Source organism: Tardiphaga sp. 285_C5_N1_2, assembly GCF_052076065.1.
Classification (GTDB): Bacteria; Pseudomonadota; Alphaproteobacteria; order Rhizobiales; family Xanthobacteraceae; genus Tardiphaga; species Tardiphaga robiniae.
On sequence record NZ_CP197241.1, the window covers coordinates 3,974,792 to 4,086,348 of the forward strand.

The following is a 111,557-nucleotide window of genomic DNA, read 5'->3' on the forward strand; positions in this document are numbered from 1 at the left end:
TCGGCTGCCGCCAGCACCGCCAGCGAATTCATCGCCATGTGGCGGCCGGGCATGCCGAGCTTGTAGGTCACATCATGGCCGAGAATGTTGGCATGCACCGCTGAACAGGTCGGATGCAATGCCACGTCGATCAGCCGTGCCTCAGCCTTCTGGTCGGCGCCGAACGAGACGATGCGCGAGACACCTGCCTTCTTGGCGCTCTTCTGCAGCCGCGCGAACTGCGCGTTGTCGCGGTTGAGAATCGCGACGCCATCGGGTTCAAGCCCCGAAAAGATTTCGGCTTTCGCATCCGCGATCGCTTCGACACCGGCGAAGAATTCCAGATGCACCGGTTCGACGGTGGTGATGACGGCGTAATGCGGCCGGACCATCTTCACCAGCGTCTCGATTTCGCCGGCATGGTTCATGCCGATCTCGAAGATCGCGAAACGTACATCGGCCGGACAGCGCGCCAGCGTCAGCGGCACGCCCCAGTGATTGTTGAACGACGCGACCGAGGCATGCGTCTTGCCCTGCGCTTCCAGCACGCGGCGCAGCGCTTCCTTGGTCGAGGTCTTGCCGACCGAACCGGTGATTGCGATGATCGGCGCTTTCAGACGTGCACGCGAGGCCAGACCGAGTTGGACGAGACCTGCGAGCACGTCGTCGACCACCAGCAGGCGCGCATCGGCGGGAAACTTGTCACGCTGCGCCGCTTCGACGACAGCGAGACCAGCACCGGCTTTCAGCGCGGCTTCGACGAAGGCGTGGCCGTCATGCACGTCGCCCTTGATCGCGAAATACGCGTCGCCCGGCTTGATGGTGCGGGTATCGATGGAGATGCCCGTGATACCCGCCGGCAGCGCGCCCTGGGTCGTGGCGTGCATCGCGTCGACCATCGCGGCCGATGTCCAAAGAAACTCGCTCATGCAGTCCTCTTGGCAAGCGCCGCTGCGGCGGCCTCGTGATCGCTGAAAGGCAGCGTGCGATCACCGACGATCTGTCCGGTCTCGTGGCCCTTGCCGGCGATCAGCAGGGCATCGCCGGGCTGCAGGCCTTCGACGGCCACGCGAATGGCCTCGGCGCGGTCGCCGATTTCGATGGCGCCTTTCGCAGCGGCCAGAATGGCAGCCCGGATGCTTGCAGGATTCTCGCTGCGCGGATTGTCATCGGTGACGATCACGCTGTCGGCATTCTCGGCGGCAATCTCGCCCATCAGCGGCCGCTTGCCGGCGTCGCGGTCGCCGCCGGCGCCGAACACCACGACGAGCTTGCGCTTGGCATAGGGACGCAGCGCCTGCAGTGCTTTCGCGAGCGCATCAGGCTTGTGCGCGTAGTCCACGAAGACCGGCGCGCCGTTATGCGCACCGACCTGCTCGAGACGACCCTTGGCGCCTTGGAGATGTTCGAGCGCGGCGAAGGTCTGCTCGACGTCTCCGCCGGTGCCGATGACAAGGCCGGCCGCGACAAGCGCGTTCTCGATCTGGAATTCACCGACCAGTGGCAGCTTGATCTGATGGCTCTTGCCACGATGCTCAAGTGTGAGTTTCTGCGCAAAGCCTTCGACCGTGGCATCGACAAGACGAATACCCTCGCCCACGCCGTCGCCCTTGCGGCCCACTCTCATCAGGCGCAAGTGGCGCGACTGAGCAGCATGGATCACCTGCGGCGAATGCTCATGATCCGCCGCGATCACGGCGACGCCACCATCCACGACCAGATTGAGGAACAGCCGCAGCTTGGCACTGAGATAGTGCGCGACATCCGGATGGTAGTCCATGTGATCGCGCGACAGATTGGTAAAGCCGGCGGCGCTGACGCGCACGCCATCAAGCCTGAATTGATCGAGGCCATGGGACGACGCTTCGAGCGCGAGATGAGTGACGCCCTCGCCGGTGATCTCGTCGATCTGTTGGTGCAGCGAGATCGGATCCGGCGTGGTCAGCGAGCCATAGACGGTGCGCTTCGGCGAGACGAGACCGATGGTGCCGATGCTTGCAGAGGCATATCCGAGGCGCCCCCAGATCTCGCGCGCAAAGGACGCAACCGAGGTCTTGCCCGATGTCCCCGTGACGGCGGCGATGACCGCAGGCTGGCGCGGATAGAATTTGGCGGCGGCCAGAGCCAGCGCAAGGCGCGGATTGGGCGTGCGCACGAAGGGGACGGACAGATCGTCGGGCTTGTGAGCACCGGCGACCGCGACGGCACCTGACGCCAGTGCCTGTGCGATGAAACGCGAACCGTCGGTTTTCGCGCCTGCAAGTGCAAAGAACAGATCGCCCGGCTTCACTGCGCGGCTGTCCACAGCCAGTCCGGTGACGGTGACGTCCCTTGCGGACTGCTCCATCACGGCATCAAGGTTGAACAAATCGCGTAGTTTCATGCTGCTCCGGGCAGGCCAGATCGAGTGACAAATCGGGTTCCGCAACGCCACGCAAACCGCATTTTGCACCGGCTGTAAAGCGCAGATGCGGCGTTACTGAGTCACCTTGGATGTCGCAAGAATAAGGCGGTCGGACGGCGCCAGATCGAAGCGCGGCTCAAGCCCCAACAGCGGCGCGATACGGGCGATCACATTGCCGCCCGTCGGCACCGCATTCCAGCCCGAGGTGATGAAACCATGGGTTTCCGGCAACGCCTTCGGCTCGTCCAGCATCACCAGAACCTGGAATTGCGGATTGTCCATCGGCAGCACAGCGGTAAAGGAATTCAGCACCTGCTTCTTCGAATAGCGGCCGTTGACGACCTTCTCGGCCGTCCCGGTCTTGCCGCCGAGATAGTACCCCTTGGCCCTCGCTTCAGCCTGCCGCGCCGAACCGACCTCGGCATTCAGGCGCATCATGTAACGCACCTTGTCGCTGGTCTCTTTCTTGATGACGCGCTTGCCGATCTCCCGCGCTTCCTCTTCGGTGCGCTTCAGAAAGGTCGGCGGGATCAGCAGCCCGCCATTGATCATCGCATTGACGCCCATCACTGCCTGCAGCGGCGCCACGGCCATGCCGTGACCGAATGCGATGGTGATGGTGTTCAACTCGCCCCAGCGTTTCGGCACGATCGGCATCGCGCTCTCAGGCAATTCGGTGCGCAGGCGATCGAGCTGGCCGACTTTCTTCAGGAAGGCCTTGTGCGCTTCGACACCCTGCCCGAGCGCGATCTTCGCAGCACCGACGTTTGACGAAAAAGTGAAGACTTCGGTGAGCGAGATCGGACGCGGCACCGGATGGGTGTCGTGGATCTTGAACTTGCCGTAGCTGAGCGGATAGCGCGCGTCATACATCGTATTGAGGTTGGCCTTGCCGCTGTCCAGCGCCATCGCCAGCGTCAGCGTCTTGAAGGTCGAGCCCATTTCATAGACGCCGGTGGTCAGGCGATTGATGCGGTCCGGATCGTGCGCTTCCTTCGGATTGTTCGGATCGAAGTCAGGCAGCGAGACCATCGCGACGATCTCGCCGGTCTTCACGTTCGACACCAGACCGGACGCCGCCTTGGCGCTGTACTTCGCCTTGGCCTTGAGCAGTTCGTCACGCAGCGCATGTTCAACGCGCAGGTCGACGGCGAGCTCGACCGGCTTCTGCAGACGGTCGGATGCGAAGCCCGCGCGATGCAGATCCGCGAGGCCATTGCTGTCGAGCCATTTCTCGATCCCCGCAATGCCCTGGTTGTCGATATTAGTCAGGCCGATCAGATGCGAGACCGCCGCACCGCTCGGATAGACGCGCTTGTTCTCGCGCAGGAAGCCGATGCCCGGAATGCCGAGGCGATGAATGTCGCGCTGCTGCTGCGGCGTGATCTCGCGCTTCAGCCAGGCAAAGCCCTTCTTGCTCATGATCCGCTCGCGCACTTCGGCGCCGTCGAGATCAGGCAATGCGCCAGTGAGCAATTCGACCGCTTCGTCCTTGTCGATGATGCGGCGCGGCTCCGAGAACAGCGACGGTGACTTCACGTCGGTCGCCAGGATCGCGCCGTTGCGGTCGACGATATCGGGACGTGCGGTCGCGATGGCGTCACGCGTGGAGCGGCGCTCGGCATGGGTGTCGCCGTTGACGGCAAACATGATCAGACGCACGGCAATGATGCCGTACACACCGCCGAACGCGATCATCGCAAGACCGACGCGCGCGCGTGCCTTCGCCGCACGATCGACGTTGCGCCCGTAGAGCAGACTGCGGATCAGACGCTGGCGCCAGGGCTCCGGCGGCCGGGTGATCGGTTTGTTCGGGTCGAGTTGCGGACCTGTCACTGCGGATCCTCCGGCGCCGGCAGCGAACCGGTCACGATATCCGGATCGATGGTGTGGATCATCGCGCCGATCGGATCGGGCTCACCGGGCTTGGCAAAGTTCGGCGGCCGATCCGGCAGGTTCTTCATCGTGTCGAATTGCTGCGCCGTCACCGGCTGCAGCTTGAGATGACGTTCGGCCAGACCCTGCAGCCGCATCGGCGCATCCAGCTTGGCCCATTCGGCACGCAACGACGCGATCGCATCGCGCTGTTCGCGAATATCGGCATGCAGGCGCAGCACCTTCTCGGTGCGCACCGTGGATTCCATCTTGATGCGATAGACATAGGCGGCGGCGAAGACGAGAACGGCGATGACGAGAAGGTGGATGATCCGCATGGTCAGCCTCCCCTCATCACAGAGGCAAGCGTCGGCCAGCCCGGCAACTGGCCGGCATCCTGTGCCGGCGCGTCGGTACGCTCGGCGCCGCGCAGCTTCGCAGAGCGCGCGCGCGGATTGGCCTTGAGTTCTTCGTCGCCAGCAGTGATCGGGCGCTTGTTGACGAGCGAGAAGCGCGGACGGGATTGCGCGACCTCCGGCAGATGCCGCGATCCGCCGCCGGTCTTGCTGCGTTCGGTCATGAAATTCTTGACGATGCGGTCTTCCAGCGAATGGAACGAGACCACCGACAGCCGGCCGCCCGGCTTCAGCACGCGCTCGGCGGCGGCGAGCGCGGTGTGCAATTCATCGAGCTCTGCATTGACGAAGATGCGCAGCGCCTGGAATGTCCGCGTCGCCGGATGGATTTCGCCGGGCTTGGCCCACACGACTTTCTGCACGATATCGACGAGCTGCTTCGTCGTCTCGATCGGCGCTTCCTTGCGCGCGGCAATGATCGCGCGCGCGACGGAGCGGGAGTGCCGCTCCTCGCCGAAGATATAGATGATATTGGCAAGATCGGCCTCGGAGGCCTTCGCCACCACATCGGCCGCGGTCGGCCCGTGCTGGCTCATGCGCATGTCGAGCGGGCCGTCGAAACGGAACGAGAAACCGCGTTCGGCCTGATCGATCTGCATCGACGACACGCCGACATCCATCACGACGCCATCGACGAGCGGCTCGCCCTGCGCGGTGCACACATCGGCGAGATTGGAGAAGCGATCCTCGACCAGCGTGAGACGGCCGTCGGACGCGTCGACCAGATCGAAACCACCGGCGATGGCGGTCCGGTCGCGATCGATGGCGATGACGCGGGTTCCCTCGGTCGCGAGAATGGCGCGGGAATAGCCGCCGGCGCCGAACGTGGCGTCGACATAAATACCACCGGCGCGCGGGCTCAGCATGTCGACGGCTTCCACGCCGAGAACGGAGATATGTCTTGTATCGGGCGTGCTCATGCGCGCGCCTGCCGGAAGCACGCAGACAGCGCGTTCCGTTCCTTCGCATCGAGGCGCAAAATCAAGCTGGACACGAACAGGCCCATGTCGCCTCAACTGTCGGCGCGCCGCCTGGCTTTTCCTCCTGAAAAGCCCGGTCGCCGCGCGATTGCGGGTTCCATTCGACGCGCCACCCGCGTTTGGCGCGGGAAAGGCCGGACGTCCGCATGGATTTGTCGGGATTGCCATGGGATTTGAACGTCAAAATGGAACTTTGGCCGCCCTTTTCAGGTTGGCTCTTCACCACTCAGTAACGGCACTTAGCGTTAAGAAAGCGTTGATGGGTTGGAGAGCAGTTGATCAATTGCAAGTGCCGGTTTCATCGTAGTGCTGATGCTTTAAGCCCACAGTGGATAAAAATGGGGCAAAACTGTCATGCAGTCGTTGCATAGCAATGTGCCGGTCGAGGATAGTACGCGCCTGCGGCGCAACCGATATGTGTCGCTGTTCTCGTGACTGATTTGAGTTTCTGATGGCTTCACCTACGTCCGCACCCGCTGGATCCGACTCCAAGCGTCAACGCGCCCTCCCGATTCCCAAGGGCGCCGCGGACATGCCGACCTTTACCCCGGATTCATCCGTGGTTTCCGACGTGATCCCGTCGCCGAATTTCGGTGAGCGTAACAAGGGCCTCGAGCCCGACATGATCGTGCTGCACTATACCGGCATGCCCGATCCGGAAGGCGCGATCACGCGCCTGTGCAGCGCGGGCACCGATGTCTCCGCGCATTACATCGTGCTCGAGGATGGCCGTATCGTGCAGACGGTGCCGGAAGCCAAGCGGGCCTGGCACGCCGGCGTCGGTTTCTGGGCCGGCGAAGAGGACATCAATTCCTGCTCGATCGGCATCGAGATCATCAATCGCGGTCATGACTGGGGCTATCCGGATTTTCCGAGCCGGCAGATCGCCGCCGTCACCGCGCTATGCCGCGGCATCATGCTGCGTCATGACCTGCAGCCGCATCGCGTGCTCGGTCATTCCGACGTTTCGCCCTCGCGCAAGAAGGATCCCGGCGAAAAATTCCCGTGGCACTCGCTGGCCAATTCGGGCGTCGGACACTGGGTGATGCCGGCGCCGATCGTACGCGGCGAAGCCATGAAGCTCGGCACTGCAGGCGACGACGTACTGGCGCTGCAGCATGCATTGGCGCGCTATGGCTACGGCATCGAGACCGATGGCCAGTACAATGCTCCGACCATGGAAGTGGTCACCGCCTTCCAGCGCCATTTCCGTCCCGAGCGCGTCGATGGCCTCGTCGATCACTCGACGCTGACCACGCTGCAGGCCCTGCTCGCAAGCCTGCCCAACGAAGCGACAGCCTAGATCTCCGGATCGGTCATCTCGTCCAGCTCAGCCAATCGCCGCGCGTAAAGCCGGCGCAGTGGCTCAAGTTGTGTGGCCGCACTGGCCCGATGATACGCATCGCGGGCGGCATCGCGCCGGCCAAGACGGCGCAACAGGTCGGCGCGCACCGCCGGCAGCAGATCGTAGCCGTCGAGTCCGCCCCTCGCCTGCAATGCATCGACCAGATTCAGGGCACGCAGCGGACCATCGACCATCGCCACCGCGGCGGCATGGTTGAGCTCGATCACCGGCGATGGCCTGATCCGCAGCAGGACTTCGTAGAGCCCGGCGATCTGCGGCCAGTCGGTGGCTTGATAGCTTGGCGCCTGCGCATGCAGCGCCGCGATCGCGGCCTGCACCACATAGTCATCGGGTCGGCCCGGAGCGTGCAACGCGTCCTCGACCAGCCGCAATCCCTCTGCAATCTGTTGGTGATCCCACAGCGACCGATCCTGCGCTTCCAGCAGCACGATATCGCCATCTGCGGTAGCACGACCGGAGCGGCGCGCGTCGTGCAGCAGCATCAGCGCCAGCAGGCCTTTGATCTCGCGTCGCTGCGGCATCAGCGCATCAAGCAAACGAGCCAGCCGGATTGCTTCCCGCGCCAGGTCCGGCCGCATCAGATCGTCACCTGACGTGGCAACGTAGCCTTCGGTGAAAACCAGATAGATCACGGCCAACACGCCGCGCAGGCGCTGTTCGAGCGCGTCCAGCACAGGCACTTCATAGGGAATTCCGGCGATGCGGATCTTCTGTTTGGCACGCACCAGACGCTGCGCCATGGCGTCTTCGCCGATCAGAAACGCCCGTGCCACCTGAGCGGTGCTCAATCCACAGACGGTCCGCAGCGTCAGCATCACCTGCACCTCCACGGCGAAAGCCGGATGACAGCAGATGAAAATCAGCCGCAACATGTCGTCGTCGAGAACGGCGTCATCACAGCGATCGTCATTTGCGCACGCATTCAGCAACAGCTCGTGCGTCACCTGTTCCTGCTTGTCGCGAAACGATACCAGACGCCTGACACGGTCGATCGCCTTGTTGCGCCCGACATTGACAAGCCACGCACGCGGATTTTCCGGCGGCTCGGCGGCGGGCCATTTTTCAAGCGCAACCGCGAAGGCATCCTGCAACGCATCTTCAGCCAAATCGAAATCGCCGACGAGGCGGATCAGCGTCGCCAGCGCGCGACCCGCCTCGTTGCGAAAGATCCTGTCGATTTCGGCCAGCGTCATGGTGTCAGTTATAGACCCAGATCGGCCGCACCTCGATCGAACCGACCCGCGCACTGGGAATCCGCGCCGCAATCGCCAATGCGGCATCGAGATCCTTCGCGTCAACCAGATAGTAACCAGCGAGCTGTTCGCGCGTCTCGGCGAACGGACCATCGGTGGTGAGCATCTTGCCGTCGCGCACCTGCACCGTGGTCGCTGTGGTCGTCGGTTGCAGCCGGTCACCGGCCTTGAAATTGCCGCTCTGGACGATGGACTGGGTGAACGCGCCATATTCCTCAAGCATCTTCTTGCCTGTGGCGGCGTCCATTTTCGCGTACTCGGCTTCGTTCTGGTAGATCATCAGCAGATACTGCATTGCGTTCTCTCCTCTTGAGCGGCGCATTCGCCGTGACATGGGCATGATCGGGTCCGAAAACTGGTTGCCACTTTCCGGGATCATGCGGTCAGTCGAACGAACCGGCAGCAGAACGACATCTTCAGGATAATTTATTTTGGCAAAGACTGCGCGCGTTCCTGGCTTGACGCCACGGCCCTGAGCCTCCATGCCTGTGCCGTCAGTCGGCTGGACGGCCGCTCCCGCTATGGTCGAAAGGCTGCGGGAGAGGAAAGTCCGGGCTCCATCGACATACGGTGCCGGATAACGTCCGGCGGGGGTGACCCCAGGGAAAGTGCCACAGAGAACGAACCGCCCTCCTACGTCCCTTCGGGACTTCGGCGCGACAGGCCTTCGGGCTCGCCACGCCGTAGCAGCGCAAGCTGCGAAGGCGGGTAAGGGTGAAAAGGTGCGGTAAGAGCGCACCGCGTATCCGGCAACGGAAACGGCATGGCAAACCACACCGGGAGCAAAACCGAATAGGGACGGCAAAGCAGTCAGTTCGCTCACCTTGAGCGATAACACTGCGGGGCAATGTCTTGCTCGCTGTCCGGGTAGGTTGCTTGAGGCCATAGGCAACTATGGTCCCAGAGGAATGGCCGTCACGTATCGCCGGTGCAAATCGGCGATGCCCTACAGAACCCGGCTTACAGGCCGGCTGATAACTTTCTGAACAACGAAGGGCCCGGCGCAAAACGCCGGGCCCTTCGCCAGTTTTGGCGCCGATGACCGCGCCGAAATCTGCTTCAGTCCCGTCCTGCCTGAATGATCGCCTCTGCGAGGCGTGCAGGATTGCTGAAGAACATTTCATGGCTACCCGGACATTCGACCAGCCGAAACAGACCAAGACGTTCGGATAGTCGGGGATGCCATGGCAGGCTGTGTGGCAGCGCAATGTCCTGCTGACAATTCACGTAGGATTTCCCGACCGCAAGTTCGGCGAGAGGCTTGCTCAGCGAAATCTTGTCGGTGAATGTCTTGTAGGGATGCGGATTGAGTTGCTCATAGGCTGACTTCGCCAGTCCGAAATCGGCATCGTTGATGAAAGCGTCGCGCCAGATTTCGAACGGCAGCATCACCGCGTTGTTGTTGGCGGCAGCGATGGAATCGAACAGGCCAAGGTAATGCGGCGGCACCATGTCGTTGACCGACTGTCCGTCCAGCGGAACGAAGGCGTTGACATAGACCAGCCGCTTGATGCGTTCTGCCATACGGTCCGCGACGCCCGAAATCACCATGCCGCCATAGCTGTGTCCGACAAGGCGTATGTCCCGCAGATTTTCTTTCTCGATATAATCAGCGATCGAAGCGATAGCCTGCGCAAGCCCAACTGTGCTGCGGTCGTCATTCGCGTTGTTGCCAGCGACCGTCGGGCAATGAACGACATGCCCGCTCGCCCGCAGATGACCGGCGACCGCGTCCATCTCCTGTCCCGTGTGCCAGGCGCCGTGAACCAGGACGTATAGATCTGCCATGCAATCCTCCCGATGTTTCCCGGACATTCATAATCACCGACATGCCGGGCAGATGGCCGGATTGTGCCAGCCCAATCGACGATTTGCGTCACAGGCTATCGTCGGCGCCTGAACTCGCCGGGTGTCACCCCCAGATATTTGCGGCACTGGCGGATAAAATGTGATGGATCTGTCAGGCCGACCTTCTGCCCGATGCCACCGATACTCACACGATCGAAGCGCGGCTCGGCCAGCATCTTGCGGGCCATCGACATGCGGCAATCGGCGAGCAGCCCGCTAAAGGTCACGGACGCGCTGGCGAGACCGCGATGTAGCGTGCGCTCCGAGATTTGCAGTTGCGTGGCAATCGACGCTGCAGTGAGGCCGGGCTCGGCATAGCGTTCGCGCAGAGCACGACGAATCCGATCAATTAGCGCGGCCGTGCCGGAGGTCTCCGCCGGCGACTGCGTCACATCGCCTTCCAGTGTCAGAGCCAGCAGGGCTCCCAATTGATCGACGAGGAGAGGCGCCGGCAGCGGACTGCGAACGGCCAATTCCGGTGACCATTGCCGGACGAAGCCGCTCAGTGCCAGTCCCCAGCCAGACTGTCCATCAATCACCCGGCCAAGATACTGCTCGGGCGCGGTAAGCCAGCGCTCGACCCATCCCATCGGCAGCTCCAGCGAAATCGTGTCCGACGTCACCGGAAAATGAAATTCATAGGGGCGCCGCGAATCCACCAGGAGAAGATCATGAGGGCGCAACATCGCCGTTCTCTCGCATTGCGTGGCCGACCAGTTCCGGTCGGTCTTGCAAAGCAGATAGTAAAAATTGGACTGGCCGCGCGCGATGGCGCGTCTGGTGCGATAGACATGCTGGGGATCGCCTCGAACTTGATTGACCCCAATCACGTCGAGCTGCCCGCGTTGTAGTTCGGACGCAAAGCTCGCGGGCGCGAGGCTGGCGATATCCATCTCCAGAAAGCCTTCGCAGACAGCGGAAATCCAGTAATCCAGCCGTCGTTCCGGCTCGACGAGAGCAGTCGACCATGTCTGAATGTCCGGCGAGCAATCCATCGTCGAGCCCCAATACGGTCTATACTGGTCGCAGGATCGACAGAGTGTTGCGCAAAGCAGGAACTGTCAACGACATCCGATTTTGCGACGACGGGCGTCACCGTGCGGGTGTCGCCACGATCGGCTCGACCACGGGGGACGAACGCATTCACGACATGCGCCAAAATGCGAACGAGGGCCAACGGCGGCCCCCGTTCCTTCCTGATATCATTCCGCGGCGACGGTGCGATCGAGATCCAGCACCTGCCGTTCGAACAGGCCGCGATAGATGCCACCCGGTCGCGCTGTGAGCGTGGCATGGGTGCCCTCTTCCGCGATATGCCCGTGATCGAATACCAGAATGCGATCGAGGCTGCGCACCGTCGACAGGCGATGCGCGATCGCGATCGACGTGCGGCCTTTCATCAGCCGCTCCATCGCCTCCTGGATCAACGCCTCCGACTCTGAATCGAGACTCGATGTCGCCTCGTCCAGAATAAGTACCGGTGCATCCGCCAGGAATGCACGCGCCAGCGCCACGCGCTGACGCTCGCCACCCGACAGTTTCACGCCCCGCTCACCGACCAGCGTGCCGTAGCCTTTCGGCAGCCGGGTGATGAAGTCACGCGCATTCGCCAGCCGCGCCGCCTGTTCAATCGCCGCCATGCTGGCACCGGGCCGGCCATAGGCGATGTTGTCGGCCAGCGAACGGTGAAACAGAATCGGATCCTGCTGCACGATCGCAATCCGGCTGCGCAGCGACTCCTGCGTGACCTCGGCGATGTTCTGGCCGTCGATCATGATCTGGCCACCCGACACATCGTAGAGCCGCTGGATCAGCTTCACGAAGGTCGTCTTGCCGGAGCCTGAACGCCCAACCAGACCGACGCGTTCGCCGGCGCGGATGTCGACCGACAGCCCGTCATAGAGCGGCGTGGCATGACCGCCATAGTGGAACGTCACGTCGTCGAACAGGATGCGCCCGCCGGTGATCGCAATCGGCTGCGCATCCGGCGCATCGGCGATGCCGAGCGCGACATCATGAATCGCGACAAGCTCCTCCATGTCGTTCACCGAACGCTGCAGGTTGTTGATGTGCATGCCGACATCGCGCAGATAGCCGTGGATCACAACATAGCTCGTCAGCACATAGGTGACATCGCCTGCCGTGGCCTGCCCGTTCAACCACAGCCATAGCGCGCCGCCGATCACCGCCGTGCGCACGCAGAGCAGCACTGCGAGCTGCACCGTGCTCGTCGTGTTGTAGCGATACCATGTGCGCGCCACGCGCACGCGCCAGCGGCCGACGACCTGCCCCAGCCGACCGTCCTCACGGCTTTCCGCGCCGAAGGATTTCACCACGGCGTTACAGGTCAGGGCATCCGCCAGCGTACCGCCAACCTTGGTGTCCCATGCATTCGACACGCGCGCGGCCGGCGCGATGTAACGCGTGGAGAACCACACGGTCATGGCGATATAGGCGACCGTGCCGACAGCGATCACACCGCCCAGCGCCGGCCAGTGCCAGCCGAGCAGCAGCATCGAGCCAAGCAACACCACCAGCGACGGCAGCAGCGCCATCAACAGCGTGTCATTGAGCAGATCGACCGCCCACATGCCGCGCGTGACCTTGCGCACCGTGGAGCCCGCGAAGCTGTTGGCGTGCCAGTCCGTCGAGAAACGCTGCACGCGCGCGAAAGCCTCGCGCGACAGATCCGACATGATGCGCAGCGTGAACGGAACGATGGCGTGGATGCCGAGTAGCCGCAGCAGCATCGACGTCGCGCCAAGCGCCACGATGGCGCCAAAGGCTGTGAATGCCGCCTGCCGGGCCGCCGGATCGGCGCCACCTTTGGTGACGGCATCGACCAGCTGGCCGGAGAATAGCGGCATGAACAGATCGGCCACCGTTGCGCCGAGCAGACCGACGGCAACCGTCGCCGCCCGTCCGGGCTGCCGGAACCAGTGCCGGATCACGAAAGGGATCACCACGCGGATGGCGGCGGCGCGGTCCTTCGATTTCAGAGTCATGACTTCATCCGGCAGCGCCCCTGCGCAGACCGGCTCCATGGTTTGACGCGCAACGGCCAGACCGAGCGCGAGCGTCCTAAAAGTACAGAAACGGGAAAGATCGGGATGGTCGGGACATCAGGCCCGACCGGCAGAGGCGGAACCGGGGCTCAATGAGCCCGCATAAATCCGCATGCGTGCACCGAACCGAGAATTCCGGAGAGCAGATCAATCGACTTCATGCAGACTCTCCCTCTGGTTCGAGCAATGGATAAATGATTTTATAGATGTGCCGCCGGCTTTTGGCAACATGATGGCCAGCTTCAATCGCTGATTGGCGATAGAACCGCTCCAGCCGCTCTAGCTTTTTGTTTTGACGCGTTTTCTTGACGCGAACCGGCATCCACTTCGCTCGAAAACGCTCTAGTGCCCGCCGCCGGCATTGGCGGGATTGCTGGGCTTGTTCAGCAGCATCACCATGAGGCTGAGACCGACATAGAACACCGACAGCGCGAAGAACGCATCGCCAAAGCTCATCACGACGGCCTGACGATGCACGATCTGCGACAGCTGCTTCATCGCCATGCGCGACGCGTCCCCCATACCCTGGAACTTCTGGGTGAACATGTTGAGCATCTCGACCGCCTGCGCATTGCCCCAGGTGACCTTGTCGTGCAGCCGGGTGATGTGGAAGTCGGTGCGGTGATCGAGCACGGTGTTGATCAGCGCGAGGCCGAGTGCGCCGCCAAGATTGCGCGTCAGGTTGAACAGGCCGGAGGCGTTCTTCAGCATCTGCGGCGCCAGCGTGCCGAGCGCGATATTATTGATCGGCACCATGGCCATCATCATGCCGATGCCGCGTAGGATTTGCGGCAGCAGCAATTCGTAGAAATCGAAATCGCGCGTCACCCATGTCATCTGCCAGGTGCCGGCAGCGAACAGCACCAATCCCGTCATGATGAGATAGCGCATGTCGATCTTCTGCATCAGACGCGCCACCAGCGGCGCCGTCAGGAACATCGCCACACCCGAGACGAACATGGTCTCGCCGATCATCAGCGCGCTGTAGCCGCGGATCTCCGCGAGATAACGTGGATAGAGATAGGTCAGGCCGTAGAGGCCGATGCCGACGCAGAACGAGAACAGACAGCCCAGCGCGAAATTGCGATCGGTGAAGGCGCGGATGTCGACGATGGGTTCCTTCGCCGTCAGCACTCGCCAGAAGAAGGCGATGGCCGAGAACAAGCAGATCACCGCGAAGATCGCAATCGACGTGTCCTGGAACCAGTCGTTACGCGGCCCCTCTTCCAGCACATATTCCAGCGAACCGAGGAAACCCGCCATGAAGCCGAGGCCCCACCAGTCGAAATGATCGAGCAGTTCGAAATGCGGCTCGTCGAAATCCACCAGCGCGAGCACGCCGATGGTGATGCCGATGCCGGGGACCACGTTGATGAAGAACAGCCAGTGCCATGACAACGCATCGGTGATGTAGCCGCCCACCGTCGGGCCGATGGTCGGCGCCAGCGTCGCGACGAGGCCGATGATCGGGCCGACGATGTGGAATTTGGAGCGCGGAAACACCGTATAAGCCGAGGCGAACACCGTCGGGATCATGCCGGCGCCAAGGAAGCCCTGGATCGCACGCCACAGGATCATCTGCTCGATCGACGAGGTGAAGCCGCACATCAGGCTGGCGAAGGTGAAGCCGGCGGCCGAGATCGCAAACAACAGCCGCGTGCCGAGTGCGCGCGACAAAAAGCCGGACAGCGGAATCGCTATCACTTCCGCGATCAGATAGGCGGTCTGCACCCAGGAGACTTCGCTGGACGACGCGGACAATCCGGCCTGGATTTCAGACAGCGATGCCGAGACGATCTGGATGTCCAGGATCGACATGAACATGCCGAACACCATGATCAGAAACGCGATCAGGCGTTTCGGCGCGACATAGTCCGCAGCCGGAGCGGCCGGCGGTGCGCCTGACACGGTGGTGGTCGTGGACATCTGCTTGTCCTGACTTAGCGCGCGGGTTCTGCACCCGGCTTGGTGTTGACGCGGACATAGACCGACATGCCGGCGCGCAGCAGGTTTTCCTTGGCGACGTCAGCCGGCACCCTGAGGCGCACAGGCACGCGCTGCACGATCTTGGTGAAGTTGCCGGTGGCGTTATCCGGCGGCAGCAGCGTGAATACCGAGCCGGCTGCCGGCGCGAGGCTTTCCACCGTGCCTTCGATGGCGCGGCTGCTATCGGCATCGAGCTCGATCGAGACCGGCTGGCCCGGCTTCAGGCGGCGCAGCTGCGTCTCCTTGAAGTTGGCATCGATATAGACGTCGTTGAGCGGCACGACATTGCCAAGACGCTGACCCATCGAAACGAAATCACCGGTCGAGATGAGACGGTTGGAGAAGATGCCATCCACCGGCGACTTCACGGTGGTGAAGTCGAGATCACGCACGGCCTTGTCCAGCGCGCTCTGCAATTCGGCGAGCTGCGCACGCGCTTCGTTCTGCTGCGCCTTCGTCACTTCGACGCTGCTCTTGGCGGAGTCGACGGATGCCTTCGCGGCCTTGACGGCAGCCGAGGTCTGGTCGCGGTTCGACTGCGAGGTCTCGTAGACCGAGCGCGAGGCAAAACCCTGCTTGCTCAGCGTTTCCTGACGGTCGAATTCAAGCGAGGCGCGATTGGCAGCGGCATCGGCCGATGCAAGCTGGGCCTGCGCCTGCTCGACAGCGCTTTCCTGCGCGCCGACCTGACGGCCGATCCGTTCGATTGTGGCCTTCTGGGTGTCGATCTTGCGCTTGGCGGCATCGACAGCGATACGATAGTCGCCGTCGTCGATCCTGAAGATCACCTCGCCAGCCTTCACCGCGACGTTGTCGCCCGGCAGGATCTGCGCGATGTGGCCCGATACGCGCGCACCCAGCGTGGTGTTGCTGGCGCGGACATAAGCGTCGTCGGTCGAAACGATGAAGCGGCCGACCAGATAGTAGTTCACGCCATAATAGACGCCTGCGACGGCGAGCAGCGCGCCGACACCGAGCAGCACTTTTTTCTTCTTGCCGGATTTTGGCGCAGCGGCCTGCGCGGTCGCGGCCGGTGCTGCTGTGGCGGGTTGTTCAGGTGCGGGTGCATCCGCAGGACCGCGGGCTGCGGGTTCATCCGCTGCGGGCGACACGACGCGCACCGGCGCGCTGTCAGTCTCGCCTTCGGGGCGAATGATACGGGCAGCCTGGTCGCGTGGTCCGGCCATTCCGGCCTCCTCAAACGTGAGAATGCGGACACCATCGGACATGCCGGGTCCCCGCTTGCTGCGGCAATATGTAAATTGACCGAACGGTTCGGTCAAGATAGAGTTTGGTCAGTTCATCACGATTTCGCGTTATTCCGGTTTCATCGCGGGCGATATCCCGCTGATTCATCGAACAGGCTGAACGAATGGTTGCCTCCCACCCTGCCCCCCTCTCGCCCGTAGGCGAGGAAGACAGCGCCAAGCGCCGCCAAATTCTCGACGGCGCGCGAAAAGTCTTCCTGGATCTGGGCTTCGACGGCGCCAGCATGGGCGAGATCGCGCGTGCCGCCGGCGTCTCCAAGGGCACGCTCTACGTCTATTTCACCGACAAGAGCGCGCTGTTCGAGTCGATCGTCGAGCAGGAGAAGCTCGAGCAGGGCAAAGCTGTCTTCAATCTCGATCCGGAACGCGATGCAGTGACCACGCTCGGCGAGTTCGGCCGCGCCTATATCCAGTTGCTGTGTCGGCCCGGCGGCGGCTCGGCGATCCGTACCGTGATGGCGATCGCGGAGCGCATGCCCGATGTCGGCAAACGCTTTTATGAAGCGGTGTTGGCACACGCGATCCGGCAGGTCGCGACCTATCTCGATGCCCGCGTCGCTGCGAAGGAATTGGCGATCACTGATACCGAGCTATCCGCCGCGCAGTTCATGATGTCCTGCCAGGCGACGCTGTTTCAGCCCTTCATCTTCCAGGCCAAGCCGACGCCGACGCGCGCGGAGATCGACAAGGTCGTCGACAGTGCCGTGCGGATGTTCCTCGCGGCCTACCGCATCTGACAAGCCGGCCTATTCGTTCTCGTAGAAGTCCTCGTCATCGGGCGATTTGCGCGTCGACTTCTTGGCCGTGCGGCCGATCGAGCCGGTCACGCCGCCGTAGTCATTGTTGTTGCGCCCGGCATAGGGATTGCGACTTTGCGCGCGAGCGGCAATCTCCTCGCCCGACACGGCCGCCGGCTGGCAGATCACCGGGCGCTTGGGCCGACGCATCAGATCCACGTGAATGTGATCGTAGTGATAGACGTTGGAGCCCGGCGCCAGCACGGTGTTGAAGACCTGGCACGCGCCGCCCTGGATATCGCGCAGGAACCCCTGCTCTTCCGGCATGCCCTTCCAGCCTGCCTTCACCGAGACACTGCGACCATCGGCGAGCACAAAAGCGGAGATATCGAGCGCGTTGCCGAACGCATGTTCGGAAATATGCGCGCGCGAATTGCCGTTCATGCCACGGCACGAATAGGCAGAGATCTGCTTGATCTCGGCGACGCGGGTGCCGAACCAGCGCATCGCCGCCGGCTGCACGGACTCCGCGAGCCACTTGTCGAGTGCCGAGACGATCGGACAGGCCAGCGTCGCCGTCGGTTTCACGACGACGGGGCCGACCGAGCCCGTGACATTGCCCTGTCCCGGTCCAAGACGCTGTGGGGCATAGTCCTGCGGCGGCTGGCTCTGCTGCACACCTGAACTATAGCGGCCGTAAGGCGCGCGCGGCTGCTCTTGCTGCGGCGCGCGCATCGTCTGCGGCGAACCTTCCGGCGGCAATTCGATTTCGTCTTCATTGTCCGGCGGCACGCCTGGCGCGTTCAGCGAGATCGGTCCGTTATTGGCAGCGCCGCCATAGGATGAACCGCCATAGGACGGCTGCTGCGGCGCGGCTTGCGGATAGGAACTCGGATAGCTGTTCGCGGGACGCGCCATGGTCTGTGGCTGCTGCTGCACCGGCCAACGTGGCTGGCTTGCACCGCTGATGCCGCCAGGCGGCCGCAAGGTTTCATCGGCAAAACCATAGCTGCTGCTAGCCTCGCCAAGGGCTGCGACCTTCAAGGGAAATTCAGCGCCGCAGACACCGGGCCCGGAAATCGGGTTGATCCGAACGAGATCAGCGCCCTCTTTCACCGTGCCGGATTTGAGACATGCGACTTCTGCCTCGGCACGCCATGGTTCACGTTCCTGGGTCTGAAACAGACCGCGTCCGCAACCCGCAAGCGAAACAAGGACGACGGAGCCGACGAGATACAAACGAACTCTGCGCGTCATTCGCGCAAGGTGGTCGAAATGTTTTAAAGACTCTTCAACGCATTGAATTCACGTTTGATTTACCATGTTGCCGACGCTCGTACCGCTACGGCGGCAGTTGGTCGGCTTCCTTCCCTTTTCTGCGGGAACGGACTGCCAGCTTTCGCGTTACTCCGCGCGACAACGTCAAAGGGAGGGTTCCCATGACTATGTTCGGCCAACTGAGCGTTGTGGCCGCCTATGCGGCAATCGCCTTCGTCGGCGCTATCGTATTTGGCGTGCTGTAGAGCCCTAATCCCATAAAGCTTTCTCACCTATGGCGTCCGCTCTCCCGAGCGGGCGCTTTTTGCTGTTGTGGCCTGCCAATAGCCGATTGACAGTTTGACGCAGGCCGGGGCCTGATGCCCCCGTTGCGAGCGCTTGCGCGTGGACCGGGATGACCGCCCCCGCAGTAGACCAGCGCCAAATTCAGAAGTCAGGAAACGTCCATGCGCAAATTCTTTGCCGCAACCATTGCGGCTGTATCACTCGCCGCTGCACTTGCAGCCCCTGCTGCGGCGCAAACCCCGATCAAGATCATGGTCGGCGGTATCGACAAGCAGATCTATCTGCCGGCGAAACTCGCGGCGCAGCTCGGATTCTTCAAGGAACAGGGGCTCGACGTCGAGCTGTTCAACTCCACCTCTGGCTCGCAGGCAGCGACCGCCCTGCTCGCCCGCGAAGTGCAAGGCGTGGTCGGCTTCTACGATCACACCATCGACCTGCAATCCAAGGGCAAATTCATCACCTCAGTGGTGCAATTCGCGATCGCGCCTGGCGAAGTCGTGCTGGTGAAGGCCGCCGATGCGGACAAGTTGAAGGATCCCGCCAACTGGAAGGGCCAGGCGCTCGGCGTCACCGGCCTCGGCTCTGCCACCGACTTCCTGACCCGCGCGCTCGCCGCCAAGGCGGGCCTGAAGATGCAGGACTACACGCTGGTGCCAGTCGGCGCTGGCGATACGTTCCTGGCTTCCATGCAGCAGGGCAAGATCGTCTCCGGCATGACGACGGAGCCGACGGTGGCGCGTGCGGTGAAAAACGGCACGGCCAAAGTCGGCATCGATCTGCGGACCCCGGAAAGCACCCGCGCTGCACTTGGCGGCGATTATCCGGCCGCGTGTCTCTATATGGACCGCGCCTGGATGGAGGCGAACAAGGAGACGGCACAGAAGGTCGTCAATGCCTTTGTGAAGACGTTGAAGTGGATGAACAGCCACTCGCCCGAGGAAATCGCGGCGCAAATGCCGAAGGACTATTATGCCGGCGAACTCGATCTCTATGTGCAAGGTCTGCGCGAAGGCAAGCCGCAATATTCGGTCGACGGCATGATGCCTGCTGGTGCACCGGAGTCAGTGCTGAGTGTACTGAACAGCTTCTCGCCCAACCTCAAGGGCAAGACCATCGACCTCGCCAAGACCTACACCACGGATTTCGTGGTCAAAGCCAACGCGACGAACTGAGCATGTCAGCAATTGCATCGCCCTCCGCCGTCGCACTGAAGAACGTCGCGCGCCGCTTCGTCACGCCTTCGGGTGACGTTCTCTCCGCGCTGGAGGATTTCGACCTTAGCATTGCGCCCGGCGAATTCATGGCCGTGGTCGGCCCCACCGGCTGCGGCAAGTCGACGACGCTCGGGCTGATCGCCGGCCTCGCCCGCCCGCAAGGCGGCGAAGTCACATTGTTCGATGCGCCGGTGACCGGTGTTGACCGGCGCGTTGGCTTCGTGTTCCAGCAGGATGCAGTGTTTCCGTGGCGCGACGTGCTCGGCAATGTCATGGCCGGGCCGCTGTTTCGCGGCGTGGCGAAAGACAAGGCGGAGGCCACCGCGCGTGACTGGATCATTCGTGTCGGCCTGAAGGGCTTCGAACATCATCATCCGCATCAGCTCTCCGGCGGCATGCGCAAGCGCGTGGCGCTGGCGCAGACTTTCATCACCAATCCGCAGGTGCTGCTGATGGACGAGCCATTCTCCGCGCTCGACGTGCAGACTAGGGAATTGATGCAGGAGGAATTGCTGCAGCTCTGGGCGCAGGCGAAATCGGCGGTGCTGTTCGTCACCCACGATCTCGACGAAGCCATCCTGCTCGCCGATCGCGTCGCCGTGCTGACTACGCGACCGGCGCGGGTAAAGTCCGTCCACACCATCGACCTGCCGCGTCCACGCGATGTCGCGACATTGCGCTACGACGAACGTTTCATCGCCATCGCGCGAAAGATCTCTGACGACCTGCGCGAGGAAGTATTGCGCGCCCGGGCGGGACACTAGAATGACCGAAACGACAATCACCACACCCCTTGCCACCGACGGCCGCATCGAGACCGCCGTCCAGCGCATGCGCCGCCATCAGCGCCTCGTGCTGGTACTGCGGCTTGCCGTCCTCGTATTCCTGATCGGCGGCTGGGAATTTGGCGTGCGCTTCGAGCTGATCGATCCGTTCTTCTTCGGCCAGCCCTCCGGCATCGTCACCAAGCTGATCGACTGGACCGAAAACGGCACCTCGATCGGGCCGCTATGGAAGCAGATCTGGGTGACAATCTACGAGGCCGGCGCCGGCTTCCTGATCGGCTCGGCCATGGGCATCCTGTGCGGCATCGCGCTGGGCCGTAACCAGCTCCTGTCAGACGTGTTCTCGATCTACATCAAGGTCGCGAATTCGATCCCGCGCGTCGTGCTCGGCTCGATCTTCATCGTCGCCCTCGGCCTTGGTGCGGCATCGAAGATCGCACTCGCCGTCGTGATGGTGTTCTTCGTGGTGTTCGCCAACGCCTTCCAGGGCGTACGCGAGGCCGACAAGAACCTGATCGCGAATGCGCGCATCCTCGGCGCCAGCAACTGGCAGATGACCCGCGCTGTGGTGCTGCCTTCGGCGCTGTCCTGGATTCTCGCCAGCCTGCATGTCTCGTTCGGCTTCGCGCTGGTCGGTGCCATCGTCGGAGAGTTTTTGGGCGCCCGCGAAGGCATGGGACTGCTGATCGCGACCGCACAGGGCTCGTTCGATTCCAACGGCGTGTTCGCCGCGATGATCGTTATCGCGATCGTGGCGCTGCTGGCCGAATGGATCCTGACCATGATTGAAAACCGGCTGCTGACCTGGCGCCCGGATACCACCCTTAACGAGTGACCACTGAAGCCCGGCGCGCTTGATTCAAATCAGCGCGCCGGCGGTCATTCCCGGTGCAACAATGTTGTCCGCCTCCTCCCGCGACGACACATTTCCCCGCCGCGACGAAACCGTTTTGCAGAATTGACGCAAATCTCCTGAAACGGCCGCTGGGTACATCTCCTGCCAACGAGGCGCCGAACGGGCGCTCATTTACAGGCGCTCAAACGGAGATTCCCATGATCACCCTCGCTTCTTTCGAACGAAAAATTCGCCGTGCTGCCGTCGCAATCGGCGCGCTCCTTGCCGGCGCATTCTCCTTTGCCCATCCGGCAGCCGCAACGCCGCTGCCGCTGTTTCCGTTCTTCATGGCGCCGCCGGTCCAGAGCGAGCCTGCGCCCTATGTGCAGTCGCCGCAGATGGATGACGAGCGCTCTGCCATCGAACAGCCCGCGCGCTTCAGGCGGCAGATCGTCAACTATCCGACCCGCGAGGCCGCCGGCACGATCATCGTCGATACGCCGAACACCTATCTGTATTACGTGCTCGGCAACGGTCAGGCGCTCCGCTACGGCATCGGCGTCGGCCGCGATGGTTTCACATGGTCCGGCGTACAAACCGTGACTCGCAAGGCCGAATGGCCGGCATGGACCCCGCCGGCTGAAATGATCGCACGCCAGCCCTATCTGCCGCGCCACATGGCCGGCGGCCCCGGCAACCCGCTTGGCGCCCGTGCCATGTATCTCGGCGGCACCATCTATCGCATCCACGGGACCAATATGCCGGAGACCATCGGCACGCAGGTGTCGTCGGGCTGCATCCGCCTCACCAATCAGGACGTGTCTGATCTGTATTCCCGCGTCACAGTCGGCACCAAGGTCGTCGTGCTGCCGATGGATCGCCGTGCGGACAGCGCAAGCGGCAAGCGTGGCTAAAGTCGGGCACGGTTCATAACTGGCGCGCGTCACCACAGCATTGTAATGTCCCCGCGTTTTCGAGCGGGGACATCATGCGTCTGAAACCAATTCTGATCGGCGCGGTGCTGGTCGCCGTCTTTTTCGTGGTCGCACTCAAGGTGATGGACTATGTGGCTCCGCGCGGCACCGGATCGGCGCCGGTGCTGGTCGCATTGCCGCCACTGCCACCCTCACCCGCACGCAGTTCAAGCATCATCGCGCCGGTCGCCATTGCACTCACCGCGATCCGCGATGCCGCCGATCGCGGCGCACCGCGCAGCTTCAACGGCACGGCTGACAATCCTGTACAACAACTGCTGCAAGATGCCGATATCAGGTGGACGGCCGCACGCGGTCCGATCGGGGCGACCGGCGCGCAGGACACGCTGACCATGTCCGCCCCACTGACCGGCACGCTCAATGTCACCGGCGCCATCTCGACGAATGTGCGCGATGCGCTGGGCGGCGCGCTCGGCAACCTGCTCGGCGGCAATGTTGCCAAGCAGCTTGGCAACATCAACATCAAGAACGTCAATGCCAATGCGGAAATCCGCGGCAATGTGGTGGTCTCGGCACAGCCGCGGCTGACGCCGAATTGGCGGATCGACCCGAACCTGACCGCTCAGGTGACACTCGGCGATACCAACGTCGCGGTCGCCGGTGCCCGCATCAATGTGCCCGCGCAGGTCAAGCCAATGATCGACAATGCGGTCAACGAGCAGATCATCGCCCTGCAGCAGCGCCTGCGCAACGATCCCGCTTTCGAACAGAATGCCCGGCGCGAATGGGCCAAACTCTGCCGGTCGATCCCGCTGCAAGGTGCGAGCGCATTGCAGAACCTGTTCATCGAACTGAAGCCGACGCGTGCCGTCGCCGCCCAGCCGCGCATCGATGCCAGCAATTTGACGCTGACACTCGGCGTCGAGGCCGAAACACGCGTGACCTCAACACAGACGCAGCCAAATTGTCCGTTCCCCGCCACACTCACCATCGTGCCGCCCGGCCCCGGCAAACTCAGCATCGGTGTGCCCGTGGACATGCCTTTCACTGAACTGAATAAGATCATCGAGGCGCAACTCGTCGGCAAGACATTCCCGGAAGACAATTCCGGCGCGGTCGCAGTGACGGTGAAGAAGGCAACTGTCTCGGCATCCGGCGACCGCCTGCTCATCTCGTTGCTGGTGAATGCCAAGGAGAAGCAGAGCTGGTTCGGTCTTGGCGGCGAAGCAACCGTCCATGTCTGGGGCAAGCCTGCGCTCGATCAAGCGGCACAGACGCTGCGCTTTACCGATCTGGAACTTGCCGTTGAATCAGAAGCGGCCTTTGGCCTGCTCGGCGCGGCAGCTCGTGCAGCCATGCCATTGCTACAGAAGACGCTGGCCGAACGTGCGACCATCGATCTGAAGCCCTTTGCCTCGAACGCGCAAAAGAAGATCGCCGCCGTCATCGCCGACTTCCAGAAGAACGAAAACGGCATCCGCGTCGGCGCCGAGATCAGCAGCCTCCGCCTTGGCGGGATCGCCTTCGATTCCAAAACACTCCGGGTGATCGCGGAAGCCGATGGCGCCATCAATGTGAATGTGACGGCCTTACCGGGGCTGTAGATTCAACGCGATGACGCGGTGAAGGGCGCACCCGCAAAACGGGCGCGCCCTTATCGTCAGCTTACTGGTTCTTGAGCTTACTGGTTCTTGGCTCGCGTTATCACAACGTGACGCAAAAAGCCTTACATCGCATACTTGAACTCAGGCATCGCCTTCAATTGATCCTTGCTGGCGCCGCTGAGCACCGCATGGTCGGGGTACCAGGGATTAGCCTTGGCGGCTGCGGGAGCTGCACCCGAGGTGGCTGCACCCGTGGTCATGCCGCTTGGGGGCGAGGTCGACTTCATGCCCGACGAACCGCCAGTTGAAGACGCCATTGTTGCGACCGGCTCGTTCACGAATTTGATCTTGTCATAAGGCACGGCGATCAGGCGTTCGCCGACACCGAGGAAACCACCGACGCCAATCACCACCGCCTTGATGTTCCCCTGCTTGTCGGTCAGGAGATCGTTGATCGAGCCGAGGCTCTCATTGGCTTCGTTATATACGCTCAGACCGACCACCTTCGATGTACGCCAGTTGCCATTGAACGTCGTATCAGATGCGGTGACCGGCGCAGCTGCCGGGGCTGTGGTTGTCGTAGTTGCGCTCGGGCTCTGCGCCAAAGCTGCGGTTGCCAGCAACGCCGAACCAACGATACCAGCCGTCATGTATTTCTTGAACATATGTTCCTCCTGTCGTTGTGGGTCGTCCAAAACCAACGCGGAGGTACAATGACTGTTCCGGTTCCACCGAAATTGGTCGTTAGAATTCGCCCCAATAGGGTGCGACGCCGTAGTGGCGATGCAGCGCTTCTTCCTGCGACCTGTCGCCCCAGTCGAACTCGCGTTTCTCGGTGAATGACGGCGCGCTGCGCAATTCCTCTTCGCTGATATCAAGTTGATACGCGTCGAGCGTGCGATTGAAGGTCAGCCGCGCCCAAGGCAGCGGCAGCAGATTCGAGCCGAGACCGAGAAAGCCGCCGAAGCTCAGAATCGCGTAGGACACTTTGCCGCTGATCTTGTCGATCATCAGACGTTCGATATGACCGATGCGTTCGCCATTCGGACGTCGTACCGCCGTTCCCTCGATCCGGTCGCTCGCAATCAGGCTATGCGGCTTCGTCATGACGTCGGGAGTCATTGTCGCCTCCATAAATCAATTGAAGGGGTAACAATGCCCGGACGTGCTCCTTGTTCCGGCAATAGCGCGAAAGTGACCTGCACAAAAGAAACCACCACCTTTCCCTTGCGGGAAAGATGGTGGCGTCAGCCTGGTCGTAAGCGTCGCGGTCTTCGTATCAGGTCTGGTAGTCGATCAGCAGGGCGGTGAATGACGCCTTGCTGCTGGATGCTGTAGCGCTGGTGCCGCTCGCGCTGTAGGAGCTTGAAGACGAGGCCTCCAGCGATTGCTTCAGCGAGTCCAGGAACTGCTTCATGATATCGGAGATACTGGTCGCACTGTCCGTATCATCGGTACTGTCGGTACTATCGGCGCTATCCGACGGCGGTGGGCCGCCGGGTCCACCGCCAGGAGGTGGACCACCGGCACCGCGAGCGCCGCCTGCTCCACCCGGACCGCCATCGGCGAAGGCCGACTGGAACACGCCCTGCAATTCGGTGGCCTGGTCCGAGGTCAGCTTGCCGCTGGACACCTGGGCACTGATGAGATCGTCGATCTTCGATTTCATCTCGTCCGGCGACGGCCGGCTGCCGCTGCTCTGGCTCGAACGGTCGGCCTGCAGCGACGAGTCGATATCGGTTAAAGCAGAGGACAGCGCATCCTGATCGCCGCTGCTGATCTTTCCGGAGGAAAGCTCGGCCTGCAGCTCCTGCTGCAGTTTCTGAAGGGGGGATTGGTAGGAACTGCTGGACGCAGCCGAGATAGAGGTCATGATCTGCTCCAAGGTGCTTGCTTAGTGCTCGCAACTTGCGGTTAACCTTCTTAACGAGGTCTTGTTATTGCCTTGCTGACATGTTGCGGTTTGTTGCGCCTCAGCCACCAGCAATAGTCCGAAACAAAAAACTTCTGCAGCCCGCGCCGATCCCGGCCAAAAGAGTTCGCATGGCAAACGTACCGAACATCCTGGTCGTAGAAGACGACCGCGAAACCCGTACGCTGATCGCGAAGTATCTGCGTACCAATTCCTGCAACGTCACCACCGCTGCCGACGGGCGCGAGATGGAAAAGGTGATGGCCGACACCCGTGTCGACCTGCTGATCCTCGACGTGATGCTGCCCGGCGAAGACGGCCTCAGCCTGTGCCGCAAGGTGCGCGCCGAGTCGCAACTGCCGATCATCATGCTGACCGCGCGCGGCGAAGACGTGGACCGCATTCTCGGCCTTGAAATGGGGGCCGACGACTACCTGCCAAAGCCCTTCAATCCGCGCGAATTGCTGGCACGCATCAATGCGGTGCTGCGCCGACAGGCCACGGCGCTCAATGCCAGCGCCACGCCGAACGCCACGGCGCTGTCATTCGCCGGCTGGCAGATCGACCTGCGCCTACGCGAATTGCGTAATCCCGAAGGCGCGCGCGTCGCCATGACCTCGGCCGAATTCGATCTGCTGCGCGCCTTTGTCGAGCGCTCCGGTCGGGTACTGTCGCGCGACAGCCTGCTCGATCTCACGCAAGGCCGCAGCGCCGGATCGTTCGAACGCAGCATCGACGTGCTGGTCAGCCGTATCCGCCGCAAGATCGAGATCGACCCGCAGGACGCGCAAATGATCAAGACGGTGCGTTCGGGCGGCTACATGTTTACGCCGACGGTGGAAGCGGTCGCGACGGCGACGACCAACTAGTTTCATCGAGATGTTCAGCGTCCTCAATCTGCGTCGGATCAGCGGCCAGATCACCGCCCTGGTGGTGATGTCGATCGTGGCTATCCACATCGTTCTCTCGCTGCTGTTCACGCTGATGAGACCGGACCCGAATGATCAGGAGCGGGATCGTGGCCACGGCGAGTTGATCGCGATTGTTCGCTTGCTGAAAGCAACACCGATCGCCGATCGCCCGGAACTTCTGGTCAATCTGAAAAACGCCTTTCCTAAATTCGACATCCGGCCAGTCCCTCGGGATGCAACGGTCACAACCGACAATGGCCCCGACTATCCGCGTCACAGCTTACGCCGGCTGCTTGGTTCCGACGCGCGACTGCTGACGATCGGTGGCGCGCCGGACCGGATCGGGGTCACCCTCCCGGACGGCGACATGTTCTCCTTCAGTAGTCTGCCGGAGCGACGACCAGGCTTCTTTCTAGGCGGTCCCTGGGTTCTCACGTTTCTGTTCGTGGTGATCAGCCTGACGCTGCTGGGCCTGTGGGCGGCCCGCATGCTGTCCGCGCCGCTTTCGGCCTTTGCCAAGGCAGCGGAAGAGTTCAGCCTGAACGGCTCGGCTGAGCCCCTGCCCGAGCGCGGCCCCGAAGAAATCCGATCGGTGGCACGCGCGCTGAACCGGATGCGCGAGCGCATCGGCACGTTGATCGACGACCGCACCAAGATGTTGGCCGCGATCAGCCACGACCTGCGCACGCCGATCACCCGGCTGCGTCTACGTTCGGAATTCATCGAGGACGACGGCCATCGCCGCCACATGCTGCGCGACCTCGACCAGATGCGATCGATGCTCGAAGCGGTGCTCTCGTTCCTGCGCAACGACCGCCGGCTGGAAGAGATGACGCTGACGGATATCGCCACAACCCTGCAGCTGATCGCCGACCAATTTGCCGACATCGGGCATATGGTGACCTATCAGGGCCCCTCCCATGCCATGGCGATGGCCCGGCCCGACGATCTGCATCGCGCAGTGACCAACCTGGTCGAGAACGCCGTGAAGTTCGGCTCGGAAGCGAATATCTCTCTGACGATGTCCGAGGGCGGCGCCATCATCGACGTCGCCGATGACGGTCCTGGCATTTCGGACGCACAAAAGAGCGCGATGCTGCAGCCCTTCGTGCGCGGCGACGACGCCCGCAACATGGATCATGAAGCTGCCGGCTTCGGCCTCGGCCTGTCGATCGCCCGCGCCGTAACGCTGGCCCATGGCGGCGAACTGACACTGCTGGATCGTCAGCCGCGTGGCCTGATCGTCCGCATCACGCTGCCGGCACGCGATACGGACAGAGCCGCAGCGTAGCGCTCAGTTCGCCTTCACCGCTGGCGCAACGCTGTGGACCGCACCCGGCTTGCGCAGATGGATCGTAGCGATGTCATCGCTATAGACCTTCTCCCAGCCGTCAACGCGGTCGAGCAGCTTGGTCGCCGCGCTCTGGGTTCGCAGCAAGGTCGCCTCGATGTCGTAATCCTTCAGCAGCCGGAACAGATTGTCAGGCTCCATCAGGCCGCTGGCATTGTTGTGATCGACCATCAGCTTCGTGCCGAACAATTCGGTACGGCCATCGATGAAGGTCGGCACGCCACGCGCAATCAGATAGCCGCCGAAATCGTAGTCGTTGAACACGCGGCTGAGCTTGAGCCTCTGGAGCTCAGTCACCGCCTTTGCGGGCGCAGCCGCTTCGAGCGGCATGTAGCGCTGCACGGACGCCAGTACGAACGTTCCGGCAACCAGGCAGATCGCGATCCCCGCGAACAATAAGCTGCGCTGCGGCGATACTTGATTGGTCTCTGCCCGCTGCGGTCCGCCGATCTGCAAGCCAAGCGGCGTCGCCAGGACCATCGGCGCCAGCAGCGCCAGCACTTCGGCGTTGCGCACATGACTGAGCGCCATGAACACGAAGCCAATCACGAGCACGATGCGCATCGGCGGCAGCGTGATGCCGCGCCACAGCGCCAGCGCGAACGCTGCCAGCACGGTCAGTTCCAGAGGCCCGGCATGATTGAAATTCGCAGGCCGCCATTCGCCGATCAGCGCCAGCGCTTCACCGAGATTGAGAATGCGACGCGACGCCAGTAGCGAGTCCCAGCCATAAGGCGTCACGCAACTTGCTGCCAACGCGGCAATGCCGAACAGCGCCCAGCGCAGCAGCAGCGCGCGCTGCATCGTCTTCGGTGCATGCCAGATCGCATCGATGCCGATCGGACCGATCAGCGCCAATCCGAGAATGAAGCCGCCGTGCAGATTGGCCCATAGCACCATCAGTGGCAGCAGCCAGAAGGATGGCACGCTTTTGCGATCCATCGCATTCACGAGACCGGCGACCCATGCCACCATCACCGGCATCGCCAGCAGATGCGGCCGCGCAACAACATGCCCCGCCATCAGCGCCAGTGCCGTCGCGACGAAAATGATCGTCACCGTGGCCGGCAGGCGCTTATCGAGAAAGCGCGCCAACAGCGCCATTGTCACAGCCAGCGCAGCGACAGCAAGCACCACCACTCCGGTCCAGCCAGCGCCGGCATAGGCGACCGCGTAGAGGACCTGCGACAACCATTGGGTCGAGATCCATGGCTGGCCGTACATCGTGAACGAGTAGATATCGGTCGTCGGCACCGCATGGTGATCGAGAATCCACTGCCCGACTGCGATCTGCCAATACGCATCCGGATCTCTCAGGAGGGCGTTGCCCGCCGCGAGCCACAGCGTATAGACCGCAATCCCCGCCCAGAGCGGGAGCAGCCCGTGCATCGTTTTGCGCGTTACGACGGGATGGGTGGCGGACATCGTCATGCTCGGCATGCCCCTGGAAAGTCGCAAGAAAAGCGCTGGAATACCGCAGCAAATCACGACAGGGCATAATTTGGGGTAAATATCGGGCGGAACTCGCGAATCTGGCCTACAGAAAGACTCAATTCGAGCCCTCATCTCGGATAATTGAATCGGATGGTTTAGGCCGTCTGAAAGACTGCCTCCGCTACTGCGGAGGAACGAAGTTTTCGAGACCATTCATGAAACGCATTTCTCTGTCCCTGGCGACGATTCTGGCTGTTGCCGCTCTTCCGCAACTGGCATCCGCACAGCAACGTGTCGACTACGACGCCATGGTTGCCACCCATGCCCAGGCCAATGGCGTGCCCGAGGCGCTGGTGCATCGTGTGATCGTGCGCGAAAGCAAGTATCACCCCAATCTGATCGGCCGCGGCGGCACCATCGGCCTGATGCAGATCAAGCTCGCGACCGCGCGCGGCGTTGGCTACACCGGCACCGCCGAAGGCCTCCGCGATCCCAACACCAATCTCACTTACGCGGTGAAATATCTCGCCGGCGCCTACCGCGCCGCGAACGGAAATCACAACCGCGCGGTGTCCTACTATGCCGGCGGCTACTACTATGCCGCCAAGCGCCAGCGCCGTGACGTTTCCGCGCCGCCGCATCAGCCACTCTTCGCCAAGGACGCCGAGCGCCTGCACCTGCAGAACACGGCCAATGCTAACGCGCAGGCTCCGAAGCCGTAATTGTGCGTGATCGGGTGGAATCCCAAGGGATTACACGTCAAGGGATTCCCGGGGCGCGTTGACACGCCCATCCATAGGTTTACATTAGAGTCGTTCCGAGGGGGGCTCCGACGAGGAGCTGAGATACCGCAAGCTTGCACTTTTCCTGTTCCGGAAGAGACGCGCGAGACCGCGGTGACCCTTTGAACCTGATCCGGGTCATGCCGGCGAAGGGACAGGGATGTTTCAGACTACGCAATCTCCGCGCGGGGACTCTCTCGTGGCGGGTCAATCGATATCAATCATTGGCGCTGGCATTGCCGGCGCTTGGCAGGCGTTGATGCTGGCTAAGGCCGGTCACGCTGTGACGCTGCACGAGCGCAGCGATACCAGCATGCGCGACGCCACCAGCCATTGGGCCGGCGGCATGCTGGCGCCGTGGTGCGAAGCCGAAGTCTCCGAGCCTGTGGTCTCCCGCCTCGGCCTACGTGCACTCGATCTGTGGCGCGAGGAATTGCCTGACACACCGTTCAACGGATCGCTGGTCGTTGCACATGCGCGCGATCGCGCCGATTTCGAACGCTTCGCGAAAATGACCTCCGGCCATACGCGGCTGGATGCAGCAGGCGTCGCCGAGATCGAGCCCTCGCTCGAAGGCCGGTTTCGCGACGGGCTGTTCTATCCCGGCGAAGGCCATGTGGAGCCGCGCCGCGTGCTGCCGCAACTGCATGCGCGGATCACCGCCGCCGGCGGCATCATCAAATACAACAGCGAGCAGCAGCCGAAAGATCTCGACGGTCTGGTGATCGATTGCCGCGGGCTTGCGGCACGTGATGATGCCAGCACGCCGAAGCTGCGCGGCGTCAAAGGCGAAATCATCATCGTCGAGACAGATGAAGTACAGCTGTCGCGCCCGATCCGCCTGATGCATCCGCGATGGCCGCTTTACGTGATCCCTCGCGCGGACAATCGCTTCATGCTCGGCGCGACCTCCATCGAAGGTGAGGACACCGGTGTCAGCGTGCGCTCCGCGCTCGAATTGCTCGGCGCTGCCTATGCGGTTCATCCGGCCTTTGCCGAAGCGCGCATTCTCGAATTCGGCTCGGGACTTCGTCCGGCCTTTCCCGACAACCTGCCGCGCATTGCGATCGACAAGAACACGATTGCGGTGAACGGCCTCTATCGCCACGGCTTCCTGCTGGCGCCTGCGCTGGCGGAGCTGACGCTCGCTTATGTGCAGCGTGGCGAGATCGACAACGAGGTGATGCAATGCAAGTGATCGTCAATGGCGAGCACCGCGAGATCGAGGCGTCGCATGTCGGTGCGCTGCTGCAGGAACTGGACTACGAAGGCACGCACTGTGCCATTGCGCTGAATTTCGACGTGGTGCCACGCAGCGCATGGGCGCAGACGCCGCTCAAGGCTGGCGACGAGATCGAGATCATCACGCCACGGCAGGGAGGGTGATTCCTGATGGTGAGTTTCTACGGCAAGGAATTCAAATCACGGTTGCTGATCGGCAGCGCGCTCTATCCGTCGCCCGCGATCATGCAGGACGCGATCCGCGCCTCCGGCGCCGGCATCGTCACCGTGTCGCTGCGGCGCGAGTCCGCCGGCGGCAAGACAGGCGATGCGTTCTGGTCGCTGATTAGAGAACTCGACGTCACCGTGCTACCGAATACTGCGGGCTGCCGCAGCGTGCGCGAAGCGGTGACGACGGCGAAGCTGGCGCGCGAATTGTTCGGCACGTCCTGGATCAAGCTCGAAGTGATCGCCGACAATGACACGCTGCAGCCCGATGTGGTCGGCCTCGTCGAAGCAGCAAACATCCTGATCAAGGACGGTTTCGAAGTATTCCCCTATTGCACCGAAGATCTCAGTGTCGCGATGCGTCTCGTCGATGCCGGCTGCAAGGTGGTGATGCCATGGGCGGCGCCGATCGGCAGCGCACGCGGCATCATCAATCGCGATGCGCTCAAGCTGATGCGCGACCGCCTGCCCGATATCACGCTGGTGGTCGATGCCGGTTTGGGCGCGCCGTCACACGCCGCCGAAGCGCTTGAGCTCGGCTATGACGCCGTGCTGCTCAACACCGCCGTCGCCAAGGCCGCCGATCCCGTCGCCATGGCCAATGCGTTCCGGCTCGCCGTCGAGGCCGGCCGCATTGGCTATGAAGCGGGCCTGATGGGCGCGCGCGACTTCGCTTCTCCTTCCACTCCAGTCATCGGGACACCGTTCTGGCATGCCGTATCCTGACCGTTTCTATCCCGTCGTCGACACCGTAGCCTGGGTGAAGCGCCTCACGCAGTTGGGCGTCGGCACCGTGCAGCTTCGCGCCAAGGATCTCGACGACGCAGCGGCGACCACGCTGTTTCGCGAGGCGCTGACCTTGACCAACGGCACCAAGACCAAGCTGGTGGTCAACGACTACTGGCGCGTCGCCATCGACCTCAAGGCGCAGCATCTGCATCTCGGCCAGGAAGACCTTGCCGAGGCGGACGTTGCCGCGATCCGCAAGGCCGGCATCACGCTTGGCCTCTCGACCCATGACGAGAACGAACTGGAAACCGCGTTGCGCGCCAATCCGGATTACGTCGCGCTCGGGCCGATCTTCTTCACGACGTTGAAATCCATGCGTTTCGCACCGCAGGGCATTCCGAAAATCTCGGTCTGGAAGAAGCGCATCGGCACCCTGCCGCTGGTCGCGATTGGCGGCATCAAGTTCGAACAGGCCGAAGAGATCTTTGCCGCTGGCGCGGATTCCATCGCCGTCGTCAGCGACGTCACCCAACACGCAGACCCTGACGCACGCGTCCATCAATGGCTTGGCGTGTCCGCCAAAGCCGCCTGACATTTCAAGAACGACAACGGAGGATTAGTCCATGAACATCCGCTCCAATCCCGACACCACCCTGCCCGCCGTCACCACCGGCAACCTGCCCTCATCGCGCAAGATCTACGCGATCCCGGAGAGCGCGCCGGACCTGCGCGTCCCGCTGCGCGAAATCATGCTCTCCGAAGGCGCCGGCGAACCGAACCTGCCCGTCTATGACACGTCGGGTCCCTATACCGATCCGGACGTGCTGATCGACGTCAATAACGGCCTGTCCCGCGCGCGTCTCGATTGGGTCAAAGAACGCGGCGGCGTCGAGGAATATCAGGGACGCGAAATCAAGCCGGAAGACAACGGCAATGTCGGCGCAGCCCATGCTGCAAAATCGTTCAAGGCCTATCACAAGCCGCTGCGCGGTGTCGGCGATGCGATGATCACGCAATATGAATTCGCCCGCGCCGGGATCATCACCAAGGAAATGATCTACGTCGCCGAGCGCGAGAACCTCGGCCGCAAGGTCCAGCTCGAGCGCGCCGAGGCCGCGCGCGCCGATGGCGAGAGCTTCGGTGCCGAAGTGCCGCTGTTCGTCACGCCGGAATTCGTGCGTTCGGAAATCGCTAGGGGCCGCGCCATCATCCCCTGCAACATCAACCACGCCGAGTTGGAGCCGATGATCATCGGCCGCAACTTCCTCACCAAGATCAACGCCAATATCGGCAACTCCGCCGTGACCTCGTCGGTCGAGGAAGAAGTCGACAAGATGGTGTGGGCGATTCGCTGGGGTGCCGACACCGTGATGGACCTCTCGACGGGCCGCAACATCCACACCACCCGTGAATGGATCCTGCGCAATGCGCCGATCCCGATCGGCACCGTACCGATCTATCAGGCGCTGGAGAAGTGCGACGGCGATCCGGTCAAGCTAACCTGGGAGCTCTACAAGGACACGCTGATCGAGCAGTGCGAACAGGGCGTCGATTACTTCACCATCCATGCCGGCGTGCGTCTTGCTTACATCCATCTCACCGCCAACCGCGTTACCGGCATCGTCTCGCGCGGCGGCTCGATCATGGCCAAGTGGTGCCTCGCGCATCACAAGGAGAGCTTCCTCTACACCCACTTCGACGAGATCTGCGATCTCATGCGCAAGTATGACGTGTCGTTCTCGCTCGGCGACGGTCTGCGTCCCGGCTCCATTGCCGATGCCAACGATCGTGCACAATTCGCCGAACTGGAAACCCTTGGCGAGCTCACCAAGGTGGCATGGGCGAAGGGCTGCCAGGTGATGATCGAAGGCCCCGGCCATGTGCCGCTGCACAAGATCAAGATCAACATGGACAAGCAGCTCAAGGAATGCGGCGAAGCGCCGTTCTACACCTTGGGGCCACTGACCACCGACATCGCGCCGGGCTACGACCACATCACTTCGGGCATCGGTGCCGCGATGATCGGCTGGTTCGGCTGTTCGATGCTCTGCTACGTGACACCGAAGGAGCATCTTGGCTTGCCCAATCGTGACGACGTCAAGGTCGGCGTCATCACCTACAAGATCGCGGCGCATGCGTCTGACTTGGCCAAGGGTCACCCCGCCGCGCAGATGCGCGACGACGCGCTGTCACGCGCCCGTTTCGACTTCCGCTGGCAGGATCAGTTCAATCTCGGCTTGGACCCGGAAACCGCCGTCGCCTATCACGACGAGACGCTGCCGAAGGACGCCCACAAGGTGGCGCATTTCTGCTCCATGTGCGGGCCGAAGTTCTGCTCGATGAAGATCACGCAGGACGTGCGCGACTACGCGGCAACCCTCGGCGACAACGAGAAGGCCGCACTGAACCTCGGCGGCACGGCGACGATGGGCATGTCCATGAGTGGCGTGATCGAGGATGGCATGGCCAGCATGAGCCAGAAGTTCAAGGACATGGGCGAGCAGGTCTATGTCCAGGCGGAAGCGGTGAAGGAGAGCAACAAGGCGTTGTAGCATTCAGATGCATCCGGAAATCACAGCTTCATGAATAGTGAGACAAACAAGGAAAAGCGCGGTTGGCGTGAAAACGCCCTCCCGCTTGCCGCGCTTTTCATCTCGTTGGTATCGCTTATTGCTGGGATTTACTCCCAGTACGTCGAGAGACGCTACAAAGAGCTGTCCATTGAGCCTCGCTTGCTTGAAAATCGATACCCCACTGGCCTCTACGTGCGATTTCAGAATAAGGGTGTGGGTCCTGCAGAAGTAACGCGCATAATCTATTCGACGGGACAGCGTTGCTACGACCTCAGAATGGATAATCAGGAAACGTGGCCGACTAATTTCAACGAGATCGTCTTAGAATCTATCGCTAGCTTTGCGGAGAACGTATTTTCAACCGTACCTGAGGGATTTCCTCGAAATGGCCACTTCAGAGTACGTGGTTTAATGCCAAGCACAATTTTAGCTGTTGGCGAAGATTCCGAGTTCTTTTCACTCTACGATGCGCAACAAATATTTGCTGCGATCGGTAAAGAGAAAACGTCGATCGTCCTTGGCAGGTTTGGTGAAGAGAAGCTTCCTTTTGGCTTTGAGTATTGCTCACTTACCGGGAAAACCTGCTCGGGGATCAATATGAGTTATGTTAGAAACAAATGCTCGATTAAGAACTAGCAAGCGTAGCCCGCATGATCGTAGCGACATGCGGGGCAGCCCTTTAGCGCAGCAATCCCCGCATATCGCTGCGCTCATGCTGGCTACGACGCCTAAGACTAAATCTGTGATGACCTCAACCACGACCAACGCCATGATGGCGGCATAGCTCCATGCGAGGACCACTCTGGCTGCGCTTGCGCCTATTTCCTATCTTCGCCGCCATCACGAAGCATGCCACTTGCTCGGCGTTGGAGACCTCATCGATGATTTCTTTTCGCGCATTCGTTGTTGCTGCCGGTGCGGCGCTCACACTGACATCCATCAACAACGACCGCGCCTCCGCGCAATCCTCTACCGCCACCGAAAAGCTCAATGCCTAGGTCGGCCGCATCAATCGGCTGTCGTCGCGCGCGTTCGACTCGCAGGTGCGCCATTTCAGCTGGGCACCGAAATCCGGCGCACCCCGGCACGGAACCGATCGTCTACGGGCTCTACAAGATCTCCGCAGCAGTGTGTGTTAACGTCCATCACTGAACGACGACACGGTCGGTGGAGGCCACAACCATGCATCACCTTACGCCTCTCTCTGGAATCGTCGGCGGCGCGCTGATCGGGCTCGCTGCCTCCATGCTGATGCTGCTGACCGGACGCATCGCCGGGATCAGCGGCATTTTCGGAGGGCTACTCCAGCCCGGTGCCGGCGATCGCGGCTGGCGCATCGCCTTCGTCGCCGGACTTCTGGCAGCGCCCCTGCTCGCTTCGCTTTCGGGCACACCATTGCCAGCACCAGCGATGCCGGCGAGCCTGATCGTCATCGTTATCGCCGGGCTTCTGGTCGGTTTCGGCAGCCGCATGGGCGGCGGCTGCACATCCGGCCATGGCGTATGCGGTATCGCACGCCTGTCAGCACGTTCAATCGTCGCCACAGCGATCTTCATGGCCGCAGCGATCGCCACGGTCGCCGTCGTGCGTCACGGTATCGGAGGCTGATGCAATGCTACTTGTTTTCGTCAGCTTTGCTTGCGGTCTCGTGTTCGGCATCGGCCTCCTGATCTCGGGCATGACGGACACCGGGAAAGTACTCGGCTTCCTCGATATCTTCGGGGCTTGGGACGCGACGCTGGCTTTCGTGATGGCCGGCGCAGTCGCGGTCACCGGTCTTGGCTTCGCACTGGCGCGGCGGCGCGGCACACCTGTCCTTGCCGCAAAGAACCTGTGGCCGACACGCAGGGACGTCGACACACCGCTGTTATCGGGACCACGCTGTTTGGGATCGGCTGGGGCCTCGTGGGGCTCTGTCCTGGCCCCGCGCTGGTCAACCTCGCGGGGCTAGGCCGTCCGGTGATTGTGTTCGTCGTCGCAATGGCGGTGGGCATGCTCGGTCACGATGCATGGGGCACACGTCGCACGCTCATGCGACAGATCGAGAAAGCGTAGATTGGGTAACGGCCTGAACCAATCGTAACCTTGAAAGCGACCAATGCAGTACCCGCGGCATGGCGTCATAATCGGCGATCACTGGCTGTGCTCGCACCACTCCCCTATCCTCACTGACATCAAAGGCACGCGCGTCCTCTGCGCTTATCGAAATGCCGGGTTCCAAGGCGCCAAGGGCAGACAAAGCGACTTTCTTTGTTGCAAAACTCTGGCGGTACATCCAATGGTACCCATTGATTAACCTTTCGTTAACCAATCGCGCCCAACCTGCCGCAACGCAACGGCTGGGGGCTGTTCGTTCTCGATGTTGTTGCTTCGCGCAACGAAGCAGGCGTTGATCGGGAGATACCCATGATCCAGGAATCCCTTTACGAGTCCCTTCGCCGCCCGCGTGACGATTCGCCGGCTGAAATGGACATGTTTGCCCCCTCGTCAGATCCCAGCGAGGTCGTGACGATGCTGATCGGCGCGACTGTCCATGAGGTCGAACGCGAACTGATGCTACAGACGCTGGCGCGCTGCGACGGCAACCGCACTCATGCCGCCCGCGTGCTTGGCGTCTCCGTTCGCACCATGCGTAACAAGATCAAACAGTATTCAGCGGATGGGGCCGACGTGCCGGCGCACGGCTAGCTGATGGCGCTATTGCTGGAGCGCGTCGGTATCCAGCACCCATGTGGAGCCCAGCAGCCGGCCTTCGGTCTGCATCTCGACATCGACCAGATGCGCCTTCGGCTCAAAGCCGCGAATTCTGACAGTGAGCGGCCTGGTGAACTGCCATGCCTCGCGCGCCTGCAGCAGGCCCTCCTGATACGACGCCAGAGCTTTTGAATCGCCGGCTTTCTTCAGTGCCTGCCATCGCGCCAGATTCGGGCGATCCTCGAACCAGATCGAATCCGGTTTCACCTGCATGGACGCCCCTAGGCGTATCTCGCCGGCATGCGTTGCGCTCGTGAGGGCCAACAAGGTCAGCAGCGCCAGATAGGATTTCATATGTCGTCGCCCGTTGCCCTGATGAGAGCGTAAGTCGCCGCGGATCCCGTTCCGGTTCGACAGGGCTCGGCAATTCGCGGGCGCACTTTGCGTAGACCTGCTACGCTGGCCCGTCACACATGAGCGCGAGGCCTGATCATGCCCATCCAGCACTTCCCGCCCCCTCCCGGAATCAAGGCGCCGCCGCTGTCCTATGCGGCGCGGGTCGGCGATCTCCTGTTCGTCTCCGGCATTCCCGGTTTCGACGCTGATGGCCAATTGCCGGAACACTTCGAGGCGCAGTTCGGATTTGTGGTGCGCACGATCAAACGAGTGCTGAAGGATGCAGGCACCGACATCTCGCACCTCGTCAAGGTCAACGTGCTGCTGACGCGCGCGTCCGACGTGGCTCCCATGAATGCTCTGTATGCCGAAGCCTTCGGACCACCGCCCTATCCGGCGCGCACCACTTGCGTGGTTCAGGCGCTGCCCAATCCGGCAATGCTGATCGAGATCGAGTGTATGGCTTCGCTACCGTAACGACGCTCATCGGCCGGCCATCGCATCCTTCACCGTCTCGCTGACGAAATCGGCGGCGCGGCGGAACGCTGTGTCGGTATCGCCGCGGAAGGTGACGGCGCGACGCATCACCAGCTGCTCGCGCTCGACATCGAACAACTGCACCTCGCCCCATTGCACCAGCGTACTCATCTTGCGGATGCCGCCATAGACCAGGTAACGCGCCCCGTCGCGCCGCGCTGCGGCGACGAGATCGTCGGGCGCCATGCTGATGGCAGTGCAGGCGGGCTGCGGACATGCCGGGCGCACCACGCGGTAGTCGCGCTGCGCCAGCCCGTCGCGCAGCAGTGTAGCGAAGATGGTCATGCGGTCGCGATGCTGCGCGGACTGGTCGGCCTCCTCGCCCGAGGTGTCGCTATAGTCGAAATCGGCCACCGCGACAGCGAGCTGTCCGGCAGCCGCGGCCGGCGCAGGTGCCCCCAGCAGCGCCACAGCGCCACACAGCAACCACAGAACCTGCCCTCTCCGCATGTTCTCCTCCCTGATCTTTTGTTCGCCGCCACGCCAACCTGGCGCGGGTGCCGGCAGGTCAAGCGACAGCCGATGCTAGTCCGCATGTGGTGAAGCGCAACCGGCAATGTCTGTGGTGGCATGGCAGCAGCGGCGAATTGAAGCCGTCATCCATCCCCTGTTAAAAGCGGCCGGACAGAATCAATACGGAGTGTGAGGCGTGGCAAAAGAAACGATCAGCCAGACCGGATTACGCGGCCCCCGCGGCGAACCGGGACTTCCCGGACCGCAGGGCCATCCCGGACGGCCGGGGCCGGACGGCGCGCAGGGCAAGCCGGGCCTGGCCGGCAAGGCCGGCGCCAATGGCAAGCCGGGGCCGCAGGGCAAGCGCGGCGAAGCAGGCCCTCAGGGTAAGGCTGGCGCCGACGGCAAGCCTGGTCCGATCGGACCGCAGGGCAAGGCCGGGCCGCAGGGACCACGGGGTGAACAGGGCCTTCAGGGCAAGCCGGGCGTGCAGGGTGAAGCCGGGCCGCGCGGCGAGCAGGGTCCTCCCGGCACGCTGCCGAGCCTCGAGCAGATCATGCCGTGGCTGCACATGGTGTTCGACGCCTGGGAAGATCACCGCCAGATGCGCCTGCGCGAAGCCCAGGAGCGCGAAGAGGCCCTGCTGCGCGAGCAGCAGGAAGCCGTTGAACGTGTCGCCGCGATGATCGAGGCCGAAGCCGCCATCGCGGACGAGTCCGATGAAACCGACCACGGCAAGAAAAAGAAGAAGCGCAAGAAGAACAAGGACGACTAGCACCGCTGCGTCGTTCGATACGGACGCGCGACAACAGATCAGGCGACGCGCCGCAATGCCGGCCCGTCGCCTTTACTTTTTACATGGTCCGCTGCGGTGCGGTCTGCAGCAGCTCCTGAAGCTGTTGCTTATAGAATTTAGCACCGCCCGTAGTGAGATGACCACGGGTCTCGGTGCTTGCCGGGATCAGCAGCATCTTCGCGTTTTTGATCCGCTTCAGCGCGGCATCCATCAACCCGGTCTCCGGCGGATTGCGCTCGTCATCGGCAGCGTTGATCGCGAGCACGGCGGATGTGATCTTGTCCAGACCTGCTGATGGATTGTAGTCGCGCGACGATTCCCACTGATAGATGAAATCATTTGCATCGGCGACAAATGGCGCCTTGAGCCGGTCATCGACATTCTTGTCGGCGGCCTCGCCGGTCGGCGCCAGCATCTGATAGGCTAGCGTGCCGCCGGCTGTCGCGATGCCATACATCACGCTGGCAAATTTGATCATGCCGGGCTGCGATGTGTAGTTGCCGGCCTTGTAGTCTGGATCGGCGCGCACGGTCTCGATCATCATGCGCCGCATCATCCAGTTTCGCGCGCTCATCTCGGTCGGTTGCGATGCCATCGGCACCAAGGTATCCATCATATCAGGATATTTCGTGCCCCAGATCCACGCATGCATGCCGCCCATGGAATTGCCGATCACCATCCGCACATGCTTGATGCCGAGCCCTTCGATCAGCAGCCGATGCTGGGCATCGACCATGTCGTCGTAATTGTACTTCGGAAATGCGGTCTTCATCCCATCAGAGGGCTTCGACGATTTGCCGTGGCCGAGCGCATCGGGAATGATGATGTAGTATTTTGCGGCATCGAGCGGCTGGCCCGCGCCGAATAACTCGCCCGCAAAAGCGGGCGTCAACATGCTCTGCGCCGAACCGCCGGTGCCATGCAGCACCAGCACCGGCTGGCCGCTCGGCTCACCCACCGTCGTGTAATGCAGCTTCAACTCCGGCATCACATGGCCGGTATGAAACTTGAAATCCTTCGCGATCCAGTCGCCCTGCTTTGGCGCCGGATAATCAGCGGCGAACGCGGTCACGGCAGCAAGCGAAGCACATGTCACGACAGCAGCAGCGCACAACGCGCGCATAGAACGGCTGGGCATCGTCATCCTCCCCGGCGCAGCCATTTGATCAGGCCGCTTGACACAGATGCTAGCATGGCAGCGCGAGCCAGCAGACCAACAGATCGATACTGCAGCGCAGCGATCCCCAGCTCGTCGCGCCGGGTATAATCTTTGGGCAGGCGTCGCCGCCATAGCTCGGGCTTAATCATCGCAAGAATCCGAGTCGTCCCGTGCGGCACCCGGCGTCCGCGCGTGATGCAATACCGTGAGGTTCGCATGCGGGGATTGATTCAAGTGGTGCTGCTGGCAGCGCTTACCGTGATGGCGACGACCGCTCACGCCATTGATCGCGGCCAGTTCAGCGATGTGCCCGACGATATCCGGAACTGGTTCAAAAGCGTCATCAGCCCTAATGGCGTGCCGTGTTGCGATATCTCCGACGGCCATCGCACCGAATATGACGTCCGCAACGGCGCCTATTGGGTGCCGATCGAAGGCATATGGACGGAGGTGCCGAGGCGCGCCGTGATCCGCGATCGCGGCAACCCCGTTGGCGAAGCTGTCGTCTGGTATGTGCGCCATCGCGGCGAGATCATCATCAGCTGTTTCGTTCCGGCTGACGCCGCATGATGACGATCACGAAACGGTGCCAGGGTGCGGCCTTGCAATCCGCAGGCAATCGGGCCCAATTTGAGGCTAATTCTGCGCGCGGCGCGTTAGGTCACTCTGGCCCCGCCGTCACCTCGCCGCGGGCACTACAGGATAAAGAGAGACTGATATGACGGAAGTGACCTATGTGATCGTCGAGCATGATGGCGGTTGGGCCTATAAGGTTGGCGCCGTCTTCTCCGAGCCGTATGCGACGCACGCACTCGCCACCGCAGCCGCCAAGCGCGCCGCGGCCGAGCAGAGGGTGCCGGGACGCACCGAGGTGATTGCCTATGAGGACGAAAAAGGGCAGTGGCACGAGGAAACTGCCTCGGGCAGTGATCGTCCCAACACCCACATCATCGACAAGGCCTGATCGCGAAGACAGGTGAATGATCCAACTGACGTCAACGCGTCCAATGGCGCCGGCCATTGCCGTATCTCGCCATGCCGGAGAAGTTGTTGCTCGTCACGCCCGCCTGGGTGCCTTTCGCGCGCGAACTCATCATCGCCAGCGGCGTCATTGAAATCGCGGCATCGCTTGCACTCGTGACACGCATACGGTTGCGTTGGTGGGCCGGCGTCATCAATTGGCCCGGGCCACACAAAGACGCCACAGGCTCATAGCGAACGGGCCAAATCGGCAAGCAACATTCGTTAGGGAGTCACATGGTGACTCCGGCGTCGGTTGCGGTGCTGTCTGCGCGACTTTTCCGCAAGGCGCCACTATGCTAGTTTTGCGTTATCAAATCATATCGGGGGAGCAGACGTGACCGACGTCGCAGCAGACGAACTCCGCACCATTTATCCAACGCCGCATCCGCGCGTGATCGCCAAGGCGCGACCGACGCTCGATATGCACTCCAGCAAGTTCATCTCGCTGTCGCCGTTCTGCGTGCTTGCTTCGTCGGGTCCCGACGGCACCGTCGATGCATCGCCGCGCGGTGGCGGCGTCGGCTTCGTGCGGGTCGCCTCGCCGACCGAATTGCAGATGCCGGACCGTCCCGGCAACAACCGCATCGATACGTTCCAGAATCTGATGGCGGGCAGCGGCCATGTGCAGCTGATCTTCTTCGTTCCGGGCATCGACGACACCTTGCGTGTCAGTGGCGTCGCCAGGCTGATTAAAGATCCGGAACTGATGGCGTCGATGGAAGAGTTCGGCAAGCTCCCGCGCGCGGTGTTGAGCATCACAGTGACCGAAGCCTATTTTCATTGCGGCAAGGCGCTGATGCGTTCGAAGCTGTGGTCGCCGGAGGTGCAGGTGAAGCGCTCGGTGATGCCGAGCATCTCCGAAATGGTTCACGATCAGACGAAACTCGGTGAACCGATGACTCAGGAACAGATCGACGTCGCCTATCGCCAGCAGTTGTAGCTCGTCGACCTCGTCCGGATCCAAAAGGAGCTCCGGCAGCCGCGGCCATCTACGCACAACCTCTATTTGAAATTATCACTTAAGGTTGTATAGCCACGACGCTTGGGGAGAGCGTTGTGCGTGGCGTTGCGTTGATCCAGCTGATGACGGTCGCAGGCCTCATGCTTGGCGGCTGCATGCGTGATCCATTCGTAACGGAGCGGGACGAAACCTATGCAGGCGAATGGCTAATCCCGCACCAGATCGACCGCATTACCGGGGCCGAACTACCGAGCGCCTATGTCTTTGCCGAAGCGTCAAACAGCAATGTGGATTTTCCACGCGTCTCATCATTGCTGCTGACATGCATCGACGGCGCGCCGTTGATCCGCTTCGCCTTTGATTTCAAGATCGGCAGCAACCGCAACACGGTGCTCGGCTATCGCTTCGATGGAAAACCTGGTCACGACGACGTCGGCTCGCGGGTGGTGCGGGGAAACCAGATCATCGTCATTGAAGACAGGGCAGAGATCGCAACCTTCGTGGGCGAGCTTGCCGGTGCGAAGACGTTGTACGTCCGGATCAGGTCGATCAACGGGGGCCGAACGGCCGTAGAATATCCGCTGGATGGATCGACTGCGGCGATCCGCGCGGCATTCTCCAAATGCGATATGCCTAAACCGCCCCTGCCGGAACAGGGGCGGACGACATTGTCCGGCGTCTATTGAGACGCCGCAGATGATCCAGGCTTAGAACTCGCTCTCAAGGCCACCCATGTGCTTCTGGGTGTAGAGATCGATGCCGATCCGCTCGATCAGATCGAGCTGGGTTTCGAGGAAGTCGATGTGACCTTCCTCGTCCTTCATCAGCTTTTCGAACAGATCGCGCGAGACGTAATCCTTGACGCCGTGGCAATAGGTGGCGGCTTCTTCATAAAGCGTGCGGGCACCGATTTCGGCAGCGAGATCGCATTCGATGATTTCCTTGACCGTCTGGCCGATGCGCAACGGATCGAGAACCTGCATATTCGGGAAGCCGTCCAGAAAGAGAATGCGGTCCGTAAAACGATCCGCGTGGTTCATCTCTTCAATGGATTCCTTGCGCCACATCTTGGCCATGTCGACCAACCCCCAGTGATTCAGGAGCCGGAAGTGCAGCCAATACTGGCTGATCGCGGTGAGCTCGCTGCGCAGGCCCTTGTTGAGGAATTCGATGACCTTCGGGTCGCCCTTCATGATGTTCTCCTGTCTGCTGAACCCGTCCGAAACAGGCCCTCGTCTGAATTTAGAATGCTTCTAAATCAGATTCAACGACAGGACAACCCTTCTTTGCTCAATTCGGCAAAGGGCGTGGAAAAGCTGGAAAGCTGTTGAATTTATAAGCGCTTAGGCTGCCGCTTCGATCGAGGCAATATCTGCCAGTTCGATATGCGCATGAGTCTCGGTGTGAGACTGCCCGTGGGCCGCTGTATGCGGGCATCCGGCACAGCAGGACTTGGCGCAGGCGCCCAGCGCTTCGTCCATGATCTTCTTGATCGTCCGTACGCACCGTCCGCACTGGGCGCTGCAACCGAGGCATCCATAGACCTGCCCCGGCGTACGCGGCGGACGCGCTCCGGCAACGGCACTACGGACATCATGGTCGGAAAAGACGTTGCAGGAACAAACGATCATGAGATGAAGGCGAACTCGCAGGTCAGGACCCCTCTTGGATATGTAAGAGGCCGCCCCGATGCAAAAGGAAAACGCCGACTTTGAAGCTATTCCAAACTACTGATCGCATGGAAGAAATTGGAACGAATCTAAAATTCGTCTGAGCGCTCGCAAGCGCCATGATCGGAGACGGCTAGCCGACAGATGCCCCTATCCAGTAACCGCCTGCAGCGCGGCATGCCCTTGGGGAGGGTCGCGAACCTCCGTCCGGAATGGCTTTAATATCAAGATGTAACCTGGATCGCGCGGTCCCGTTCATTGATCATTCAAGTGAAGTATGAAACTTTTCGCGTCAGGCAGCGCTATGTGTGAGCGAAGCCCGATTGAGAAAGGGAATGCCATGAAGAAAACTCTGATGGCCATTGCCGCCGTTGCCACCCTGGCCGTTTCCGCCATGGCTCCGACATCGGCAAGCGCGCAGCACTGGCGTGGACATGGCGGCGGTGGCGCGGTGGCTGCAGGTCTGATTGGCGGCGCCCTGCTTGGCGGCGCGATCGCTGCCGGCTCGGGATACTATGGTCCCGGCTACGGCTATTACGGCCGTCCTGCCTATGTGGCCGGCCCGGGCTATTATGGCGATTGTTTCTGGCAACGTCAGCGTTTTTGGGACGGCTATGGCTGGCGCATTCGCCGCGTCCGCGTGTGCGGCTGAGATCGTACGATCTCCGGGATCATGTGATCTCTGAGATTACTGTGATCTCCTGTCACGCATCGGAAACCTACGACATTTCCAGTGCGTGATGCTTGCAATGGCCCGAAAAAACCGCTTTTTCGGATCACTGACTGGCTAACGTTTACATCGAATTGACGGTTGGGCGCTTCTAAGTGAGGCCGTCAGTTCGAATCGCAGCGTGAGTAGACCTTTAACCGTGCGTCGCTTGCGGCGCCCTTCTGGAGAGACTTGAGATGAAGAAGACGATTTCCGCCTTGCTCGCCGCCGCGACGGTTGCCGGTTCGCTGGTTGCTGTTGCGCCTGCCGCAAAGGCCGACGGTGGCCGCATCGCCGCTGGCGTTGCCGGTGGCCTGATCGGTGGCGCTCTCCTCGGTGGCGCCATTGCAGCCAGCCGTCCGGCTCCGGCCTATGGCTACGGCTACGCCCCCGCTCCGGTTTATGTCGAACCGGAATGCCGTGTCGTCCGCCAGCGCGTCTGGGACGAATATCGCGGTGTCTGGCGTTCGCGCCCGGTCGAAGTTTGCGATTGATCTGATCTGATGACCGCGCATTCGCGCGCACGATCCAAATTCAAAACCCGGCCGTTTACGCGGCCGGGTTTTTCGTTGGGCGACTGAAGGTGCGACTATCTTGCGTTCATCGCGCGCAACACCGTCTCGCTGGGCCAGCAATCGACCTTGAGGCCCGCTGACTTCTGATAGGCGCCGAGCGCGGCACGCGTCTTCATGCCGGCCTTGCCGTCCATCTTGTCGGCATAGAGACCAAGCTTCGTCAGGTGCCGCTGCATGGCCTCGACATCGGTGCTGCGCAACTGGTTCGATGCCGACCACGGCGTTGCAAAGGGCTGCGCATTAGCCATTCGATCACTGAGATGGCCGACGAACAACACATAGAGATCGGAGAAATTGTATTCCTTGATGACGAAATAGTTCTTCGTCGTCAGGAAGGCCGGGCCATAGATCCCTTCCGGCTGCAGCAGCGATGCCGGCTGCGCCTGCTCCGCCGCGCTGAGCTTCTCGCCATGGACCGGAATGAAGCCGGCACGAATCCACTCCCCAATCGGCCGGGTGACTTCTGGCACACCCATCGTACAGTCGGCATTGGCCGGCGCACGCACTTCATAGGCCCAGCGCAGACCGCGCTGCCAACCCTTGTTCGTGAGTTGCTGCGCCGCTGATGCCAGCGCATCCGGCACCGACTTCCAGATATCGACACGGCCGTCGCCGTCGAAATCGACGCCGTGCTTATCCAGTTCCGACGGCAGGAATTGCGTGAGCCCCGTCGCGCCGCCCCAGGACACGCGCAGATCCTTGCGCGATACGTCGCCGCGCTCGATCAGCTTCAATGCTGCGATGAACTCGCCGCGATACTGGTCCTTGCGGCGGCCGACATAGGCCTGCGTCGCCAGCACGCGAATGCCGTCATAGGGCAACGCATACCGACCGTAATCGGTCTCGCGCCCCCAGATCGCCAGGATGATTGTCGCCGGCACGCCGAAGCGCTGCTCGATGGCAGCCAGTGTCGCGCGGTGCTTCTGCAACAGCCGCTGCCCCTCACCCGCCAGCCGGATGACGCTGGCCTCTTTCACATAGTCCGCGGGCACCTGCACGAATTCCGCCTGCGACGGCGCGCCAGTCGCAGGACGGCCGGGCAGAATGAGATCCGGAAGCTTGTAGTCCGGCTCCAGCCCGCGCGTGACCTCATCGAAGGTCTTGCGCGAGACGCCCGCCTGTTGGGCTTCAGGCCAGAGCGAAGCAATGAAGGTGGTGAAGCTGGCGTCAGGTGCAGCAAGCAACGGAACCGGCCCGATTATCAGGCACAGGATGACGACGACTGAGAGCGGTCGCAGTGTCGTCCACATGCCCGGCTTCAATTTCAATGCGCGTGGCCTCCATGGCCCTGCTTGCCGTGACCGTTTTCTGGCGAATGCGGAACAACTCCGTTCGAGAGCTTGTCGACATAGGCGATGCCAACGGCCGAGAGAATGAACACGATGTGGATGATGGTCTGCCACATCACACCCACCTCGGTGTAGTTTGTCGTGCGCGCGCTGGTGCTTCCGAGATTGCCGGCCTCGATGAAGGTGCGCAGCAGATGGATCGACGAGATGCCGATGATCGCCATCGCCAGCTTGATCTTCAGCACGCTGGCATTGACGTGGCTGAGCCATTCCGGCTCGTCCGGGTGGCCGTTCAGATTGAGCCGCGATACGAAGGTCTCGTAGCCACCGACAATCACCATCACCAGCAGGTTGGAAATCATCACAACGTCGATCAGACCCAGCACGACCAGCATGATCTGCTGTTCGCTGAAGTCGAACGAGTGTGCGATGAGGTGCCAGAGCTCCTTGAGGAACAGCACGACATAGACGCACTGCGCCACGATCAGGCCGATATAGAGCGGCAGCTGCAGCCAGCGCGAGCCAAAGATCAGCGCCGGAATCGGTCGCATCGCCCCGCCTTTTCCTCTGGGCGGCAATGGCGTTTCGGGCGTCATGGACATGGGGGGCTCGCTATGGGTCGAATCGGAATGCAATGGAAGCGCCGATCTTATAACGGCGCGTTCTGGACGCGATGATGTCGTGAATGCGCGGCAACTGGCCGCATCAGCTATTTGACAGCGACAATGAAGATCCGTGGAAATTTCAGCAGAACCTTGCCATCCGCCTGCGGCAAATAGCTGGCGGCGATGCGCGCGGTATACTCAGCGATGTAAGCCTTGCGCTCCGGCGGCTCCAGCGGGTCGACGAACGGGCGCAGCCCGGTGCCCTTCACCCATTCCACGATCGCGGTGGCATCGGCCAACGCATGATTGTAGACGGTGTGCCAGATCTCGACGCGGGAACACAGCGGCTGCAGCGCATCGTAATACGCGCCGGGCTTCGGCAGCGAGTCACGCAGCTCCGCAGCCTTTGAGAGCTGCGCACGCCACGGCTCGAGATAGGCGACCTCGCGCATCAGGATGTGCGAGGGCTCGTCGAGATTGTCCGGCATTTGCACAGCCAGCACGCCGCCCTGCGGCAATGCAGTGACCAGACGTTTCAGCTGCTTGATGTGATCCGGCACCCACTGAAACACGGCATTGGCAAACAAGACATCGGAGCCGGCCGGCGCCACCCAATGGGCGATATTGGCTTCGATGAAAGTCTGCGCGGGCAGACGTTCCCGCGCCTGCCGCAACATATCGGCCGACGTATCGACACCGATGACCGACGCTTGCGGCCAGCGATTGACCAGAAGCTCCGTCGAGTTGCCTGGCCCGCAGCCGATGTCGACGACCTTGCGGGCATCGAGAAGCGGAATCTGCGCGAGCAGATCCCTTGCCGGCCTGGTTCGCTCGTCCTCGAACTTCAGATACTGCTGCGCGCTCCAGTCGGCCATTTGAGAGTTCTCCTCAGCGCGTCAGTTTCTTGTATTTCACGCGATGCGGGATGATTGAATCCTGCCCGAGACGACGCATCTTGTCCTTCTCGTAGTCCTGGAAGTTGCCTTCAAACCATTCGACATGGCTGTCGCCTTCGAAAGCGAGCATATGGGTCGCGATACGGTCGAGGAACCAGCGGTCATGGCTGATGATCACGGCGCAACCGGCGAAGTCTTCCAGCGCCTCTTCCAGCGCGCGTAGCGTGTCAACGTCGAGGTCGTTGGTCGGTTCGTCGAGCAGCAGGACGTTGGCGCCGGACTTCAGCATCTTGGCGAGATGCACGCGGTTGCGTTCACCGCCGGACAATGCGCCGACCTTCTTCTGCTGATCGCCGCCCTTGAAGTTGAACGACGAGCAGTAGCCGCGCGAATTAACTTCCTTCTTGCCGAGCAGGATCAGTTCGTTATTCCCCGAGATTTCCTCCCACACGGTCTTCTTGCCGTCGAGCGCATCGCGCGACTGATCGACATAACCGAGATGAACGGTCTCGCCGACGGTGATCGTGCCGCTATCGGGCTTCTCCTGGCCGGTGATCATCTTGAACAGCGTCGTCTTGCCGGCGCCGTTGGCGCCGATGACGCCGACGATACCGCCGGGCGGCAGCTTGAAGGTCAGATCGTCGATCAGCACGCGATCACCATAGGCCTTGGTGAGGCCTTCGAAGTCGACGACGTTGTCGCCGAGGCGCTCGGCCACCGGAATGGTGATCTGCGCACCCTGGGTCTGCTTCTCGCTGGCCTTCTTGAGCAGCTCGTCATAACGCTGGTAGCGCGCCTTCGACTTGGCCTGACGTGCCTTGGGCGACGAGGCGATCCATTCCTGCTCGCGTTCCAGCGTCTTCTGATGGGCTGCGTCCTCGCGGCCTTCCTGTGCCAGGCGCTTCTGCTTCTGCACCAGCCAGGACGAGTAGTTGCCCTCGTAGGGAATGCCGCGACCGCGATCGAGTTCGAGAATCCAGGACGTCACATTGTCGAGGAAATAGCGATCATGGGTCACGATCAGGATCGCGCCGGGATAGTTGCGCAGATGGCCTTCCAGCCATGAGACGGACTCGGCGTCGAGATGGTTGGTCGGTTCGTCGAGCAGCAGCAGTTCGGGTGCATCGAGCAGTAGCTTGCAGAGCGCGACGCGGCGGCGTTCACCACCGGAGAGCTTGGTGACGTCGGCATCGTCAGGCGGACAACGCAGCGCATCCATCGCCTGGTCGACCTTGCTGTCGAGATCCCAGAGGCCTTGCGCCTCGATCTCGTCCTGCAGCTTGGTCATCTCGTCAGCGGTCTCTTCCGAGTAGTTCATCGCCAGCTCGTTGTAGCGATCGAGAACAGCCTTCTGCTTGGCGACACCAAGCATGACGTTCTCGCGGACGTTCAAAGACGCATCGAGCTGCGGTTCCTGTTCGAGATAGCCGACGCGCGCGCCCTGCGCGACCCAGGCCTCGCCGGTGTATTCCTTGTCGAGGCCCGCCATGATCTTGAGCAGCGTCGACTTACCGGCGCCGTTGACACCGAGCACGCCGATCTTGGCGTCCGGGTAGAACGACAAATGGACGTTATCCAGCACCTTGCGGGTCGGATAGGCCTTGGTCAGACCCTGCATGAAGTAGACGAATTGGCGAGCCATCGTGATCCTTGAAAACCGTCGCGGGCGTGAAAAATGGGTTGTCGCTGATGTAGCGGCGTGGCCCCGAAAGGGCAACCGGGGGTCTTAAGGATTTGGTAACTCTGCACTTCTTCGAGGCAGCCATTATGACAATTAAAACCGCTTTTTAACGACTTCCGCCAAGAGTGCTCCCAGGGCGATCAATCATGCCCCTCGCGACTGAAGTCGCGGGCAGACAGGCGGAGCCTCGTCATGGCGATCACTACATCAGTCCCCTCTCCAGCCGCCGCCGAAACCCGCGCGGCGCGCCCAGGCCTACTCCACGAAATCCGGACGTTCTGGCAGCTGTTCTTCGTCGCCGCCTTCGATCCTTACCGGCCCGAGCAGCATTACATGCGCGGCCCGGGCCCCGCCTGTCGCGCCAAGGACCCGTCCGCGCCGGTCCCGCCCTCACATTAAGCTGATCGCACTGCCGCCGACGATGCAGACGCTTGCGCACGCCCGCGAGGCGCGCAATGTGTCCATCCCCTGACGGCTTCAACACCGTCATCACCACACCGGATGGACGATCCCATGACGCGGCTGCGCTGTGCAATTCTCGACGACTATCAGAACGTGGCCTTGAGACTCGGCGACTGGAGCGTGCTTGACGATCGCATCGAGGTCACGGTCTTCGACAAGCCATTCGCGTCGGCAGACGAGGCAGCCACGGCGCTGAAGGATTTCGAGATCATCTGCGCCATGCGCGAGCGGACGCCGTTTCCACGCGCGATGTTCGAAGCGCTGCCGAAACTCAAGCTGCTGATCACCTCAGGCATGCGCAATGCCGCGATCGATTTCGAGGCCGCCAAGGCTCGTGACGTCACCGTCTGCGGTACCGCGATGGTGGGCAATCCGACGGCCGGCCTGACCATCGGCCTAATGCTGGAACTGACCCGCAAGATCGGCTTTGAAAACGCACGCATGAAGGCCGGCAAGCCCTGGCAGGTGACGATCGGCGAGGACATCGAAGGCAAGACGCTCGGGATCATCGGCCTCGGCAAGCTCGGCAGTCAGGTTGCCGGCATTGCCCGCGCGCTTGGCATGAAGACGATTGCCTGGAGCACCAATCTGACGCCCGAGGCCTGCGAAAAAGCCGGCGTCACCTACGCCACCAAGGAAGAACTGTTCGCCCAGGCCGACATCATTACGATCCACCTCGTGCTGAGTGATCGCTCACGCGGATTGGTGTCACGTGCAGATCTCGCGCGGATGAAACCGACAGCCTATCTCATCAACACGGCACGCGGCCCGATCGTCGACGAAGCGGCGCTACTTGAGACGCTACAAGCCGGGAAAATTGCCGGTGCCGGCATCGACACCTATTCCCACGAACCGCTGCCGCTCGACAGTCCGCTGCGCAAACTCGACAACATCGTGATCACGCCGCATCTCGGTTATGTCACCGCCGAAAATTACAAGCGGATCTATGCGGAGATGATCGAGGGCATCGGCGGCTGGTTGAACAGCGCCCCCGTCCGCAAGCTCAACTGACGCAAGCGCTCACTGCGCAAAAGAAAACGGGCGCCGTGTGATTACACAGCGCCCGTTTTCTCGAAATCAGCTGAAAGAAATCAGCGAATGCTGACCGGAGCCGGTAGCGGCTGAACCGATGTCGGCTGGGTACCGGGCAGCGGCGCTGGAGCAGCGCTGGCGCTCGGGCCGGGCACGGGCTGCGCGGAGGCGGTCGTTGCCGGAGCCTTGCCCGGCATCACCACCACGCGGGTACCGACCTTGACGCGCTCGAACAGATCCGAGACGTCGTCGTTGAGCATGCCGAAGCAGCCCGACGACACCGACTTGCCGATGGTCGACGGCTGGTTGGTGCCGTGAATACGATAGACCGTCGATCCGAGATACATCGCGCGGGCACCGAGCGGATTGCCTTCGCCGCCGGCCATAAAGCGCGGCAGATAGGGCTGACGCTCGATCATCTCGGTCGGCGGATGCCAATCCGGCCACTCTGCCTTGCGAGTGATCTTCTGCACACCGTTCCAGGTGAAGCCGTCGCGGCCGACACGGACGCCATAGCGCATCGCGCGGTTGTTGCCGAGCACATAGTACAAATAGAAGTTCGGCGTATCGACGACGATGGTGCCCGCGGGCTCCTTCGTGACGAAATTGACTTCCTGCCGGCGGAACTGCGGCGGCAACTGCGCCGGACCGGTTTCCGGTTGATCTTCCGGAGGCAATGAAGCCACCATCACGGAGCTGCCATTGGCGCCCAGACCCTGCCCCTGAACGGAGCCTGTCACAGGAGCGCCTTGCCCGCCCATGCCTTCAGGCGGACGCACTGCGCCATCACCGTTGCCACGGTTCGAATAGACCACCGCCGGCGGCGCCATTGGGCGGCCATAGCGTGGATCGTCCGGCGACATCACCGGGCCCTGCGGCATGGCGCGATCGGAATAAACCGGGGCAGCACCAGCAGGGCGACCGTAGCGCGGATCATCCGGAGACATCACCGGGCTCTGGGGCGCAATTCCGGGCGCGGACAGCCCCGTCATCGGCCGGCCACCGCGAGAGGGCGGCGCGTCATCTTCGTCGAGCGCATCAAAATCCGGCATGGCGTCCAGCGCGCGATCGGCGCGCGAATTGGCCGGATAGCCGCCCGGGGGGTAGTTTGGGTCGGCCGGGATCAAATAGCCGCTTGGCGTGCCAACAGGATAGCCCTGCGCCACCGCGAGCGAATGACCCGCGACGCTACCGAGAGCCACGGTCGCCAATGTCGTCAAAACACGCTTGATCATCATTGCCCTTGTATAAGCTCAAGCAAAAACCGGAACATGCCGTCAGATCGCGCAGGATAGCGGCGCATTCAAGACAATTCCGGAAAAAAGCTTCCCATTTCGATCATATTCGCGAGATCACACGCCGGCGTGGCTATCTTGCCTCACCCCCGCTGAAATCACTGCTCAGGAATGCGTCCTCAGTTGTGCATCTCACTTTTTAACAAACGGTTCCTGAGGCCGTGCGTTATCCTCAAATGGTCCTGATTCGCGACGCTTTGGCGGCAGCCGATTCTGCGGAACGGGCCGCTTCCAGTGTTGTCACCGCGTCCCCGTCGTTCGAAAGCCTTCCACGGTCTGTCCGAAGGCGGAACTGCCATTCATGCTTCCGGGTTTCCGATTTCTGTTCGCAGCCGTCCTGCTCACAGTCTCGTTGGTGGTCTTCGGCCTTGGCGCCGCAGCCCTGCTGCGCTCTGCCCATCAGGAATTCGCGACCATTCCGACCAGGCGCGCGGCGCCGACCGTCTTTGCGCAGCCGCCCGTCGAAGCTCCGCCGACATTGGCCATGCTGCGCGTCGAGGCACCAGCCCCCACCCCTGAGACTGTCGCGCCGCCAGTGGTCTCTGCGACATCGGCGGCAGAACCAGTGCCCCCCATCGCGGCTCCTGCGGAGCCGGAAAAGGTCGCCTTACCCGAGACCGCGGTGCCCCCGTCGACGCCGGCCGCACCGGCTATCGAGATGACTGCCCCGGTGGCGGCGACGCCGAAGCCTGAAGTTGCAACGAAGTCGGAAGCAACGAAGATCGAAGAACGGGAACCTCTAACGACGGTTGCCGTCGCACCAGCGACCTCCGTCGAACCAGTTGCTGCCCCTCCTCCCGAGCCTGCCGCCGTTCCGGCACCAGCCGCCGCAGTAGAGGTCGTAGCGGGGCCACAACAGACGGCCACGCTGACCGACGATGACGCAAAATTGTCTTCGACGAAAATTGCGATGCTGGGCGGACCGCCCATCGATACCGAGTCAGTTCCACTGCCGAAAGCGAAGCCTGCTGCAGAGCCCGCCAAGAAGATCGTGAAGAAGCGCATCGTCGTCAAAAAGCGGCGTGTGGCCGCCAAGCCTATCGCGGCCGCTGCGCCACAGCCAACTGACCCGTTCGGATTGCCGGTCGCGCGCTGACCTCGACCCCGGTTACGCCGGTCCGGTCGCGACGGGCGGACCGTCGGGCTGCCCCCATTCCGACCACGAGCCGTCATAGAGCGCTGAACCGCGCACGCCGAGACGATAGAGCGCCAGCGTCAACACCGCCGCAGATACGCCCGAGCCACATGTGGTGACGATGGGCTTGTCGAGATCGAGCCCCGTGCCGGTGAAGGCTGCGCGCAACTCTTCAAGCGACTTCATCGTGCCGGTCGCAGCATCGAACAGCAGGTTGTAAGGCATGTTGCGGCTGGCGGGGATGTGACCGGAGCGAATGCCGGCGCGCGGTTCAGGGACACTTCCCTCAAAGCGATTGGCGGCACGCGCATCGATCAATTGCTCTTTGCGCGAATCCAGATTGGCAACGACCTGCGCCTTGCTGCGGATGTACGACTTGTCGAGCGCGGCGCTGAAAGCGCCAGGCTTCGGTGACGACTTTCCGGTTTCCGTCGCGCGACCTTCGGCCTTCCACTTCTTCAGCCCGCCATCGAGCACCTTCACATTGACGTGGCCGTAAGAGAGGAACATCCACCACGCCCGCGGCGCCGCGACCCAGCCACCCGCATCATAGGCGACGACCGTATCATCGGAGGAAATGCCGAGCGCACCGACATCGCGCGCAAACTGGTCGGCAGCCGGATACATGTGCGGCAGCGACACAGAGTGATCGGAGACCGCATCGACATCGAAGAACACCGCGCCGGGAATGTGTGCCGCCAGATAGTCATCGACCGGCAGCGGCAGCACGCCTGGCATCTTGAACGACGCATCGATGACCTTCACCTTGGGATCGCCGAGATGCGCGGCGAGCCATTCGGTCGAGACGAGAGGATCGGTGGATGTCATGCACAAGTGCCCTTTTATTTTGAAACACCGTCATGGCCGGGCTTGTCCCGGCCATCCACGTCTTCACTCGCGGCAAGACGTGGATACCCCGCATTCGCCGGGCATGACGGCCGAGAGTTACGATTACTTCGACGCCTTCGGCTCGACCTTCTCGACCGCGCCGCCCGCATTGCGCCAGGCGGTGAAGCCACCGCCCAGATGCGCCACCGGCTTCAGGCCCATATCGGCTGCAGTCTTGGCCGCCAGCGCCGAGCGCCAGCCACTGGCGCAATGGAAAATGAATTTCTTGTCTTCCTGGAAGATCGGCTTGCCATAGGGACTTTCCGGATCGATCCAGAATTCCAGCATGCCGCGGGTGCAGGAGAACGAGCCCGGGATCTTGCCTTCGCGCTCGATCTCGCGGGGATCGCGGATATCGACGATGACCACATCCGGGCTTTCCGCCGCTTTCATTACGTCCTCGACGCTCATGGTCTCGATCTGCGCGTTAGCTTCGTCGAGCAGCGCCTTGTAGCCGCGGGTAATCGTCTGCGTCATGCTTTTCGCACCAGTTCCTTCATTGCACCTTCGAGACCTTCAATCGTCAGCGGATACATCCGTTCCGAGAACAGTCGCCGAATGATGGTCGTGGACTCCGAGTAATCCCAGTGCCGCTTGGCGACAGGATTGAGCCACACCGCATTCGGATAGGTCTGCGTGATGCGCTCCAGCCAGACCGAGCCGGACTCTTCGTTCACATGTTCGACCGAACCGCCGGGCACCATGATCTCGTAAGGCGACATCGAGGCATCGCCAACGAACACGATCTTGTAGTCATGGGCATATTTGTGCAGCACGTCCCAAGTCGGCGTGCGGTCCGTGAAGCGACGTTTGTTCTGCTTCCACACGCCTTCATAGAGGCAGTTGTGGAAGTAGAAATACTCCATGTGCTTGAATTCGCTCTTCGCCGCCGAAAACAGTTCCTCGACCTGCTCGATATGCGAATCCATGGATCCGCCGATATCGAAGAACACCAGCACCTTGACCGCGTTGCGCCGTTCCGGACGCATGTGGACGTCGAGATAGCCGTGATTGGCGGTCTCCCGAATCGTGGTGTCGAGATCGAGTTCATCCGGCGCACCGGTGCGGGCAAACTTGCGCAGACGGCGCAGCGCCACCTTGATATTGCGGATTCCAAGCTCGACGTTGCCGTCGAGATCCTTGAACTCGCGCTTGTCCCAGACCTTCACCGCGCGCCGGTGGCGGCTCTTTTCCTGGCCGATACGGATGCCTTCGGGATTGTAGCCTTCGGCACCAAACGGTGATGTCCCGGCGGTGCCGATCCATTTGTTGCCGCCCTGATGACGTTCCTTCTGCTCTTCAAGGCGCTTCCGCAGGGTTTCCATGAGCTTGTCCCAGCCCATGGCCTCGATCTGCTTCTTTTCTTCCTCGGTGAGATATTTCTCGGCGAGCTTCTTCAGCCACTCGGCCGGAATCTCCGCCTTTTCCATAGCGTCGAGCAGGCTCTCAAGCCCCTTGAAGACCGTCCCGAACACCCGATCGAACTTGTCGAGATTGCGCTCGTCCTTCACCAGCGCTGCACGGGACAAATAATAGAAATTCTCCACCGACTGATCAGCGAGGTCGGCGTCGAGCGCCTCCATCAGCGTGAGATATTCGCGCAGGGTCACCGGGACCTGTGCATCGCGCAGCGATGTGAAGAATTGCAAGAACATGATTGACAGATTGCCCGACCACCCGCGTCCGTCAAGGGCCGGATGTGGTAGAAGCCTACACCGCTCCGTGGTGCGCCATCGCGGCGCATATCGGGAATAAGCGAGATTTATCAGTCAAACCGGGGCGAATTCCGCTCCGCGGCATGGTGAAGCAATCGCTTGTCAGATTGCAGGTATTTGTTTCAACAATTCCGGCGTCAGTAACCACGCAGCGCGGTGTCCCGCCATCGGCGGGCATTCTTAGCTATCGTGAAAGCAACGACGGCCATGGTGATGGCCTGTTTTGCTGTCAACGTAGAATCGAATGACCGTACCCACGACACTGACCAGCAGTTCGCCGAGCCGACTCTCCGCGCCAGGTGTGATCGTCACGCTGTTCGTGCTGGCGATGAGCGCGTGCGTGCTCGGGCTTGTCGTCTGGAAGGCGCTCGATGCCCGCCAGACCGTATTGGCGCAAAGCGAAACCGACAGTCGAAACCTCGCACATTCGCTGGTCGAACATGCTTCGCGCTCGATACAGGCCATCGATATCGCCATGAGCGGGATGGCGGATCTGCTGAAGTACCAAAACCCGCAGCCGGATCGCTTCAACACGTTTCTGGCCAACACGGCGAATGCACTGCCACAGCTGCGCGAAATCGGTGTATTCGATACGCTTGGGAACTGGCGCTATTCCTCGCTGCCGGAAACGTCAACGCACAATAATTCCGACCGCGACTATTTCACCTATCATCGCGACCACACCGACTCCAATATCAGGATCAACGCCCCCATCACGTCGCGGCTAACCGGCCGTACATCAATCATCCTGTCGAAGCGGATCGACGGCCCCGACGGCACCTTCAAAGGCGTGCTGACGGGCGCAATCGACAACCAGTACTTCAGCGATTTCTACAAAACATTCCAGATCGGCGAGAGCGGCGGCATCAGCCTGATCCGAAGCGACGGCATACTGCTGATTCACTGGCCATCGATGGAGGTTGGAAAGGACCTCTCCGGAACTCAACTCATTCAGACCCGTCTGAAACAGAGTCTGGCAGGCTTCTACAAGATCGATTCGCCGTTTGACGGTATCACCAAATATTTCAGCTACGAGCAAACCACGCAGTATCCGCTGATCGTGACAGTTGCGATTCCCGAGGATCAGGTGCTGGCCATATGGAAGAGCAACCTGCTGTCCGACGTTATCGTTGCTTCAGTCCTGCTCTGCACCGTGATCCTGCTCGCCGCCCTGCTATCGACCCAGTTTCGCTTCCGGCTCAACATGGAACACGCGCTCCGCGAGCGCGAGTCCCGCTATCGCCTGCTCGCCGACAACATCGCCGATGTTATTATCCTGCTCGATCGCTTTGGAAATATCGTCTTCGTCTCGCATTCGGTCGAATTCGTTTTGGGGCATAATCCGAAAGATCTGCTCGGGCGCTCCTGCTTCGAACTGGTGCACCCGGAGGATGTGGAAGCCGTGAAGGCGGCCAGCGCGCAATTAAAAGATCTCACAGCGAACCGCACCGTGATTTTTCGAACTTATCGTGACGACCATTCACTCGCTTGGGTGGAGGTTAACTTCAAACTGGCCACCCGCGAGATCGATCGCGACAAGGTCGAAATCGTAGGCGTGCTACGCGACGTCACCCTTCGAAAAAGCATGCAGGACGAGTTGACGTCGTTGAATACAAAGCTCGCCGAACTCGCGACCACTGACGGGCTGACGGGGCTCGCCAACCGCCGCACACTCGACGGCTTTCTGCGCCGCGTCTTTGAGCAGCACGACGAGATGTCGGTGCTGCTGATCGATGTCGACAACTTCAAGGGCTATAATGACAGCAACGGCCATCAGGCCGGCGACGAATGCCTCAAACGCGTCGCGGCCGTCATTGCCGATGCCACGATCAATACGCCGGCATTGTCCGCACGTTATGGCGGCGAGGAGTTCGCCATCGTTTTGCCGGACGTATCCGAGGCCGACGCGATCACAATCGCGGAAGCCCTGCGTCTTCGGGTCAGGGCATTGGAGATTCCAAATATGGCATCAACCCGTGGCCACCTGTCGATCAGCGTCGGCGTCGCCAGCCGGAACAGCCTGACCTCGAACGAAGCCGTCCTGGTCGGCGAGGCCGATCTGGCGCTTTACGAGGCCAAACGACGTGGTCGAGATTGCGTTGTCGCCAATTCGGCGCTGCAACGCGAATATTTCAGCGCAGGCTTTTCGCACAACGGCTGATCCTCCAATTGCCGCCAGACCGCCCGGCTTTTCCCCGCCATGATATGTTCTTCGTCATCGCAAAAGGTCCCGTGAAGTGCCCGGAATGGTGGCTGGACCTGACCAATAATTCAATTAAACTTCGCCCGGAAACGTGCCGGCTGGCCAAATTGGCCGACGGCTGATGATCACAACAGGAATGGCGCGTCACTTGATGTCGCCCGCGAAGGATTGATCCATGGGAATTCTCGCAGCATTGCTGATCGGTGCCATCGCCGGCTGGTTGGCCGGGTTGATCGTTCGTGGCGCCGGCTTCGGCCTGCTCGGCAATATCGTAATCGGCATCATCGGCGCACTGGTCGCTGGCTGGCTGCTGCCGCGATTGGGTGTGAGCCTTGGCGTCGGGGCGATCCGCGACATCATCAACGCCACCATCGGCGCGGTGATCGTGCTCGTCATCCTGTCGCTGATCCGGCGCTGACGTCGCATCCCCTCACTCTGCGATCGCCTACCGCGATTCCCATCATTTTCGGCGGCGCGCGTCCGCGCGACAAGAAGAACAAGGCAAAGTCTCCATGAAATTTACCGGCACCGAAAACTATGTCGCGACCGATGATCTCAAGGTCGCGGTCAATGCCGCTATCGTGCTCGAACGCCCGCTGCTGGTGAAGGGCGAGCCGGGCACTGGCAAGACCGTACTGGCCGAAGAAGTCGCCAAGGCGCTGGGCGCACCGCTGCTGACCTGGCACATCAAGTCGACCACAAAGGCGCAGCAGGGCCTGTACGAATACGATGCCGTCTCGCGCCTGCGCGACAGCCAGCTCGGCGATCCCCGCGTCTCGGATATCGGCAACTACATCAAGCGCGGCAAGCTGTGGGAAGCTTTCACCCATGCAGAGCGACCGGTGCTGCTGATCGACGAAATCGACAAGGCTGACATCGAATTCCCGAACGACCTTCTGCTCGAGCTCGACCGCATGGAATTCCATGTTTACGAGACCGGCGAGACCATCAAGGCGGCAAAGCGCCCGATCGTGATGATCACATCGAACAACGAGAAGGAATTGCCCGACGCGTTTCTGCGCCGTTGCTTCTTCCACTACATCAAGTTCCCCGACATCGACACCATGAACCAGATCGTCGAGGTCCACTTCCCCGGCATCAAGCATCGCCTCGTCGCCGAAGCGATGCGTATTTTCTTCGAGGTGCGCGATGTGCCCGGCCTCAAGAAGAAGCCATCGACGTCGGAACTGCTCGACTGGCTGAAGCTGCTGGTCAATGAGGATATGTCGCCGGAGATGCTGCGGGAGCGCGACCCGCGCAAGCTGATTCCGCCGCTGCACGGCGCGCTGCTGAAGAACGAGCAGGACGTGCACCTGTTCGAGCGGCTGGCGTTTTTGAACAGACGGGAAGTCTGATCCCACCATCGAGGTATACAGCCTTCACGAAAAACCGCCCTCAGGGGCGGTTTTTTAATACCTATTCCAGAGATATTTTCCAATTTCAGTATACATAAACTGGTTCTAATCCCCGTTCTATTGAGATATCGTCCCTTCAAACGCCATCCCTGTATACAAACAGGACTCAAGAACTGCGCCACGGAGGAATACGATGCCCGCTTCATTCCCGCTGAACGCCTGGTACGCCGCCGCCTGGGATGCCGACATCAAGCACCAGCTTTTCCCGCGCACGATCTGCGGCAAGCATGTGGTGATCTATCGACGCTCCGATGGCGGCGTCAGCGCGCTGGAGGATGCCTGCTGGCACCGGCTGGTGCCGCTGTCCAAGGGACGTCTCGAGGGCGACACGGTGGTCTGCGGCTATCACGGCCTGAAATACAACGCGCAAGGCCGCTGCACCTTTATGCCCTCGCAGGAGACCATCAATCCCTCCGCCTGCGTGCGCTCCTATCCCGTCATCGAACGGCATCGTTTCATCTGGCTATGGATGGGCGACCCTGCGCTGGCCGATCCCGCTTTGGTGCCGGACATGCACTGGAATGACGATCCGGAATGGGCCGGCGACGGCAAGACGATTCACGCGAAGTGCGACTACCGCCTCGTGGTCGACAATCTGATGGATCTCACCCACGAGACTTTCGTGCACGGCTCCAGCATCGGCCAGGACGACGTCGCTGAATCTCCTTTCGATGTCACCCATGGCGACAAGACCGTCACCGTGACGCGCTGGATGAAGGGCATCGAAGCGCCCCCATTCTGGGCTGCGCAGCTGCGGAAACCCGGCCCGGTCGATCGCTGGCAGATCATCCACTTCCAGGCGCCGAGCACGGTGAATATCGACGTCGGCGTCGCACCGGCCGGAACCGGCGCACCGGAAGGCGATCGCTCGCAGGGCGTCAACGGCTTCGTGCTCAACACCATGACGCCGGAAACCGAGACCACCTGCCACTATTTCTGGGCCTTTGTGCGCAACCACCGCATCACCGAGCAGAAGATCACCACGGAAATCCGCGAAGGCGTCGCGGGTATTTTCCGCGAGGACGAGATCATTCTCGAAGCGCAGCAGAAGGCGATGAACGAGAATCCCGACCGCGTCTTCTACAATCTCAACATCGATGCCGGCGCGATGTGGTGCCGACGGGTGATCGACCGCATGGTGGCGAAGGAAAGTACGCCACCCAAACTGCAGGCGGCAGAGTAAAATCATGAGCGAACGCGATACCGAACGCTCCGTCTCACAGACCGTCCGCGCGCAGCTCGCACTGCGCGACATGATCCTGTCCGGCACGCTGCGCTCGGGCGAACGCATCAGCGAATTGCAGGCTGTCGAAATCACCAGCGTCTCGCGCACGCCGGTGCGCCTCGCGCTGGTGCGGCTGGAGGACGAAGGCCTGCTGCAGGCGATCCCATCCGGCGGCTTCATGGTGAAGGCGTTTTCCGAGCGCGATATTCTCGACTCCATTGAGTTGCGCGGCACGCTGGAAGGCCTTGCGGCGCGCTTCGCCGCCGAGCGCGGCGCCAGCGCGCGCAATCTCGAACCGTTGAAGGAATGTCTGTCGGATCTGGATCAACTGGTGCGGCAGGATCCGATCTCCGTGGAGGCCTTCTCGGCCTATGTCACCATGAATGCGCGCTTCCATGCGTTGCTGACCGACCTCTCCGGCAGCGCGCCGGTGATCCGGCAGATAGATCGTGTTTCGGCGATGCCCTTTGCCTCGCCCAGCGCCTTCGTGATGGCACAGTCAGCGCTGCCGGAAGCGCACAACATCCTGCTGATCGGCCAGGAACATCACCGCATCGTCGTCGACGCCATCGAGAATCGCGAAGGAGCACGCGCAGAGGCGATCATGCGTGAGCACGCGCGGCTTGCCGTGCGCAATCTGCGGCTGGCACTGCGCAATCGCAATCATCTCGATCTGCTGCCTGCACTGGCATTACTGACCTCGACACCGGCGGATTGACGGAGACCTTTCATGCGTTTTGCAGAACACTGGATGGGATGTCGCGTCGAGGCCACGCGCAATGTGGCGCCGAACATTCGCGAGATTACGCTGAAGCCGGATACACCGCTGCCGTCCTACCCTCTCGGCAGCCACATCAATGTCAGCCTCCTGATCGACGGCCAGCCACAGACGCGATCCTATTCTCTGGTGGGAGAACGCAGCAACGAGTTGCTGCGGATCGCGGTGCGGCTGGCACCGGATAGCCGCGGCGGCTCCAAAGCCATGTGGGCACTGCAGGTCGGCGCGCGGCTTGAAATCTCCAGCCCGTCATCGCTTTACGACATCGACTGGAATCGTGGGACATACTGCCTGATCGCCGGCGGCATCGGCATCACGCCGATCACCGGCATTGCCGCAGCGCTCCACAGCAAAGCCATCGATCTGCAGCTGCACTATGCAGTGAAGGCCCGCAGCGAAGCCGCCTATCTCGATGAACTATCGACGCTGCTCGGCGACCGCCTGACGGTGCACGCGAGCCATGAAGGCGCACGACTGGATTTCGCCACGACCTTTGCTGCCTTGCCTCCCGATGCCATCGTCATCCTTTGCGGCCCGATGCGGATGCTGGAAGCAGCCCGGCGCGAATGGAACACTGCCGGGCGCGCGCCCGCTGATCTGCGCTATGAAACATTCGGCTCCAGCGGTCTCCTGCCAACTACGGAATTTCGCGTTCGGTTGAAAGGCAGCGGCGCGGAGATCGTAGTGCCGCAAAGCCGCTCGATGCTGGCAGCACTCAACGAGGCCGGCTTCGAGGTGATGTCGGACTGCGAACGCGGCGAATGCGGTGTCTGCGCCATCGACGTCCTCGCCATCGACGGCGAAATCGATCATCGCGACGTGTTCTTCAGCGATCACCAAAAGAGCGGCAATACGAAGATCTGTCCCTGCGTCTCGCGCGTCGTCGGCACAGTGACGGTGGATACGTTGTATCAGCCGGACGCTGTCTGACCGTCAGCGTTCACCGCGCAGCGACGCAATCATCGACATGATCGCGAGCAGGATGACCACGGCGCCATAGACATAGGCCACGACGGCCAGTCCGGCATATGGCACAGCCACACCTGCAGCGAGTGCTGGCAGGCTGAAGGCCAGATAGGACAACACATAGAACGCCGCCAGCAAACCGGCGCGCTGATGCGCCTCGGCGGTCGGCAGCAGCGTGCTCAGCGAGCCGGCGAAGGACGCGCCGAAGCCGAAACCTGCGATCACCGAACCGGCAAACAGCATCGCAACGCTGTGCTGCCAGATGCCGAGCAGCGAGACGAGGACGCCCAGCGACAGTGCGGCCGTGCCAATCACCAGCAACCGCTGCGCCGGAAGCTGCCTAAGGGCGGCCACGGTCAGCGCTGCAGCGAGCATCAGGGTCGCGACCACGACGCCGCCGACCCAAGGCGCGGAGACGCCCATCGTTGTTGCGACCACCGTGGGCATCAAGGACAGAGAGAAGCCGCCCAACGCCCATGTGGCGACGGTGGCCGGTGCAACGCGCAGCAGCGCGGCGCGCGATTGGCTGGGCACGCGCACATGCGGCCGCAGCGAAGCCAGCGCGCCCGATTTACGCGACACGGTCTCGGGCATCACGAATAGCAGCACAATCATCACGGCCGTCAGCGCGAATAGAACCTCATAGACCAGATGCAGCGGATCGGGCGCGAAGGTGACGAGCGCCGCCGCGCCGAGCGCGCCGACCATCAGGCCAAGAAAGGCGGTCACGCTGTTGAGGAGCGGTCCACGCTTGCGGTCAGTATCGAGGATCGCAGCACCCAATGCCGTTGTCGCCGTGCCGACGCACAGGCCCTGCACGGCACGCGCGAGGATCAATTGCCCGACATCACTGGCATAGGAGAACAGCACCATCGCGATGGCATTGAGCAGCAGACCGCCGAGAATGACCGGACGGCGTCCGATATAATCGGACAGGCCGCCGACCGTCAGCAACGCCACCAGCAGGCTGATCGCATAGACCGCGAATACCAGCGTGATCATCAGCGGCGAGAGATGCATCGACTGCTGGTAGAGCCGGTACAGCGGCGTCACCGCGCTGCTGCTGGCCGCGACCAGCGCGGCCCCGGCAAAACTGAATGCCGTCATGGCCGATGGCTTCAACACCCAACCGGCTCTGGCGGGTGATGCTTGAGCATTGGAAACACACGTCTTTTCGGCGCTGCCTTGCATGGCTCGTTCCTAAAAGCTAAGTAATTGCATTAGGCATCTAGGTCGCCCGAGAGCTTAATGCAAATATTTTGCGTTAAGAATCTCAGTTTTTCGCACAGGCGCGACCGTGGGAGAACGATGTGACGGTGAAGGAACGGGTCCGGATCGGTGGACGCAGCGCGCGGATACAAAGCGCCGTGCATGATGCTGTCCGCAAATTGGGGGCTCTTTCCACCCGAAACCAGATCACCGTGCCACAGATCGCTGCCGAGGCTGGCGTGACGCCATCGACCATCTATCGGCGCTGGGGCGATCTCTCCGCGCTGCTCGCCGACGTCGCCGTGGCGCGGCTGCGGCCGATCGCGGATCCTGACGACACTGGCGCGGTCGAAACCGATCTGCGCGCCTTCATCGAGCAATATGCCGAAGAGATGTCATCTCCGGTCGGCCAGGCCTTGATGCGGGACGTGCTGTCGGCCCTCAAGGAGGGACTGCCCAGCGCCTGCGCAGGCTTCACCTGTGATCACCTCACCACCATCAACGCGCGTGCCAAAGCGCGCGGCGAGACGCCGTTCGATATCGACGAGGTGATCGACCATGTGGTGGCGCCGATCATCTATCGCGCGCTGTTCAGCGAACAAATACCGACATCCGATTATTGCAATCGCCTGATTGACCGGATTTATCCGCCTGCCCGCAAGCGACGTGCTGCCAGTTGATCGTCAGCGCGGCTTCTCGTCCAGCTGATAGGTCAGATGCGCCTTCACCGTCGGCCATTCGCCGGGCAAGATACTATAGACAACCGTGTCGCGCAGCGTGCCGTTCGGCGCAATCTGGTGATTGCGCAGGATGCCGTCCTGCTTGGCGCCGAGCCGCTCGATGGCACGACGGGACTGGTGGTTGAAGAAATGCGTGCGGAATTCCACCGCGATGCAATCCAGCTTTTCGAAAGCATGCTGCAACAGCAGGAGCTTGCACTGGGTATTGAGCGCGGTGCGCTGCACCCACTTGCCATACCAGGTCGAGCCGATCTCGACCCGGTGGTTGGCGGCATCGACATTCATATAGGTCGTCATGCCAGCGATCTTGCCGTCGGCATCCTTCACCGTGAATGGCAGCATCGCGCCTGATGCCTGCAGAGCGAGCCGACGGTCAATCTCGGCGCTCATCTTTTCCGGCGTCGGGATCGCGGTGTACCAGATCTTCGAAAGGTCGCCTGACTTGGCGGCCTCGATCAGGCCATCGCAGTGATCTTTGGCAAGAGGTTCGAGCCGGGCGTGAGGGCCAGAGAGCGTAACGGGTTCAAGCCACGGCATCGGTCTTCCTTCGTTCTAGACGCGCGATCGGACGCAAAACCGGCTTCCACTTTTGCTGATCGCGCTCGGGCTACTTGTTCAAGAAATTGAGCGGCAAGCCACCGCGCGGCCAATCCATTGCGATCAGCTCGCCCTTGCCTGACAGCGTGATATAGGCCGTCTTCAGCTCGGGGCCGCCAAATGCGATATTCGTGGTGACGCGGTCGCCAGTTTGTATCTGTTCCACCAATTTTCCATCCGGCGCAATCACCGAGATGCAGCCGCTGACCAGCGTTGCAACGCAGACATTGCCGGAGGCTTCAACCGCGAGAGAATCGAACATCTGATAGCCGCCAAGGCCCGCGATGGGACGGCCGCGCTCGCCGCGATAGATCACCTCGCTCGGCTTCACTTCGCCCGGCGCGCCGACGTCGAAGGCCCACAACCGCGCCGTCGGCGTCTCGGCCACATAGACGGTCTTCTCGTCCGGCGACAGGCCGATGCCATTGGCCGGCAACATGCCGAAATGCCCTTCGACGACCTCGGTCGCACCCGGCTTCATGTAATAGAACGCGCCGACATCCATGTCGCGATGGCGACGCTTGCCGAGATCGGTGAACCAGAGCCCGCCCTGCTTGTCGAACACCAGATCGTTCGGTCCCTTCAGCGGATGCGCGCCGCATTTGTCGAACAGGGTTTCGACCTTGCCGTTAGAGAGGTCCACGCGCTGGATCGAGCCGCCGATATATTCATGCGGCTCCGGCGCGCCAGGCATGATGGCGCCGCGCGACGCCGCCCAGCTGAAGCCACCATTGTTGCAGAGATACATCTTGCCGTCCGGACCGAGCGCAGCGCCGTTCGGGCCACCCGGGATTTTCGCGACCACTTCCTTGCGGCCATCGGGCCACACCCGCGTCAGTTGCTGCGCACGGATCTCGACCAGAATGACGGAGCCGTCCGGCATCACCACCGGGCCTTCGGGGAATGCGAGATCGGTGGCGAGGACGCGGATGTTGGGACTGGACATGGAAACTCCCTGACATTTTCTTGGTTTGTTATCGCACCCTGGGTGGGCGACGCAGCGTGACGAAAGTAGAGCAAACATGTCCGGCGCTGCCAAGCCGCGCAAATGCATGGCCACTTGCGTGGAATTTCCATTCGGCTTTAGCTGCAATCAACGATAACGCGAAAAGTCCGAGGAAACCGATGCCGACCACCCCCGCAGTTGCGCCTGGAGCCGATGACGAAGTGCTCTACTCTGTCGCGCACGGGATCGCGACCGTCACGCTCAATCGCCCGCAACGGTTGAACACGATCTCACGCGAGATGCTGACGCAGCTCAGCGATCTGTTTCTGAAAGCGGACGCTGATCCCGAAGTCCGCGTGGTGATCCTGACGGCCACCGGCCGCGCCTTCTGCGCCGGGCTGGACATGGCCAGCGCCACCAAGGGCACCGGCATCGGCTCCGCCAACGATGCCAACAACAGCCGCACCACGCTCGATCTGAAGACAGCGCCCCCGATCGTGATGTTCAACATGGAGAAGCCGACCATCTGCGCCATGAATGGTGCCGCCGCCGGCTATGGCATGGACGTCGCACTCGGCTGCGACATGCGCATCATGGCGGAGAGTGCCAAATTCGCCGCGGCCTTCGTGAAACGTGGCGTGGTGCCTGAATCCGGCGGCACCTGGTTTCTGCCGAGGATGATTGGTTGGGCCAAGGCAGCCGAGCTGATCTTCACAGGCCGCACACTGTCGGCGCGCGAAAGCCTCGAAATGGGCCTTACCAACGAGGTGGTTGATGATGCGGAATTGATGACGCGCGCCAATGCAGTGGCGGCCGAGATTGCCGCCAATGCGCCGCTCGCAGTGCAGGCCGCCAAACGCATGATGCGCTCAGGTCTGTCCGAGAGCTTTGGCGACCACGTCCATCACGTGTTCCTGCAATTGCTGCCGCTGTTTCGCACAGCGGATTTCCGCGAAGGCATGGCGTCGTTTCTTGAAAAGCGCCCAGCCAAATTCACTGGCAAGTGAGCGCGACGCACAAACATAGACGCGGTGTTGTGCGCCGCGTCATGCTTTGCTGATTAAGTCAGCTTTCCAACTTCAAGGCTTGGTGCATACTCCCGGCATTCGAGCCGCATCACAAAAGCCTGCATAGACCGGCCGATGCGGTTGATCGAACCACAGGGAGGACACTTGACCATGCAGCATGACTGGAAAGTTCTGCGAGTGACTTTGCTCGCCGGCGTTGTCGTAGCGCTTACGTCCACCGCAAGCCACGCGCAGAAGAAATACGATACTGGCGCCACCGATACCGAGATCAAGATCGGCAACATCATGCCGTATAGCGGCCCGGCGTCCTCCTACGCGACGATCGGAAAAACCGAGGCCGCCTATTTCAAGATGATCAACGAGAAGGGCGGCATCAATGGCCGCAAGATCACCTTCATCAGCTATGACGACGGCTACAGCCCGCCGAAGACGGTGGAGCAAGCGCGCAAGCTGGTCGAGAATGATGAAGTGCTGTTCATCATGAACCCGCTGGGCACGCCGGGAAATACGGCGATCCAGAAATATATGAACACCAAGAAGGTGCCGCAGCTATTCGTCTCGACGGGCGCCGCGAAATGGGCCGATCCGAAGAACTTCCCTTGGACCATGGGCTGGCAGCCGAGCTACCAGGCCGAGGCGCGCATCTACGCGCAATACATCATGAAAAATCATCCCGGCAAGAAAGTCGGCGTGCTCTATGCCAATGACGACTTCGGCAAGGATTACATCATCGGACTGCACGAAGGCTTCGGCGATAAGGTCAAAGATTACATCGTCTCTGAGGTGCCTTACGAGACGGCGTCACCGACGGTGGATTCACAGATCGTGCAGATCAAGGCAGCCAATCCGGATGTCTTCATCAACATCGCCACGCCAAAATTCGCTGCACAGGCGATCAAGAAGGTCGGCGAGATGGGCTGGAAGCCCGTTCACATCGTCACCAATGTCTCGGCATCTGTCGGCAGCGTGATGAAGCCCGCGGGCTATGCCAACTCGCAGGACGTGCTCAGCGCGGCCTATATGAAGGATCCCAAGGATCCAACATGGAAGAACGATCCGGGCATGCTGGAATGGTCGGCCTTCATGGACAAATACTATCCCGAAGGCGACAAGGAAGACGGCGCCACCGTGTTCGGCTACGGCGTCTCGCAAGGTATCGTCCAGGTGCTCAAGCAATGCGGCGATGACCTCACCCGCGAAAACATCATGAAGCAGGCGGCGAGCCTGAATATGGAAATCGGCATTTACCTGCCGGGCACCAAGATCAAGACCAGCCCGACCGATTTCAGCCCGCTCGAACAGCTTCAGATGCAGCGGTTCAAGGGCGAAAGCTGGGAGCTGTTCGGCCCGCTGATGTCCGGCGAGAAGAACTCGTAAGCAATACGCTCCGGCGTCCCCTCTCCTGAGCCAGAGGGGACGCACGCGTGCTGAGCCACGCGCTCTCGTTGCTGGCCCCCTCTCCTCAATCGTGCATACTCGACGCAAGCCGCGGCGATCGATGGTCCACCCAGATGAACCGCACCGCGGACATACAGAACGTCAGAGGAAACGATGCACAGGACACTGGCTCGCGGGATGTCTCTCGCGCTTTCCGCGCTCATGTTCGGCGCGCTCGCTACGCCATCTCACGCGCAGAAGAAATACGATCCGGGCGCCAGCGATACCGAGATCAAGGTCGGCAACATCATGCCCTATAGCGGGCCGGCATCTTCCTATGCCTCGATCGGAAAATCCGAGGCGGCCTATTTCAGGATGCTGAACGACCAAGGTGGCATCAACGGCCGCAAGATCAATTTCATCAGCTATGACGATGCCTACTCGCCGCCAAAGACGGTGGAACAGGCGCGCAAGCTGGTCGAGAGCGACGAAGTGCTGCTGTTGTTCAATCCGCTGGGCACGGCGACCAATTCCGCGATCCAGAAATACATGAACCTCAAGAAAGTGCCGCATCTCTTCGTATCGTCCGGCGCCTCGAAATGGGCCGACCCAAAGCACTTCCCGTGGACCATGGGCTGGTCGCCCAGCTACCACAATGAGGGGCGCATCTGGGCTGCATGGATTCTGAAGAGCCATCCCGATGCGAGGATCGGCGTGCTGTTCCAGAACGACGACATGGGGAAGGACTATTTCAGCGGCGTACGCGAAGGACTCGGCGACAAGGCCGACAAGATGATCACGGTACAGGCGAGCTTCGAGACCAGCTCACCGACAGTAGATTCGCAGATCGTCCAGATCAGGACCGCCAATCCCGATGTGTTCCTGAACATCGCCTCGCCCAAGTTCGCCGCGCAGGCGATCAAGAAGGTGGCCGAGCTGAACTGGAAGCCGGTGCAGATGCTGGTCAACGTGTCGCAATCGGTCGGCTCGGTGATCAAGCCCGCAGGCTTCGACAATGCGCAGGGCGTGATCAGCGCAGCCTATATGAAGGACCCCACCGATCCGCAGTGGAAGGACGATCCGACCATCAAGGAATGGCTTGCCTTCATGGACAAGTATTATCCCGACGGCGACAAGAACGACATCTACACGCTGTACGGCTTCGGCATCGCGCGCACACTGGCGCATATTCTCGAACGTTGCGGCGACACGCTCACACGGGAGAACGTGATGAAGCAGGCCACCAGTCTCGACTATGAGGTCGGCATCTTCCTGCCCGGTACCCGCGTCAAGACCAGCCCAACCGACTACAGCCCGCTGCAGCAGTTGCAGATGATGCGTTTCAAGGGCGAACGCTGGGAACTGTTCGGACCCGTGCTGAGCAGCGAGTAGGACGAGAGCGCCCTACTTCGCTGCATCCTTGGCAGGCGCTGGCGCATCCTTGGCCGCCGGCGCGTCTTTCGCGGCAGCCGGAGCTTCCTTCGCAGCCGGCGCCGGCTTCTTCTGCGCCGCCTGCAGCTCCTCCACCGTCTTCTGCAGGGCAACGACGGTAGCCTTTAGCGCCTCGACCTGACGGTTGGCCGCATCCAGCCGCTGTTGCTGATCAAGCCGCAGCTTGCCCAACGTCTGCTGCAGGAAATTGACGTTGCTTTGCAGGCAGCTGGTGCGGCGCTCCATGTTCTTTTCGACCGTGCAGATCTCGATTCCCGGCACATCCTGCGCCTGCGCCTTGGCGGCGCCCAAAATGGTCAGCAATGTCATCGCAAGGATTGTTCGGCCGCGCATCGTTTTCCCCATCATGTCCGTCATGCCGCCAAGACCAAGCGGTGCTGGCGCCCGGCTGTCAACCAGGTGTGATGGGAACGAAGAAGATGTCCGCCCGTTCCTTGGACCGGAGCACCTCATGGCGACGCGTGAACGACGGCTGGCCGAATTCGATGGCCAGGGTGATCCTGAACCTGATCAGGCGGTGCAAGTGTTGTGCGAGGACCACAGCGGCACTTATCAGCTGCCCTTCCCTTGCCAGTTCATTGATGGCGAATGGCGCAATGCCGAGACAGGCAGCATGGTCGAGGCACGCGTGGTCGGATGGCGGCTGCCACGTACAGCGTGAGCGCCGTGTACCTGCTTCAGGGGCGGCGGTGCACTGCGCCGACGAGCGCTTACGCGTACAGATAGCCGACAGGCTTGCCCTCGGTCCGCAGGGGACGGATGTCCTTCTGTGTAATGATCTTGGCCGCCAGGCCGTCGATTTCATCGCGTTGGGTCGGCGTCCAGCTTCGAAGCTGCTCCATGCCTTTCAGCAGGCCAAGCCGGAGGACTTGCGTATTTTCGCCCATCCCGATGAGGCTGGTCGAATTCTTGCCCGCCGTCACCACGTCACCGGCCGCAAGTTCGAACGTCTTTCCGGCACTATCCCTGAATTCCGCCATGCCACGAATGACGCGATAGATGACAACCTCGCCTTTCGCGAAAGAGGCGGCATCCACGGCCGCCGAGGAACTCTTCGGCAAGAGGGACTTGCCATGCGGATCGGTTGCGATGATGTGACCGGTGACAAGATGCCCGCTCGGTGCCTCGATGCCAATATCGCGCACATAGACGGGCGCCGCCGACTTGATGGTGTCATCAGCCAGCAGCTTGAAGAGCGCGTCCAGCGCCAGCGGATCCTGAAGCCAGAAGCCCGCGTCGTCGGGGCGATCATGCAGCGCATGGGTCCAGGCCACACGTGGTGTCTCGGCTTCGTTGATCTGATCCGGACCCACGATTGTCGGGTTCGGGAAGGTCGTCGGATCGGTTACGAAGGCTTCGAGAAATTTGCCGGAGTAGCCCATGGAGAGGGGATCTGGCACCACCGTCTGCGGCGTCTTCAGGTTCTCCTCCGTGGACAGACCTGACCAGGTGTAGAACAGCTGACGATGCACGATCGCGCTCTGCAGCATCACCGCCCCGGGGCCGACATTGTAGTAGCGGCCGTCGTAGTCGAAGGTGAACATGCCCGACGTGACCAGCACGAGCTGGAAGCCGCCTGGTGGAAGATGCAAATGGAAGTCGGTAGGGCCGGTGTCTTCGCGATAGATCGGCAGATTGGTCGCGACCTCATGAAGGAGGAAGGTTTCATTGTTGGCGTGAAAGCCCTCATTGGCGCGGCTATAAAGTGCCTGCGGGCGATAGGTTGCCTCGTATGTCGTGTCCTTGTGCCGATCGATCGCTACGAAATCCCCATGATTCAGACGGAGAGGGTCGCCGTTCGGGTGCGTCAGGTTAGGCAATTTGAGGTCGATCGCAGCATGGACATTCATGGGATCCTCCAACGAGTTTAAAAACACCCGGGGACCGAACTGTGATTGGCGTGCAATCGATCGGCAGCCAACGCAATGCGGCTCGCGAGAAATTGCTGCTATGCGAAAATCGCGCCAGCTGGCGTCAAAGGCGTTTTGATACCAATCGCGCTCGTTAGCAGGTCATCTGGCGGCCAAACCGCGCAAATCCCCGGGCGAGCGCTACAAATTCTGGATACAAGTTGAGCACGCCCTGCCCGATCCGTAAGCCGGCATGGCGTTGCCGAACTATCAATCAGTACTCAACCTCGAGCTCTTCGATATCGGTAGGCTCCTGCCTGGCCGCGGCAATCCATTCCTGCATTTCGGGCAGGTTCATCACCATGCTGGCATAGGCTGATAGCTGCGGATCGAGCTTGACGTCATAGGTCGCGAAGCGCGTCACCACCGGCGCATACATGGCGTCCGCCATGCTGCGGGTGCCGAACAGGAAAGGGCCGCCGGACTTCGACAGACACTCGCGCCAGATTGTGCAGATCCGGTCGATATCGGCTTGCGCGCGCGACCAGACCTTGAAGTTCGGAAAATGCCCCTTGATGTTGACCGGCAGCGACGCTCGCAATGTCGTGAAGCCGGAATGGATTTCACCCGAAATCGAGCGGCAATGCGCCCGCAGGATGCGGTCCGCCGGCAATAGCTTTGCTTCCGGCATGATCTCGTTGAGATATTCGGCGATTGCCAGCGTATCCCAGACCACCGCCCCTTCATGGCGCAGGCAGGGCACCAGGATCGATGAGGACAGCAACAGGATCTCGGCCTTGGCGGAGGCATCGTCCGGCGCCGTAACGACTTCGTCGAACTCAAGGCCTGAGAATTTTGTCAGCAGCCACCCTCGCAATGACCACGACGAGTAGTTCTTGCTGCTGATGGTGAGTGTCGCGTTGGCCATGACTTATCCCCTTACGCCCGAACCCAGGCAGCCGGTCAGCTCTCGGGGTAACCGGTTCCCGGCTGCCCATTGCTTGTGCTGCTTTAATTTTATTCAGCAAACCACGTGCCAGTTTTCCAGACGAATTGACTCTTCTCTGGCTTCAATATTGCATAGCAACACAGCAGGGATAGCTCCGGATGATGTCAATGATGTATCAGGCCTACCAGAATCACATGGATCTGACAGCACCTTGGCGCACCGGTGCGTCTGCCGCATTGAAGTACCTCAATCTCGTCCCGGCCGGCACGTCCGAGAAACTGTTCGGCCGCCTCGCGGCAGCACTTGAGCTGATCTCACGCTCCGCGCTCACCTATCATCGGCCCGAATTCGATATCGGCAAGGTGATGGTCGGCAACGCCGAGCATGAGGTGACGGAAGAAGTCACCTTCAAGACGCCATTCGGATCGCTGCTGCACTTCAAGAAAGAGAATGCACCGGAGCAGCCACGCATGCTGCTGGTGGCGCCGATGTCCGGCCACTTCGCGACGCTGCTGCGCGGCACTGTGAAGACCCTGCTGCAGGATCATGACGTCTATATCACAGACTGGCACAACCCGCGCGACATACCGCTCGATCAGGGCAAGTTCGGCCTCGACGAATATACGGAGCACCTGATCACATTCATGAACGAGCTCGGCCCGCGTTCGCACATGGTCGCGATTTGCCAGCCATCCGTGTCGGCGCTAGCTGCAGCAGCTATCATGTCGGAAGACAACCACCCCGCCCGCCCGGCAAGCCTGACATTAATGGCAGGCCCGATCGATACGCGCATTCAGCCGACCAAGGTCAACGAGTTCGCCAAGAGCAAGCCGTTGAAGTGGTTCGAAGACAACATGATCAACTACGTGCCGTTCCAGTGCAAAGGCGCGTTCCGGCAGGTCTATCCCGGCTTCATTCAGTTGACTGCATTCGTCTCGATGAATCTCGAGCGCCACATCAAGTCACATGTCGATCTCGCCAATCATCTCGCCAAGGGCGAGACCGAGAAGGCTGACGTCATCAAGACGTTCTATGACGAATATTTCGCGGTGATGGATCTGCCGGGAGAGTTCTATATCGACACCATCCGCGACGTATTCCAGGAGCACCTGCTGCCGCAGGGCAAGCTGACCTACAAGGGCCGGACCGTGAACTGCGCATCGATCAAGCGCATGGGGCTGATGACCGTCGAGGGCGAGAAGGACGATATCTGCTCGATCGGCCAGACTTTGGCAGCCCAGGATCTCTGCACCGGCGTGCGAGCCTATCGCAAAGTCCATCACATGCAGGCCGGTGTCGGCCATTACGGTGTATTCAGCGGACGCCGTTGGAACAACGAGATCTACCCGCTGCTGCGGGATTTTGTTCACGTGAATTCATGAAACCCTGCGTTGTATACAAATAGTCGGGCGCTTCACCCAAATTGGTGACGCGGATGTCGCAGGAATAACCTACGTCGATACCGGGAATTGTTTCGCCGCTGCTTCAGCAGCATAGCAGCGGTTTCTTATTACCGCTTCGGCGGACCGTGTATTGACGACTGCACGATTTTTCACCGGACATACTTACGCATCAAGGCCGGCCATCGTGCCGGCCTTTTTCGTGGATTTTTCAGGCGTCCCGGTCCGGGATCAATTGAACTCGCGGCTGGCCCAGAAGCCGAACCAGGTCCACCTGCCGCTCGACGCCGGTTTTCAAGAAGACGGATTTCAGCTGGGTCCGCACGGTGTTCAAGCTGACGCTCTGCATTTTCGAGATGGCGGTGACTGAGTTGCCATCGATCAAAAGGCTGGTGATCCGCGCTTCAGCCGGCGTCAAATCGAACAAAGCCTGCAGAAGCTCCGGACCCGGGCTGCGCTGCTGGTGGGTGATCGGCGTCAGGAGCAGGATCGACATAGCGCCCGCAAAAATATCGAGGCCAGCCAGACGGAGGGGCAGCACATGCGCGATCAAGGGTGGGCTGTGCTCAGTCCCAGAAATTGGAATTGAACGGCCCGTTTTCGACAGAGACAAGGGCTTGCTCAGCGCCTCGATAAACATGGTCTGAGCGACCTGCGAGGCGAACTGCACCTGATCCTGCGCGCCAACGCCGACAATCGTCGTGCTGGAAATGAACCCAGGATTGGCCGCGATAACGCGCCCCTCCTGAGTGACCGCACTCGCGGGAAGGCCAATCATCTGAAGTGTCGCAACTGCCGTGCGGGCACGTTCGAAGCCCAGACGACCAGACAACACCGCCGCGCGGGCCAGATGAGGCCGGAGGCCATCCAGTTGATCTGCTACAGCGCGTTCAACCGGCCCCTTGGCGTAAGCCTTCTCTACCGAAATCACGAGCGTATCACCGGAGGGAGACCGTACCGAGGTACCAGCGCACCAGCCGAGACCCGCCGGCCGGAGAATGTCCCGATAGAAGCTCTCATTGTCGAGTTCTTCCATCGTGAACCGGTCCAGGTCCGTCAGAAACCACGGCTCGTTTTCCGCGATTAGTCTGGCGCTTCGTGGATTCTTGGTCGCATAGGGACTCTTGGTCCAACGATCGATCCGCTCGCGAATTCTCTCAGATGACGTCCACCGCGGAATGCCGGGCGCGGATGCGAAAATCATCGCACCTTCGGCATCTGCCATCGCCGCCAGGCGATCGAACACCTGCGGCCAACGCTCCGGCAAAACTCCCGCTTCATAAATCTCGTCGACGAGCGTTTCAAAATTCACGGATGTATCCAGCAACACGGTTTCCGGCGGCTCGCGTCTCGGTCATCACGGTGAGAAAGCAGCACCCATCATGCAACACCGCAGACACCAGACAATTCCCGAGACCATTCGGAAATCTGCGACCACGATGCTGATGTGCGCGAAATGCCACTTTCGCCAGCCGCCGTTCAGGAGGCGAATGGTATTCACTGCCTAACTAGACCGGTCCCGCGCTGCTCGCCAGTGTAAAGCGAGAAGTTTTACGCCAGAGGTGCTTTTGCCGGTGGCAACTCCCGCGGCAAAATCAATGCAGCGACGATCACCAGCGCCGACAAGGCGGCAAAGGCGTGCAACATCATGATGAAGCCACCCTGCTCGTACAACCACGCGACAAGCCCGACCGAGGCTCCCGCTGCGGTAAAGCCAACGAAATAACGCACGGCGTAGGCGCGCGACCGCCACTCCTCGCTTGTATACTTGCCGACGATCGCCTCGTTGACGGTGATCTGCCCGAACAGACCAATGATAATGCCGATCGCGACGACAATCAGTGAGATGTTCGATTGCGACGCTGCGAAATACAGGAACGGCGCGAGCACCAGCGACAACGGAACGCTCACCGCCTTCAGCGAGTGCTTATCGATCAGTTTGCCGATGTTGTACTGGGTTGCCGCGCCGAAGACATAAACGCAGGCGGCAATGATGCCGAGCAATGCCGGGCTGTCGGTCATGTCGGACAAACGCTCGGCAAACAGTTTTGGCAGCGCGACGGTGATGGCGTTGAAGACGGTGGAGATCGCTACCACCGTGACCAACAATGCAAGGATCACACGCCACATGTCGGACTTCGCGACGCGCGCTTGCGCCGCCGCCTGTTTGAATCCCGAGCGATCTTCATGTGCGACCTCGCGCATGAAGACAACACCAGCTGCAACAGTGACGAGGCCGGGAATGATGAAGGCCCAGCGCCAGCCGAGGAACTGACCGAGTACGCCGGTGATCAGTGCGGAAGACGCCACGCCGAAATTGCCGAACACGCCGTTAATGCCCATCGCGCTGCCGAGCTTGTCGGCATAGGAGACGATCATCGCCGTGCCGACCGGATGATAGATCGACGCGAACAGGCCAACCGAGAACAGCGCCGCACCAAGCTGCAAAGGCGTCTGCACCAGGCCGACAGCCATCATCGACAGACCGATGCCGTAGAAGAAGATCACCATCATATGGCGACGGCTCCAGCGGTCCCCGAGCCAACCGGTCACCAACGAGCCGGCCCCAAACGCCATGAAGCCCGGCGTCGCATAGGGCAGCAGCTCGGTATAGGTCATATTCATGGCCGGACCCATCACGAGCACCGCTGCCGCAAAGATCAGCATCGCGTAGTGGTCGATGAAATGGGCGACATTAACGAGGGTGATGACCCGGCTGGGGACGTTCATGAATCGATTCCTTGGCAACCTTGGAATGCCGTTATATGAGCTTGCTCTAACGGGATGTTGCCAATGAATGTCGCAGAACCGCCAATCCTGGACTTATCGGAGCGCCGGCGCTCGGCGACCGACGGTGTCCACATCCTGGCGACGCGCTACCCCAAGGGTATCCGGCTGGACACTCATGCCCATCGCGAGGCGCAACTCGTATTCGCCGCTGCGGGCACTATGCAGGTTACGACTCCGAAGGGCCGCTGGCTGGTGCCACCGGATCGCGCGGTCTGGGTGCCGGCCCACCTGCCCCACGCTATCGACGTTCTGGCCGACATCGAGATGCGCTCGCTGTATTTCAACGTCGACTGGCTGGCACGGGATCGACGCAATGGCGATCTCGCAGCGGAGTTCGTGGTTCGCGTGTCGCGCCTGTTGCACGAGTCGATCCTGGCGCTGTTCGATGGGCGCGATGACGTCGCACGGAATCGGTTGTTGATCGAGATTGCCATGCTCGAACTGCATCAGGCGGGCGATCCCACGACCTTCATGCCGCTGCCGCAAGAGCCGCGCTGCCGACGCGCCGCGGAGATGGTGCTGGCCGATCCGACGCAGGCTTACGAGATCGAAACTTTGGCGCGCGCTGTCGGCACGTCGGCACGTACACTATCGCGGCTTTTTTCGGCAGAGACGCAATTGAGCTTCAAGAGCTGGTGTCAACGCGCGCGGATCGCGGAGGCGATCGAACGCCTGTCGATGAACCGCAACGCCTCGGTGAAGCAGCTCGCTGCCGATCTCGGCTATGCCAGCTTCTCGGCGTTTTCGCACGCGTTCCGGCAAGTGACGGGCAAGAGCCCGACAGAGTTTATCGAGGCGAAGTAGCGCCGCTTAGCGCGGCACCACCGCAGTCGCCTCGATCTCGACGCGCGCAGCGAGTTCAACCAGACGCACGACCTGCACCAGCGCCATGGCCGGATAGTGTGCACCGAAGATCTCGCGATAGGCCTGACCAAGCGCTTTCAGATTGCCGAGATATTCTTCCATATCGACGACATACCAGGTCAGCCGCACGAGATGCTCGGGCTTCGCGCCACCTTCCGCGAGGATGTCGGAAATGTTCTGCAGTGCCTGACGAACCTGCGATACAAAATCCGGCTTCAGCTTCTCCTCGGCGTCCCAGCCAATTACACCACCGGTCACGACGATGCGGCCATCTGCCGTCATGCCATTGGCATAACCTTTGGGCTTCGGCCAGCCACTCGGCTGCAATGCGCGCGAAACGGATGCTGCAACATCGCCCTTTGCGTTCGGCACCACGGTCAATGTCGGGCCCTTTGGTGCATTCACCGGGCAATCCTCCCTGAAAGAAACGTCTTCAAACTTATGCAGCAACGGTCGGTGACGCGCCCGCCGCGGCCTGCTGGCGAAGCGCAAAGCGCTTCAGCTTGCCGGTCTCGGTCTTGGGCAGTTGCGTCACGAACTCGATGGCGCGCGGATATTTGTAAGGCGCGATCTCGCGCTTCACGTGATTCTGCAACTCGGTCGCCAGCGCGTCGCTCCCTGCCTGACCGGGAGCGAGAACGACATAAGCCTTCACGATCATGCCGCGATCGGCATCGGGGCAACCGACAACGCCGCAATCGACCACGGCTTCATGGGTGAGCAACGCAGCTTCAACGTCGGGGCCGGCAATATTGTAACCCGCCGACACGATCATGTCGTCAGAACGTGACTGGTACCAGAAGTAACCGTCCTCATCCATCAGGAACGTATCGCCGGTGATGTTCCAGCCGTTTTGCACGAATTTGAGCTGACGCGGATCAGCGAGATACTTGCAGCCCGTCGGGCCCTTCACGGCGAGACGGCCTAGCGTGCCGGGTGCCACTTCGTTGCCTTCGTCGTCGATAATCTTGGCCACATAGCCGGGCACCGGCTTACCCGTGGAGCCCGGACGGATTTCTTCCTCAATGGCGCAAATGAAGATGTGCAGCATTTCGGTGCCGCCGATGCCATCCATCAGCTTGATGCCGGTGGCCTTCAGCCATGCATCGTAAGTGCCCTTCGGCAGCGTCTCACCGGCGGAGACGCATTTGCGCAGCGTCGAGAGATCGTACTGGTCGATCTTGCCGAGAATGGCGCGATAGGCGGTGGGCGCGGTGAAGCACACCGTCACCTTGTGCTTGGCAACGGCCACAGGCAGCTCGTCGGGACCAGCCTTCTCAAGCACCACGAAGGACGCGCCAATATGCAGCGGGAACAGTACGCCGCCAAAGCCAAACGTGAAGGCCAGCGGCGCCGAACCGATGAAGCGATCTTCCGGGCTGGCGCGTAGCACATTGCGCGCAAAGCCGTCGCACACCGCGAGCATGTCGCGGTGGAAATGCATGGTGCCCTTCGGGTCGCCCGTTGTGCCCGACGTGAAGGCGATCAGGCAGATATCATCCGAGGCGGTATCGACGGCGGTGAATTCCGGGCTGGCCTCGGCGATCATCTTGTCGAGTTCGGCTTCACCGGCCCCCCAATAGACGACGCGCTTGAGTTCGGGCGAAACCGCCTTAGCCTTTTCCATCTCGTCGGACAGCTTGCTGTCGCACAGCGCCAGCGAGATCTTCGCCTTCTGCAGCGGATAAGACAATTCCTTGGCGCGCAGCAGCGGCATGGTCGACACGCAAACGCCGCCGGCCTTGATGATGGCGAGATAGGTTGCAACCATCATCGGATTGTTGGCCGAACGCAGCAGCACGCGACCGCCGGTAACCAGGCCAAGCTCGTTGACCAGAACGTTGCAGATTTTGTTCACGAGCTCATACAGCTCGCGATAGGTATAGCTCTCGTTTAGCCCGATCATACACGGCGCATCGCCGCGCCCCTCGGCGACCCAGCGATCAAGAAACGGCACCACGCAATTGATGCGCGGCGGATAGTGAAATTCTGGCCGGGTGAACAGAAACTCCGGTAGCTGTTCCGGCGGGGGCATATTGTCCCGCGCGAACGTATCAACATGCGCCGTATAAGGCTTTGTCAGCTGAGTATCAGCGGCCATTGCAATGCTCCCGTCACGTCAGATGCCCGGCAACGTCATCCAAATATCATTTTAGACTTAAAACAGTTTTCCGCAACTGCGGAGTCTTGCGGCACGCCGAAATTTTCGGCTGACAACGTCGATTTGCGCGGATTGTTTAGGCAAGTCAGCCTAAAGCGTGGCCAGCGCCTTTAGCCGCAGCACCATGGCGGACTGCGGATCGGCTAGCGGTGCGACGGCGGTAAAATGATTTGCGCCGGGAAGCGCCTCGAAGCGCGCGGGAATATGGATACCCCAGGCATCGACAATGCTTTGGCTCTGTCGCAAATATTCGACACCCTCGTCGCTGCCAACCACCGCATCGAGAGACCCGTGCAAAGGCGCCGGCCAGAACAACGGACTGACCTCACGGGCGCCGGCATCGTTCAAATACAATGCATTGTTGATGGACGTCGGCACCAGCGGTGCCAGATCGAACAGGCCGGAGATCGCATAAGCACCGACAATCAGGTCCTGCGGCAGCGCGGAATCGAGCGCGCGCCAGTCCGTCGCCAGCATGCAGGCCGCGAGATGACCGCCCGCCGAATGGCCCGACACGACGAGCCGCCTGCCGAGCTTCGCCAGCTCGCGGGTCGCCGCACGCATCTGCGCGATGATATCACCGACCGAGACGTTCGGACACAAATCGTAGCTGGGGATCGCCACGCTGATGCCATGGCTGTTCAGCCCGCGCGCCAGATGGCTGAAGAACGAGGCATCCAGCGCCTGCCAGTAGCCACCGTGAATGAAGACGACAATCGGACCTTTGTCGCCGGCGGGAAAGTAGTCGATCGTGTGCCGTGCGCCTGAGCCATATGGAATGGCCCGCATCTGCACGCCGCTGTCGCGATAGGCTTTGGCGTCCTGTGCCCAGCCGGCGATCAGCGCAGAGCTTTCCGGGACTTTTGCGCGATTGTTGTATTCGGCTTCGAGATCGATCACTGCACTCACCGCGTCGCGTTTACGGCACCTTGCCGTTCGCTGCCTTTTGCGCCGCTTTCTGCGCAGAAGCCTTGGTCTTGGCCAGTAAACGCATCAGTTCGCGGACATCCTTCGGCGCCAGATCCGTGAAGATTTCAGCGATCCAGGTCTCGTGTTCTTCGGCCATCTTGCGGAACTCCGCGCGGCCTAGTTTGGTGAGCCGGATCACCTGAACCCGACGATCGGTGTCGGAGGTGCGGCGATCGACGTGGCCGGATTCGACAAGACGCTCGACCAGGCCGGTCACGTTGCCGTTCGACACCATCATGCGCTTCGAGACATCCGACAGGGTCATACCGTCGGGCACTTTGTCGAGCTGAGCCATCAGATCGAAGCGTGGGAGCGTAACATCGAAGCGTTCGCGCAAGCGGCTGCGGACTTCACCCTCGATCAATGTCGTACAGGTCAGGAGCCGGAGCCACAGGCGCAGCTCATCGCCGTGATCATCGGGAAGTTCGACAGCCTTGGTCTCGGAATCGAGAATCATGATGCAATCTTACCTGCTTGGAGCTCCCGCGGCGGCCACGAGACCGGCAATCCACAATCTCGTACCGCCCCGGCGCCGATCCTTTGACCTTCAAGGAATTTCCGCCCGACCGCAAGCCAAAACGCCGCAGCCTTGACCGCCGTCGATTTTGAATATTTCTTTAAGGTTCAAATAAATTGGCCTGCGGTTTGCATAGCCAAATCGACTGATTTCTTGAGCCTGCAGATCACTTACGCTGCTTGCGGCTGCCGCCGTGGTGAGCATAAGCTAGGCAAAAGAACAAATTTTGGGTTGGCGCATTTTTCGGCTGCCTGTCGCAGCCGAGTGGAGGAGAAGTTAATGAAGCAGTCTCTCAAATTGGCCGGTTTGGCCGCCCTGATGATGAGCGTTTCGGCCATCCCGGCCATGGCTCAGGAAAAGATCAAGGTCGGCGTGATCGTGTCGCTGTCGGGCGCCGGTGCCGTGCTCGGCCAGCAGGCGCGCGACGGCTTCAACCTCGCCGTAAAGGATCTCGGCGGCAAGATGGGCGGCAAGGATGTCGAAGTCATCGTCGTCGATGACGAACTCAAACCCGACGTCGCCGTGACCAAGGTCAAAGGCCTGCTGGAGCGCGACAAGGTCGACTTCGTGGTCGGTCCGATCTTCTCCAACATCCTGGGCGCGATCCACAAGCCGGTCACCGAGAACAAGACCTTCCTGATCTCGCCGAATGCCGGCCCGTCGAGCTATGCCGGCAAGGAGTGCAATCCGTATTTCTATGTGACGTCGTATCAGAACGACCAGATCCACCAGATCCTCGGTAACGTCGCCCAGAAGCGCGGCTACAAGAAGATCTACCTGATGACCCCGAACTATCAGGCCGGCAAGGACTTCGTCGCCGGCGTGAAGATGGACTTCAAGGGCGAGATCCTTGAGGAATCCTTCATCCCGCTCGGCACGCTCGACTTCCAGGCCGAACTCTCCAAGATCGCTTCGATGAAGCCTGATGCCGTGCTCACCTTCATGCCGGGCGGCATGGGCGTGAACCTCGTCAAGCAGTACAAGCAGGCCGGCCTGCTCGACCGCATTCCGTTCCTGTCGACCTTCACCGTCGATGAATCGACGCTGCCGGCCCAGCAGGACGCGGCGATCGGCATGTTCGGTGGCTCGAACTGGGCACCGACCCTCGACACTCCGCAGAACAAGAAGTTCGTGGCAGAATACGAGAAGGCCTATAGTAGCGTGCCGGCGACCTACGCCTTCCAGTCCTATGACGCGGCCATGCTGATCAACAGCGCCGTCGTTGCCGTGAAGGGCGACCTCTCGGACAAGGCCAAGGTGGCTGCAGCCATGAAGAAGGCCGACTTCCCGTCGATCCGTGGCGGCTTCAAGTTCAGCAACAACGGCTATCCCGTTCAGGACTTCTTCCTGACCAAGGTGGCCAAGCGCGCTGACGGCAAGTTCCAGACCGAGATCGTCGAGAAGGTGTTCTCGAACTACGGCGATCGCTACGCCAAGGACTGCGCTGCGCAGTAATCGCCCTGGCGATCACTCATCACCGGGCCGTTGCCGCGAAGGCGGGACGGCCCGGTGTTTTATCGGCCCGTGTTTATCTCAGTATAGAAACCAAGTTATCTGATGACCCTCACGCTTGCCCTCGTCCAGATCCTGAACGGCCTGCAGTTCGGATTGATCCTGTTCCTGATCGCCGCCGGCCTCACGCTGGTGTTCGGCGTCATGGACTTCATCAATCTTGCGCATGGCGTGCAATACATGGTCGGCGCCTATCTGGTCGCCGCCTTCACCGCCATGACCGGAAGTTTCGTCGCCGGCCTCGCACTGGCGCTACCAGCAGCCCTGATTTTCGGGCTCCTGCTGGAGGTCCTGATCTTTCGGCACCTGTATGACCGGGACCATCTCGATCAGGTGCTCGCGACCTTTGGGGTCATCATCTTCCTCAATCAGGCCGTGAAATACATCTGGGGCGCTGCGCCGCTAAATGTTGCAATTCCTGACGCGCTGTCCGGCGCGGTCGAGATCACCGACGGCATGCTCTATCCGGTGTGGCGTCTCGTCATCATCGCCGTCGGTCTTGCTGTCGGCCTCGCGCTCTATCTCGTCGTCAATAAGACCAAGCTTGGCATGCTCGTGCGTGCCGGCGCCAGCAACGCTGCCATGGTCTCCGCGCTGGGCGTCAACATCCGCCTGCTGTTCACCATCGTGTTCGGCGTCGGCGCCATGCTTGCGGGCTTCGCCGGCGCCATGGTTGCACCGATCCTCTCGGTAGAGCCCGGCATGGGCGACAACGTGCTCATTCTTGCTTTCGTGGTGATCGTCATCGGCGGCATCGGCTCGATCCGCGGTGCCTTCATCGCGGCGCTGCTGATCGGTCTCGTCGATACGCTCGGACGTTTCTTCGCGCCCACGCTGCTCAAGCTGCTGCTCGATCCCTCGGCGGCCAGCCAGACCGGCCGCGCCATTGCGCCGATGCTGATCTATATCCTGATGGCTGCGGTGCTGTTCTTCCGGCCATCCGGCCTGTTCCCGTCCAAGCAGTAACGGGAGCAGACCATGAACAATCTCGTCGACCTCGACACCCCCGCTTCGCCTGCCCTCGCAACGCCGCTGCGTACCAGCCGCGCCTATGTGCTGCCGCTGATCGTTTTCGCGATCTTCGCCCTTGTGCCGCTCTCGGTGCTGTGGGGATCGCAGAGCTTCATTCTCGCGCTGGTTACTCGCATCATGATCCTGGCGCTGGCTGCCATGTCGCTCGATCTGCTGATCGGCTACGGCGCCATGATCTCGTTCGGCCATGCCGCCTATGTCGGCCTCGGCGCCTACAGCGTTGCGATCCTTGCCAGCCACGGCATCACCGACGGCTTCATCCAGCTTGCGGTGGCGCTCGGCGTCTCGCTCATCTTCGCTCTCTTCACAGGCGCGATCTCGCTGCGGACCAAGGGCGTCTATTTCATCATGATCACGCTGGCTTTCGGCCAGATGCTGTTCTTCCTCGGCACTTCGCTGGCTGCCTATGGCGGCGACGACGGGCTGACGCTGGCCTCGCGCAGCATGTTCTTCGGCTCCAAGTTCCTGAAGAACGACGTGGCGATGTATTATGTCGCCTTCGGCGTGCTGCTCGGCGCTTATCTGCTGCTCCGCGCTATCGTCGCGTCCCGCTTCGGTCGGGTGCTACGCGGCATTCGCGAGAATCCCGTACGCATGGAAGCGATCGGCTTTGCGCCGTATCGCTATCAGCTCACGGCCTATGTCATTGCCGGCATGATTGCTGGCGTGTCGGGCTTTTTGCTGGCCAACCAGACCGAGTTCGTCAGCCCTGCCTATACGGCCTGGCAGCGCTCTGGCGACCTGATCTTCGTACTCGTGCTCGGCGGTCTCGGCTCACTGCATGGCGCGATCATCGGCGCAGCCGTGTTCAGCCTGCTCGCAGATATCCTGTCGCATTACACGGAGAACTGGGCACTGATCTTCGGACCCATCCTCATTCTCGTCGTGCTCTATGCCCGCGGCGGCATTACCGGATTGTTCGGGAGCAAATCATGAGCAGCGCTCCGCTTCAGCTGCAGAACATCTGCAAGAACTACGGCGCCCTGCGTGTCACCGACGACGTGTCGCTGAATATCGAGGCCGGCGAATTGCACGCCATCATCGGCCCCAACGGCGCCGGCAAGACCACGCTGATCCACCAGATCTCCGGCCACGCGCAATCGGACTCCGGCCGCATTATCTTTGACGGCCAGGACGTCTCGCGTTTGCCAATGGCAGAGCGTGCGCGGATGGGCCTGGTGCGCTCGTTCCAGATCACCTCGATCCTGCCGCGCTTCTCGGCGCTGGAGAATGTCGCCATCGCCGTTCAGGCACGCAGCGGCTCGAGCTTCAGTTTCTTCGGCAATGCATCCAAGGAGCCGGCGCTGAACGACACCGCCATGGCCCTGCTGTCACGCTTCGGCCTCGCTGCTCGCGCAGGCGTGCCGGCCGGGCAGATGTCGCATGGCGAGAAACGCCAGCTCGAAATCGCCATTGCGCTAGCGGCGAAGCCGAAACTGCTGCTGCTCGACGAACCCCTCGCCGGCACCAGCCACGATGAATCGCAGCGGCTGATCAACACGCTACAGGAGCTGCGCAAGGAGCTTCCCATCATGCTGATCGAGCACGATATGGACGCCGTCTTCGCGCTGGCTGACCGGGTCTCGGTCCTGGTTTATGGCCGCATCATCGCGTCCGGTTCGCCGCAGAGCATTCGTGACAATGCGGAAGTGCGCGGCGCCTATCTCGGCGAGGAGGCCGCCTGATGCTCTCAGTCTCAAATCTCCAAGCGGCTTACGGCGCGGCCAAGGTCCTGTTCGATATCTCGCTCACCATCAATGCCGGCGAGGTCGTCACCCTGCTCGGCCGCAACGGCATGGGCAAGACGACCACCATCAACGCTATCATGGGCCTGATCCATCCAACCGGCGGCACCGTCACCTTCGACGACAAGCCGATGGCCGGGCTGCCGTCCTATCGCATCGCCCAGGCAGGCATCGGTCTCGTGCCCGAGGGCCGCCAGATCTTCCCGACGCTGACCGTCGAGGAAAACCTGGTTGCCACCGCCGCCGTCCGGCATCCGCCGGCGCGCTGGACGCTCGACAAGATCTACGAGCTGTTTCCGCGCCTCAAGGAACGTCGCAGCAATCTCGGCACGCAGTTGTCGGGCGGCGAGCAGCAGATGCTGGCCGTCGGCCGCGCGCTGATGACCAATCCGAAATTGCTCATTCTCGATGAGGCCACCGAAGGCCTCGCGCCGCTCATTCGACTTGAGATCTGGAATTGCCTGAAGAAGCTCAAGGCCGAGCGTCAGTCCATTCTGGTGATCGACAAGAATGTCGATGCGCTGGCCGGCTTCGCCGATCGCCACGTGGTCATCGAAAAGGGCCGTGTCGTGTGGACCGGCACATCCGAGCAGCTCAAGAACGACTCCACCGTGAAGGATCGTTTCCTCCACGTTTGATCAACTGTTTTCGAGTACCACCCGACGCGACGTAATGCGTGACCCAAGGAAGGACCAACCATGAAAATCGAGATCGCCGGCATCACCCGCGCCAATGAAGGCATGCAGGGCATCACCTGGAACATCCTCGGCCAGACATATGTGCCCAAGAACTGCACCGAGGATTCGTTCTCGTGGCACGCCACCTTCCCGCCCGGCACCTTCGTGCCGCCGCACATCCATCCTGACCAGGATGAGTATCTCTACATTCTCGAAGGCAAGCTCGACTTCTTCCTCGGCGGCTCTGAAACGTCAGCTACGCCGGGCGATCTCGTGCGCCTGCAGCGCGGCATTCCGCACGGCATCTTCAACAAGTCCGATCAGAACGCCAAAGTGCTGTTCTGGGTTTCGCCGAGCCGCCGGCTCTATGACCTGTTCTGGGCGATCCACAACATGAAAGAACAGAAGCCCGAGGACGTTGTGGCGCTCGCTGCCGAATACAACATCCACTTCCTGCCGCCGCCTCCCGGGGCGTGAGGCGCGGCGCTTTTAGCTTCAGACATCAACGCAAAATGGCCGGGCAAAGAGCCCGGCCATTTTCGTATCAACTTGATCGCGCGTTTAGCGGTTGGATCAGCCGTTCACCACCGCAAGCCCGGGCTGCGCCGCAAAGCCAGCCTTGTGCGCATAACCCTTCACGATAGCTTCGCGCTGGGCGTAGCTCAGGACGTTCTCGACATTGTCGAAGCCATCCGGCGCAATCTGCTCGACGGCATCGATCACGCCCTCCGGGCCACCGCGACGGTTGGAGCGCACGATCTCGGCCGTCATCGGCAGGCGCTTGCGCTCATAGGCCATCAGCGCCTGGCGCGGATGTTCGGCATGGGCCAGCGAGTCAGCCAGCGCGCGCGCATCGAGGATAGCCTGGGAGGCGCCGTTGGAGCCGACCGGATACATCGGATGCGCAGCGTCACCAAGCAGCGTGACGCGGCCGCCCGACCAGTACGGCAGCGGGTCGCGGTCGCAGCAGGGATATTCCCAGAATTCCGGGGTCGCCGTGATCAGCGCCGGCACGTCGATGTGCGGCACATTGAAACGCGCCACATGCGGCATCAATTCGTCACGCTTGCCGGGACGTGACCAGTCCTCGCGGCGCGGCGGCAGCGTGCCACCCTCGCCGGTCTTCACCAGCACGGCCCAGTTGGTCAGCCGGTTGCCCGGCGTCTCACCTTCGGCAATCGGATAGATCACGACCTTGGCGTGGAGACCGCCGGCGACGATCATCGAGTTGCCGGTGAGGAAAGCCGGCCAGTCGCGCGCACCGCGCCACAGCATCAGGCCGTTCCAGACCGGATGTCCTTCGTTCGGGAACAGCGTGCTCCGAACCTTGGAGTGGATGCCGTCGGCGCCGATCAGGATGTCGCCGCGCGCGGTTTCGACATGGTTGTTATTGCGATCGAAGAAATAGGCGGTGACGCCACCTTCGTCTTGCGTGAAGTGACCGAGCCGACGACCGGTGTGGATCGCTTCAGGTCCAAGGCGCTCTTCGACAGCGCGATGGATCACGGTCTGCAGACGTCCGCGGTGGATCGAGAATTGCGGCACGTCATGACCAGCGCCGTAGCCGCGCTTCTCGCGCCAGACTTCCTGACCGTGGCGATTGAGATAATGCAATTCATCGGTGCGGATCGCGACCGCATCGAGCCGATCGAGCAGGCCGAGACCGGTGAGTTCGCGGATCGCGTGCGGCAGCGTGTTGATGCCAACGCCGAGTTCGCGGATGGTGTCAGCCTGTTCGTAGAGCTCGCAATTGATGCCCCGCGCCCGCAGCATCAAGGCGGTGGTCAAACCGCCGACTCCGCCACCCACGATGATTGCTTTCATCAGACCAACTCCACTCGATACAATGCCGTAGGATGGGTAGAGCCCTTGCGAAACCCATCAACGATACGCGCCGCAGTCATGGGTTTCGCTTCGCTCTACCCATCCTACGATTGTGATCAATAAACTCGCATGCCCAGTCATTCAGCTGCAAGTGGCTTTGCCGCCTCCGCACGCATCTCGGCGCGGGTCTTCGGCTTAGCCTTAATTTTCAGGTCTTCGAAATCCTGCTTGTCCCTGACGCTGTTGCGGAAAATCTGATCCTTGCCGGGCATATATTGTGGCGGGCAATAGGCGTCCTTTGCACCATACCAGGCAGCCGCCTTGATGGTGAAGGACGGGTCAGTCAGGTGCGGACGGCCGAGCGCGACGAGGTCCGCACGGCCGGCGGCCAGGATCGTATTGACCTGATCGGCGGAGGTGATGTTGCCGACGCACATGGTGGCGACGCGGGCCTCATTGCGGACCTGATCCGAGAACGGCGTCTGGAACATGCGGCCGTAGATCGGACGCGACTCCTTGACGGTTTGGCCTGTCGAGATATCGGCGAGATCGACACCGGCTTCGGCGAAGGCGCGGGCGATCTGCACCGCATCGTCACCGGTGTTGCCACCCTCGGCCCAGTCGGTCGCCGAGAAGCGAACCGACATCGGCTTGTGCGCCGGCCATGCCGCGCGCATGGCCTCGAACACTTCGAGGGGGAAGCGCAGCCGGTTCTCAAGGGAGCCGCCATATTCATCGGTGCGCTTGTTGGTCAGCGGCGACAGGAAACTCGCCAGCAGATAGCCGTGCGCCGTGTGCATCTCGAGCATGTCGAAGCCACAGCGATCACCGCGGATCGTCGCTGCCACGAACTCTGACTTGACGCGATCCATGGCCGCACGGTCGATCTCCGCGGGCACCTGACTATCCGGATAATACGGCAGCGGCGACGCCGACACGATGTCCCAAGCGCCATCGGCGAGCGGGCGGTCCATGCCGTCCCACATCAGTTTGGTCGCGCCCTTGCGGCCGGCATGACCGAGCTGCAGGCAGATCTTGGCGGCGGACGTGTTGCGCACGAAATCGACAATACGCTTCCACTGCGCTTCCTGCTCGTCGGTCCACAGACCTGCGCAGCCGGGCGTGATGCGTGCGTCACGGCCAACACAGACCATTTCGGTGAAGACGAGACCGGCGCCGCCGATGGCGCGCGAGCCGTAATGCACCAGATGGAAATCGTTCGGCACGCCCTCTTCCGCTGAATACATGCACATCGGCGAGACGACCGCGCGGTTCGCCAGCACCATATCCCGCATCTTGAACGGCTGGAACATCGGCACTTCCGGCTTATCGACATCAACGTCGAAGCCCTGCGCCTGCACCTTCTGCGCAAACGACTTGTCGACTTCCTTGACGAAGTCCGGCGCGCGCAGCGTCAGGTTATCGTAGGTAATCGCCTTGGCACGGGTCATGACGCCAAAGGCGAACTGCACGGGGTCGAAATCCCAGAAGCGATCCACATGCTCGAACCAGACCAGCGACACATCCGCTGAATGCTGGATCTTCTCGACCTCCTCGCGGCGACCGTGTTCGTAGTCGTGCAACCCGGCCTCAACAGTAGGCGCCTTCGCCATTGCATCATGCAATGCGATGGCATCTTCCATGGCGAGCTTGGTGCCCGAACCGATGGAGAAATGCGCAGTCGCCTTGGCGTCGCCAAGCAGCACCATGTTGTCCTTGACCCAGCGCTTGTTGCGGATCATCGGAAAGTTGCGCCACATCGAACGGTTGATCAGCAGCTTGTGGTCGCCGAGGAAGTCCTTGAAAATATCGTGCATCCGATCGGCGGAGTCCTGCTCACCAAGGCCTTCGAGGCCGGCGCGCCTGAAGGTCTCCGGATCGGTCTCGAAGATCCAGGTCGAGCGGCCAGCCTCATACTGATAGGCGTGCGCAATGAACGGCCCCCACTCGGTTTCCTGGAACAGGAAGGTGAAAGCATCGAGCGGCTTGGTCGAGCCCATCCAGGTGAACTTGTTCGACCGAAGATCCACTTCCGGCGCGAAGTGCTCGATATATTTGTTGCGGAAGTGGCTATTGATACCATCGGCCAGCACGATCAGATCTGCATCCGCGAAACGTGCTTCGTCGGTGATATCGACCTCGAACAGCAGATGGACGCCAAGTTCACGTGCCCGGTCCTGCAGGATCATCAGCAGCGTACGGCGCGAACAGCCGCAGAAGCCGTTGCCGCCGACGCGGTGGACAGTGCCGCGGAAGTGCACGGCGATATCGTCCCAGTAAGCGAATTCCTGGGTGATGCGCTGATAGCTGGGAAGATCGTATTTCTCGAAATTATCGAGGGTGGCGTCGGAGAACACCACACCGAAACCGAAGGTATCGTCAGGGCGGTTGCGCTCATAGACCGTGATCTCCGCCTGCGGCCGCTGCTTCTTCAGCAGGATCGCAGAATAGAGGCCCGCCGGCCCGCCACCGATAATCGCGATCTTCATGACAGCCTCCGCAGTCGTGCCTGGATGGAGATATTTTAAACCTAAAACAATTCCTGGCAAGCCTGACAAACCGGCAATTCGCCAGCTTTGATGCACATCAAATTATCATCGTGACCAGCGCGCTCATGGTCGATCCCGCATATTGAGGGTCTCAATTACCCTCGAACTTCGGCTTCTGCTTGTTCGCGAAGGCATGGAACGCCCGGGCGAAATCCTCCGTGGTCATGCACAGTGCCTGCGCCACCGCCTCGGCTTCGATCGCCTCTTCCACCGACATCGCCCACTCCATCGACAGCATGCGCTTGGTCATGGTGTTGGCATAGGTCGGGCCTTCGGAAATCTGCCTGGCCAGTGTCTGCGCCTGGCTCAGCACCTCTGCAGGCGCGACGATGCGGCTGAAGAAGCCCCAGCGCTCTCCCTCCTCGGCGCTCATGAAACGGCCGGTGTAGAGCAGCTCCGAGGCGCGGGACTGGCCGATGATGCGCGGCAGGATCGCGCAGGCGCCCATATCGCAGCCGGCGAGACCTACCTTGTTGAACAGGAAACCGACCTTGGCGCCGGTCGCCGCCAAACGCATGTCGGAAGCCATCGCCATGATCGCGCCGGCACCAGCGCAGATGCCTTCCACGGCCGCCACGATCGGCTGCGGGCAGGCGCGCATCGCCTTGACCAGATCGCCGGTCATGCGCGTGAAGGCGGTGAGATCCTTGGTATTCATCTCGATCAAGGGGCCGATGATTTCAAACACGTCGCCGCCCGACGAGAAATTGCCGCCGGCACCGGTGACGACCACGACCTTGACGTTGTCATCCATCGCACAGGCGCGGAAGAAATCCGTCAGTTCGCGGTAGCTCTGGAAGGTCAGCGGATTTTTGCGTTCCGGCCTGTTCAGCGTCACCGTCGCGATGCCATCGGCCACCGCCAGCAGGAAATGCTCAGGCTTGAACTCGGCCAGCGGCAGCGTGACGGGATTGGCGACCTTGTTCTTGACCATGACTGACATATTGGCTCCCGGTAATTTGTTCGGTTCTTGTTGTTGCGGTTCGATCAGACTTCGCCGCCAGCGACGGCGATGCTCTGGCCGGTGATGGAACTGGCGCCAGTGCCGCACAGCCACAACACAGCATCGGCGACCTCGCCGGGCGTCACCAGACGGCCCTGCGGATTGTGCTTCGCCAATTCGGCAACAGCTTGTTCGCGCGTACGGCCGGTCTTGCTCATGATGTTGTCGATGCTGCCTTCCAGCAGATCGGTTTCGGTAAAGCCTGGGCACACTGCGTTGACGGTGACACCGCTTTTCGCGACTTCCAGCGCCACCGAGCGCACGAGGCCGATGACAGCATGTTTCGCAGCGCTATAGGCGCTGACATAGCCATAGCCCTTGAGGCCAGCCGTCGAAGCCACCGCAACGATGCGGCCGCTCTTGCGCTTGACCATATCCGGCAGCACAGCCTGCGTTGCATAGACGACGCCCATGAAATTAACGTCCATCATGCGCTGGAACAGTGCTGCATCCGATTTCACGAATGGCGCGGACTCCGCAGCACCCGCATTCGCCACCAGAATATCGATCGGCTGGCGTTTCGCGGCATCCGCAATCGCGGCATTCAGCGCGGCTTGATCGGACACGTCGGCGGCCATCGCATGGTGCGCGTCATCAGCGGCAACGACCTCGTTCAGCACTGCAAGATTGCGACCCAGGATGGTGACGGTCGCGCCGGCCTGCACCAACGATGCTGCAATGGCGCGGCCGATGCCGCGGCCGCCGCCGGTCACCAGAGCGTGGGGGGAGCGAGACAATCCGGACATGCGTCACCTTCCGCAGGCTCTCCATGAGCCGGCCTGGATATTATTTTATACTTCAAGCTTTTGCAAGAAACAGGCAGGCCATGCTGCTAGCGGCTGCGGCGGAGCGTATCCGACGGGCTCTCGCCGTAGCGGGCGCGGTAGAAGCTGGCCATCCGGCTCGGATGGGTAAAGCCAAGATCGAAGGCCATATCAATAACGCGCTGGCCCGGCGCGGCCCGCAGCAGTCGTGCATTCAAATGCGTCAGCCGGATATCGAGCAGCGCATCGGAAATCGACATGCCGAAATGCTTCTGAAAGCCGAGCTGCAGCGAACGTATCCCGATGCCAGCTGCGCGCGAGAGCCGATCGAGATCGAGCGGCTCGGTGGCATGAGCCTCAAGATAGTCCCGTGCCTTTCTCAGCACTGACGGGAGCGGACCAAGGCGCGCGAGGGTGCGATCGATGGTGTCGGTGAGCGTATGTCGCTGACCGGTCAGCAGCAGTCCAATCACGGAGTCACGCAGGGTCGCCGCCATCATTGGCGAGATCTGCTGCCCCGGCCCACGATGCTCCGCGAGATCGACCAGATATTCGATCTGGGACCGGATCGCGAGACCGAACGGCGTATTGAGGTCGACCTCCGGATCAAACTCGATGACCGCTCCGGATTTCTCCGCCAGCGCCGCCGCGCGCTCCTCGACGAGCCGTCGTTCGACCAGCAGGATCAATTTTGCGCAATCGTCCTGCCAGACCATCTTTGTAGGCATTGTGGGCGAGAGCAAGGAAGCGACACGCCCTGCAGATACCTCGATCGTCCGGCCACCCGTACTGATCCGGGCACCGCCATGCATCGGGATCTGCAGCAGGAAGAAGCGATCGAGACAGCCGGGATCGATGGAGACCGCACCGCCATAGGAGACATAGTTCACGGAGAAGCCATCGAACGCGGCACAGTTATGGAGCGCATGAAAATCCGGCCAGGAGCGCTGCAAGGGGTCCAGCGCATGCGGACAGAAGATGCGCCCGATCGAGTCGGCAGCTTCGTCGATATCCCTGGTGAAGACGCGGGAGAACGCCGCAAGCCTTGCGGCGCGGGCCGGCTGGGCATTCCCTGATACGGCTGCGTCCAACACCATGGTCCGATCGCCTGCGTTATTTGAAGCCTAGACTATCCATGTCCCGTCACGCCGCATAGTCGGCGCCCCGCCGCAAATATTGCCGTGCTGCACAACGAATGCGCAGGCCGGCGTCTTCCAAACATGAGTGTGCAGCGCAGCGTACGCGCGCCCCGCCTGCGCCGGTAATTATTTCGTCGTTTGGATAGCGGATTCGTTCAACGGCTAGAGACAGACCCCGAGGTCACGCAGCATCCTTGCAGACGTGAAACCCAAGGGAGCAGGACCATGGCGGCACTTGAAAAAGGCATTACCCAGAACGGCACCGGATATAACGGCACCACGTGGAATATCCTTGGACAGGTCTATTTCCCGAAGGCCGTGACCGACTCCACCTTTGCCTTCGAGACCAACAGCGATCCTGGCCAGTTCGTGCCGGTGCATATCCATCCGACCCAGGAAGAATTCATCCTAGTGCAGGAGGGTATTCTCGACCTCAAGCTCGACGGCCAGTGGGTCCGCGCCCATACCGGCGATCTGGTCCGCCTGCCCCGCGGCATTCCGCATGGCTATTTCAACAAATCGGACAAACCGGCCCGCGCGCTGTTCTGGGTCTCGCCGACACAGAAGCTCGAAGCCTTGTTCAGGCAATTGCACAATATGAGCGACATCGAAGCCATCGTGCGGGTCTCCGCTGAGCATGAAGTGAACTTCCTGCCACCGGAAGCCAACGACTAGGCGTCAACAGCCGAACCCAGTTTTTTTTGCATCGCGGACGTTCCGCGCAGACACCCGTCTGCGCGCGAACCCGCACGTCCGCGATCCAACGCCGCATTCAGACAGGAGACGAGCCATGGTCAGACAGAAGAATGTTTGCGTCATCGGCGCCGGCATTGCCGGCCTTGCCGCCGCGAAATCCTTCACAGCACGCGGGCACAAGGTCACGGTGCTGGAGCGCAGCGGCGACCTCGGCGGCGTCTGGGAGCCAGCCCGCTCTTATCCAGAGGTGCAGACCCAGAGTCCCAAGGAACTCTATCGCTTCACCGACAAGCCGATGCCGGCGAGCTATCCGGAATGGCCCAAGGGGCCGCAGGTCCATGCCTATCTCACAGATTATGCACGCGACTACAATCTGATCCCGCTGATGCGTTTCAACACGACCGTCGTGAGCATGAAACGCCGCGATGATAGACTCCCCGGCTGGACGCTTGAGACACGCGATGCGACTGGCAACACCGCGCAGGAAACATTCGATTTCGTGGCGGTCTGCACCGGGCAATTCAACGAGCGCAAGGAACTGCATCATCCCGGCGAAGACGCGTTCAAGGCCGCCGGCGGCGTGATCCTGCATTCGGCCGAGCACACGGATTCATCCATCGTCAAAGGCAAGAAGGTCATCGTGCTGGGCGGCTCGAAATCGGCCACCGATATCGCCGTGCATTCGGTCAATGCCGGCGCCAGCGCCGTTACCTTCGTCTATCGCGAGCCGGTCTGGCGCATTCCCTATTTCATCGGCGGCCTGATCAACTTCAAGCGCATCCTCTATATTCGCGCGCAGGAGGAGATGTTTCGGGGCTGGGGCCTGAGCGCGCTCTCGCGACTCAATCACGCCATTGCCAAGCCATTTATCTGGGCCAACTGGCGCGGGCTGGAGGCCATGTTGAAGACCCAGCTCAAGCTCAAGAAATGCGACATGGTGCCGGAAGGACGCATCGAGGACGGCATCAACTGCTCGGTGCCGATCGCCACGCCGAACTTCTTCCCGATGGTCGCTGATGGACGCATCAAGGCGGTCCGTGGCACCTTCGATCACTATGACGGCAAGACCATCGTGATGTCATCAGGCCAGCGCGTCGAAGCTGACGTTGCTGTGCTGGCAATCGGCTTCACACTCGGCGTGCCATTCCTGCCGCAGCAATATCGCGACAAACTCATCCAGGATGACGGTCAGTATCGGCTGTATCGCGTCATCGCCAATCCGGATTTGCCGGACATGGGATTTGTCGGTTTCAATTCCAGCTTCTGCTCGGTGCTGACGGCGGAAATGGCCGCCAACTGGCTGGTGCGCTATGCCGACGGCAAGCTGGCGAAGCAGCCGACGGCAGCCGAGATGCATCGGAACATGGACGAGATGCTGCATTTCAAGCGCGTTGAGCGTCCGGCCGCCGGTGTCTATGGCGGACTGTGTGTGGCACCCTATCACTTCAAGCATTTCGACGAACTGCTCGACGACATGGGCGCCACCAGCAAACGGCGCAGCGCGCTGGTGGAGAAGTTCACGCCGCCGGATGCGGACGCCTATGCGCGGTTTCTTGCGTCGGCTCCGAACTACAAAGCGGAGGCGACTGCCGCGTGATCGTCAGGCGAGCCGTGATCGGCTCGCCTCATCAGCTCACTGTGCCTGGGCAGCCTTGATCAGCTCGCGACCGATGATGACCTTCTGGACTTCGGTTGCGCCTTCATAGATGCGCAGCGCGCGGATCTCGCGATAGAGTTCCTCGACCTTGACGCCAGACTGCACGCCGAGACCGCCGAAAATCTGCACAGCACGGTCGATCACTGTCTGTGCCGCTTCGGTCGCGAACATCTTGGCCATGGCGGCTTCACGCGTGATGCGCGCCGCGCCCTGATCCTTGGTCCAGGCCGATCGATAGACCAGCAGCGCCGATGCATCGATCGACGTCGCCATCTCGGCAAGGCCGGCCTGAGTGAGTTGCAGATCACCGAGCGTATGGCCGAACATTTTTCGCGTCACCGAGCGATGCAGTGCTTCGTCGAGCGCGCGTCGTGCGAGGCCGAGCGCGGCTGCGCCTACCGTCGAGCGGAACACATCGAGCGTCGCCATCGCCACCTTGAAGCCCTCGCCGTCCTTGCCGATACGGTTCGCCAGAGGCACGCGGCAATCCTCGAATTTCAACGTGGCCAGCGGATGCGGCGCGATCACATCGATCCGCTCCGCAATCGTGAAGCCGGGCGTGTCCGCATCGACGACGAATGCGCTGATGCCGCGCGCGCCGGATTCACCGGTACGCAGGAACACGACATACTGGTCGGCAATGCCGCCATTGGAGATCCAGGTCTTGAGGCCATTAATGCGGACATGATCCGGACCATCAGACATCGCCGTCGTCGTCATCGCAGCGACATCCGAACCTGCATCGGGCTCTGACAATGCGAAAGCTGCAATGGCCTCACCGCTGGCGACGCGCGGCAGATAGCGCGACTTCAATGCTTCCGAACCGAACAGGCTGATCGGGCCGGTGCCGAGTCCCTGCATCGCAAACGCGAAGTCGGCGAGACCGCTCTCATAGGCCAGCGTTTCGCGGATCAGACACAGCGAGCGCACATCGAAAGTCGGATACAATCCACCGTGGCTCGCCGGCACTGCCGCGCGCAACCATCCTCCATCACCAAGCGCCTTCACCAGACGTTTGCAGGAGCCATCGACGTCATGATGATCGACCAGACCGGGCAATGTCGCCTTGGCCCAGCGCGACAGGCCGGTGGCCAGTTCGCGGTGATGGTCCTCGAAAAACGGCCAGGACAAAAATGACTGATCGGACATGGCTTCCTCCCTCGATGCATCGGCAATCGACATTGTTTTAAACCTAAAGAAATTCCGGACAAGGGCGATGGCCGGACATCACAACATCGCCAAGCGGCAGGCGCATGGTCCATCACTCGGAGACCCGACCTCTAACAACGACGTGCCTCCGGATGAGGCAATCCACAACCCTTTAAGTCTAAAACTATCGCTTTTCATATATCTCGGACATGCTAGGATCGCCCTTGTCCGACAGCACAGGAGGCCTATGCGTGCCAAATTCTGCAGCCCTGACGACGAAGGACGGCCGCTTCGGCTTTGAGGCCAAAGGCGATTCCGCGACAACGCCGCTGGTGTTTCTGCATGGGATCGGCGGCGCCGGCCGCGGCTGGCGCCACCAGCTCGAAGCATTCGGCGACCGCTACTACGCCATCGGCTGGGACATGCCGGGCTATGGCGGTTCGAAGCAACTTGAGGCTCCCAGCATCCCAGCCTTCGCCGAGGCGCTGAAGGACTTTCTCACGCAGATTGGCGCCAGGAAACCGGTGCTGGTCGGCCATTCCATTGGCGGCATGATCGTGCAGCGCTTCATGGTGGACTATCCCGATCTCGCCGGCGCCATCGTGCTGGCGCAGACCACCTCCGCCTTCGGCAGCTCCGACGGCGAATGGCAGAAGAATTTCATCGATGCCCGGCTTGGCCCGCTCGACCGTGGCGAGACCATGGTGTCGATGGCGCCGAAGCTGGTGGCAGGCCTGATCGGCGACAATCCGGATCCTGCCGGCCTTGAACTCGCACGCGACTGCATGGCGTCTGTGAAGCCCGACACCTACCGCGCCTCGATGAAGGCGATGATCGGCTTCGATCTGCGCAAGAACATTGCGGACATCAAAATACCGACTTTAGTCCTATCTGGATCGAAAGACAACAACGCGCCCGCGAAAACCATGGCCAAGATGGCCACACTCGTGCCGGGCGCGACCTATGTCGAACTTGAAGGCGTCGGGCATCTCGCCAGTTTCGAACGCCCGCGCGAATTCAACGAAGTGCTCGCCGACTTCCTCAAAACCAGCCACAACCTTTCGGGGTCATCCTCATGAACAAGCCTGCTAGCAAGCCCGATCTCGACAGCATCGTTCTCGACAAGCCGATGTTCGATCCGAAGGCCTATCGTCTCGACGACGAGCAGGCCGGACTGATCGCTAAGGCGCGCGAGCTGGCACAGGCCAATTTCGCCGGTCGCGCGGCGAAGTGGGATACCGAGGCCACCTTCCCGCTGGAGAACTACAAGGACCTGCACAAGGCGGGTCTGCTGGGCATCTCGATCCCGAAAGCCAATGGCGGGTCGGGCGCCGGCTATCAGACCTATTCGCTCGCTGCTGCCGAAATCGGCCGCTATTGCGGCGCCACCGCGCTGACCTGGAACATGCATGTCTGCTCGACGCTGTGGTCCGGCCCGCTGGCCGATGACCTCGACATGGATGACCAGATGCGCGCCGAACAGCACCGCCGCCGCGCCATCCACTACAAGCGCATCGTCGAAGACGGCGCGATCTATTCGCAGCCGTTCTCCGAAGGCGGCGCAGCAGCCGCAGGCGGCGTTGCGTTCGGAACCGAAGCCAAGCCCGTCAAAGGCGGCTGGATCGTCAATGGCAAGAAGATCTTCGCCTCGCTGTCGGGCTTCGCCGATTACTACGGCGTGCTCTGCACCGAAGTCGCTGAGGGTGAGAAGGCTTCGCGCCGCAACACGCTGTATCTGGCGATTTCCGCCAAGTCCGAAGGCGTCTCGGTCGTCGGCGACTGGGATCCACTCGGCATGCGCGGCACGGTCTCCCGCACGCTGATCTTCAAGGACGTGTTTGTGCCGGAAGATGCAGCGCTGATGCCGCGCGGCGTCTACTTCCAGGCCGCGATGCGCTGGCCGCACATGTTCCTGACGCTGTCACCGACTTACGTCGGTCTCGCGCAGGCATCGTATGATTTCACCGTGAAGTATCTCCGCGGCGAAATCCCGGGCATGCCGCCAGTCAAGCGGCGGATGTATCCGACCAAGCAGATCGCCGTGGCGCAGATGCAGATCAAGCTCGAACAGCTCAAGTCGACCTGGTTCCAGGCCGTGACCGAAGCCTGTGCCAATCCGAGCAAGGAGCAGGTGCTGCGCGCCTACGCCGCCCAGTACACCGTGATGGAAGGCGCCAACGAACTCGCCGCACTGGCGATCCGCACCTGCGGCGGTCAGGCCATGCTGAAGACGCTGCCGCTGGAGCGCATCTATCGTGACAGCCGCTGCGGTGCGCTGATGCTGCCCTGGACCGCCGAGCTTTGCCTCGACCGTATCGGCCGAGAAGCACTCTACGAGGCCGGCGAGAAAGACGAGTAATCGTGGATCTCTCCAGCCTCATCGCCCGCAACGCCGCGTTTACACCCGACAAGCCCGCGATTCATTTCGAGGGCAAGACACTCAGCTATGCCGTGTTCAACGCGCGGATCGAGGCGACGGCGAAGGCACTGAAGACGGAATGCGGCGTTAGTCGCGGTGATCGCGTCGCGATCCTGAGCATGAACCGGCCAGACTATCTGGTCCTGCTCTATGCCTGCGCCCGGCTTGGCGCGATCATGGTGCCGCTGAACTGGCGGCTCGCGGTCGCCGAGCAGCTCTTCATCCTGTCCGATGCTTCGGTAAAGGTGCTGGTGCTTGAGGAAGGCTTTGCGGCCATCCTCCCGTCGCTTGCGAAGGACTTGCCGGATACGCGCGTGATCGCGTTCGATTTCGCGCCTGATGCCCCCGGCCAGACATTCGACACACTGCTGTCCCGCGCTTCCGGAGATGGCCGCAATCCGCATACCGACCTCTCCTGCCCGTTGCTGATCGTCTACACGTCAGGCACTACAGGGCGCCCCAAAGGCGCCGTGCTGCGTCAGGAAGCCGTGCTGTGGAACGGCGTGATGAGCCAGCACATGCATGGGCTTACGTCAGACGATCATGTCCTGACCGTGCTGCCCTTCTTCCATGTCGGTGGCCTGAACATCCAGACAACGCCGGCGCTGCATCACGGCGCTACCATAACAATCCATGCGCGCTTCACACCCGACTCCACGCTGGAAGCGATCACGCGGGAGCGACCCACCCTGACCGTTTGGGTACCCGCGATCATTCAGGCAATGAGCGAGCATCCCGCCTGGGCTGCGACCGACGTGTCCTGCCTCAAGGCCGTATCCACCGGCTCCAGCATCGTGCCGCCGCATCTGATCGAACGCCTGACAGCGCGCGGCATTCCCGTGCTCCAGGTCTATGGTTCAACCGAGACCTGTCCAATCGCGGTCTATACGCGGCTGGGCGGCGACCTGTCGCGTACGGGATCGACGGGTTTGCCCGGCCTGTGCTGCGAAGCCATGATCATCGATGACAATGGCAATGAGCTGCCTGCCAAAGCCACCGGCGAGATCGCGGTGCGCGGCCCCAATGTGTTCTTCGAATACTGGGGCAATGAGGCCGCGACGCGCGAAGCACTGCATGACGGCTGGTATCGCACCGGCGATATCGGCACCCGCGATGATGACGGTTATTTCTGGGTCCATGACCGCAAGAAGAACATGATTATTTCCGGCGGCGAGAATGTCTATCCCGCCGAGGTCGAACGCGTGCTGCTCGAACATCCCGATGTCGCCGATTGCGGCGTCGTCGGTGTGCCCGATCCGAAATGGCAGGAAGTACCAGTCGCCTATGTGCTGCTGCGGCCGAATTGCAGCGTGAGCGCCGAGACACTGAAGGCCCATGTTCTCACGCAGCTCGCCCGCTACAAGCAGCCGCGCGACATCGTATTCGTCACTGACCTGCCGCGCACAGCGCTCGGCAAGGTGCAGCATTTCAAACTGAAGCAGGTTCAGGCGGCAACGCCGAGCGACGGAGAGACCAATTGAAGATCGCAGTATTGGGTGGCGGCAACGGTTCGTTCGCAGCCGCGGGTGATTTCGCACTGCAGGGCCATGACGTCCGCCTGTGGCGCCGCGACGCTGATGCTGTCACCGAACACAACAAGGCCGGCTCGCGCATCCAGGTCAAGAATGCGCAGGGCACGCACGATACGCAATTGACGCTGGTAACGACGGACATTGCGGAAGCGATCAAGGACGTCGAACTGATCCTGTGCCCCGCACCCGCCTTTGCGCAGCCTGATATCGCCAAACGGATCGCGCCGTATCTCAAGGATGGTCAGGTCGTTTATCTGCCGCCTGCAACCTTCGGCTCGATGATATTCGCCAAGGCTGCGCATGACGCCGGCAACACGGCCAAGGTCGCCTTCGCCGAGACCGGCACGCTGCCCTGGCTCGCGCGCAAGCACGGCCCGTTCGAGGTCGCCATCACCATCCGCGCCAAGCGGCTGCCGACCGGTGTGTTCCCGCTTCACATGATGGACTATGCCTGCAAGGTCATCGACAAGGCCTTCCCCGGCGTGATCGAGCCCTGCGGCGATGCGCTGTCCGGCGCACTGATGAATGCCGGCCCGATCATCCATCCGCCGCTCATCGTCATGAATGCCGGGCCGCTTGAGCATTTTCCGACCTGGGACATTCACAAGGAAGGTACGCAGCCGGCTATCCGCCGCGTCACCGACCAACTCGACGCCGAGCGCATCGCGATCCGCGAGGCCTTTGGCTACAACGGCGCGCATTTCCCGCTGGCGGATCACTACGCCAAGGAAGGCGAAGAGTGGATGTATGGCCGCGGTTCGCATGATCGCCTCACTGATAGCGGCGACTGGCGCGAGCACATCGTGCTCACCGAGCATCGCTACATGCGCGAGGACCTGCGCACGGGCCTGTCGTTCTTCCTGTCCTGCGCCACGCTCGCGGGCGTCGAGACACCGCTGGTCAAAGCCTTCCTCGCCATCGGCGGCGCGATCTGCGGCGAGCACTTCCTGCAGGGTGGCCGCACGCTCGCAAGCCTCGGCTTCGGCGATCTCGATCAGGCCGGGCTGCTGAAGCTACTGCGCGAAGGCTTTGCCGCATGAGCGCCCGTGCCGCCATCGCATGTCTTGGCGCGGGTCGCATGGGCCGCGGCATCGCTGTCGCCTTCGCCTATGCCGGCCACCATGTCGCCATCGTCGACTTCAAGACGCGCGAGGCGGATAAATTCAAGGCACTGGAGCTTGAGGCGCTCGGCGAGATCCGCAAGACCTTCGCCAGTATGGCGCGTTTCGGTCTGCTGACCGAAGCCGATATCGAGACGCTGGTGGCGCGCGTCCGCGTCGTGCCGGAAGCTGGCGCAGGCGATGCACTGAGCCGTTCCGCGATCATTTTCGAGGGCGTGCCGGAAGTGCTCGACCAGAAGCGCGAAGCGCTGGCACGCGCGTCGAAGCTCGCAGGCCCCACGCCGATCATCGCATCGACGACGTCGACCATCCTCGTCGATGACATCTCCAGCGCCGTCGAGCATCCCGAGCGCTTCCTCAACGCGCACTGGCTCAACCCGGCCTATCTCGTGCCACTGGTCGAAGTCTCGCCGGGCGCCAAGACCGATCCGGCGATCACCGCGCGGGTGAAGGAGATGCTCGAAGGCATCGGCAAGGTCCCCGTTGTTTGTGCCGCGACGCCCGGCTATATCGTGCCGCGTATCCAGGCGATGGCCATGAACGAAGCCGCGCGCATGGTCGAGGAAGGCGTTGCCAGCCCCGAGGATATCGACAAGGCGATCAAATACGGCTTCGGCTTTCGCTTCGCGGTGCTGGGCCTGCTCGAATTCGTCGATTGGGGCGGCGGCGACATTCTCTATTACGCCAGCAAGTACCTGACCGGCGCGCTGAACAACGACCGCTATGCGTCACCGGAAATCGTCGGCCGCAATATGGCCGAGGGCAAGATCGGCCTGAAGACGGGCGAAGGTTTCCTCAATTATGAGGGGCTCGATGTCGATGCCTATCGCGAGGGACGGCTGTCGGCGTTCGTGGATCTGCTGAAGCACTTTCAGTTGCAGAAGCCGCCGGTGCTTTGAGGCACCGCGCTCTACTCTCTCGTCATGCCCGGGCTTGACCCGGGCATCCATCTTTGCCGCAAACGCTGACGATAGTTGGATGGCCGGGTCAAGCCCGGCCATGACGAGTTTTAGTTATGAAGGCTGGCGAGTAATAGCGGCAGAGCTGCCTCTATACTTCATACTTCCGGGAAGCCCCGCAGCAGATAGCTGCGCAGCCAGTGCAGCAGGCTGTTCAGGATCAGGCCGAGCATCGAGATCATGATCAGCGGCACGAACATGTCCACGGTCTGGAACGTGCGCGCGGCCTGAACCAGCATGTGACCGAGGCCGTCGGTCGAGGTGATCATCTCGGCGAGGAATACCACGATGCAGGAGATCACGAGGCCGATGCGGCAGCCGGTCAGGATCGACGGCATTGCAGCCGGCAGCACGACCTTAAACAGGATCTGCCAGCGCGGCGTACCGGCCGCCATGGCCGACCAGATCAGCTTCTGCTCGACCATCGACGCGCCGTAATAGGTCGACAGCAGGATCGGGAACAGCGCGTCAGCAGTCACCAGCGTAATCTTGGAGGCGTGGTCGAAGCCGAGGATCAGCAGCAGCGCGGGATAGAGCGCGATCTTCGGGATCGGCGCCAGCACGCGCACCAGCGGCTTGACCACGGCATTGACCGCCGGGCTCACGGCTGCGGCAAGGCCCATGAACACGCCGACCACCACGGCAATGCCGAAGCCGGCAAACAGACGGATCAGCGTCGCGGCGATATCGTGCAGAAAGTCGCCGTTGAAGAAGTCCTTCGCCAGCTTGCCGAACACGGCGCCTGGCGGTGGCAACAAGCTCGTCGGTGCGAAGCCGAATGAGATCAGCGACTGCCACAGCGCGATGAACAGCACGATCGGCGTGATGCCCAGCAGAACCGAATTGATGCGTTCCTGGTTCATGTCGCGCTCACGTGAAGCTGAGAGGCATGTCGTCGCGCGGCTGCGACCAGCGCACCAGCGATAGGCGAAGCTTCTCGAAGGCCGCATCGAAGATGATGCCCATGGCGCCGATGATCAGGATCATCGCGAACACCGTGTCGTATTGCGCCATGTCGAGCGAGTTGAACAGGATGTTGCCGGCGCCGGACTGGCGCGCGATCATCTCGGAGGTGATCATGGTGATCAGCGCCAGCACGAGACCTGTGCGGCAACCCGTGAGAATTTCAGGCAGCGCTGCGGGCAGCACGATACGCAACATGCGCATTGGCGCCGACATGCCCATCGCCGCACCGGACCACAGCATCTTTTCTTCAACGGCTTTGGAGCCTTGGAAGGCGTGATAGATAATCGGCAGGCTGACGCCGAGGAAGATGACGAGGATCTTGGAGACGTCGCCAACGCCCATCCACAGCATGATGATGGGCATCAGCGCTGCTTTTGGCACGGGATAGATGATCATCATCAGCGGATTGAAGAAGGCCGCGACAGCCTTAATGCGCCCCATCAGCAAACCGAGCGGGATCGCAAACATCACCGCGAGCACGAGGCCGATGGCCATGCGACGGATGGAATCGAGAATGTTCAGCAGCGATCCCTTGTCGCCGAGGATCGACGGAATGGCCTTGATCGACTCCAGAGCCGTTGGGAAGCTTTCGGTATCCAGCCGCAGCGAGGCAATCTGCCAGACACACAGCAACCCGATGCAGGCGAACAATGGCGAAAGTGTCTTGAGCACCCCGCGCACGGTCATCACAGATGGTCCTTGCCGTCGTCGATCATCTTTTCGATGTCGACGATGTATTTCTGGAAACGTGCGTCGAGCAGCAGATCGGCGCGCTTGCGCGGCCGCGGCAGATCGATATCGACGATTTCCTTGATGCTGCCCGGCGAGCGCGACATCACGATCACCTTGTCCGAGAGATAGACGGCTTCCTCGACCGAATGGGTGACGAACAACACCGTCTTGCGCTGCGTATCCCAGATATCGAGCAGGTCGTTCTGCAGCCGCGTGCGGGTATGCGCATCGAGCGCGCCGAACGGCTCATCCATCAGCAGCACGGCGGGATCGTAGGCCAGCGTGCGTGCGATCGCGACACGCTGCTTCATGCCGCCGGAGAGTTCTTTCGGATAAAAATTCTCGTAGCCCTTGAGGCCGACCATCTCGAGCAGCTTGCGGCCGCGCGTTTCGGCTTCAGCCTTCTTCATGCCCTGCTGGCGCATGCCATACATGACATTGCCGAGCACGTTCTTCCACGGAAACAGCGCGAATTCCTGAAACACCGGACCGCGATCGGGACCCGGTCCCGTGATCGCTTTGCCCTTCACCTTGGCAACGCCATCGGTCGGCTGCACGAAGCCGCCGACGATATAGAGCAAGGTCGACTTGCCGCAGCCTGAGGGTCCGAGGATCGAGACGAAGGCCCCGTCTTCGATGGTGAGGTTGATATCCGACAGCGCCAGATGGCTTTGCTTGCCGGAGGTCTGGAAGCGCTGCGAGACGTGCTCGATTTCGATCATGGCTGAAGCGGGTTTGCGGCCGGAAACCGGTTCCGACTCGGCGTGAGCGTCCGAACGTAGCGACACCACCTGCATTCCCGGTCCTTCATTTGCCATGCACGCATTGCAATCACGACGGCCCGACTGTGTCCATCATGCTGACGGACGCAGCCTAGCCGGAAACTGCAATTACTTTAAGCTTCAAATTTATGCGAGCAACGCCTTTTTGCTAGTCAGCGCGTGCCGCGAACAGGGCAGCTTCCCGCAGCAGGACTTTCGGCGTTTTTGGTGCGTTAGTCGCGGAAATACGGCTCCACAGGGCCGGTCAGCTTGATCAGCAGCGGATTGCCGTACCGGTCCTTTGCCGCACCGGCGGGCACCTTCACCCAGCCTTCGCTGACGCAATATTCCTCGACATTGGTCTTCTCGGCGCCCTTGAAGCGAATGCCGACATCGCGCTGCAGCACTTCGGCATTGTAGAACGGGCTTCGCGGATCGGTGGACAGGCGATCAGGCAGATCGGCTGATGCATTGGTGTTGTCGGTCATAGCAGCGCCTCGATTTTCTCTCGCAGTGATTCAGGTTTGGCGGTCGGCGCAAAACGCTCGACGACCCGTCCGGAACGGTCGATCAGGAATTTGGTAAAATTCCATTTGATTCCCGAACCCAGCAATCCGGACTTTTCAGATTTCAGGTAATTATACAATGGATGCGCCCCGGCACCATTCACGTCGATCTTCTCAAACAGTGGGAAGGTGATGTGGTAATTGGCCTCGCAGAAGCTCTCGATCGCCTTGGCGTCGCCCGGCTCCTGCGCGCCGAACTGGTTGCAGGGAAAGCCCAGCACGGAAAATCCGCGCGGCGCAAAATCCTGCTGCAGTCTCTCCAGCCCCGCATATTGCGGCGTGAATCCGCAGGCGCTGGCGGTATTGACGATCAGCAGCACCTTTCCTTCGAACTGCTTGAGCGCGACAGGCTCACCTGTCAGTGCGTTCGCAGAAAAATCGGAGATGCCGGTCATCGCACTGATCCCTCTCAGGCCGTCACGGGGTCGCAAGGCATCGGCGGGGTACCGCCGGCCTCGATGGCTTCGCCGGCCAGCAGACAGAGATCCTCGCGGTAACGGCCGGCCACGACCTGCACGCCGGTCGGCGCACGGCCGACGAGGCCTGTGGCAACGCTCAGCGCCGGCAGGCCCATGAAGGGAATGCCAATCTGCGGCATCTGGGCGGCCCAGACGCGATCGAACGATTCCTGGCTCTGCATATCCAGATGATCCGGGAACGGCAATTCGCCGGACATCGGCATCAGCACCACAGTATAGGTCTGCAGGAACAGCTCCCAGTCGCGCACGAAGGTGGAGCGGCGCACCAGCGCCCGTGACAGGCCGCCATTCTCGAAGTCCTTGAGCTTGTCCTTCTGTCCGCGCAGACAGACCAGTGCTGCGGGATCACCCTCGCGCACCGCCGCGTCCAGCATGCCCTGATAGCCATCGCCGAACCAGAGCTGCGTCTGCAAGGCGGCGGCCTCGCGCAGGGCCGGCGTGTTCTCGACTTCCTCGACGACCCACCCTGCCCGCTCCAGCCGCTTTCCGGCATCGCGCACCGCGGCCTCGACATCGGCGGTGATGGCGAGACCATCAGGCCGCAGGCACATGGCGGCGCGCTTCTCGCGCGTCGGTCCTTCGAGCGGCGCCGGCACCCACCAGGGATCGCGCGCGTCGGGCTGCGACATCGCGGCGAGGCCAAGACGGACATCGTTGATGGTGCGCGCCAGCGGGCCGGACACCGCGGTGATCTGGCCGGAAATGATGCGCTCGGGCAGCGCCTGATTGTAAGCCGCGATGCGGCCGAGCGTGGGACGCAACCCGTGCACGCCGCAGGCATAAGCGGGATAGCGAATCGAGCCCGCGATATCGGTACCATGAGCGATATGACCGATGCCGGCGGCGACCGCGCTGCCTGCGCCGCCTGATGATCCGCCCGGCGTCAGCGAGGGATCGCGCGGGTTTTTGGTATCGCCATAGAGCTGATTGGTGGTGAACCAGCGATAGGAAAATGCCGGGCAATTGGTGCGGCCGATGATGACGGCGCCAGCCTTCAGCAGATTGTCGATCACCGGGCTGTTGGTCGTAGCGATGATCTCGTTCTGGATCTTTACGCCATTCGATGTCGGATAGGTCGCGTAGTCGATATTCACTTTGACGGTGATGGGCACGCCGCCGAGCGGGCCGACATCGTCGCCGCGCGCAATCGCCGCATCGACCGCATCCGCCCGTGCCAGCGCCTCATTGGGTCGATGGTCGACCACGGCATTGATGGCAGGGTTCACAGCATCGAGCCGTGCGAGGCCAGCCACCGTCGCCTCCTTGGCGGACACCTTGCGGTCGCGAATGAGTGCGGAGAGGTCAGTTGCCGACAGGCGCCAGAGATCGTTCATGCAGTGCTCCATTGCTTGTCGCTTGTTAACGCAGGCGGGCGGAGATTGCCAATCGGCCAAACGCTCGCATTCTCGCGGCGCCGAAGCGTCCGAGGTTTGCGCATTCCTTCCCGCCCTCTTGTGAGAGGGCGTGCGGAACGCCGGGTGCCCGATGCACCCTTGGGCCTGATGCGATGCGGTCTTCCGCAATCTGGAGTGCATCAGGACTTTCGGAGGCGCCGAGCAAGTGCCCGGCGTTCCGCCTGCGGTGTTTTTTCGGTTGCTTGCACTTTGCCTCGACGAACGCTCCGATCGCGAATTAAAGTCCCAAGGCGATGGGAAGGGAGCCTCAAGCGAGTAAGCCGAACGCGTTTCGATTTGGTCGTCCGTCACACTGTCCAGGGGTCTGTCCATCTGAAGGTCGGCCGTCTCCTTGCCAGTGGCAGTGCTGGCGCAGATCCGTCCTGCCCGAAGACAGACGTCACCCCCAAACCGCGTAACGCCGCATCTCCGGCGTCCACCGCATCCCACCCCGCGAACGTGACGATCGCGCTCGCCCCTCTCATCGGGGCCGGACGAAGGGGGAATATAATCCACGGCAGGATATTGTCAATAAGAAATAGGAAAAAATGTTTAATGACGTCTCCCCCCAAAAACTGTCATTCCGGGGCGTGCGCGCATCTTTGCGCGCGCCCCGGAATGACAGCGGGAGCTGAACATGTCGGGATTCCGGGCTCATTCCGGTCCGCTGTGCGGCCCGGCCTGCCCCGGAATGACGTCGCGCGGGTGAGCCCGCGCGACGTCACTTCACCCTTGCGAGAAAATAAGCCAGCTCCACGATCTGCGCTTCGGAGATCGACTGCATCACATCGGCCATGGTGGCATCGTAACCGTGGCGGGAGTTGTCCTTGTATTCGCGCATGGTCTTGGCGAGGTAGTCCTCGCGCTGGTTGGCAATGCGCGGGATATTGTCGCGGCCCGAGAAATCAGCGTTGTGGCAGCTATCGCAGCGAAATTGCGATGTCAGCGCTTTCGCAGCCTGCATTCGCGCAGGATCGCCCGCTTCCAGTGCGATAGGCTTCGGCAGCGTGGCGAGATAATCCGAGAACAGGCGCAGGTCATCATCGGTGAAATCCTTCACCATGTCGTTCATCGGCTCCGCGACGCGGAGCTTCTCGCGAAACATGTAGATCTGGATCAGCGAATAAGCCGGCTGCTGCGCACCGAGCGACGGCGTGTTCTCGATTTCGGAGGTCCCCTTCTCCCCGTGGCAGGCGAGGCACGGCGCGGCGCGCTCGGTGATGGGTTCGGCGGCGAAGAGTGGAGACGTCGAGAGAAAAAGAGCTACGATGACGGCAAACGGGCGCATCGGCTTTGAACTTTCTGAATACTGAAACTCCGGCGTGGCGAATTCCTTCTCCCCGCTTGCGGGGAGAAGGTGAGGATGAGGGGGACTCTCACCGCGCTCGGAGCAAGTGGAGAGTCCCCCCTCACCCGACTTTCACGCGCTTCGCGCGTTGCAGTCGACCTCTCCCCGCAAGCGGGGAGAGGTGAGAAAACGTCGTCACTTCGCGCCCGCCACCTTCTGCTTGCCATAGGTGATGCGATAGATCGCGCCGTTCCAGTCATCGGAGACCAGCATCGATCCGTCCTTCATCTGCAGCACGTCGACGGGGCGGCCGACATATTTGTTGTCCTCGATGAAGCCGGTGAGGAACGGCTCGACGGATTTCACCGTGCCGTCCTTGTTGAGCTTCGCAACAACGACGTCGCCGCCGAGCTTCTGCGTCTTGTTCCAGGAACCATGGCGCGCGATGAAGATCGCGTCCTTGTAGGCGGCCGGGAACATCTTGCCGGTGTAGAAGCGCATGCCGAGCGCCGCGGTGTGCGACCCGAGCACGCCGACCGGCGCGGTGTAGTCGGCGCAGGACTTGCCCCAGCCGAATTCCGGATCGAGGATATTGCCCTGCAGGCAGTATGGCGCACCGAAATCTTCACCCGCCTTGGTAACACGGTTGAGTTCATCCTCCGGCACCGCTTCCGACATCCAGTCGCGGCCATTGTCGGTGAAGTACATCTGCTTGGTGGTCGGATTCCAGTCGAAGCCGACCGTGTTGCGGACGCCCTTCACATAGATCTCGGCGCCGGTGCCATCGAGATTCATGCGGCGTATCTGGCCATGGGCCTCGTCATGCAGCACGTTGTTGCCGGGCTGGCCGACCGGCACATAGAGCTTGTTGTCCGGCCCGATGCCGATGAACTTCCAGCCATGGGCTTCGTCCTTCGGCAGGTTGTCGTAGA

At 61.5% G+C, this 111,557-nt stretch carries 112 protein-coding genes, 1 other RNA gene, 1 pseudogene and 1 riboswitch (2 of these 115 running past the window's edge); of the genes and pseudogenes, 57 read left to right on the forward strand and 57 right to left on the reverse strand.

What is annotated here, in order from left to right; all coding sequences use genetic code 11:
* From AB7951_RS18825 to rsmH, 5 genes are all read right to left on the reverse strand, one after another.
* On the reverse strand, positions 1–908 hold the 5' portion of the coding sequence (locus AB7951_RS18825) for a UDP-N-acetylmuramoylalanyl-D-glutamyl-2,6-diaminopimelate--D-alanyl-D-alanine ligase (protein WP_120289038.1). The gene continues 529 nt to the left of window position 1, outside the view; only the first 908 of its 1,437 coding nucleotides appear in the window; it begins with the start codon at positions 906–908; its stop codon lies off the left edge, out of view.
* Positions 905–2,362, reverse strand: coding sequence for a UDP-N-acetylmuramoyl-L-alanyl-D-glutamate--2,6-diaminopimelate ligase (locus tag AB7951_RS18830; protein ID WP_120289037.1), 1,458 nt, complete (start codon positions 2,360–2,362; stop codon positions 905–907). Before AB7951_RS18830 ends, AB7951_RS18825 begins: the two co-directional genes overlap by 4 nt.
* Positions 2,363–2,455: 93 nt before the next feature.
* Positions 2,456–4,219: a peptidoglycan D,D-transpeptidase FtsI family protein gene (locus AB7951_RS18835; protein ID WP_439062631.1), complete on the reverse strand. Its 1,764-nt coding sequence runs from the start codon at positions 4,217–4,219 to the stop codon at positions 2,456–2,458.
* Entirely contained in the window at positions 4,216–4,596 is a 381-nt protein-coding gene (gene ftsL / locus AB7951_RS18840; RefSeq protein WP_089267351.1) for a cell division protein FtsL, read from the reverse strand. Before ftsL ends, AB7951_RS18835 begins: the two co-directional genes overlap by 4 nt.
* 2 nt (positions 4,597–4,598) lie before the next feature.
* Positions 4,599–5,594: a 16S rRNA (cytosine(1402)-N(4))-methyltransferase RsmH gene (gene rsmH, locus AB7951_RS18845; RefSeq protein ID WP_120289036.1), complete on the reverse strand. Its 996-nt coding sequence runs from the start codon at positions 5,592–5,594 to the stop codon at positions 4,599–4,601.
* A gap of 511 nt (positions 5,595–6,105) precedes the next feature.
* Here rsmH and AB7951_RS18850 point away from each other — a divergent pair.
* Positions 6,106–6,957: an N-acetylmuramoyl-L-alanine amidase gene (locus AB7951_RS18850; RefSeq protein WP_120289035.1), complete on the forward strand. Its 852-nt coding sequence runs from the start codon at positions 6,106–6,108 to the stop codon at positions 6,955–6,957.
* On the opposite strand, the gene AB7951_RS18855 is transcribed toward AB7951_RS18850, so the two are convergent.
* Both AB7951_RS18855 and AB7951_RS18860 read right to left on the reverse strand, forming a co-directional pair.
* Complete coding sequence (locus AB7951_RS18855) at positions 6,954–8,213, reverse strand: RNA polymerase sigma factor (RefSeq protein WP_439062630.1); 1,260 nt, start codon at positions 8,211–8,213, stop codon at positions 6,954–6,956. The two genes, AB7951_RS18850 and AB7951_RS18855, sit on opposite strands and share 4 nt — an antisense overlap.
* A gap of 4 nt (positions 8,214–8,217) precedes the next feature.
* Positions 8,218–8,568, reverse strand: a complete 351-nt coding sequence (locus AB7951_RS18860) for a YciI family protein (RefSeq protein WP_068732310.1) — start codon at positions 8,566–8,568, stop codon at positions 8,218–8,220.
* Positions 8,569–8,767: 199 nt separating this feature from the next.
* On the opposite strand from AB7951_RS18860, the gene rnpB reads away from it, so the two are divergent.
* Positions 8,768–9,252: RNase P RNA component class A (gene rnpB, locus AB7951_RS18865), an RNA gene on the forward strand.
* An 80-nt stretch (positions 9,253–9,332) separates the two neighbouring features.
* Here the strand turns inward: rnpB and AB7951_RS18870 are convergent.
* From AB7951_RS18870 to AB7951_RS18895, 6 genes are all read right to left on the reverse strand, one after another.
* Positions 9,333–10,061, reverse strand: coding sequence for an alpha/beta fold hydrolase (locus AB7951_RS18870; RefSeq protein WP_441256022.1), 729 nt, complete (start codon positions 10,059–10,061; stop codon positions 9,333–9,335).
* Positions 10,062–10,156: 95 nt separating this feature from the next.
* Positions 10,157–11,116 (reverse strand): helix-turn-helix domain-containing protein, encoded by a 960-nt coding sequence (locus AB7951_RS18875; protein WP_120289033.1) that lies wholly within the window; start codon positions 11,114–11,116, stop codon positions 10,157–10,159.
* 207 nt (positions 11,117–11,323) lie between these two features.
* Positions 11,324–13,126 carry an ATP-binding cassette domain-containing protein gene (locus AB7951_RS18880; protein WP_441256023.1) on the reverse strand — a complete coding sequence of 601 codons (1,803 nt, stop codon included), beginning with the start codon at positions 13,124–13,126 and terminating at the stop codon, positions 11,324–11,326.
* 217 nt (positions 13,127–13,343) lie between these two features.
* On the reverse strand, positions 13,344–13,508 hold the full coding sequence (locus AB7951_RS18885) for a hypothetical protein (protein ID WP_158596786.1): 165 nt from the start codon (positions 13,506–13,508) through the stop codon (positions 13,344–13,346).
* Positions 13,509–13,528: 20 nt separating this feature from the next.
* The gene (locus tag AB7951_RS18890) at positions 13,529–15,112 is read right to left on the reverse strand and encodes a DHA2 family efflux MFS transporter permease subunit (protein WP_120289032.1); all 1,584 of its coding nucleotides are present in this window, start codon (positions 15,110–15,112) and stop codon (positions 13,529–13,531) included.
* 14 nt (positions 15,113–15,126) lie between these two features.
* Complete coding sequence (locus AB7951_RS18895; RefSeq protein ID WP_120289291.1) at positions 15,127–16,359, reverse strand: HlyD family secretion protein; 1,233 nt, start codon at positions 16,357–16,359, stop codon at positions 15,127–15,129.
* A gap of 185 nt (positions 16,360–16,544) precedes the next feature.
* On the opposite strand from AB7951_RS18895, the gene AB7951_RS18900 reads away from it, so the two are divergent.
* A complete protein-coding gene (locus tag AB7951_RS18900) occupies positions 16,545–17,177 on the forward strand; it encodes a TetR/AcrR family transcriptional regulator (protein WP_120289031.1) in 633 nt (210 codons plus the stop codon).
* A gap of 9 nt (positions 17,178–17,186) precedes the next feature.
* On the opposite strand, the gene AB7951_RS18905 is transcribed toward AB7951_RS18900, so the two are convergent.
* On the reverse strand, positions 17,187–18,434 hold the full coding sequence (locus tag AB7951_RS18905) for an extensin family protein (RefSeq protein WP_120289030.1): 1,248 nt from the start codon (positions 18,432–18,434) through the stop codon (positions 17,187–17,189).
* A gap of 467 nt (positions 18,435–18,901) precedes the next feature.
* Here AB7951_RS18905 and AB7951_RS18910 point away from each other — a divergent pair, with 467 nt between their 5' ends.
* From AB7951_RS18910 to AB7951_RS18930, 5 genes are all read left to right on the forward strand, one after another.
* Entirely contained in the window at positions 18,902–19,912 is a 1,011-nt protein-coding gene (locus AB7951_RS18910) for an ABC transporter substrate-binding protein (protein WP_120289029.1), read from the forward strand.
* Between the two features lie 2 nt (positions 19,913–19,914).
* Entirely contained in the window at positions 19,915–20,718 is an 804-nt protein-coding gene (locus AB7951_RS18915) for an ABC transporter ATP-binding protein (RefSeq protein WP_199712046.1), read from the forward strand.
* A gap of 67 nt (positions 20,719–20,785) precedes the next feature.
* A complete protein-coding gene (locus tag AB7951_RS18920) occupies positions 20,786–21,574 on the forward strand; it encodes an ABC transporter permease (RefSeq protein ID WP_439062735.1) in 789 nt (262 codons plus the stop codon).
* Positions 21,575–21,792: 218 nt separating this feature from the next.
* Complete coding sequence (locus tag AB7951_RS18925; protein WP_089267363.1) at positions 21,793–22,488, forward strand: L,D-transpeptidase; 696 nt, start codon at positions 21,793–21,795, stop codon at positions 22,486–22,488.
* Between the two features lie 74 nt (positions 22,489–22,562).
* Entirely contained in the window at positions 22,563–24,113 is a 1,551-nt protein-coding gene (locus tag AB7951_RS18930) for a DUF4403 family protein (RefSeq protein WP_120289027.1), read from the forward strand.
* Between the two features lie 122 nt (positions 24,114–24,235).
* Here AB7951_RS18930 and AB7951_RS18935 read toward each other — a convergent pair whose 3' ends face one another.
* From AB7951_RS18935 to AB7951_RS18945, 3 genes are all read right to left on the reverse strand, one after another.
* Complete coding sequence (locus tag AB7951_RS18935; protein WP_120289026.1) at positions 24,236–24,778, reverse strand: PRC-barrel domain-containing protein; 543 nt, start codon at positions 24,776–24,778, stop codon at positions 24,236–24,238.
* Positions 24,779–24,857: 79 nt separating this feature from the next.
* Positions 24,858–25,235 (reverse strand): PRC-barrel domain-containing protein, encoded by a 378-nt coding sequence (locus tag AB7951_RS18940; RefSeq protein WP_120289287.1) that lies wholly within the window; start codon positions 25,233–25,235, stop codon positions 24,858–24,860.
* Positions 25,236–25,392: 157 nt separating this feature from the next.
* Positions 25,393–25,986 (reverse strand): hypothetical protein, encoded by a 594-nt coding sequence (locus tag AB7951_RS18945; RefSeq protein WP_089267575.1) that lies wholly within the window; start codon positions 25,984–25,986, stop codon positions 25,393–25,395.
* 170 nt (positions 25,987–26,156) lie between these two features.
* Here AB7951_RS18945 and AB7951_RS18950 point away from each other — a divergent pair, with 170 nt between their 5' ends.
* Positions 26,157–26,894 carry a response regulator gene (locus tag AB7951_RS18950; RefSeq protein WP_089267366.1) on the forward strand — a complete coding sequence of 246 codons (738 nt, stop codon included), beginning with the start codon at positions 26,157–26,159 and terminating at the stop codon, positions 26,892–26,894.
* Between the two features lie 10 nt (positions 26,895–26,904).
* A complete protein-coding gene (locus AB7951_RS18955) occupies positions 26,905–28,227 on the forward strand; it encodes an ATP-binding protein (protein WP_120289024.1) in 1,323 nt (440 codons plus the stop codon).
* A 3-nt stretch (positions 28,228–28,230) separates the two neighbouring features.
* On the opposite strand, the gene AB7951_RS18960 is transcribed toward AB7951_RS18955, so the two are convergent.
* Positions 28,231–29,718: a hypothetical protein gene (locus AB7951_RS18960; RefSeq protein WP_120289285.1), complete on the reverse strand. Its 1,488-nt coding sequence runs from the start codon at positions 29,716–29,718 to the stop codon at positions 28,231–28,233.
* Between the two features lie 218 nt (positions 29,719–29,936).
* Between AB7951_RS18960 and AB7951_RS18965 the strand changes: the two genes are divergently transcribed.
* From AB7951_RS18965 to AB7951_RS19010, 10 genes and pseudogenes are all read left to right on the forward strand, one after another.
* Complete coding sequence (locus AB7951_RS18965) at positions 29,937–30,443, forward strand: lytic transglycosylase domain-containing protein (RefSeq protein ID WP_120289023.1); 507 nt, start codon at positions 29,937–29,939, stop codon at positions 30,441–30,443.
* A gap of 88 nt (positions 30,444–30,531) precedes the next feature.
* Positions 30,532–30,676: riboswitch (TPP riboswitch) on the forward strand.
* The gene (locus tag AB7951_RS18970) at positions 30,664–31,701 is read left to right on the forward strand and encodes an FAD-dependent oxidoreductase (protein ID WP_120289022.1); all 1,038 of its coding nucleotides are present in this window, start codon (positions 30,664–30,666) and stop codon (positions 31,699–31,701) included. Its footprint overlaps the riboswitch before it by 13 nt.
* Positions 31,692–31,889 carry a sulfur carrier protein ThiS gene (thiS, locus tag AB7951_RS18975; protein ID WP_068732274.1) on the forward strand — a complete coding sequence of 66 codons (198 nt, stop codon included), beginning with the start codon at positions 31,692–31,694 and terminating at the stop codon, positions 31,887–31,889. The genes AB7951_RS18970 and thiS overlap by 10 nt, the downstream gene beginning before the upstream one ends.
* Before the next feature lie 6 nt (positions 31,890–31,895).
* On the forward strand, positions 31,896–32,678 hold the full coding sequence (locus AB7951_RS18980) for a thiazole synthase (RefSeq protein ID WP_120289021.1): 783 nt from the start codon (positions 31,896–31,898) through the stop codon (positions 32,676–32,678).
* On the forward strand, positions 32,665–33,273 hold the full coding sequence (locus AB7951_RS18985) for a thiamine phosphate synthase (protein WP_120289020.1): 609 nt from the start codon (positions 32,665–32,667) through the stop codon (positions 33,271–33,273). Before AB7951_RS18980 ends, AB7951_RS18985 begins: the two co-directional genes overlap by 14 nt.
* Before the next feature lie 31 nt (positions 33,274–33,304).
* Positions 33,305–35,233, forward strand: a complete 1,929-nt coding sequence (gene thiC / locus AB7951_RS18990) for a phosphomethylpyrimidine synthase ThiC (RefSeq protein ID WP_120289019.1) — start codon at positions 33,305–33,307, stop codon at positions 35,231–35,233.
* A gap of 30 nt (positions 35,234–35,263) precedes the next feature.
* On the forward strand, positions 35,264–35,890 hold the full coding sequence (locus AB7951_RS18995; RefSeq protein ID WP_120289018.1) for a hypothetical protein: 627 nt from the start codon (positions 35,264–35,266) through the stop codon (positions 35,888–35,890).
* A 546-nt stretch (positions 35,891–36,436) separates the two neighbouring features.
* On the forward strand, positions 36,437–36,862 hold the full coding sequence (locus tag AB7951_RS19000; protein WP_120289016.1) for a YeeE/YedE family protein: 426 nt from the start codon (positions 36,437–36,439) through the stop codon (positions 36,860–36,862).
* A 70-nt stretch (positions 36,863–36,932) separates the two neighbouring features.
* Positions 36,933–37,309 (forward strand): annotated as a pseudogene (locus AB7951_RS19005) (DUF6691 family protein).
* 411 nt (positions 37,310–37,720) lie between these two features.
* Positions 37,721–37,942 (forward strand): helix-turn-helix domain-containing protein, encoded by a 222-nt coding sequence (locus AB7951_RS19010; protein ID WP_089267375.1) that lies wholly within the window; start codon positions 37,721–37,723, stop codon positions 37,940–37,942.
* Positions 37,943–37,951: 9 nt separating this feature from the next.
* Here AB7951_RS19010 and AB7951_RS19015 read toward each other — a convergent pair whose 3' ends face one another.
* Positions 37,952–38,302: a hypothetical protein gene (locus tag AB7951_RS19015; protein WP_120289014.1), complete on the reverse strand. Its 351-nt coding sequence runs from the start codon at positions 38,300–38,302 to the stop codon at positions 37,952–37,954.
* A gap of 138 nt (positions 38,303–38,440) precedes the next feature.
* On the opposite strand from AB7951_RS19015, the gene AB7951_RS19020 reads away from it, so the two are divergent.
* The gene (locus AB7951_RS19020) at positions 38,441–38,821 is read left to right on the forward strand and encodes a RidA family protein (RefSeq protein ID WP_120289013.1); all 381 of its coding nucleotides are present in this window, start codon (positions 38,441–38,443) and stop codon (positions 38,819–38,821) included.
* Positions 38,822–38,827: 6 nt separating this feature from the next.
* Here the strand turns inward: AB7951_RS19020 and AB7951_RS19025 are convergent, their stop codons facing one another.
* The gene (locus tag AB7951_RS19025; RefSeq protein WP_120289012.1) at positions 38,828–39,331 is read right to left on the reverse strand and encodes a DUF2380 domain-containing protein; all 504 of its coding nucleotides are present in this window, start codon (positions 39,329–39,331) and stop codon (positions 38,828–38,830) included.
* 199 nt (positions 39,332–39,530) lie between these two features.
* On the opposite strand from AB7951_RS19025, the gene AB7951_RS19030 reads away from it, so the two are divergent.
* Complete coding sequence (locus AB7951_RS19030; RefSeq protein ID WP_120289011.1) at positions 39,531–40,109, forward strand: collagen-like triple helix repeat-containing protein; 579 nt, start codon at positions 39,531–39,533, stop codon at positions 40,107–40,109.
* Between the two features lie 79 nt (positions 40,110–40,188).
* Here the strand turns inward: AB7951_RS19030 and AB7951_RS19035 are convergent, their stop codons facing one another.
* Positions 40,189–41,253, reverse strand: a complete 1,065-nt coding sequence (locus AB7951_RS19035; protein WP_120289010.1) for an alpha/beta fold hydrolase — start codon at positions 41,251–41,253, stop codon at positions 40,189–40,191.
* 252 nt (positions 41,254–41,505) lie between these two features.
* Between AB7951_RS19035 and AB7951_RS19040 the strand changes: the two genes are divergently transcribed.
* From AB7951_RS19040 to AB7951_RS19055, 4 genes are all read left to right on the forward strand, one after another.
* On the forward strand, positions 41,506–41,859 hold the full coding sequence (locus AB7951_RS19040; RefSeq protein ID WP_120289009.1) for a hypothetical protein: 354 nt from the start codon (positions 41,506–41,508) through the stop codon (positions 41,857–41,859).
* Positions 41,860–42,007: 148 nt separating this feature from the next.
* The gene (locus tag AB7951_RS19045) at positions 42,008–42,253 is read left to right on the forward strand and encodes a DUF2188 domain-containing protein (RefSeq protein ID WP_068732250.1); all 246 of its coding nucleotides are present in this window, start codon (positions 42,008–42,010) and stop codon (positions 42,251–42,253) included.
* Positions 42,254–42,646: 393 nt separating this feature from the next.
* A complete protein-coding gene (locus AB7951_RS19050; protein WP_120289008.1) occupies positions 42,647–43,252 on the forward strand; it encodes an MSMEG_1061 family FMN-dependent PPOX-type flavoprotein in 606 nt (201 codons plus the stop codon).
* Positions 43,253–43,383: 131 nt separating this feature from the next.
* A complete protein-coding gene (locus AB7951_RS19055; protein ID WP_439062628.1) occupies positions 43,384–43,959 on the forward strand; it encodes a hypothetical protein in 576 nt (191 codons plus the stop codon).
* Between the two features lie 21 nt (positions 43,960–43,980).
* On the opposite strand, the gene bfr is transcribed toward AB7951_RS19055, so the two are convergent.
* Positions 43,981–44,466, reverse strand: coding sequence for a bacterioferritin (bfr, locus tag AB7951_RS19060; RefSeq protein WP_068732242.1), 486 nt, complete (start codon positions 44,464–44,466; stop codon positions 43,981–43,983).
* A 150-nt stretch (positions 44,467–44,616) separates the two neighbouring features.
* Positions 44,617–44,904 (reverse strand): (2Fe-2S)-binding protein, encoded by a 288-nt coding sequence (locus tag AB7951_RS19065; RefSeq protein ID WP_068732239.1) that lies wholly within the window; start codon positions 44,902–44,904, stop codon positions 44,617–44,619.
* A 379-nt stretch (positions 44,905–45,283) separates the two neighbouring features.
* On the opposite strand from AB7951_RS19065, the gene AB7951_RS19070 reads away from it, so the two are divergent.
* Entirely contained in the window at positions 45,284–45,595 is a 312-nt protein-coding gene (locus AB7951_RS19070) for a hypothetical protein (RefSeq protein ID WP_068732237.1), read from the forward strand.
* Positions 45,596–45,849: 254 nt separating this feature from the next.
* Positions 45,850–46,146, forward strand: coding sequence for a hypothetical protein (locus tag AB7951_RS19075; protein ID WP_068732235.1), 297 nt, complete (start codon positions 45,850–45,852; stop codon positions 46,144–46,146).
* Between the two features lie 95 nt (positions 46,147–46,241).
* Here the strand turns inward: AB7951_RS19075 and AB7951_RS19080 are convergent, their stop codons facing one another.
* From AB7951_RS19080 to ettA, 4 genes are all read right to left on the reverse strand, one after another.
* The gene (locus AB7951_RS19080; protein WP_120289281.1) at positions 46,242–47,477 is read right to left on the reverse strand and encodes a lytic murein transglycosylase; all 1,236 of its coding nucleotides are present in this window, start codon (positions 47,475–47,477) and stop codon (positions 46,242–46,244) included.
* Positions 47,478–47,491: 14 nt separating this feature from the next.
* The gene (locus AB7951_RS19085; protein ID WP_120289007.1) at positions 47,492–48,118 is read right to left on the reverse strand and encodes a TIGR00645 family protein; all 627 of its coding nucleotides are present in this window, start codon (positions 48,116–48,118) and stop codon (positions 47,492–47,494) included.
* 107 nt (positions 48,119–48,225) lie between these two features.
* Entirely contained in the window at positions 48,226–48,996 is a 771-nt protein-coding gene (tam, locus tag AB7951_RS19090) for a trans-aconitate 2-methyltransferase (protein WP_120289006.1), read from the reverse strand.
* Positions 48,997–49,009: 13 nt separating this feature from the next.
* Positions 49,010–50,659, reverse strand: a complete 1,650-nt coding sequence (ettA, locus tag AB7951_RS19095) for an energy-dependent translational throttle protein EttA (protein ID WP_089267386.1) — start codon at positions 50,657–50,659, stop codon at positions 49,010–49,012.
* Between the two features lie 231 nt (positions 50,660–50,890).
* Here ettA and AB7951_RS19100 point away from each other — a divergent pair, with 231 nt between their 5' ends.
* Entirely contained in the window at positions 50,891–51,097 is a 207-nt protein-coding gene (locus tag AB7951_RS19100) for a hypothetical protein (protein ID WP_089267387.1), read from the forward strand.
* 114 nt (positions 51,098–51,211) lie between these two features.
* Positions 51,212–52,171, forward strand: a complete 960-nt coding sequence (locus AB7951_RS19105) for a D-2-hydroxyacid dehydrogenase family protein (protein ID WP_120289279.1) — start codon at positions 51,212–51,214, stop codon at positions 52,169–52,171.
* An 80-nt stretch (positions 52,172–52,251) separates the two neighbouring features.
* On the opposite strand, the gene AB7951_RS19110 is transcribed toward AB7951_RS19105, so the two are convergent.
* Complete coding sequence (locus tag AB7951_RS19110) at positions 52,252–53,430, reverse strand: L,D-transpeptidase family protein (protein ID WP_120289005.1); 1,179 nt, start codon at positions 53,428–53,430, stop codon at positions 52,252–52,254.
* A 358-nt stretch (positions 53,431–53,788) separates the two neighbouring features.
* Between AB7951_RS19110 and AB7951_RS19115 the strand changes: the two genes are divergently transcribed.
* Entirely contained in the window at positions 53,789–54,583 is a 795-nt protein-coding gene (locus AB7951_RS19115) for a hypothetical protein (RefSeq protein WP_439062626.1), read from the forward strand.
* Between the two features lie 12 nt (positions 54,584–54,595).
* Here AB7951_RS19115 and sseA read toward each other — a convergent pair whose 3' ends face one another.
* The 3 genes from sseA to AB7951_RS19130 all read right to left on the reverse strand — a co-directional run bounded on the left by sseA (position 54,596) and on the right by AB7951_RS19130 (position 57,165).
* Positions 54,596–55,450: a 3-mercaptopyruvate sulfurtransferase gene (sseA, locus tag AB7951_RS19120; RefSeq protein ID WP_120289003.1), complete on the reverse strand. Its 855-nt coding sequence runs from the start codon at positions 55,448–55,450 to the stop codon at positions 54,596–54,598.
* Positions 55,451–55,573: 123 nt separating this feature from the next.
* Positions 55,574–55,987, reverse strand: a complete 414-nt coding sequence (locus AB7951_RS19125) for a rhodanese-like domain-containing protein (protein ID WP_068732221.1) — start codon at positions 55,985–55,987, stop codon at positions 55,574–55,576.
* The gene (locus AB7951_RS19130; RefSeq protein ID WP_068732219.1) at positions 55,984–57,165 is read right to left on the reverse strand and encodes a vWA domain-containing protein; all 1,182 of its coding nucleotides are present in this window, start codon (positions 57,163–57,165) and stop codon (positions 55,984–55,986) included. Before AB7951_RS19130 ends, AB7951_RS19125 begins: the two co-directional genes overlap by 4 nt.
* 304 nt (positions 57,166–57,469) lie before the next feature.
* Here AB7951_RS19130 and AB7951_RS19135 point away from each other — a divergent pair, with 304 nt between their 5' ends.
* The 6 genes from AB7951_RS19135 to AB7951_RS19160 all read left to right on the forward strand — a co-directional run bounded on the left by AB7951_RS19135 (position 57,470) and on the right by AB7951_RS19160 (position 63,776).
* Positions 57,470–59,386 carry a diguanylate cyclase gene (locus AB7951_RS19135; RefSeq protein ID WP_441256024.1) on the forward strand — a complete coding sequence of 639 codons (1,917 nt, stop codon included), beginning with the start codon at positions 57,470–57,472 and terminating at the stop codon, positions 59,384–59,386.
* 217 nt (positions 59,387–59,603) lie between these two features.
* Positions 59,604–59,846, forward strand: coding sequence for a GlsB/YeaQ/YmgE family stress response membrane protein (locus AB7951_RS19140; protein WP_068732215.1), 243 nt, complete (start codon positions 59,604–59,606; stop codon positions 59,844–59,846).
* A gap of 94 nt (positions 59,847–59,940) precedes the next feature.
* Positions 59,941–60,783: an AAA family ATPase gene (locus AB7951_RS19145; protein ID WP_068732213.1), complete on the forward strand. Its 843-nt coding sequence runs from the start codon at positions 59,941–59,943 to the stop codon at positions 60,781–60,783.
* Between the two features lie 193 nt (positions 60,784–60,976).
* The gene (locus AB7951_RS19150) at positions 60,977–62,026 is read left to right on the forward strand and encodes an aromatic ring-hydroxylating oxygenase subunit alpha (RefSeq protein WP_120289001.1); all 1,050 of its coding nucleotides are present in this window, start codon (positions 60,977–60,979) and stop codon (positions 62,024–62,026) included.
* A 4-nt stretch (positions 62,027–62,030) separates the two neighbouring features.
* A complete protein-coding gene (locus tag AB7951_RS19155; RefSeq protein ID WP_120289000.1) occupies positions 62,031–62,786 on the forward strand; it encodes a GntR family transcriptional regulator in 756 nt (251 codons plus the stop codon).
* A gap of 12 nt (positions 62,787–62,798) precedes the next feature.
* The gene (locus tag AB7951_RS19160) at positions 62,799–63,776 is read left to right on the forward strand and encodes a PDR/VanB family oxidoreductase (protein WP_120288999.1); all 978 of its coding nucleotides are present in this window, start codon (positions 62,799–62,801) and stop codon (positions 63,774–63,776) included.
* A gap of 3 nt (positions 63,777–63,779) precedes the next feature.
* Here AB7951_RS19160 and AB7951_RS19165 read toward each other — a convergent pair whose 3' ends face one another.
* Positions 63,780–64,919 (reverse strand): MFS transporter, encoded by a 1,140-nt coding sequence (locus AB7951_RS19165; protein ID WP_068732205.1) that lies wholly within the window; start codon positions 64,917–64,919, stop codon positions 63,780–63,782.
* Between the two features lie 203 nt (positions 64,920–65,122).
* Here AB7951_RS19165 and AB7951_RS19170 point away from each other — a divergent pair, with 203 nt between their 5' ends.
* Positions 65,123–65,701 (forward strand): TetR/AcrR family transcriptional regulator, encoded by a 579-nt coding sequence (locus AB7951_RS19170; RefSeq protein ID WP_120288998.1) that lies wholly within the window; start codon positions 65,123–65,125, stop codon positions 65,699–65,701.
* Positions 65,702–65,704: 3 nt separating this feature from the next.
* On the opposite strand, the gene AB7951_RS19175 is transcribed toward AB7951_RS19170, so the two are convergent.
* Together AB7951_RS19175 and AB7951_RS19180 are read right to left on the reverse strand one after the other, a co-directional pair.
* Positions 65,705–66,298 (reverse strand): GNAT family N-acetyltransferase, encoded by a 594-nt coding sequence (locus tag AB7951_RS19175; RefSeq protein WP_120288997.1) that lies wholly within the window; start codon positions 66,296–66,298, stop codon positions 65,705–65,707.
* Positions 66,299–66,368: 70 nt separating this feature from the next.
* Positions 66,369–67,304 carry an SMP-30/gluconolactonase/LRE family protein gene (locus AB7951_RS19180; RefSeq protein WP_068732201.1) on the reverse strand — a complete coding sequence of 312 codons (936 nt, stop codon included), beginning with the start codon at positions 67,302–67,304 and terminating at the stop codon, positions 66,369–66,371.
* Positions 67,305–67,483: 179 nt separating this feature from the next.
* On the opposite strand from AB7951_RS19180, the gene AB7951_RS19185 reads away from it, so the two are divergent.
* The 3 genes from AB7951_RS19185 (at position 67,484) to AB7951_RS19195 (ending at position 71,101) form a co-directional block, all read left to right on the forward strand.
* Complete coding sequence (locus AB7951_RS19185) at positions 67,484–68,311, forward strand: enoyl-CoA hydratase/isomerase family protein (RefSeq protein ID WP_120288996.1); 828 nt, start codon at positions 67,484–67,486, stop codon at positions 68,309–68,311.
* Positions 68,312–68,482: 171 nt separating this feature from the next.
* Entirely contained in the window at positions 68,483–69,709 is a 1,227-nt protein-coding gene (locus AB7951_RS19190; RefSeq protein WP_120288995.1) for an ABC transporter substrate-binding protein, read from the forward strand.
* Between the two features lie 198 nt (positions 69,710–69,907).
* Complete coding sequence (locus AB7951_RS19195) at positions 69,908–71,101, forward strand: ABC transporter substrate-binding protein (RefSeq protein WP_441256025.1); 1,194 nt, start codon at positions 69,908–69,910, stop codon at positions 71,099–71,101.
* Positions 71,102–71,113: 12 nt separating this feature from the next.
* Here the strand turns inward: AB7951_RS19195 and AB7951_RS19200 are convergent, their stop codons facing one another.
* Positions 71,114–71,494, reverse strand: coding sequence for a hypothetical protein (locus AB7951_RS19200; protein WP_199712045.1), 381 nt, complete (start codon positions 71,492–71,494; stop codon positions 71,114–71,116).
* A gap of 118 nt (positions 71,495–71,612) precedes the next feature.
* Here AB7951_RS19200 and AB7951_RS19205 point away from each other — a divergent pair, with 118 nt between their 5' ends.
* Positions 71,613–71,822, forward strand: coding sequence for a hypothetical protein (locus AB7951_RS19205; RefSeq protein WP_120288992.1), 210 nt, complete (start codon positions 71,613–71,615; stop codon positions 71,820–71,822).
* Between the two features lie 49 nt (positions 71,823–71,871).
* Here AB7951_RS19205 and AB7951_RS19210 read toward each other — a convergent pair whose 3' ends face one another.
* Together AB7951_RS19210 and AB7951_RS19215 are read right to left on the reverse strand one after the other, a co-directional pair.
* Positions 71,872–73,011 (reverse strand): hypothetical protein, encoded by a 1,140-nt coding sequence (locus AB7951_RS19210; RefSeq protein ID WP_120288991.1) that lies wholly within the window; start codon positions 73,009–73,011, stop codon positions 71,872–71,874.
* A 274-nt stretch (positions 73,012–73,285) separates the two neighbouring features.
* On the reverse strand, positions 73,286–73,939 hold the full coding sequence (locus AB7951_RS19215; protein ID WP_093760630.1) for a glutathione S-transferase family protein: 654 nt from the start codon (positions 73,937–73,939) through the stop codon (positions 73,286–73,288).
* Between the two features lie 179 nt (positions 73,940–74,118).
* On the opposite strand from AB7951_RS19215, the gene AB7951_RS19220 reads away from it, so the two are divergent.
* Complete coding sequence (locus tag AB7951_RS19220; RefSeq protein ID WP_120288990.1) at positions 74,119–75,342, forward strand: polyhydroxyalkanoate depolymerase; 1,224 nt, start codon at positions 74,119–74,121, stop codon at positions 75,340–75,342.
* Positions 75,343–75,571: 229 nt separating this feature from the next.
* Here the strand turns inward: AB7951_RS19220 and AB7951_RS19225 are convergent, their stop codons facing one another.
* Both AB7951_RS19225 and AB7951_RS19230 read right to left on the reverse strand, forming a co-directional pair.
* Positions 75,572–76,687, reverse strand: coding sequence for a helix-turn-helix transcriptional regulator (locus AB7951_RS19225; protein ID WP_120288989.1), 1,116 nt, complete (start codon positions 76,685–76,687; stop codon positions 75,572–75,574).
* Between the two features lie 224 nt (positions 76,688–76,911).
* Positions 76,912–78,090 carry an MFS transporter gene (locus AB7951_RS19230; RefSeq protein WP_089267410.1) on the reverse strand — a complete coding sequence of 393 codons (1,179 nt, stop codon included), beginning with the start codon at positions 78,088–78,090 and terminating at the stop codon, positions 76,912–76,914.
* A 63-nt stretch (positions 78,091–78,153) separates the two neighbouring features.
* On the opposite strand from AB7951_RS19230, the gene AB7951_RS19235 reads away from it, so the two are divergent.
* A complete protein-coding gene (locus AB7951_RS19235) occupies positions 78,154–78,954 on the forward strand; it encodes an AraC family transcriptional regulator (protein WP_439062625.1) in 801 nt (266 codons plus the stop codon).
* A 6-nt stretch (positions 78,955–78,960) separates the two neighbouring features.
* On the opposite strand, the gene AB7951_RS19240 is transcribed toward AB7951_RS19235, so the two are convergent.
* The 4 genes from AB7951_RS19240 to AB7951_RS19255 form a co-directional block, all read right to left on the reverse strand.
* Positions 78,961–79,419: a RidA family protein gene (locus tag AB7951_RS19240; RefSeq protein ID WP_089267412.1), complete on the reverse strand. Its 459-nt coding sequence runs from the start codon at positions 79,417–79,419 to the stop codon at positions 78,961–78,963.
* Positions 79,420–79,453: 34 nt separating this feature from the next.
* Positions 79,454–81,121: an AMP-binding protein gene (locus AB7951_RS19245; RefSeq protein WP_439062734.1), complete on the reverse strand. Its 1,668-nt coding sequence runs from the start codon at positions 81,119–81,121 to the stop codon at positions 79,454–79,456.
* A 144-nt stretch (positions 81,122–81,265) separates the two neighbouring features.
* Positions 81,266–82,075 (reverse strand): alpha/beta hydrolase, encoded by an 810-nt coding sequence (locus tag AB7951_RS19250; RefSeq protein WP_439068891.1) that lies wholly within the window; start codon positions 82,073–82,075, stop codon positions 81,266–81,268.
* A 19-nt stretch (positions 82,076–82,094) separates the two neighbouring features.
* Complete coding sequence (locus tag AB7951_RS19255) at positions 82,095–82,601, reverse strand: MarR family winged helix-turn-helix transcriptional regulator (protein WP_170849792.1); 507 nt, start codon at positions 82,599–82,601, stop codon at positions 82,095–82,097.
* Positions 82,602–82,940: 339 nt separating this feature from the next.
* Here AB7951_RS19255 and AB7951_RS19260 point away from each other — a divergent pair, with 339 nt between their 5' ends.
* The 6 genes from AB7951_RS19260 to AB7951_RS19285 all read left to right on the forward strand — a co-directional run bounded on the left by AB7951_RS19260 (position 82,941) and on the right by AB7951_RS19285 (position 88,104).
* Positions 82,941–84,116: an ABC transporter substrate-binding protein gene (locus tag AB7951_RS19260; RefSeq protein WP_120288985.1), complete on the forward strand. Its 1,176-nt coding sequence runs from the start codon at positions 82,941–82,943 to the stop codon at positions 84,114–84,116.
* Positions 84,117–84,218: 102 nt separating this feature from the next.
* Positions 84,219–85,139, forward strand: a complete 921-nt coding sequence (locus AB7951_RS19265; protein WP_089267415.1) for a branched-chain amino acid ABC transporter permease — start codon at positions 84,219–84,221, stop codon at positions 85,137–85,139.
* Between the two features lie 12 nt (positions 85,140–85,151).
* Complete coding sequence (locus AB7951_RS19270) at positions 85,152–86,141, forward strand: branched-chain amino acid ABC transporter permease (RefSeq protein WP_120288984.1); 990 nt, start codon at positions 85,152–85,154, stop codon at positions 86,139–86,141.
* Positions 86,138–86,890, forward strand: coding sequence for an ABC transporter ATP-binding protein (locus AB7951_RS19275; RefSeq protein ID WP_120288983.1), 753 nt, complete (start codon positions 86,138–86,140; stop codon positions 86,888–86,890). The genes AB7951_RS19270 and AB7951_RS19275 overlap by 4 nt, the downstream gene beginning before the upstream one ends.
* Positions 86,890–87,588, forward strand: coding sequence for a branched-chain amino acid ABC transporter ATP-binding protein (locus AB7951_RS19280; protein ID WP_120288982.1), 699 nt, complete (start codon positions 86,890–86,892; stop codon positions 87,586–87,588). The genes AB7951_RS19275 and AB7951_RS19280 overlap by 1 nt, the downstream gene beginning before the upstream one ends.
* A 60-nt stretch (positions 87,589–87,648) precedes the next feature.
* On the forward strand, positions 87,649–88,104 hold the full coding sequence (locus AB7951_RS19285) for a cupin domain-containing protein (protein ID WP_441256026.1): 456 nt from the start codon (positions 87,649–87,651) through the stop codon (positions 88,102–88,104).
* A gap of 96 nt (positions 88,105–88,200) precedes the next feature.
* Here the strand turns inward: AB7951_RS19285 and AB7951_RS19290 are convergent, their stop codons facing one another.
* From AB7951_RS19290 to AB7951_RS19310, 5 genes are all read right to left on the reverse strand, one after another.
* On the reverse strand, positions 88,201–89,451 hold the full coding sequence (locus AB7951_RS19290; RefSeq protein WP_120288981.1) for a flavin-dependent oxidoreductase: 1,251 nt from the start codon (positions 89,449–89,451) through the stop codon (positions 88,201–88,203).
* 137 nt (positions 89,452–89,588) lie between these two features.
* A complete protein-coding gene (locus tag AB7951_RS19295) occupies positions 89,589–91,940 on the reverse strand; it encodes a bifunctional salicylyl-CoA 5-hydroxylase/oxidoreductase (protein ID WP_120288980.1) in 2,352 nt (783 codons plus the stop codon).
* Positions 91,941–92,091: 151 nt separating this feature from the next.
* Positions 92,092–92,934 (reverse strand): enoyl-CoA hydratase family protein, encoded by an 843-nt coding sequence (locus tag AB7951_RS19300; RefSeq protein WP_120288979.1) that lies wholly within the window; start codon positions 92,932–92,934, stop codon positions 92,092–92,094.
* 53 nt (positions 92,935–92,987) lie between these two features.
* On the reverse strand, positions 92,988–93,749 hold the full coding sequence (locus tag AB7951_RS19305; protein WP_120288978.1) for an SDR family oxidoreductase: 762 nt from the start codon (positions 93,747–93,749) through the stop codon (positions 92,988–92,990).
* An 86-nt stretch (positions 93,750–93,835) separates the two neighbouring features.
* Complete coding sequence (locus AB7951_RS19310; protein WP_120288977.1) at positions 93,836–94,864, reverse strand: AraC family transcriptional regulator; 1,029 nt, start codon at positions 94,862–94,864, stop codon at positions 93,836–93,838.
* Positions 94,865–95,131: 267 nt separating this feature from the next.
* On the opposite strand from AB7951_RS19310, the gene AB7951_RS19315 reads away from it, so the two are divergent.
* Positions 95,132–95,581, forward strand: a complete 450-nt coding sequence (locus AB7951_RS19315; protein ID WP_120288976.1) for a cupin domain-containing protein — start codon at positions 95,132–95,134, stop codon at positions 95,579–95,581.
* 115 nt (positions 95,582–95,696) lie between these two features.
* On the forward strand, positions 95,697–97,199 hold the full coding sequence (locus tag AB7951_RS19320) for a flavin-containing monooxygenase (protein ID WP_120288975.1): 1,503 nt from the start codon (positions 95,697–95,699) through the stop codon (positions 97,197–97,199).
* Positions 97,200–97,235: 36 nt separating this feature from the next.
* On the opposite strand, the gene AB7951_RS19325 is transcribed toward AB7951_RS19320, so the two are convergent.
* Complete coding sequence (locus tag AB7951_RS19325) at positions 97,236–98,408, reverse strand: acyl-CoA dehydrogenase family protein (protein WP_439062624.1); 1,173 nt, start codon at positions 98,406–98,408, stop codon at positions 97,236–97,238.
* A 251-nt stretch (positions 98,409–98,659) separates the two neighbouring features.
* On the opposite strand from AB7951_RS19325, the gene AB7951_RS19330 reads away from it, so the two are divergent.
* From AB7951_RS19330 to AB7951_RS19350, 5 genes are read left to right on the forward strand one after another with little or no spacing between them, the layout of a single operon-like run.
* Positions 98,660–99,487 (forward strand): alpha/beta fold hydrolase, encoded by an 828-nt coding sequence (locus AB7951_RS19330; protein WP_120288974.1) that lies wholly within the window; start codon positions 98,660–98,662, stop codon positions 99,485–99,487.
* On the forward strand, positions 99,484–100,767 hold the full coding sequence (locus AB7951_RS19335; protein WP_231077637.1) for an acyl-CoA dehydrogenase family protein: 1,284 nt from the start codon (positions 99,484–99,486) through the stop codon (positions 100,765–100,767). The genes AB7951_RS19330 and AB7951_RS19335 overlap by 4 nt, the downstream gene beginning before the upstream one ends.
* A 2-nt stretch (positions 100,768–100,769) precedes the next feature.
* Positions 100,770–102,308: a long-chain-fatty-acid--CoA ligase gene (locus AB7951_RS19340; RefSeq protein ID WP_120288973.1), complete on the forward strand. Its 1,539-nt coding sequence runs from the start codon at positions 100,770–100,772 to the stop codon at positions 102,306–102,308.
* On the forward strand, positions 102,305–103,399 hold the full coding sequence (locus tag AB7951_RS19345) for an NAD/NADP-dependent octopine/nopaline dehydrogenase family protein (protein WP_120288972.1): 1,095 nt from the start codon (positions 102,305–102,307) through the stop codon (positions 103,397–103,399). The genes AB7951_RS19340 and AB7951_RS19345 overlap by 4 nt, the downstream gene beginning before the upstream one ends.
* Complete coding sequence (locus tag AB7951_RS19350; RefSeq protein WP_120288971.1) at positions 103,396–104,379, forward strand: 3-hydroxybutyryl-CoA dehydrogenase; 984 nt, start codon at positions 103,396–103,398, stop codon at positions 104,377–104,379. The genes AB7951_RS19345 and AB7951_RS19350 overlap by 4 nt, the downstream gene beginning before the upstream one ends.
* Positions 104,380–104,537: 158 nt before the next feature.
* On the opposite strand, the gene AB7951_RS19355 is transcribed toward AB7951_RS19350, so the two are convergent.
* The 8 genes from AB7951_RS19355 to AB7951_RS19390 form a co-directional block, all read right to left on the reverse strand.
* On the reverse strand, positions 104,538–105,302 hold the full coding sequence (locus AB7951_RS19355; RefSeq protein WP_120288970.1) for an ABC transporter permease: 765 nt from the start codon (positions 105,300–105,302) through the stop codon (positions 104,538–104,540).
* Between the two features lie 7 nt (positions 105,303–105,309).
* Positions 105,310–106,092 (reverse strand): ABC transporter permease, encoded by a 783-nt coding sequence (locus tag AB7951_RS19360; protein ID WP_093760676.1) that lies wholly within the window; start codon positions 106,090–106,092, stop codon positions 105,310–105,312.
* On the reverse strand, positions 106,092–106,934 hold the full coding sequence (locus AB7951_RS19365; protein WP_244528451.1) for an ABC transporter ATP-binding protein: 843 nt from the start codon (positions 106,932–106,934) through the stop codon (positions 106,092–106,094). The genes AB7951_RS19360 and AB7951_RS19365 overlap by 1 nt, the downstream gene beginning before the upstream one ends.
* A gap of 197 nt (positions 106,935–107,131) precedes the next feature.
* Positions 107,132–107,386 carry a DUF3297 family protein gene (locus AB7951_RS19370; protein ID WP_120288969.1) on the reverse strand — a complete coding sequence of 85 codons (255 nt, stop codon included), beginning with the start codon at positions 107,384–107,386 and terminating at the stop codon, positions 107,132–107,134.
* Complete coding sequence (locus tag AB7951_RS19375) at positions 107,383–107,859, reverse strand: glutathione peroxidase (protein ID WP_089267434.1); 477 nt, start codon at positions 107,857–107,859, stop codon at positions 107,383–107,385. The genes AB7951_RS19370 and AB7951_RS19375 overlap by 4 nt, the downstream gene beginning before the upstream one ends.
* 14 nt (positions 107,860–107,873) lie before the next feature.
* Positions 107,874–109,277, reverse strand: coding sequence for an amidase family protein (locus tag AB7951_RS19380; RefSeq protein ID WP_120289275.1), 1,404 nt, complete (start codon positions 109,275–109,277; stop codon positions 107,874–107,876).
* Positions 109,278–110,058: 781 nt separating this feature from the next.
* Positions 110,059–110,625: a cytochrome C gene (locus AB7951_RS19385; protein WP_120288968.1), complete on the reverse strand. Its 567-nt coding sequence runs from the start codon at positions 110,623–110,625 to the stop codon at positions 110,059–110,061.
* Between the two features lie 195 nt (positions 110,626–110,820).
* Positions 110,821–111,557: the 3' portion of a PQQ-dependent sugar dehydrogenase gene (locus AB7951_RS19390; protein ID WP_439062623.1), read on the reverse strand. It continues 637 nt past the right edge of the window; 737 of the gene's 1,374 nt are visible here — the last part of the coding sequence; the start codon falls outside the window, past its right edge — the gene reads right to left on this strand; it ends in the stop codon at positions 110,821–110,823.

Coding starts and splice junctions, on each gene's coding strand:
- AB7951_RS18910 (WP_120289029.1), top strand. CDS start 18,902: ATGCGCAAATTCTTTGCCGCAACCATTGCGGCTGTATCACTCGCCGCT.
- AB7951_RS19380 (WP_120289275.1), bottom strand. CDS start 109,277: ATGAACGATCTCTGGCGCCTGTCGGCAACTGACCTCTCCGCACTCATT.
- AB7951_RS18830 (WP_120289037.1), bottom strand. CDS start 2,362: ATGAAACTACGCGATTTGTTCAACCTTGATGCCGTGATGGAGCAGTCC.
- AB7951_RS19155 (WP_120289000.1), top strand. CDS start 62,031: ATGAGCGAACGCGATACCGAACGCTCCGTCTCACAGACCGTCCGCGCG.
- AB7951_RS19305 (WP_120288978.1), bottom strand. CDS start 93,749: ATGTCCGGATTGTCTCGCTCCCCCCACGCTCTGGTGACCGGCGGCGGC.
- AB7951_RS18855 (WP_439062630.1), bottom strand. CDS start 8,213: ATGACGCTGGCCGAAATCGACAGGATCTTTCGCAACGAGGCGGGTCGC.
- AB7951_RS18980 (WP_120289021.1), top strand. CDS start 31,896: ATGGTGAGTTTCTACGGCAAGGAATTCAAATCACGGTTGCTGATCGGC.
- AB7951_RS18890 (WP_120289032.1), bottom strand. CDS start 15,112: ATGTCCACGACCACCACCGTGTCAGGCGCACCGCCGGCCGCTCCGGCT.
- AB7951_RS19320 (WP_120288975.1), top strand. CDS start 95,697: ATGGTCAGACAGAAGAATGTTTGCGTCATCGGCGCCGGCATTGCCGGC.
- AB7951_RS18950 (WP_089267366.1), top strand. CDS start 26,157: ATGGCAAACGTACCGAACATCCTGGTCGTAGAAGACGACCGCGAAACC.
- AB7951_RS19035 (WP_120289010.1), bottom strand. CDS start 41,253: ATGCGCGCGTTGTGCGCTGCTGCTGTCGTGACATGTGCTTCGCTTGCT.
- AB7951_RS19000 (WP_120289016.1), top strand. CDS start 36,437: ATGCATCACCTTACGCCTCTCTCTGGAATCGTCGGCGGCGCGCTGATC.
- AB7951_RS19335 (WP_231077637.1), top strand. CDS start 99,484: ATGAACAAGCCTGCTAGCAAGCCCGATCTCGACAGCATCGTTCTCGAC.
- AB7951_RS19360 (WP_093760676.1), bottom strand. CDS start 106,092: ATGACCGTGCGCGGGGTGCTCAAGACACTTTCGCCATTGTTCGCCTGC.
- AB7951_RS19210 (WP_120288991.1), bottom strand. CDS start 73,011: ATGAATGTCCATGCTGCGATCGACCTCAAATTGCCTAACCTGACGCAC.
- AB7951_RS18870 (WP_441256022.1), bottom strand. CDS start 10,061: ATGGCAGATCTATACGTCCTGGTTCACGGCGCCTGGCACACGGGACAG.
- AB7951_RS18900 (WP_120289031.1), top strand. CDS start 16,545: ATGGTTGCCTCCCACCCTGCCCCCCTCTCGCCCGTAGGCGAGGAAGAC.
- rsmH (WP_120289036.1), bottom strand. CDS start 5,594: ATGAGCACGCCCGATACAAGACATATCTCCGTTCTCGGCGTGGAAGCC.
- AB7951_RS19255 (WP_170849792.1), bottom strand. CDS start 82,601: ATGATTCTCGATTCCGAGACCAAGGCTGTCGAACTTCCCGATGATCAC.
- AB7951_RS19270 (WP_120288984.1), top strand. CDS start 85,152: ATGAACAATCTCGTCGACCTCGACACCCCCGCTTCGCCTGCCCTCGCA.
- AB7951_RS19230 (WP_089267410.1), bottom strand. CDS start 78,090: ATGAACGTCCCCAGCCGGGTCATCACCCTCGTTAATGTCGCCCATTTC.
- AB7951_RS19290 (WP_120288981.1), bottom strand. CDS start 89,451: ATGAAAGCAATCATCGTGGGTGGCGGAGTCGGCGGTTTGACCACCGCC.
- AB7951_RS19080 (WP_120289281.1), bottom strand. CDS start 47,477: ATGTGGACGACACTGCGACCGCTCTCAGTCGTCGTCATCCTGTGCCTG.
- AB7951_RS19150 (WP_120289001.1), top strand. CDS start 60,977: ATGCCCGCTTCATTCCCGCTGAACGCCTGGTACGCCGCCGCCTGGGAT.
- ettA (WP_089267386.1), bottom strand. CDS start 50,659: ATGGCTCGCCAATTCGTCTACTTCATGCAGGGTCTGACCAAGGCCTAT.
- AB7951_RS18885 (WP_158596786.1), bottom strand. CDS start 13,508: ATGCCGGTTCGCGTCAAGAAAACGCGTCAAAACAAAAAGCTAGAGCGG.
- ftsL (WP_089267351.1), bottom strand. CDS start 4,596: ATGCGGATCATCCACCTTCTCGTCATCGCCGTTCTCGTCTTCGCCGCC.
- AB7951_RS18875 (WP_120289033.1), bottom strand. CDS start 11,116: ATGGATTGCTCGCCGGACATTCAGACATGGTCGACTGCTCTCGTCGAG.
- AB7951_RS19215 (WP_093760630.1), bottom strand. CDS start 73,939: ATGGCCAACGCGACACTCACCATCAGCAGCAAGAACTACTCGTCGTGG.
- AB7951_RS19070 (WP_068732237.1), top strand. CDS start 45,284: ATGAAGAAAACTCTGATGGCCATTGCCGCCGTTGCCACCCTGGCCGTT.
- AB7951_RS18850 (WP_120289035.1), top strand. CDS start 6,106: ATGGCTTCACCTACGTCCGCACCCGCTGGATCCGACTCCAAGCGTCAA.
- sseA (WP_120289003.1), bottom strand. CDS start 55,450: ATGACATCCACCGATCCTCTCGTCTCGACCGAATGGCTCGCCGCGCAT.
- AB7951_RS19100 (WP_089267387.1), top strand. CDS start 50,891: ATGGCGATCACTACATCAGTCCCCTCTCCAGCCGCCGCCGAAACCCGC.
- AB7951_RS19160 (WP_120288999.1), top strand. CDS start 62,799: ATGCGTTTTGCAGAACACTGGATGGGATGTCGCGTCGAGGCCACGCGC.
- AB7951_RS18955 (WP_120289024.1), top strand. CDS start 26,905: ATGTTCAGCGTCCTCAATCTGCGTCGGATCAGCGGCCAGATCACCGCC.
- tam (WP_120289006.1), bottom strand. CDS start 48,996: ATGGCCGACTGGAGCGCGCAGCAGTATCTGAAGTTCGAGGACGAGCGA.
- AB7951_RS19195 (WP_441256025.1), top strand. CDS start 69,908: ATGTCTCTCGCGCTTTCCGCGCTCATGTTCGGCGCGCTCGCTACGCCA.
- AB7951_RS19325 (WP_439062624.1), bottom strand. CDS start 98,408: ATGTCCGATCAGTCATTTTTGTCCTGGCCGTTTTTCGAGGACCATCAC.
- AB7951_RS18920 (WP_439062735.1), top strand. CDS start 20,786: ATGCGCCGCCATCAGCGCCTCGTGCTGGTACTGCGGCTTGCCGTCCTC.
- AB7951_RS18965 (WP_120289023.1), top strand. CDS start 29,937: ATGAAACGCATTTCTCTGTCCCTGGCGACGATTCTGGCTGTTGCCGCT.
- AB7951_RS19190 (WP_120288995.1), top strand. CDS start 68,483: ATGCAGCATGACTGGAAAGTTCTGCGAGTGACTTTGCTCGCCGGCGTT.
- AB7951_RS19040 (WP_120289009.1), top strand. CDS start 41,506: ATGCGGGGATTGATTCAAGTGGTGCTGCTGGCAGCGCTTACCGTGATG.
- AB7951_RS19180 (WP_068732201.1), bottom strand. CDS start 67,304: ATGTCCAGTCCCAACATCCGCGTCCTCGCCACCGATCTCGCATTCCCC.
- AB7951_RS19205 (WP_120288992.1), top strand. CDS start 71,613: ATGGCGACGCGTGAACGACGGCTGGCCGAATTCGATGGCCAGGGTGAT.
- thiS (WP_068732274.1), top strand. CDS start 31,692: ATGCAAGTGATCGTCAATGGCGAGCACCGCGAGATCGAGGCGTCGCAT.
- AB7951_RS19235 (WP_439062625.1), top strand. CDS start 78,154: ATGAATGTCGCAGAACCGCCAATCCTGGACTTATCGGAGCGCCGGCGC.
- AB7951_RS19020 (WP_120289013.1), top strand. CDS start 38,441: ATGCCCATCCAGCACTTCCCGCCCCCTCCCGGAATCAAGGCGCCGCCG.
- AB7951_RS19075 (WP_068732235.1), top strand. CDS start 45,850: ATGAAGAAGACGATTTCCGCCTTGCTCGCCGCCGCGACGGTTGCCGGT.
- thiC (WP_120289019.1), top strand. CDS start 33,305: ATGAACATCCGCTCCAATCCCGACACCACCCTGCCCGCCGTCACCACC.
- AB7951_RS19045 (WP_068732250.1), top strand. CDS start 42,008: ATGACGGAAGTGACCTATGTGATCGTCGAGCATGATGGCGGTTGGGCC.
- AB7951_RS19145 (WP_068732213.1), top strand. CDS start 59,941: ATGAAATTTACCGGCACCGAAAACTATGTCGCGACCGATGATCTCAAG.
- AB7951_RS19015 (WP_120289014.1), bottom strand. CDS start 38,302: ATGAAATCCTATCTGGCGCTGCTGACCTTGTTGGCCCTCACGAGCGCA.
- AB7951_RS19200 (WP_199712045.1), bottom strand. CDS start 71,494: ATGCGCGGCCGAACAATCCTTGCGATGACATTGCTGACCATTTTGGGC.
- AB7951_RS18995 (WP_120289018.1), top strand. CDS start 35,264: ATGAATAGTGAGACAAACAAGGAAAAGCGCGGTTGGCGTGAAAACGCC.
- AB7951_RS19355 (WP_120288970.1), bottom strand. CDS start 105,302: ATGAACCAGGAACGCATCAATTCGGTTCTGCTGGGCATCACGCCGATC.
- AB7951_RS19140 (WP_068732215.1), top strand. CDS start 59,604: ATGGGAATTCTCGCAGCATTGCTGATCGGTGCCATCGCCGGCTGGTTG.
- AB7951_RS19285 (WP_441256026.1), top strand. CDS start 87,649: ATGAAAATCGAGATCGCCGGCATCACCCGCGCCAATGAAGGCATGCAG.
- AB7951_RS18930 (WP_120289027.1), top strand. CDS start 22,563: ATGCGTCTGAAACCAATTCTGATCGGCGCGGTGCTGGTCGCCGTCTTT.
- AB7951_RS19185 (WP_120288996.1), top strand. CDS start 67,484: ATGCCGACCACCCCCGCAGTTGCGCCTGGAGCCGATGACGAAGTGCTC.
- AB7951_RS19365 (WP_244528451.1), bottom strand. CDS start 106,934: ATGCAGGTGGTGTCGCTACGTTCGGACGCTCACGCCGAGTCGGAACCG.
- AB7951_RS19220 (WP_120288990.1), top strand. CDS start 74,119: ATGATGTCAATGATGTATCAGGCCTACCAGAATCACATGGATCTGACA.
- AB7951_RS19280 (WP_120288982.1), top strand. CDS start 86,890: ATGCTCTCAGTCTCAAATCTCCAAGCGGCTTACGGCGCGGCCAAGGTC.
- AB7951_RS19375 (WP_089267434.1), bottom strand. CDS start 107,859: ATGACCGGCATCTCCGATTTTTCTGCGAACGCACTGACAGGTGAGCCT.
- AB7951_RS19310 (WP_120288977.1), bottom strand. CDS start 94,864: ATGGTGTTGGACGCAGCCGTATCAGGGAATGCCCAGCCGGCCCGCGCC.
- AB7951_RS19165 (WP_068732205.1), bottom strand. CDS start 64,919: ATGACGGCATTCAGTTTTGCCGGGGCCGCGCTGGTCGCGGCCAGCAGC.
- AB7951_RS18860 (WP_068732310.1), bottom strand. CDS start 8,568: ATGCAGTATCTGCTGATGATCTACCAGAACGAAGCCGAGTACGCGAAA.
- AB7951_RS19385 (WP_120288968.1), bottom strand. CDS start 110,625: ATGCGCCCGTTTGCCGTCATCGTAGCTCTTTTTCTCTCGACGTCTCCA.
- AB7951_RS19125 (WP_068732221.1), bottom strand. CDS start 55,987: ATGACGCAGACGATTACCCGCGGCTACAAGGCGCTGCTCGACGAAGCT.
- AB7951_RS19350 (WP_120288971.1), top strand. CDS start 103,396: ATGAGCGCCCGTGCCGCCATCGCATGTCTTGGCGCGGGTCGCATGGGC.
- AB7951_RS18940 (WP_120289287.1), bottom strand. CDS start 25,235: ATGACTCCCGACGTCATGACGAAGCCGCATAGCCTGATTGCGAGCGAC.
- AB7951_RS19115 (WP_439062626.1), top strand. CDS start 53,789: ATGCTTCCGGGTTTCCGATTTCTGTTCGCAGCCGTCCTGCTCACAGTC.
- AB7951_RS19025 (WP_120289012.1), bottom strand. CDS start 39,331: ATGCGGAGAGGGCAGGTTCTGTGGTTGCTGTGTGGCGCTGTGGCGCTG.
- AB7951_RS19315 (WP_120288976.1), top strand. CDS start 95,132: ATGGCGGCACTTGAAAAAGGCATTACCCAGAACGGCACCGGATATAAC.
- AB7951_RS19295 (WP_120288980.1), bottom strand. CDS start 91,940: ATGAAGATCGCGATTATCGGTGGCGGGCCGGCGGGCCTCTATTCTGCG.
- AB7951_RS19085 (WP_120289007.1), bottom strand. CDS start 48,118: ATGTCCATGACGCCCGAAACGCCATTGCCGCCCAGAGGAAAAGGCGGG.
- AB7951_RS19260 (WP_120288985.1), top strand. CDS start 82,941: ATGAAGCAGTCTCTCAAATTGGCCGGTTTGGCCGCCCTGATGATGAGC.
- AB7951_RS19135 (WP_441256024.1), top strand. CDS start 57,470: ATGACCGTACCCACGACACTGACCAGCAGTTCGCCGAGCCGACTCTCC.
- AB7951_RS18960 (WP_120289285.1), bottom strand. CDS start 29,718: ATGACGATGTCCGCCACCCATCCCGTCGTAACGCGCAAAACGATGCAC.
- AB7951_RS18970 (WP_120289022.1), top strand. CDS start 30,664: ATGTTTCAGACTACGCAATCTCCGCGCGGGGACTCTCTCGTGGCGGGT.
- AB7951_RS19275 (WP_120288983.1), top strand. CDS start 86,138: ATGAGCAGCGCTCCGCTTCAGCTGCAGAACATCTGCAAGAACTACGGC.
- AB7951_RS18985 (WP_120289020.1), top strand. CDS start 32,665: ATGCCGTATCCTGACCGTTTCTATCCCGTCGTCGACACCGTAGCCTGG.
- AB7951_RS19105 (WP_120289279.1), top strand. CDS start 51,212: ATGACGCGGCTGCGCTGTGCAATTCTCGACGACTATCAGAACGTGGCC.
- AB7951_RS19265 (WP_089267415.1), top strand. CDS start 84,219: ATGACCCTCACGCTTGCCCTCGTCCAGATCCTGAACGGCCTGCAGTTC.
- AB7951_RS19110 (WP_120289005.1), bottom strand. CDS start 53,430: ATGATGATCAAGCGTGTTTTGACGACATTGGCGACCGTGGCTCTCGGT.
- bfr (WP_068732242.1), bottom strand. CDS start 44,466: ATGAAGGGCGACCCGAAGGTCATCGAATTCCTCAACAAGGGCCTGCGC.
- AB7951_RS18945 (WP_089267575.1), bottom strand. CDS start 25,986: ATGACCTCTATCTCGGCTGCGTCCAGCAGTTCCTACCAATCCCCCCTT.
- AB7951_RS19175 (WP_120288997.1), bottom strand. CDS start 66,298: ATGCCGTGGCTTGAACCCGTTACGCTCTCTGGCCCTCACGCCCGGCTC.
- AB7951_RS19065 (WP_068732239.1), bottom strand. CDS start 44,904: ATGATCGTTTGTTCCTGCAACGTCTTTTCCGACCATGATGTCCGTAGT.
- AB7951_RS19370 (WP_120288969.1), bottom strand. CDS start 107,386: ATGACCGACAACACCAATGCATCAGCCGATCTGCCTGATCGCCTGTCC.
- AB7951_RS18895 (WP_120289291.1), bottom strand. CDS start 16,359: ATGGCCGGACCACGCGACCAGGCTGCCCGTATCATTCGCCCCGAAGGC.
- AB7951_RS18905 (WP_120289030.1), bottom strand. CDS start 18,434: ATGACGCGCAGAGTTCGTTTGTATCTCGTCGGCTCCGTCGTCCTTGTT.
- AB7951_RS19130 (WP_068732219.1), bottom strand. CDS start 57,165: ATGTTCTTGCAATTCTTCACATCGCTGCGCGATGCACAGGTCCCGGTG.
- AB7951_RS19010 (WP_089267375.1), top strand. CDS start 37,721: ATGGACATGTTTGCCCCCTCGTCAGATCCCAGCGAGGTCGTGACGATG.
- AB7951_RS18925 (WP_089267363.1), top strand. CDS start 21,793: ATGATCACCCTCGCTTCTTTCGAACGAAAAATTCGCCGTGCTGCCGTC.
- AB7951_RS18915 (WP_199712046.1), top strand. CDS start 19,915: ATGTCAGCAATTGCATCGCCCTCCGCCGTCGCACTGAAGAACGTCGCG.
- AB7951_RS18880 (WP_441256023.1), bottom strand. CDS start 13,126: ATGACTCTGAAATCGAAGGACCGCGCCGCCGCCATCCGCGTGGTGATC.
- AB7951_RS18935 (WP_120289026.1), bottom strand. CDS start 24,778: ATGTTCAAGAAATACATGACGGCTGGTATCGTTGGTTCGGCGTTGCTG.
- AB7951_RS19300 (WP_120288979.1), bottom strand. CDS start 92,934: ATGGTCAAGAACAAGGTCGCCAATCCCGTCACGCTGCCGCTGGCCGAG.